The organism is Buttiauxella noackiae, assembly GCF_000737905.1.
Lineage (GTDB): Bacteria > Pseudomonadota > Gammaproteobacteria > Enterobacterales > Enterobacteriaceae > Buttiauxella > Buttiauxella noackiae.
The window spans coordinates 403,482-518,824 of record NZ_JPRU01000001.1 but is presented as its reverse complement, the minus strand read 5'-3'; the positions used below and the strand labels follow the sequence as shown (position 1 = coordinate 518,824).

Here is a 115,343-nt window from a genome sequence, read left to right as displayed (position 1 = left end):
GGTGTCGTTAGGGTTGTTTGATTACCTGAGCGACCTCTTTTCGCGTCCCCGTAATGCATCTGGCCGTGTGCAAACAGGGTTGATGACATTTGCGCCGCCGTTAGTTTTCGCTCTGTTTTACCCACAAGGGTTTGTGATGGCGCTGGGTTATGCCGGTGTTGCGCTGGCAATACTGGCGTTAATCATCCCGTCGCTTTTGGTCTGGAAAAGTCGCCAGACTCAAAAAGAGCCTGGCTACCGTGTTGCTGGCGGCAAACCGCTGCTGATTCTGGTGTTTGCCTGCGGTATCGCCGTGATTGTGATTCAGGCGTTGATTGCGTCTGGCGCATTGCCGGAAGTGGGTTAATTACACCAGCCCTGTGTTGACGCGTTTGCCTATCTCTTTAAGCTGCGAGTACTTCTCAAGCAGAGATGGGCCGTCATCCAGGCTCATGGCAAACATCCACATGTAGGTCATGACAGAGTAAATATGCCCGGCGTTCCCGACACCTTTCACGGTCATAAGCCAAATGGTCATCGCGAAAAGGAACGCTGCGGCAATACCAATAGATAAATAGCCGTATGCCTCACGGTCGGACAAACGAATACGGACACGCGCCAAAAAGTTGTAATGCTTGTTCAGCGTGTTTTCACTGGCAGTGCCGACAAAACCCACCTCTTTTTCCAGCCTGTCGTTGAGCTTCTCATATAACATTTCATTCTTGCGCGTATAGCTCGGCAGGAACGTCGCGAAGAAAATCAACACGCCCAGACAAGCGACACCTGCCCAGAACTCAATCGTCAACAACATAATGACTGCGCCGATAATTGATGCCACGGAGGTAATCAGTAACGGCAGGTGTGTTTCAAAGAAATTGACAAATTCACGTGACAACGTCACGCGAGCGGCAATGGTCGAATGGCTATGATCATCTTCGCGCTGTGCAAGGATCACCGGCACGGCAAGTCCGGCATAGATTCTGGCAAATGTCCGGGTATCCATGCTGCGGCGTGCAGCGCCTATCGCCCACATCACAAAGACCACCAGCGCATACAGCAATGCATGTAGCGGTTGCCCTTTAATGATGGCGTTGATGGCAAATCCGGCCATTAATGGATAAAGCAAATAGATGATGTTTTCAGCGACCACCAGCATTAGCGTAATCACTAATTTTTTACTGTGGAGTTTTGCGAGTTTTTTTAATGTATTCATTGCGCCGCGTGATGGTTTAAGCTCCGCGGTTTGGATCGTATGCATGACTTTATATTCTTAAATTGTTATTCTTGAGCGGTTGCTCAAGAGTGAAGGAAGTCTATTTGAGCACTTGCTCAAAGTCAACGAAGGTGCCGTTATGAAAGAGAAAGCGTCTGTTCTGAAAGAGAATATTCTTGATGCAGCGATCGCCCTGTTTACTGAAAAAGGAGTGGAAAAGGTCACCACTCGCGAATTAACAGAACAGGTTGGGATAGCCCGTAGCCATATTTACCACTATTTCCCGGACTGGCAGACGTTATGTATTGCAGCATTTTCGCGCTTTATGTACGCAGAACTGGACGCTTTTAGCCAAAAAACGCGTGCCTTGCCGCCGGAGCAAGGTTTGAATATTTTCGTTGAAGACTATTTACCGGACCGCGCTGACGCGGTGTGGGAGCTGTATGGATCGTTGTGGCGCCTGGCCGTGCATAACAAGGTTTATGCCGATCTGGCGTTAACGTTGACCGAAAAGTGGGATGCTTTGCTGGCGAGTATTATTGAGTCGGGCATTGAAAGCGGTGTTTTCCGCCAGACCGATGTCTGGCGAACAACCCGTCAGCTTGGTGCATTGCTTAACGGGTATTCGGATCAACTGATTATCGATAGCGCGCCACTTGCCCGCAATCAGGCCTTAGAAGATATCCAGGCATTTATCAGTCAGATTTTAATTACGGGTAAGTGATCCCCGGGGGATTCACTTCAGACGAAGCCACTTCTTCACCCTTTTCACCCCATCTGTCGAGAACTTGCTGGTATTCGCCACGTTTCGCTGCACCATCGAGGGCTGCCTGTAATGCATAAACCAGCCCGTTCCCTTTTTTGGTAGTGGTCGCAACATAGGCTTTCTTAGGCCCAAGCCCTACAACACGCGTTTTCTCAGTCAGAGCCGCTTTATAGGCCGCAACACTCTGCGGGCCGAAGGTCGCATCAGCTCTTCCGGCCTGAATATAGAGGTTGCCGGAAGCGTCATCCGTCAGGTAAATCGGCTGAGCCGGTTTGCGCCCTGCTTGTTCATTTTGGTCATTCCAGCCCAACAGAATTTTTTCCTGATTCGTACCGGAACCTAAAATAATCCGTAACCCGCTAACATCTGCTGGCCCTTCAATTTTTTGAATCGGGCTGTCTGATTTCACCGAAAATGCCAGCGAATCTACGCGATAGGTCGCAAAATCAAACTTAGTTTTACGCTGCTCGGTTACCGCAATATTCACTAAAGCCACATCGTAGCGACCGGATGTAATGCCAAGAGGCCAGTCTTCCCAGGCGGTAGGCACCAATTTGAGTTTTAGCCCTAAGCTATCGGCCAGTAAACGTGCAATATCAGGATCGCTACCGATCCTTGTGCGGTTATCACTTGCAAGCATTGCAAGCGGTGGCGAATTTAGCGCTGAAATCGCCACCGTCAGGGTGCCCGGCTCAACAAATTTATAGCCTTGTGGAATTTTACCGATAGCCACCGGGTCTTTAGCCGTGTGTATCGGCACTTCATTAGCTTTAAGATCAAGACTTCCCTGTGCAAAGCTCGCCGAGCTAACTATCAGCAGCGCCAGTGGGACAAATTTCATAACTGCTCCTTAGAGAACTTTTGATAAAAACTGACGCGTTCGCGAATGTTGTGGATGGTTAAGCACTTCGTCGCTGCTGCCTTGCTCAACGATTTTCCCGTCGACCATAAACACCACGTTATCCGCCACTTCACGGGCAAATCCTATCTCATGGGTGACGACCACAAGCGTTGTACCAGATCGGGCCAGTTTTTTAATCACATCCAGCACTTCGCCCACCAGCTCCGGATCGAGTGCGGACGTAGGTTCATCAAACAGCATCACGCGTGGGCGCAATGCCAGCGCACGGGCTATGGCGATACGTTGCTGCTGACCGCCGGAAAGATGGCGCGACCAGGCATCCGCTTTATTACGCAGCCCCACCACATCAAGTAATTGATAGGCTTGTTCAATAGCCGCTTTTCGGCTCAGCTGTTTATGGGCAATCGGTGCTTCGATCAGGTTTTCCAGTACCGTGAGATGCGGGAACAAATTGAAGTTTTGAAATACATAGCCAACGTTGATGCGCTGACGCAGGATCTCTTTTTCTTTCAGTTCATACAGCTTGTCGCCGGCCTGACGATAGCCAATGTATTCACCATCTATCTGGATGAACCCCTCATCTACACGTTCAAGATGATTAATCGCGCGCAACAAGGTGGATTTACCGGAGCCTGAAGGCCCAAGGATCACCGTCACAGAACCGGGCTCCAGTTCCAGTGAGACGTTATCCAGCGCTTTATGACGGCCAAAATATTTACTCACGCCGGTAATCGAAATTTGGCCAGTCTGGTTATGGGAGTGGTACATGGGCGGCCTCCTGGGTATGCAGCACAGGCTGATGTGACGGATGACGAGCTGGAGTTTGTTGATTAATCGCGGAGCGGCGTTCACTACGTGCCAGCCAGCGTTCAACCAGATGTTGAATCAGCGACAATGCGCTTGTGATAACCAGATACCAGACCGCCCCCACCATCAGCAGTGGGATCACTTCCTGGGTGCGGTTGTAGATCATCTGAATGGTGTAGAACAGCTCAGGCATCGCCAACACATAAACCATCGCCGTGCCTTTAGCGAGACTGATAATTTCATTAAAACCTGAAGGCAAAATAGTGCGCAGCGCCTGCGGCAGAATAATACGCAGCGTACGACGCCATGCGGGTAGCCCTAACGCTGCCGCCGCTTCATATTGCCCGTGATCCACGCCCAGGAAACCACCGCGAATGATCTCGGCTGTATAGGCGCTTTGCACTAACGTCAGCCCAACCACAGCGGTAGAAAACTGCCCCAGCACGTTTATCGTTTGGTAACTTCCCCACTGAATCTGGGTAAACGGAATGCCAATCGAGAGCGTGTCGTACAGATAGGAGAAGTTATAGAGAATAATCAGCACGACAATCAGCGGCAGTGAACGAAACAGCCAGATATAACTCCACGCAAGGCTATTTAGCAGCCACGAAGACGAAAGCCGTGCCAGCGCCAGCATTCCGCCAATCACTACACTCAGCACAGTCCCTATTAGCGTCAGCAGTAAAGTTTGCGCCAGTCCTTCAAGAATTACCGGATCGAAGAACCAGCGGGCAAATACGCTCCACTCCCAGCGGGGGTTAAATGCAACCGACTGGATAACCACAGCCAGTACAAACAGAGCGATAATCGCACCGAGTGTTCTGAGCGGATAGCGCGCAGGCACCACTTTAATCGTTGATGGGGTATGCATAAGTACTCCTCAGGCCGTTTTGCTCAGACGAGCTAACTCTTTGGTAAAACGCAGGCGGCCGTCGAACGGAGCCACACTGTATTCTTCCCGGTTACGGTGAATATCAAACTGCGGTTGATAGCCAAGACTCAGATAAAGCTTCACCGCTTCTGGTTGGCGAAAACCGGTAGTCAGATAGATATGGCGATAACCGGCAATCTGCGCCCGACTTTCCAGCTCACGCATCACACGCTGAGCAAGCCCTTGTTGGCGTAGTGCAGGATGCGTCCAGATACGTTTCACTTCGGCTGTCTGCTCGTCGAATGGCTTATAAGCGCCAGTGGCGATAATTTCACCGTCACGCTCCAGAACAATAAACAGCCCCTGTGGTGCCAGATACCATTCAGTTAGTTCGACTTCAGCATCACGGGAAAAATAGTCGCCATAGCGCGCTTCATATTCGCCAAACAGCCCAGCAATAATCGGCTGTAGTTCTGGCGCCTCAGGTGAAACATCACGAAATTGTTCACGCATGTTCTGCTCCTTAATCGCCGAGTCCGGCTGGGTTAACTTCAGATGCCGGGATTTGCTCTACGCCTTCTCCCCAGCGATTCAGGACTTTGTGGTAATCACCATTTTTAATGACACCATTGAGCGCGGTTTGTACCGGTTCCACGAGCCCACTGCCTTTCTTCAACGTGACGGCGATATGTGCAGCTTTAGGCCAACCGCCATCCACCACGCCAACTAACTGGGTTTTCTGCGTGAGTGCGGCTTTCCAGGCACCCGTTACATTGGGGCCAAAGAACGCATCAGCGCGACCGGACTGCAATGCCAGCGTTTGTGCCGCATCGTCTTTGGTATAAACCGGTGTGAAGGGTTTAAGCCCTTTCTTCAGGTTCTCTTCATTCCATGCCAGCAAAATAGACTCCTGGTTGGTCCCTGAGCCGACAATAATGCGCAGCCCTGCAATGTCCTGTGCTTTCTCAATCTTCTTGATTGGGCTGTTAGATTTCACATAGAAACCCAGTGAATCTTTACGGTAGGTGGCGAAGTCGAATTTCTGTTTGCGATCTTTGGTGACGGTAATATTGCTGATTGCCGCATCGTATTTCCCCGATGCCACACCCAATGGCCAGTCTTCCCAGGATGTGGGTACGACGTTGAGTTCAAGCCCTAAGCTGTCAGCCACCAGACGTGCAATATCGACTTCGCTGCCGAGCAACGTTTTGTTGTCTTCAGCAAACACCGTCAAGGGTGGCGAGTTGAGTGCCGCAACTGCTACGGTGAATTTACCGGGCACCGCAAAATGATGATCTTTTGGCAGCTGTGCCACAGCCGATGGATTCACGGCCGTATTAATCGGCGTTTTATTGGCCTCGAGGCTCACGCCAGTACCGTTAATAGTGACTTCTTGTGCCAGAGTTTGTGCCGACGAAAGTGCCAGAGCGATAGCAAGGATTAGCGATATTTTTTGCATAGCAGGTTCTCTTTTTTATTTTGGTGTTTTGTCGGATGGCGCTTTGCTTATCCGACCTACGAAAGCGCCGTTGTAGGGGGGATAAGCTTTAGCGCCATCCACCATTTTGCGCCTACGAAAATTGATTTACCGGATTGGCGAGCCCCAGGCTTTCACGCAGCGTGCTGCCGGGATACTCCTTGCGGAACAACCCACGGGCTTGCAGTACCGGGACAACTTCATCGACAAAGCGTGGGAAGGTATCAGGCGTACCGCCCTGAATAATAAAACCGTCGGCGCCATAGCTTTCAAACCACTGCTGCAACCCATCAGCCACTTGCTGTGCGGTCCCGGAAAAACGCGGGCGCGGTGATGCAGCTTCAAGCGCGACCTGGCGCAGCGTCAGATTGCGTGTCTGAGCATTACGTTTGATTTCATCTGTGGTACTGCGGAAGCTGTTCTGCCCCAGGTCACCGATATCCGGGAAGGGTTCATCAAGCGGGTACTGGCTAAAATCGTGATGCTCAAAGTAGCGACCGAGGTAATTCAGGGCATCGTTAATTGAGACCAGTGCGGCGGTCGTTTGATATTGGTTCTCCACATCATCAGCATCTTTCCCAACGATCACGCTGACACCCTGGAATATTTTTAAGTCATCGTCATTACGGCCATGATTTTTCAGTTGACCTTTAACGTCACGATAGAAATGTTGCGCCTCTTCAAGGGTTTCATGATGGGTGAAAATAGCGTCGGCATGGTGGGCGGCTAATTTCTTACCGTCGTCTGATGCACCTGCCTGGAATACAATCGGACGACCTTGCGGCGTGCGGGAAATATTCAGCGGGCCTGCTACCTGGAAGAAATCTCCGCGATGATCCAGCGTATGTAATTTATTAGGATCAAAGAATTGCCCACTGGCTTTATCACGAATAAATGCATTTTCTTCCCAGGAGTCCCACAGTCCTTTCACCACATCCAGAAATTCATCGGCAATGCGATAACGCAGCGCATGCTCAGGGTGTTTTTCACGGGAAAAGTTCTTCGCTGAACCTTCCAGCGGCGATGTCACCACGTTCCAGCCCGCACGTCCTTTACTCAAATGGTCAAGGCTTGCAAACTGGCGAGCGACGGTAAAGGGTTCGCTATATGAGGTAGACAGTGTGCCAACCAACCCCAAATTCGTAGTGACGCTGGCTAATGCTGACAACACCGTTAATGGCTCAAATCTATTCAGGAAGTGAGGTATCGACTTTTCGTTAATATATAAACCGTCTGCGACAAATAAAAAATCCAGTTTGCCCGCTTCTGCTTTTAACGCAGTCTCTTTCACAAATTCAAAACTAATGCTGGCATCAGCAATAGCTGCCGGGTGCCGCCATGCCGACATATTTCCTGATGCGCCATGTAAGATTGTTCCAAGACGCAGTTGTCGATTATTTGACATATGTACCTCTTTATTTTGGCCGCACGCATCCTGGGGAGTTGACCCCTGCGTATTAGCTATTGTTAGTTTTGCAGTAGTGCTTTTTCAGCAAGCGTTGCGAAATATCGCGCCGCACTTTCAATTAATGCCTCATCCGGATTAAACGCCGAATGATGTAAACCATAAGGGCTGGCGCTACCAATACTGACAAATGCCCCGGGAATGGTTTGCAGATAAACAGCGAAGTCTTCGCCACCCATATGCAGTTCGGAGGTTTGTGTCTTATAACCCACACTTTCTGCAACCTGCATAGAAAACGCCGCCCATTTCTCATCGTTGATTAACGTCACTGGCCCGTTAAACCACTCCACGTCAATCTGTGCGCCAAAGGCACTGGCTAAGCCGGAAGCAATTTCGCGGATGCGTTTCTCGACCTGTTTTTGAATATCACCACGATGAGTGCGCACTGTTCCTTCAAGCTCAACGCTTTCAGGCAGCACATTCCAGGTATTCCCCCCTTGTATGCGAGTCACACTCACGACCACGGAATCGAGCGTATCGATATCGCGACTGGCGATAGTTTGCAGCGCGATAACCAGCTGGCTTGCCAATACAATGGGGTCGTGGCCCTCATGTGGGCGGGCGGCATGAGCGCCTTTTCCTTTCACCCGCAAAACAAAGCGATCAACATTGGCATAGAATGCGCCGCCTCTGGTGGCAAAGGTGCCGACCGGTAAACCGGGTTCGTTATGCATCCCAAAAATAGCTGAGACATTTTCCAGAGCCCCGGCCTTAATCAGTGCCTTTGCGCCGGTAAAATTTTCTTCCGCCGGTTGAAACAGCAAGCGCACGCGACCCGCCAATTGGTCTTCACGCTCCTTAAGTAACAGCGCTGCACCGAGGATCACGCTGCTATGAACATCATGCCCGCAGGCATGCATCACGCCATCGTGTTGTGAACTAAAAGAGACACCGCTGGTTTCCTGAATCGGCAGTGCGTCAATATCCGCACGCAGCGCAATCACCTTATCGCCGTGCCCTACTTCAGCCACCACACCAGTTGCAAGTGAGTACGGCAACAGACGCAGCCCTGCGGACTCCAGCCAGTGACGTATGCGAGCGGTAGTTGCCACTTCCTGGCCGGACAGTTCAGGGTTCTGGTGGAGTTCACGTCGCCAGTCGATAAGCTGTTGTTTGAATGTCTGTGGGGCGAATGTCATTGGCAACCCCTTACCAGGCTTCATGTTGTGCAGCAAAATCGAGGTGCGATATTGCAGGCTGAACGTCAGCCAACAAACGCAGCGACTGCAAACGTGCTACCGGGTCGGCAATCGGGGTATCAATGATAAATTCGTCGATGCCAAACTGTTGGCTCAATGCCTCAAGTCCGGCATGTACTTGCTCTGCGGTACCTTTAAGCAGCGAGGGTTCGCGCCGTTCGATTTTTTTGATAGCGCTGCCTGCCTGGCGAGCAAATGCGTGAGCCTGCGCTTCACTGGCGACACTAACGCGTTGACTGTTTTCAAGCTCAACGCTCCAGATTTCCACCTGGTTTGCCAGTTCATCGGCGGTATCTGTATCAGCCGCCACAATCACCTGCACCGCCACCAGGGTGTCGCGTTGGCTTTTACTACGCCAGGCGTTAAGAACATCGCGCATCAGGGTTTTATCACCATTCAGATGGGCGGCGTAGACGAAATTCCAGTTAAGATTTGCGGCAAGCTGTGCACTCTCAAGGCTTGCGCCCAACAAGAAACGCTCGGCACTTTGTGCAGGAACCGGTGTTGCGCGTAAGGTTTCCTCGTCATCCTGTGCTGCTGGTAATGAGAGCCAGTTATCAAGCTGAGTGAGTTTTTCCGCGAACGACTCTTTATCTTGCCCTGCACGTTGCAATGCTTGTGTGGAAAGCGGTAACCCACCTGGCGCTTTACCCACACCGAGATCCACACGCCCCGGAGCAAGACTTGCTAATAAATTGAAGTTCTCCGCCACTTTATAAGGGCTGTAATGTTGCAACATCACCCCGCCTGAGCCGACACGAATGCGGCGGGTTTGCCCAACAATCCAGGCAATAAGCAACTCAGGAGACGGGCTTGCCAGGCGGGAAGTGTTATGGTGCTCGGCAATCCAGAAACGGTGATAACCCCAGGCTTCGGCCTGTTGAGCCAGATGTAATGTGTGCTTGAGAGCGTCGCCAGGAGTGCCATCCTTTGCGACCGGACTTTTATCCAGCAGGCTAATTCGATAAGACATGCGACCAACTCGTATTGTTTAACATGTCTTAATTAATAAGGTTTCCGTCAACGTGAGTGAAACAATTAATTTACATTTAGTTAGCCAAAAACTGGATAAGCCCATACATTGTGACGTAAAGTTTCATATATGGCCTATTGTAGTATTTATTAATTATAAATAGATCTTTTATGACCCTTTTAATTGACATTAGTCCATAAATGACCCATTTTAATGATTAATTTAATAAAAAGACCATTTATGACCCTTTTGATTAAAAATGGTTCATAAAAAACCTATGTATTGTCAAAAAATGAATCTAAGGGTCATATATGAACTATAACAACGCAGACCTCGTCGCCAAGCTGCATACCATGAGTGAATTATTGAGTGACGTTAAAAAAGCGGTGGCACTGAGAGCGCAAGAGTCAGACCTGGCGCTAACCGAACAGGTCATTACGAAATCTGTACAGTTGGGTCAACAATTAAACCAACGTCGCAAAGAACTGGACATCGACCTGGCAACCCTTGAGCTGCAAACGGGCGTGTCGGTATCAACGTTAAAACGCCTGTTTAAAGATCCCGATCAGGTCAAATTTGGTACCGTATTGAGTGTCGCTGACGCATTAGGAGTGAAACTGTGCGCCGCCGTGTAGAAGTGTGGTTATACGGTGAAGCGGTGGGTGAATTGCGCCAGGATGATGATGGTTTTGCGTTTAGCTACCATGCCGACTATATCGGCCCGCCGCTCTCCTTAAGCCTACCGGTGCGTATTGGCCACTTTCATAGCCGAACTCTACCGCCCTTTTTTGCATCATTAGCACCTGAAGGTTGGTTGAAAAGGCGTTACAGCCAACTGCAACAACGCGATGAACATGATCTACTCGGTATGCTGATTGATAACGGCAAGAACCTGATTGGCGCAGTTCAGCTGGTCAACATTCAGGAGGATTAACAATGCGCTGCCACATTCTTTTGACTCAACTGGTGCAGGCCAAAGAGCGGGAGTCAGGCTATTCAAACAAAGGCCTCAAGCATCTGACCAGCTCAGGTAAGGTCAACCCGCAGCTGAGTTTTACGCGCAGTGAATTTATTCACGAATTGCCAAAAGCCCAGCGCGGGATGAGTATTTCCGGGTATCAACCAAAACTGCAAATGGTGGTGCGCGATGGCGAATTTGCGGTGGTAGAGCATCAGGGTGAATACATACTCAAACCCTCTCCGGCTGAATTTCCACATCTGGCAGAAAATGAACACGCGACAATGACGCTAATGGCGCGACTCGGATTTGACGTACCGCCACATGGATTAGTCAGTTTTGCGCCTGAAGGAAATGATACCGAACGCGAGTTGGCCTTTGTTATCCGCCGTTTTGACCGGGATATGATAACTGGCGCGGCTATTCACCAGGAACAGCTAGATGCGGCGATGAATATTGGCGAGAAGTACGGCAAAACCGGCAGCGACGGTAAGCAGTATGTTAGCTATCAACAATTGGCAGAGTTTCTGACCCAGCATGTAAACAGCAACCTCGCCTTTAAAATCGACTTGTTCCGCCGTATCACCTATGCGTATTTACTGGGTAATAACGATATGCATCTACGCAATTTCGGGTTGATGCATCCAAGAGTTGGCGAACCAACGCTATCCCCGATTTATGACTTTGTCTCCGTTGCCCCCTATCCCACCATTTTTAGTTCAGGATTTATGGCGCTGCCATTACTGAGTTGCGAGGAAGGCGACCGCGAGTTAGCGCCAGGTTTTAAAACCGCCTATGGTGAATATCTGGGTATGGATTTTCGGGAACTCGGACTGGCGATAGGATTGACCGACAAACTTATCGTGAAGTTATTGAATGATGTTCAAAAAGAGAGCCGCATTGTGGAAGCGGTATATCGTGATTCGTTTATGCCACCCGAGGCGATTGCCGCCACGTTGCGTTGTTACCATCAGCGGCTGGACAGGTTGATGCGCCTGGATGAAGCGGAGTTGTGAAACTGAAGTGTGAAAAAGAGTCGGGTAACGCTACGCTTACCCGACCTACGATTTCAAATTCGTAGGGTGGATAAGCGCAAGCGTCATCCACCCATTACATTTACATCAAGAAAATCAGAAGGTTTCCCAGTTTTCGTTTGAGTCGCTGACGGTGGCTTTACGATTCATCACCGGGGTGATAGTCAGTTTTGGCTCAACCTGACGAGGCTCCTTTTTGGCTTCCTGACCAATACGGAACACGGCAACAGCCTGAGTCAGACGGCTTGCCTGATCTTCAAGTGCTGAAGCAGCAGCGGCAGATTCCTCCACCAGGGCGGCGTTTTGCTGGGTCACACGGTCCATTTCAGAAACCGCCAGCCCAACCTGGTCGATACCACGGCTTTGCTCATCAGACGCCGAGGCAATTTCACCCATAATATCCGTCACACGCGTTACCGCATTGACGATTTCGCCCATGGTTTCACCGGCACTTTCAACCAAAGTTGAACCGGTATCCACTTTATTAACGGAATCTTCAATTAGCCCTTTTATCTCTTTCGCCGCCTGTGCACTACGCTGTGCCAGGTTACGCACTTCACCGGCAACAACCGCAAATCCTCGCCCTTGCTCACCGGCACGTGCCGCTTCAACTGCGGCGTTCAGCGCCAGAATATTGGTCTGGAAAGCGATACCGTCAATCACGCTGGTGATGTCGGCAATTTTCTTCGAGCTACCGGCAATGTCGTTCATGGTGCGCACCACGTTATCCACCACTTTACCGCCCTTCTGCGCGGTTTCTGACGCGCTCAATGCCAGCTGGCTTGCCTGGCGGGCATTTTCCGCATTCTGTTTCACGGTTGCAGTTAACTGTTCCATGCTGGCAGCAGTCTCTTCAAGCGAAGCGGCTTGTTGTTCGGTACGGGAAGAAAGGTCGTTGTTACCGATAGATATTTCGCTGGCACCACTATAAATCGCATGCGCGCCGTTACGAACTTCGTTCACTGTGCTCACCAGCTCAGACTGCATATGTCGCAGGCTTGCCGCCAGTTGGCCCATTTCATTGGTCCCATCCACATCGATGGAGTGCACCAGGTCACCGTCCGCAATATGGCGAATGTTATCAATCAAGCGGTGCAAAGGTTCGATAAGGGTTTTCTTGATACCCAGCCAAACGACAATAATCGCCGCGACAACCAGCGCCAGAATCACAACCAGGATCCAGATGGCCTGAGAGTATGACTGGTTATTGTCGTCTACTGCTTGTTGATACAGACTATCGTTTTGTTGTAGATAGTTGACGTACTCTTTCTCGAAACCATCCTGGTATTTCTGTGTCGGCTGGTCAAAGAACTCATTAATTTTACCGGCTCCCAGCAATTGAATCAGCTCAGCAAGCGCACCGTGGTAAATATCGTAGTTACGCTTAATTTCGTTGATTGATGCTTCGCTCTGACGCGGGTCGCGTGGCAAGGCTTCATACGCGGCCCACTCTTTTTCGGCCTGCTTTAACGACTGGCTGGCAATAAGCATTAACTCATTTACTGTCGAACCGCTGCCGATATTGTTGGTATCCATCATATGACGGATACCGGCACGGTTTAGAGTGTTGCGGGTTTGAAGCAATGCAACCCAGCTACCGTTGAGCGTGGACTGCTGCTGGCGAATCGTTTGCAGTACAGTGAAGTTTTCTTTGTCGTTTTTCAGTGCATTGAAGAACAATCCACCGGAAGTAATTTGCAAAATACCAAATAAACCCAGCACAAGTAGAAGGCTGGTTACAACTTTTATGCGATTTAACATGCTTTTTTGTTCTCATGGCAACAGAAGCATAAAGTTTCGGCAGTTGGCGCTAAAACTTTATGCTTATTGTCTGAGAAAAGCTGAGATCAGCTGCGCTCAATATCTTTAGCGGCCTGATCTAAGGTGTCGATGATTTTGTAGAGCGTCTCTTTGGGTAAATTGCTTTGCCCAAGTTTGGTATTGAGCGCCATTTTGAAGTTATGTATCGCTCGCTGTATTTCAGGCAAACGGCGGTTATCGCCTAACACGCCCAGCGACTCGAGCTTAGCGATGATATGGCCAAGATGCTCTTGCTGCTGAGCAAGTTCCGCATGCCCTTCTTCGGTGAGCATCCACGCCTTTTTGCTGCTGTCGCTTTGCACTGCGGCGATAAACCCCATCTCCTCAAGCAAAGAGAGGTTCGGATAGATAATTCCAGGGCTTGGGACATACTCGCCCTTCGCCGTCGCCTCAATAGATTTGATCAATTCATAGCCATGCGCGGTATTGGCTGAGAGGAAGTGCAAGATCAGCAGACGAATATCATTGGCATCAAACAGGCGCTCTCGACGCATCCGCGCTTTGCCTTCCATTCCCCCGTGTTCGTGATGACCATGATGGCCACCGTGTAAACCATGCTGTTCATGACGCTCATGTTTTGCGCAAAAACGATGATGAATATGTTTGATTCTCATGTTCGTTTCCTTATTTGTTATGCCAGTAAGCGACAGCGCGTACGTAATCGGCGTCCAGACCACGGTTTTCCAGCAGTTCATCACTGAGTTGTTTAACATCGCGCCCTTCGCCGGTAATCCAGACGAAATAGTCATTCTCCGGGAATTCAATGGTACGGACGTTACGTGCGATAGATTCGATATCAAGCCACTCAACGCGCACATGTTCAAACTCGCTGAGATACTCATGAGTTTGTGCATGGTGGCAATTGACCAACACGACAGGTGAAATATGTTCTGGTAGTGAGAGCAAGCGGCGACGAACTGCAGGTAAACCGCTTTCATCGCAAATATAGAGTTGGAACGCGTAATCGGTTGGAATGACGAGCGATCCTCTTGGCCCACCGATAAGCAGCGTATCGCCCACTGCGGCTTTGTCAGCCCACATGCTTGCCACACCGCCATCGTGAATATAGAAATCCAGCGTCAATTCGTTACATGCGGCATCAAAAGACAAAGGGGTGTAATCGCGAGAAACGGGACGCAGCCCTTCGCCCCAGACAATGCCATCATCGGTAACGGATGGACGCACAAAATCACCGTTTTCAGGTGGGAAGAAGACTTTTACATGGTCATCAAATCCCTCTGAAGAAAAACCAACCAGTTCAGGGCTGGTAAAAATAATACGGTGGAAACAGCCTGCGACCGTTTGTTTACTTTTAACGGTTAACTCACGGAATTTGAGTTCATTTTTTACGCGTTCAGGAAGTTTAGGTTTGGTTTGTATGGTCATCGGGTTCTCATTATTCATTGTGTAAGATATATCATAGATATGTTTTAGCACATGAGTGTGAGATTGTCGTTATCAATTTTTGCGATTATACAAGCCTCGCCTCGCTGAAAATTTAATCAATTTAATTAACTCGTCTCACGGGTCGCAAATTGACAAACCCTTACCAAGCGGGGCTTTCATTTGCTTTAAGTGGTGCCTACACTGAGGTTGGCAGCTACTGCCAGGTAAAACTCCATTCACCCACCAAAGTCCAGGAGGTTTGTAATGTTTCCTGAGTACCGTGAATTGATCAACGAACTAAAATCCGCGAACCCGCGCTTCCTCAGCTTGTATGACAAGCACAATCAACTCGACGATGAGATTTTACGCAGAGGGGGACCACAAGGGACGGGATACAATGAAAAGGTCGTGCAGATGAAAAAAGAGAAGCTGCGGCTAAAAGATGAGTTGTATCAGATGTTGAAGAAAGCCAGTCATTAAGTTCGTTGTCAGGAAGGGGAACCCCCCTTCCTGTTTTTGTACATCAGGCTTTGGTGACATGCGTAAAAACAATCGCGTAAAGTTCATTCAAGCCCGGATATATTTCAGCAATCACTTCCTTGAGCTCTGGCAGCGTCATATTTTCCTGCCGTGCATGCTCATCAGTCAGTTGGTCAAGAGCCACCGGCGTCACACTGACCACTTCAATAGTGCAAAAATAAACATCATCTTCATAACGCCCGACGCGCAGTTGTTGGCCCGGGGTAAAGTGTGATTCAGAGGCATCACGCAATGTAATCGTTTTGCGCCCGGCGACAATATCGTTCTCGAAACGCTGGAAAAAGGTTATGTCGTTCATGGAATTCCTGCTCGAAGTATGAAGGGTTTTAAAACAGAGAAAACATCAATGCGACTGGAAAGCTCATCGGCCAGGTCGCTCCCACCAGCACAGAGCTTAATAGTTTAATTCGTTTGGTATCGCGAGCCAAAAACCAGGTGACCAAAGCAGTGATTAACGACATTACAGCGTAAAAAATCAGCATATCTTGATAAAGAGTCATTTTTATAATGGGGAGTTTGAAAAAATTCCCGCAAAATATGCCCTTTTTTATGATGCAGATCAAGTTTTCACATTAACAGAGCAAATGGGTGTATGTGATTTTTAACCATCGCTTTAGCATTTATGCGGTCCAGTCTCATTTGGAAAGACAACTGCTCTCAAATTTCATAGCTTGCTTATAATACCTGGTCTCAATTTTATTATCGGAAGGATTGATAAAAATATTAACCTAATTACACTACCAAATATTCACAACATAAAAACAACTATTGGAAATGAAATTTCCATATACCCCTAAATGGTTAAGTGCCTCTAATGTATTTAGATTAAATAAAAAACATATTTATTGTATTTGTGCTCTTATCATTATGATGAATTTTCTTAGCGTTAGATTATCTAAACAATAGTGTTTCCTATAACTGTCGTAAAATTTAATTTTCTTGCTATTCGTTAAGGATATTATGATAATGAGTGTATACATCCGTACAAAATTTCTTCTACGCTATCTTGTATAAATAAGAATATTCATAATGTTAAAATTAACTTCTAGAAAAGCATTGATATTAACTGTTTTTGTTCTTATTGCTCCTTTTGTTCTAATTTCTACATATTCATTTTTCTACATTAAAGTAGGAGTGGAAAATAACTTTAACGAAACAATGTTTAGATTCACCAAAAATACTGCTTATGCCAGCATAGAAACTCCCGTAAGAAAAATTAATGCAAAACTTAATGCTATGGCTGGCATGATTAGCAAAGAAGATATTGCTCAATACATCTCTCCTGAGCACTCTGAACTAAATTCATTGCTACCTTCATTAATCATCTCTAATGAAATGTTTTCCAGTATACTGCTATCTGATAGCCAGGACCGTTACAGAGTTTACCCGCATAAAGAATATCAAGGATTTAAACCATCCGAACGTCCCTGGTTCCCGACAGATGGCGTTAAAAATACAATTTACTACTCTGATCCTTATGTTGGTGTCAGTAAGAGCCCCACTACCAATAAGCATGTGCTCGATGTCACGGTAAGCATGAATCTCTTTGATAGAAAATCGGATTTCGTTGGCAATATAGCTCTGGATCTGGATCTGAATGCATTAAGCAACATTCTGAAAGGCCTTACCGTCCCTTATAATGGTCGGTTTAAAGTTGCAGCAATGGATGGCTCAATCATTATGTACGCGAACACCAAAGAAATTTTCGCCCAAAAGATACCAGAATCTTGGTTGAAGGAGATAAAAGAGACATCAGGCTCATTTAACGATAACGAAAATAATCAAATTGTTTTTTATCAGACATACCAAAATCCCGACTGGGTTGCATTATCCACTGTCAGCTATGACAATTATAATAAATTACTAAACAATGCTTACCTTGCCTTAATCTACATTATTCTCGGCTGTTTAATTTGTTATCTCATTGTGGCTATAATTATCAGGATGTATTTTAAACAGTGGGTCGATGTGCTTTATCTCAGTATTAATGAAAATACACCTAATGAAACCCCTCGTAATTTGGAAAATCTTTGCAAGGGAATAGCCAAAAAAAATGAAACGCTGAAAGAAGCAGTTGAGGCAGCCACCACCGATCCGCTGACGAAAATTGGTTCACGCCGAAAATTTGACCAAGATGTGCTGAACCTGTTTCATTCTCGTGTTCCGTTCCATCTGGCAATGATCGACCTTGATAACTTTAAAAAGATTAATGACACATGGGGGCATCAAACCGGTGACTGTGTCCTGCAAAATGTGAGTAAAGCAGGCGTTGAGAGATTTGGTGGGAAACATGATATTTATCGGTTTGGCGGTGAAGAATTAGTCGCATTAATTTATGACTTACCATTCAATGAATGCTATGAACTTATTGATAGCTGGCGCTATACCGTGACAAAAAGAAAGTGGCGTGAACAAGGCATGTTGGTTTCGTTTAGCTGTGGAATTGCCAGTTCGATGGAGTGTAGCTCGATAGATGAATTGGTCGCCACGGCAGATAAATTGTTGTACCAGGCAAAAGAGTCAGGGAAAAATTGTATTTACCCGCCTATATCTTAAAAAATTCGAGCCGCATCGCAGCGGCAAGAGAGCGCATCCCGATGAGCTTACATAAGTAAGTGATTCGGGTAAGCGAACGCAGCCAATAAAGTAGTAACTTGAAGTTTTACCGCTCACTATGGGTCGGAAGGCGCAAGATGCTCCTCTTGCGCTCTCAAAATTGATCATTAATCAATATGGGTGAATTTTGCATACGTAATGACCTCTCGAACCCGATAACGACTATCTTTAATAAACAGTGTTATCCCATCGAGGTCATTATGTTCCTCAACTACTTCGCTCTCGGCGTCCTGATCGTTGTCTTCCTCATTATTTTCTACGGGATTATTATTCTCCATGATATCCCCTACCTGATAGCCAAAGCCCGCAACCACCCGCACGCCGATGCCATTCATGTCGCAGGCTGGGTCAGCTTGTTTACACTCCATGTTATATGGCCGTTCTTATGGATCTGGGCAACGCTCTACCGCCCTGAACGGGGCTGGGGTATGCAACAAAATGCCGACGCAACACTGGCTTCGTTACAGCAACGCGTAAGCGAACTGGAACAGAAACTGGATAACAACAAAATAACTCCATCGGAGTAATATCATGGATCTGCTCATTATTCTGACATATGTGGCATTTGCGTGGGCCGTATTTAAGATTTTTAAAATACCGGTAAATAAATGGACAGTGCCAACCGCTGCTTTGGGCGGAGTATTTTTAATTGGCGCACTTATTTTATTAATGAACTACAACCATCCTTATACTTATTTAGCGCAAAAAGCGGTTATTTCTATTCCTCTTACTCCACAAGTAACGGGAATTGTCAGTGAAGTTACCGATAAACAAAACATGATGATTAAAAAAGGTGAAGTGCTATTTAAAATAGACCCTACGCGCTACCAGGCTCGTGTCGACAGGCTGCAAGCTGATTTAATGACGGCAATTCACAGCACGCAATCACTCAAATCACAACTTGATGCCGCCGTGGCCAACACAACTCGCGTCACCGCCGAACGCGACAGACTATATAAAGATTACCAACGTTACCTTCAGGGCAGCAAAGCGCGAGTAAACCCCTTCTCTGAAAGTGATATTGATAACGCGCGACAGAACTTTCTTGCGCAAGATGCCCTGGTAAAAGGGTCGGTTGCCGAGCAATCACAGATCAAAAGCCAGTTAGACAGCATGGTGAATGGCGAGCAATCACAGATTGTCAGCCTGCGCGCACAGCTTGCCGAAGCCAAATATAATCTCAACCAAACCGTTATTCGTGCGCCCAGCGATGGTTATGTCACGCAAGTTCTGATTCGCCCGGGAACCTATGCCGCTGCACTGCCGTTACGCCCGGTGATGGTGTTTATTCCGCAACAAAAACGCCAGATTATCGCCCAGTTCCGGCAGAACTCTTTGTTACGTCTGGAAGCGGGTGACGAAGCCGAAGTGGTTTTCAATGCGCTACCAGGGCAGGTTTTCCAGGGTAAGCTGACCACGGTTTTGCCCGTTGTTCCTGGCGGTTCTTATCAGGCCCAGGGTACGTTGCAATCTCTGACTTTGACTCCAGGAAGTGACGGTGTATTAGCAGTGATTGAACTCGCACCCGATGCGCAAGTGGATGCCTTACCCGATGGGATCTTTGCCCAGGTGGCCGTCTATTCTGACCACTTTACCCATGTGTCTGTGATGCGTAAGGTGTTATTGCGGATGACCAGTTGGATGCACTATTTATATCTGGATCATTAAGTTGCAAAAACTCACCACCTCTTTGGGAGGTGGTGAGATAACGCTAGTGCTTAATCATTACATGACGAATGACGGTGTAATCCTCAAGCCCGAATAACGACATGTCTTTGCCATAACCCGAGAGTTTTTGTCCACCGTGCGGCATTTCGCTGACCAGCATGAAATGGGTATTCACCCATGTACAGCCGTACTGCAAACGAGCACTCAGGCGATGTGCGCGGCCGACATCTTGTGTCCAGACTGAAGACGCCAGCCCGTAGCTGGAGTCGTTCGCCCAGCCAAGCACCTGCTCTTCATCATCAAAGGTCGTGATGCTAACCACCGGGCCAAACACCTCTTTTTGCACGATGTCATCTTCCTGCTTTGCACCCGCAAGTAGCGTTGGCTGGAAGTAATATCCCGGCCCTTCTACTTTCGCCCCGCCCGTCACCACTTTGACGTGTGGGAGTGCTTTAGCAGCATTCACCGCATTGCTTACCCGCTCAAGATGAGCGGCAGAACTTAGCGGCCCGAGTTCTGTGGATTCATCGTCTGGCGCACCATATTTCAGGCTGCTGACCGCATCCCCCAGTTTTTCCACCAGTTTGTCGTAAATGCCCTTTTGGGCGTAAATTCGGCACGCCGCGGTACAGTCTTGCCCGGCGTTGTAATATCCGAATGTGCGCACACCTTCGACGACCGCATCTAAATCCGCATCATCAAAAACAATCACTGGCGCTTTGCCGCCCAGTTCCATATGGGTACGCTTAATCGAAGGTGCGGTATGGCTGATGATATGCTCACCAGTGGCAATCGATCCGGTTAAAGAAACCATGCGCACTTTCGGATGACCGGTCAGCACATCACCTACTGTTTGCCCGCGCCCGAACAGCACATTCAGTACGCCTGCCGGGAAAATATCTTTTGCTAGCTCAGCGAGTTTAAACGCGGTAAGCGGAGTGATTTCGGAGGGTTTGATCACTACACAGTTACCCGCAGCGAGTGCCGGGCCTAGTTTCCATGCTGCCATCATCAGTGGGTAGTTCCATGGTGCGATAGACGCCACCACGCCCACAGGGTCACGGCGAACCATCGACGTATGACCACTGAGATATTCCCCTGCGGCTAGCCCGTTCAGACAGCGACTTGCACCAGCAAAGAAGCGGAACACATCCACCACCGCAGGAATTTCGTCGTTCAACACACAGTGATAAGGTTTACCGCAGTTTTGCGATTCCAGACGGGCAAATACTTCGCCATTTTGCTCAATAACATCCGCCAGTTTTAGCAGATGTTCCGCACGTTCTTTTGGGGTGGTTTGCCCCCAGGTAGCAAAAGCAATATCTGCAGCCAGTACCGCATCGTTTACCTGATTCGCAGTGGCTTCCGCGATCTCCAGCAGAACCTCTCCCGTTGCCGGGTTGTACACCGGCAACTTTTCCCCAAGGCCTTGCACTAACTGGCCGTTTATTAATAGCTGGCTTTGCATAGTGATACCCTTTTCAACATTATTTACCGCTGCCCGCGACATCATCTCCACCGCGACTCAGCCAGTACGCCCCTAAAATCGGTATGGTTGTCATCAACATCACCATTAGCGCCACCACATTCGTGACCGGCACTTCGCGCGGGCGTCCCAATTGATTGAGCAGCCACAGTGGCAATGTGCGTTCATGCCCGGCGGTAAAGGTCGTGACAATAATTTCATCAAACGACAGCGCAAACGCCAGCATGCCTCCGGCGAGCAATGCAGACCCCAGGTTAGGCAAAATGACATAGCGGAAGGTCTGCCAGCCGTCGGCACCCAGATCCATCGACGCCTCAATCAAGCTATAAGAGGTGCGTCGGAAACGAGCGATGACGTTGTTAAACACAATAACGACACAAAACGTTGCATGCCCCACCACAATGGTGAAAAAGCCCGGTTCAAAATTCATCATTTTGAAGGCGGTTAGCAGTGCAAGGCCCGTGATAATTCCCGGCAAAGCGATTGGCAACAACAGCAATAAGGAGATGGCATTTTTGCCAAAAAACTCTCGCCGCCAGAGTGCAGCGGCAGCGAGTGTGCCCAGGATCAACGCAAGTATAGTTGCCAGCGCGGCAATTTTGAGTGACAACGTCACGGCATCAAGGATGTCACTGCGCGATGCCGCCACGCTGAACCAGTGGAGCGTCAGTCCTTTTGGTGGAAAGCTAAATGCCGCCTCTTCGGTGTTAAACGCATAAAGCGCGATGATCAACAGCGGGAAATGCAGAAAAATCACCCCGCCCCAGGCAGCAATTTTTAGCAGTAACGGTGCGCGTTCAGAGTGCATCGAAGGCCCCCAGTCGTTTCACCAGTGAAAGATAAATGGCGATCAGTACAATCGGCACCAGCGTAAATGCCGCCGCCATCGGCATATTGCCTATCGCGCCCTGCTGGGAATAGACCATGTTGCCGATGAAATACCCCGGTGGCCCCACCAACTGCGGCACAATAAAGTCACCCAGCGTCAGTGAAAACGTGAATACCGAACCGGCCGCTACACCAGGAATGGCCAGGGGCAAAATCACATGGCGGAAGGTTTGAGTTGGGCGTGCGCCCAAATCAGCCGATGCCTGTAACAATGAAGGCGGTAAGCGCTCAAGCGCTGCCTGAATCGGCAGGATCATAAATGGCAGCCAGATGTAGAGAAATACCAGGAAACGCCCAAAACCGGATGTAGAGAGCGTATTGCCACCTACCGCCGGAATGGTCAGCATCAGGTTTAATAGTGGTTCCAGCCCCATGTGTTCAAGAAACCATTGCGCTACGCCATCACGAGAAAGTAACAGTGTCCAGGCATAAGCCTTAACGATGTAACTGGCCCACATTGGCAGCATCACGGCAATATAGAAAAACGCCTTCAGTTTGCCGCTGGTATAGCGCGCCATAAAGTAGGCCATCGGAAACGCCAGCACTGCACTGGCGAGCGTCACCGCAATGGCCATCGTCAATGTGCGCAGAATAATGTCGTAATTAGCGGGGTTAAACAGGGCTGCAATGTTGGCAAATGTCAGATCGGGCGTGACCGACATGGTGAAGTCATCAAAGGTATAAAACCCCTGCCATAGCAGTGTGAGTAATGAACCAAGATAAACAACGCCGAACCATAACAGCGGTGGCAGCAGCAGTAAGGCCAACCAGAATCCTGGGCGCTGCCACAAAAAAGTAGAAATGCGCCGCATCAGGCGGTTGTCAGGGTGCGATGTGGGGAGACTCATATCCATTTCATCCTTCCCCCAGCAGCGGGACCATCGCCGCTCGAGGCCAGACAGCGGTTACCTGCTGACCAATTTGATAGCGCTCTTCGCTGACGATACGTTGCGGGTTCGCTTCACTGACCAGCAGTTTCTCACCGTCGGCAAGGCGCAGTTCGAGGCGCGTCGCCGCCCCCTGATAGTGGATCTCCTGAATCATACCGCTAACACTGATTCCGCCGCTCTGGCCGGAATGATCGTTGAGAACAATATGCTCAGGGCGCAGGGAAAATAGGCCCTCCTCACCACACACTTTCCCGGCAAGAGCGGGTTGCAACACGTTTGATGTACCGACAAAACTGGCTACAAAAGCTGTGCGCGGCTGCATATACAACTGGCGCGGTGTATCGACCTGTTCAATGCGTCCGTTGTTAAAAACCGCCACGCGGTCGGACATCGACAGCGCTTCACTTTGGTCGTGGGTGACAAAAATAAAAGTGATGCCCAGTTCACGCTGGAGTTTCTTTAGCTCGCCCTGCATCTGTTCACGCAGTTTAAGATCCAGTGCCCCCAGCGGCTCATCCAGTAACAACACTCGCGGACGATTCACTAACGCTCGTGCCAGTGCCACACGCTGACGTTGACCGCCGGAAAGCTGTGAGGGTTTACGAGCGTGAACAAAGCCAAGCGCCACGCGTTCCAGAGCTTCTTGTGCTTTGGCAAGTCGCGTTTTTTTATCAACACCTTTCACCATCAGTCCATAAGCGACGTTTTCCAGCACCGTCATATGGGGGAATAATGCGTAATCCTGGAAGACGGTATTCACATCGCGTTGATAAGGCGGCACGTCTTGTGCCGGTTTGCCAAAAATCGCGATCTCGCCTGAAGTCACCTGCTCAAAACCGGCAATCAGCCTTAAACAGGTGGTTTTGCCCGAGCCAGAAGGCCCGAGCATAGAGAAAAACTCCCCGTCATCAATATCAATTGAGACGTTATCGACTGCTCGCACATCACCATAAAGGCGCGAGACGTTTCTGAACTGCACAGCGTACGACATAACTCCTCCAGGCTTAGCGGCCACCCATAATGGCGATATAATCCTGGGTCCAGCGACTGTACGGCACGAATTTACCGCCTTCAGCGATCGGAGTTTTCCAGAACACAATTTTATCGAAGTAGTTATAACCGTTGGTTTCGCAGCCTTTGTCGCCCAGAAGCGTACTGGCTTTACAACCTTCAGCCACCGCTGGCAGTGAACCAAACCATGCAGCAACGTCACCCTGCACTTTCGGAGTCAGCGAGTGGTTCATCCATTTGTAGGCACAGTTCATATGTTTTGCATCAGCATGCAGCATGGTGGTATCCGCCCACCCGGTGACGCCTTCTTTCGGGAATACGGTAGCAATCGGCTGGCCTTCTCCTTTCAGGGCGTTTGCCTGATACGGCCAGGCGCTTGAAGCAACCACACCTTCATTTTTGAAGTCACTCATCTGCACGGTCGTGTCGTGCCAGTAGCGGTGAATCAACCCATGTTGATCACGCAGTACTTTTAGCACTGCGGCATATTGTTCTTCGGTCAGCTGGTATGGGTCGGTAATACCCAGTTGCGGTTGTGTGGCTTTGACAAACAGCGCGGCATCGGCAATGTAAATCGGTCCGTCGTACGCCTGCACGCGGCCCTGGTTGGTTTTGCCGTCAGGTAAATCTTGTTTGACGAACACCACGCCCCAGCTGTCAGGTGGTGTCGGGAAGGTTTTGGTGTTGTACATCAGCAGGTTCGGCCCCCACTGATACGGCGTGCCGTAAACTTTATCGTCCACGTTAAACCACGATCCTTTCACCAGACGCGGATCGACGTTTTTCCAGTTTGGGATGAGTGCCGTGTTAATCGGCTGTACGCGTTTGCCCATAATCAGGCGTAGAGATGCATCGCCTGACGCGGTAACCAGGTCATAACCGCCCTTCGCCATTAAACTGACCATTTCGTCTGAGGTGGCGGCCGTTTTCACGTTCACCTTACAACCGGTCTCTTTTTCGAAATCCGTCACCCAGTTGTACGCTTTATCGGTATCACCGCGTTCGATATAACCCGGCCAGGCGATAATATCGAGCTGCCCTTCACCGGGGCCAATTTTGTCTGGAAGCCCTGCCGCCTGTGCAGAAAGCACGGTCAAACAGAGGGTGGATAAAGTCCATATAGCCTGTTTTGTACGCATTGCTGCTTCTCCTGTCGGAAAGATAAAGGCGGCACCTGATTGGGTTTAGTGCCGAAAGAGCAAAAAAATCCCCGTACAAAAACAATAGTCTGCGCCAATATAGCCAGCATGCTGGCTTGGGGAAATTTCACCAGGATGTGATATAGGGCGCAGTAAAGTGCACCGCAGAAATTTTCCCCGAGGTAAGATAACTGGATGATTTTTAAAGTGTAGATAGATGTAAGCGAGACGGTGACTCCGCGCTACCGTTTTTCTCAATTATCGAAATTTCATATGGATGGAGATGAAAATGCAGGTTGCTCATATCGCTGTGTGGACCAATAACCTTGAAGATGCTTGCGCATTCTGGCGTCAACACTTCAACGCACAAATTGGTGAGGCATACCATTCGAAGCGCCGCGAAGGGTTTATCTCCCATTTTGTGACGCTGGAAAATGGCCCCGCGCTGGAATTGATGACATTACCAGGGCTGGTGGCGAAACCGCCACGTGAAGATAACCGCACCGGCTGGGCACATATTGCCATTAGCTTGGGGTCTGTTGAAGCGGTCGATAAGCTGGTTGCAAGTCTTAAACCACTGGGGGCTTTGGTTCACGAAGCTCGATGGACGGGTGATGGTTTCTACGAGGCGGTGATAGCCGACCCGGATGGCAATCTGATTGAGATAACGTCTTGATGCTCTATGCTTAGTGCATCTGTTAATCATTAAAAGGAGAAAAAATGACTATTTCCGCACGTAACCAACTCACCGGCACGGTGAGCCATATTGCTGATGGCGCGGTGAATGACGAAGTTGAACTGACGCTTAACAGTGGCGGTAAGCTGGTGGCGGTTGTGACGCGCTCCAGCAAAGAAGCGTTAGGGTTAAAACCGGGTAAAGAAGCCATCGCGCTGATTAAAGCTCCTTGGGTCATGTTGGCCACCGAAGATTGCGGTTTACAGTTTTCGGCCCGCAATCAATTCCCAGGGAAAGTACACTCCCTTGCGCGCGGTGCGGTGAACACCACAGTAAGTATTGCCACTGATGGCGGCGCTGAATTAACTGCGATTGTGACCAACGAAGCCGCCGATGACATGGCGCTGAAAGACGGCAGCCGTTTGATCGCCTTAGTCAAAGCCTCATCCGTGCTGCTGGCAGTGAAAAAGTAATAAACCAGGGCCGATACCGGCCCTGCCAGATTGCGGACAAAGAGTGATGAACGGGTTTTGTAGGGTGGATAAGCGTTAGCGTCATCCACCGTTTTCGCCCGTTTTGTCGGATGACGCTGCGCTTATCCGACCTACGACAGGTTTGTCATTAGTCTCCCTGGGCCGGGAACGGCCCTGCATTTCATGCTCTTATCCCAAATCCCCACCGCCTACCGGAAGAATAGTCCCGGTGATATAGCTTGCCTCGTCACTTGCCAGAAATAAAATGGCATTAGCCTGCTCAGCGAGCGTGCCATAACGATGCATCAGGCTGCTCTCTTTGGTTTGATCGACCACCTGCTGATACCACTCCTGTTCCTGCGGGCCTGGCTGCTCCTGGTTACGAGGTGTCAGGCGCGCAGGCGCGTCGGTACCGCCCGGTGCCGTGGCATTAATACGGATGCCACTTCCCGTGTACTCCATCGCCAACGATTGTGTTAACGCATTTACCCCACCTTTGGCGGCAGAATATGGCACACGGTTAACCCCACGCGTAGCCACAGAAGAAACATTCACAATCGCGCCGCGTTGTTGGGTGAGCATGTAAGGCAAAACGGCGCGGCATCCCCACAACGTGGGAAATAACGAGCGTCGGATTTCCGCTTCAATTTGCTCCGCCTGATACTCAGCAAAAGGGCGAGCCCAAATAGTCCCGCCGACGTTATTAACCAGCACGTCAATCACACCAAAATACAAATGAGCCTCACTCATGGCCTGTTCAGTGCTTTGCCATTGTTCAAGGTCGGCCTCAATAGCCAACACATCTCCACCTTGTTGACGCAAGTTGTGCGCAAGTTCGTGAACGTAGCGAGCACGGTCAATCAGCACCAGTCGCGCCCCTTCTTTAACGGCTTGTTCAGCAACCTGGCGGCCAATGCCCTGAGCCGCTCCGGTAATCACCATCACTTTGTTATGAAATCGCATTATGGCTCCTTAGGCTGCCGCGTTATCCGGTGCATTCTGGCTGGGCGTGAATTTTTCGTAATGGAAATTCGCCGGAGTGATTTGACGCTCACGGAAGCTGCGTAAAACCGCATCGACCATTGGAGGTGGGCCGCACAGATACACATCCACCTCCCCCTGGTTAAGCAACTCCTCACTGAAGTGATCGGTGACATAGCCTTTTTGTGGGTAGGTGGAAGCTTCATCGGTCACTACCGGTAGCCAGGTCAAATTTGGCAAACGAGCGGCCAGTTCGTTAAGCGCCTCAACCATCACCAGGTCGGTATCTTTCGTCACACCATAAAGCAGTGTAATCGGCTGTTCAGCGGGCGTTTTCGCCAATTGCCTGAGCATGGCGAGAAATGGAGCCAACCCCGTACCACCGGCCAACATCAAAATAGGTCGTAACGCCGGGCGCAGATAAAAACTGCCCATTGGACCTGTGAGCGTTAATACATCTCCGGCTTTCGCATGCTGCCCAAGCCAGGTACTCATCATGCCGCCGGGAACATTACGAATGAGAAAACTGGCCTGCGTATCACCGGGTAGTGAACTAAATGAATAGGCGCGCACCTGCGTCCCACCGGGGATCTGGATATTGACGTACTGCCCCGGCAGGAAATCGACTCCCTTATCCAGGGCGATGACCAGCTCTATCGCGCTGGGCGTCAGTGCTTCACTGCGTATTACCGTCCCCTCGAAACTGCCGATACCTGTTTTGCAGGCAGCTGCGGGCACTGGCACATCAATCACACAATCAGAATCAGGCACCATCTGACAGGTTAGAACCAATCGCTGTTGTGCTTCATCTTCGGAGAGCGCGTCTTCAAGAAAATCGTCACCGAGATTGTACTCTCCGCTCGCACAGTGGCATTTACAGGTGCCACATACACCATCAGAGCAATCCATCGGTAAATTCACTTTCTGGCGATAGGCCGCATCCAGCACCTTTTCGCCCACATTGCAGGAAATAAAACGCGTGACCCCATCTTCAAAGTTGAGGGCGATGTTAAAGCTCATGGCATTACCTCTTCTCAGACGTGATAGATGTCGATCACCTGGCGAATGTAATCGCTATTCAGGTGAATGGTTTTGCGTGTGATTTGCGGACGACTTTCGCTCAAATCCAGGGTGCAATATGTGGTGCCAAAGAAATAACCGCTCTGCTGATAGCGGTGGCTATGAGTCACCCAGTTGTAGCGCACATCTACGCTGTTACCGTTTTGGCTAACAATGGCGATATTTGACAGCATATGCGTAGTCCGTGGCTCGGGTGTACTGGCACCGGAGCGCTCCGTTTTAATGCGATATACCCGGTCTTCCAGCCCCTGGCGGTTTGGGTAAAAAATCAGTGAAATCTGGCTATAGGGATCGGTGGTGAGTTGATCGTCATCACCCCAGGCTGGCATCCAGTACACCACTTTCGGGCTGTAGCAGCTTATCCATTCATCCCACTGACGGTCGTCTAACAGACTCGCTTCATAATAGAGAAACTGGCTGATGGCGTTGATATCCAGGCTCATGGCATCACCTCCACGCGTTGGGTAATGGAGGCGTCGTAACTGCGTTGCTCTTTTTCAATTGCGGCCAACATGGTTTGTTGCCAGTGATGGTGGTGCGCGATATACAACGCTTCGTCTTCGGAACGTATGCCGCTCATTTGCGGCATAAAACCTGCTTTCTGGGCATGTTCATCAGGTCCATAAACCCAATGTTGCGCCCCACGGCTCAGATCGCTCCACTCCAGATTTTGCCCCAGATAACCGTTCTGGCAGGCGCGGAACTCTTCCAAATCATCCGGTGTGCCCATCCCACTGACATTAAAGAAATCTTCGTATTGGCGAATACGTGTGGCACGAGTTTCAGGGGCTTCCCCTTTAGGCGCAAAACAATAGATGGTCACTTCGGTTTTATCCACCGCCAGAGGGCGGATGACACGGATCTGCGTGGAGAACTGATCCATCAGGTAAACATTGGGATACAGGCATAGATTGCGCGTTTCATTCACCATTTGGTCGGCTCGTAACTCACCAAACTGGGCAGTCAGACGGTCACGCTCGGCAAATACCGGACGTACCTGCGGGTTAAGTGCCCGCGTCCAGAGCAGCATGTGTCCGTGTTCAAAACCGTAGCCACCGCCAATGCTTTTCGACCAGCCATTGGCGTCTACCGCCTGCGTCCCCTCTTCTTCATAATTGCGGCGCGACATGGTCGAGGCGTAATTCCAGTGGACGACACTGACGTGATAGCCATCGGCGCCATTTTCAGCACCCAGTTTCCAGTTACCCTCGTAAATGTAACTCGATGCGCCTTGCAGAACTTCGAGTCCATCAGGTGCCTGATCGACTATCAGATCGATGATTTTTAGCGTTTCACCGAGATAATCATTAAGCGGCATCACATCTTCTGAAAGGCTGCCAAACAGGAACCCGCGGTATGACTCAAAGCGCGGGAGCTTTTTAAGGTCGTGGGAACCGTGTTGTTTAAAGTTTTCAGGATATCCACCCACGCTTTCATCTTTGGCTTTTAGTAATTTACCGTTATTGCTAAACGTCCAACCGTGGAATGGGCAGGTAAATGAGCTTTTATTACCTGCTTTACGGCGGCATAACATGGCACCACGGTGTGCACAGCTATTAATTAAACCGTGTAATTCACTCTTTTTATCACGCGTAATAATGACAGGTTGCCTGCCAAGCGTTAACGTAAAATAATCACCTGGTTCAGGGATTTGGCTTTCGTGTGCCAGATAGACCCATCCCCCTTCAAATATATGTTTCATTTCGAGCTCAAAAAGCTGCTCATCAATAAAAATATTCCTGTTGTAGCGATAAATATCATTTTCACGATCAACAATTAACGCACTGCCGATTTTTTTCTTTAATAAATCCAGTTTGTTTTGCATAGCTTAATCTCCCGTTGGGGATCTTTTATTTCGCGATGTAATGTATGGCCTGAGGTGAAAGCGGTGCCAGCTTATGCTGGCACTCTTATTATTCTTTGGCGCGCAGGCGAGTGATGCGGGACTCTTCTTCTGGTGAATGAGAAACGCAAAGCGTGAAGTCAAAATTCACTTCGGTATGCGGGCCATTCAAGCCTCGCGTTTTAATGGTCTGCGCATCGTTCACTTCTACCGGATCGGCAATTAATCCGTTACGGGTTGCAAAGGCAAAATCATCCCACAGATATTTATCACCACTGAGATTGATCTGGCTGGTGAGATGTTTATGACCTGGAGCGGAAACAAAGAAATGAATATGCGCGGGGCGATTTCCGTGACGTCCTAAACCATTCAATAGGTGCTGTGTCGGACCATTCGGTGGGCAACCGTAGCCTGACGGTACAATACTTTGCACACTGTAACGCCCATCACTACCGGTTTTAATGCGGCGACGCAGATTGTATTCGCTCTGGCTTTGGTCGAAGAAGGAGTAGTTACCCAGCGTATTGGCGTGCCAGATATCAACCACAGCATTTGCCACCGGGTTGCCTTTCGTGTCACGCACAGTTCCGAACAGCCACATGGTTTTACCCTGGTCCTTCCCATCATCCATACGATCATGGCCCTGAGAAAGTGGCGCATTAGCAACATACAGCGGCCCTTCAATGGTACGTGGTGTGCCGGTTTCAATCTCAGCTGCGGCATCCAGAGCATCCTGACGTAAATCCAGGTAGTGCTCAATGCCAAGGCCTGCGGCTAATAATGCCGCCTCTTTGCTGCCACCCAACTCGTGCAGGTAATTAACTGCGTGCCAGAACTCTTCTTCGGTAACATTATAATCATCAATCAACGCACAGATATTTTCTAACATGCGATGGATAATGTTTTTAAAACGCTCATCGCCCTCCGAATTATTTAAACCGGCGCTCTCTCTTAATAATGCTTGCACTTCTGGTTGGTTAATGAAGTTCTTTGTCATAATAATTGTCTCATTGCTTATTTGTAGGGAGCCATGCCCTGAAAAAGAGCACGACTAAGATAGATTATTATTGTTATTTACTTATCATCGTTACGAATTGATGATGGATGGCGACACAAAGCATCCACTTGAATATCCATATAAGGATAAAGTGGTAGCCCCATTAATATTTCGTGCAGTTCATCGGCATCTTTAACATCAAAAATGCTGACATTTGAATACAGACCAGCAACGCGCCAGATATGCCGCCATTTACCTTCTTGCTGTAAAGCTTGTGAATAAGCTTTTTCTTTCGCTTTAATTTCTGTCGCCGTTGTTACCGGCATATCTGGCGGAATATTTACCGTCATTTCAACTTTAAATAACATCTCATTCTCCTCATTCCTTGCGGCGATAATAGTTGAGCTTATCTTCATCAATGGTTACGCCAAGCCCTGGAGTCTGAGGCAATTCGACGGAACTATTGGAAAAATGCAGCGGGTTCTCAACAATGTCATCTTTCAATAATAGAGGGCCGAACATTTCAGTCCCCCACTGCAATGGCAGCGTTGACCAGGCATGTAAAGAGGCAACTGTACCGACAGTGCCTTCCAGCATCGTCCCGCCATACAAACCGATTCCCGCAGCCTGAGCCACATGGGCCAGCCTCAACACGCTAGACGGGCCACCTGATTTAGCAATTTTCAACGCGTATGCGCCAATAAAACCACGGCGGGCAATATCAAAACCGTCATCACTGCTGGCAACCGCTTCGTCGGCAAGGATAGCAGCTCGGCAATGCTGGCTAAGATGCACCAGTGCTTCCCGGTTTTGCGCCGCCACCGGCTGTTCAATCAGATCAATACCCATTGCATCAAGCTCAGCGCAACCGCGCACGGCGGTGCTGGTGTCCCACGCCTGATTCACATCAACGCGAGTGCTGGCACGATCTCCCAGTGCATCCACAATGGCACGGGTGTGTTGCATATCCGTGTGATAATCCCGCGCACCAATTTTAAGTTTGAAGGCGCTATGCCGCCCTTCTGCCAGCAGCTTTTCACCTTCTGCAATGTCTTTACTGGTGTCGCCGCTGGCCAGCGTCCATAAAACCGGAAGTTTCGTGGTCAGAGCACCACCCAACAGCGAACTTATCGGCAGACCCAACGCTTTTCCCTGCGCATCGAGCAGTGCGGTTTCAATCGCAGATTTAGCGAAGGTATTGCCACGCACGCACTTATTCATCAGCGCCACAAGGGCATTCACATTATCTGCTGCCTGCCCGATGAGCAGTGGCGCAAGATAGGTATCAATTGCCGATTTGATAGCTTCCGGGCTTTCCACACCGTAACTCAGGCCGCCAATGGTTGTCGCTTCGCCAATCCCGACAATACCGTCTGAGCGAGTCAGACGCAGGATAACCAAAGTCTGACATCCCATAGTGGTCATGGAGAGTTTATGTGGCCGGATGGTCGGCAGGTCGACAATCACGGTGTCGAGTTGTTCGATAGTGGCGCTCATATATCTTCCCTTGGGCACTTTTATAATCAGATAGTTATCACCCTTCGTTGCGGGTAAATTGCCCCTGCAACCTTCGCGGTGTTTTCTGACAATAGGAGTTCACTCGACCTGGCGTCAACGGCGGTAATCGAATTTATGTGCGATTATCGACGTGTTTCGGTTATTCACCGTTAATTTGTGATCCCAGTGGAATATTCTTCATATTGATTGATTCACGATTGTCGCTACGCAGTAGTTAGCGCATTCTGAAGAACATTCTGACGCGACCGTGGGACATTTAAATGGCAGGCAGCAATCCTGATAACATTGAAGTTATGGCGAGCGAAAACGAAGAAATTCAATCTGTTGCAAAACGCGACCCTAATTTTATGCTCTCTCTGGCTCGTGGCCTGGAAGTGCTTAATGCTTTTACCCCTCAGCGCCAGCGTTTGACTATTTCTCAACTGAGCCAGAAAACGCATATTTCACGGGCGGCTGTTCGCCGTTGCCTGTATACCCTTGCGACACTGGGTATGGTGCATAGCCCTGATGGGCGCAGTTATGAATTACTGCCACGAGTACTGACCGTTGGCCATGCTTATCTGGCGGGTACACCGTTGGCAAAAGCTGCGCAAATATCGCTCGATAACCTGAGTAAAAGCCTGAGCCAATCATGCTCAGTCGCCACACTGGATGGGGATGACGTGCTGTATATCGCACGCACCGCAGTCAATAACCTGGTGAGCATCGATATTGGCCGGGGCAGCCGCCTGCCAGCCTGGGCCACATCCATGGGTCGCGTGTTATTAAGCGCATTGCCGGAGGCTGAACTTGAAGCATGGCTGGAACGGGTAAAACTTATCCGCTACACCCAATACTCCATCACGACAGTTACACAATTGCGCGAAGAGATTGCGCTAGTGCGCCGCCAGGGGTACGCCATTAACGATCAGCAACTTGAAATTGGCCTGCGGTCTGTGGCGGTGCCCATGCTGGCTCGCGGTGGGAAAGTCGTTGCGGCGATGAATGTTGGTGTCCCTGCCGCAGAACTTACCGTGGCCGATCTTCGTGCGCAGATATTACCGCCGTTGCGTCGTGCTGCCGCAGAGTTATCGATGTCACTTTAGGTTGGCAATCCGGTAAACAATATGCCGCCGTAAGGGGTGCCCTTCATCCAGAAGAGGATGATCAAACTCCTCACCGCGCTGCATACCGATTTTTTCCATCACGCGCTGCGAAGGGATATTTTCCAGCGCGGTAAAGGCCACAATTTCTTTCATTGCAAACTGCTCAAAGCCGATTTCCAATGCTTTATGCGCTGCTTCTGGCGCATAACCTTTGCCCCAGAACGCGTTATCAAGCCGCCAGCCAATTTCAATAACTGGTGAAAAAGGCAATTTATAGCCAGGAATATTTAGCCCAACAAAACCGATAAATGCCCCGCTACGTTTCTCCTCCACGGCCCAAAAACCCCAGCCGTTTTCCGCTATTCGTTGTTCGATAGTCTTGACCATTTCGTCACTTTCTTCACGCGTACGTATCTTCGGAAAGTAGCGCATCACTTCAGGATTCGCGTTTAACGCAGCAAACGGTTCGAGGTCGCTCTGTTTCCATTGTCGTAGGATCAGGCGTTCGGTGTGATATTCCATGGCTACTCCTTCATTTGATTTTTGATGAGATTCGCTAATGTCTCCACCGCGTGCTGTTCCCGCTCGCCTAAAGCCCATGAGGCATTCAGACGAAAATAGTTATGCCAGGCGCCCCCGGTGGTGAACATTTTACCCGGAGCGATACTGATTTTATGAGCAATAGCCTGTTCACTTAGCACGCTGGCATCCATATATTCCGGCAGTTCAACCCAGACGAAATAGCCGCTTTCACTGTGATGGATTTTTACTTCTGCGGGGAAAAGTTGATGTAGCGCTTGCAAGGTTTGCTGTTTGCGCTCAGCCAGAATGCGCCGCAGCTTACGTAAGTGAGTGTCGTAACGTTTGGTCGCCAGATAATCCACCAGCGCCAGCTGCATTGGCGAACTGGCGGAAAGTGTGCTCATTAACTGAAGCTGCTGAATACGACGTGCATGTTTCCCTGCCGCCACCCAGCCAATACGAAACCCAGCTACCAGGCATTTCGAAAATGACGAGCAATGCAGCGTAATACCCTGTGCATCATATGCCCGTGCTGGTAGCGGACGTTCGCGGCCGTAATACAACTCGCTATACACGTCATCTTCGATGAGCGTCACATTATGTTGTTGTAGTAATTCAACAAGTTGTTGCTTCTTTTGTTGTGACAACGTCACGCCAAGTGGATTCTGAGCATTGGTCATTAACCAACAGGCTTTGACTGGATAATCGTTAAGCGCCTGTTTCAGCGCCACCAGATCGATGCCATTTTGTGGATCGGTCGCCACTGAAAGCGCCTTTAATCGCAAGCGTTCCAGAGCCTGTAACGCACCGTAAAAACAGGGGTTTTCCACAATCACCCAATCGCCCGGCTCAGTCACCGCTTGCAGGCTGAGATTTAACGCTTCCAGCGCACCGGCGGTGATGACAATTTCATCCGGCGAAACTTGCATTCCATGTTGGGCGTAACGTCGAGCAATGGCATGGCGTAGCGCTTCGTTACCCGGCGGCAGGTTTTCAATCACGCTCATTGCTGTTGCCGTTTTACTGACGGTGGCAAGTGAGCGGTTGAGTTGCTGCAGCGGGAATAAACGCGGGTCGGGGAAAGCGGATCCGAATGGCACCACAGTTGAGTCACCACTGGCCTGCAACACATCAAAAATATAGGTATTAATGTCTACCGCTTCATCACGCGTCACTTTTACAGGAGCTATCGCACTGCGCGTTGCTGGGCGAGAAGCCACGTAATAGCCAGATTGAGGCCGGGCGACAATCACCCCCTGACTTTCGAGCATCTGATAGGCATGGCTGACAGTCATAAAACTCATGCCGCTTAGCGCGACTTGCTCGCGCAACGATGGCAACTTATCCCCTGCCAGCCAGGCACCGAGGGCAATTTGATCGATAATCTGCTGTGCAAGTTGCTGGTATTTTTTCATTTTGCGACCGTACCGTTTCTATATCAGTTAACTAAAAATACGCCAATTTAATCAACTGTTATAGACAAATAAGGCTTTTCCTTCGCACCAGCCATGTCACTACAAACTATCTATGGAAAATCAGTGATTGCTGATTGTTGGCGCTAAGCACAAAACCAAACCGTACCATTCACAATGCTACGGCGCGCAAAAACTTAAAATAAACTTAACAATGAAAGAGTATTCAATTGTGGATTTTCTGTTTCTGAATTACACATAAATGGTGTGTACATAAAAAAGATATTTACTGCTGTGTTTGAATTCATCCCGGTAATTGCGGAGTCGCATGGCCGGGATTTTTTTATTGTTAACGCTCACATCCATCAGGGCTGGGATGTCAGCCAATTTGGCAGCAGCAAGTAGCAGGGTTACAGACTCAGCCGAATATTGAAGAAGCTTAAGCATCGATAATGTCTGCATTTAAATAAGCCATCGACTGCGGTAATACTTCATTTGTACCAGGCTGAACGAAACGAAAAGCGGATGTTTATTGATGTATAAATCTTGTGCCGTTTTGGGGGGATTTTGGGGAAGAGCCCGCAGAGGGTCTAAACTGTTATAGCTTTATGTCAGCAGTCTGTTTCTACAAGCCAGATGTGGCGCGGCTTACAATCGTATCGAAATAATTATTATGCGGAGTCCTGCATGTTTGGTTTAGATGCGTTTCATCTGGCAAGGATTCAGTTTGCTTTTACTGTTTCTTTCCACATTATTTTCCCTGCCATCACCATCGGGCTTGCCAGCTATCTGGCTGTGCTTGAAGGGCTATGGCTGAAATCTAAAAATCCGACTTATCGTTCGCTATACGATTTCTGGTCAAAGATCTTCGCTGTTAACTTCGGCATGGGCGTGGTGTCCGGGCTGGTGATGGCCTATCAGTTCGGCACTAACTGGAGCGGCTTTTCGCAATTCGCGGGTAGCATAACCGGGCCGCTTTTGACCTATGAAGTACTGACGGCATTTTTCCTGGAAGCTGGATTCCTGGGCGTGATGCTGTTTGGCTGGAAGCGTGTCGGGCCTGGGCTGCATTTCTTTGCCACTTGTATGGTGGCACTCGGCACACTTATCTCAACATTCTGGATTCTGGCCTCTAATAGCTGGATGCAAACGCCACAAGGGTTTGAAATCCACAACGGCCAGGTTGTGCCGGTAGACTGGTTCGCGGTGGTGTTTAACCCCTCCTTCCCTTACCGACTGTTGCATATGTCGGTGGCAGCATTCCTGAGTAGTGCCTTCTTTGTGGGAGCATCGGCAGCCTGGCATTTACTCCGTGGCAACAAAAGCCCAGCCATTAAAACCATGTTTTCAATGGCGCTTTGGATGGCGTTAATTGTTGCTCCACTACAAGCCATGATTGGCGATATGCACGGACTCAATACCCTGAAACACCAGCCTGCCAAAATTGCTGCCATCGAAGGCCATTGGGAAAATGTGCCAGGTGAGCCCACGCCGTTACTGCTGTTTGGCTGGCCTGATATGGAGCAAGAACGCACGCGCTTTGGCCTTGAAATCCCGGCACTTGGCAGTCTCATCCTCACCCATAGCCTGGATAAACAAGTTCCGGCGCTAAAAGAGTTCCCAAAAGAAGACCGACCGAACTCAACGATAGTGTTCTGGTCGTTCCGTATTATGGCGGGCCTGGGCATGTTGATGATTCTGGCGGGCGTGATGAGTTTGTGGCTGCGCTATCGCCATCGTTTATACGAGAACCGCACCTTCCTGCGCTTTATGTTATGGATGGGTCCATCCGGGCTTATCGCAATTCTGGCCGGTTGGGTGACGACAGAAGTGGGACGCCAACCGTGGGTTGTGTACGGCCTGTTGCGCACTAAAGATGCTGTTTCAGCACATGGTAACTTGCAGATGAGCATAAGCCTGCTGACTTTCTTTGTGGTGTATATGTCAGTATTTGGCGTGGGATATAGCTATATGATTCGTCAGATTAAGAAAGGGCCACAACCGTTTAACGACGACACACCTCCTTCGCACGGCACACCTTCTCGCCCGCTCTCTGCGGCAACAGAATCACTAGAGGAGCTACGCTAATGGGCGTCGATCTGTCAGTTATTTGGTTCGTGATTATTGTCTTCGCAACATTGATGTACATCGTGATGGATGGCTTTGATCTCGGCATTGGCATTCTGTTCCCGTTTGTTCGTGACGCAGATGATCGCGATGTGATGGTGAACAGTGTGGCTCCCGTTTGGGACGGTAACGAAACCTGGTTGGTTCTCGGGGGCGCTGCGTTATTTGGCGCATTCCCTCTTGCATACGCCGTTATTATTGATGCTCTCACCATTCCGTTAACGCTAATGCTCATTGGTTTGATATTTCGTGGTGTGGCATTTGAGTTCCGCTTTAAAGCAACGCCTGCACATCGGCCTTTCTGGGATAAAGCATTTATTGGCGGCTCAGTAGTGGCGACGTTTTGCCAGGGTGTTGTGGTGGGAGCGGTGATTTCCGGCTTCCCGGTCACCGGGCGTACTTTCGGCGGTTCGCAACTGGACTGGATTACTCCGTTTAATCTGTTCTGTGGCGTTGGTCTGGTAGTGGCATATGCATTGCTGGGTGCCAGTTGGCTGGTAATGAAAAGTGAAGATCCTTTGCTGAACACCATGCGTAAAGCCGTGAAGCCATTATTGGCGATAATGTTGGCCATTATCGCGATAATCAGTGTCTGGACGCCCCTCGCTCATCCACAAATTGCTGACCGCTGGTTTAGCCTGCCGAATCTGTACTTCCTGTTGCCGGTACCACTTCTGGTGGTGTTGTGCAGCATCTGGTTATGGAAAGCAGTTGATTCCGGGAAAAGCTGGCACAGCACACCGTTTTTGCTGACGTTGGGGCTGATTTTCTTAGGTTTTAGCGGCTTAGGTATTAGTATCTGGCCCTATCTCATTCCGCCATCAATTACGCTTTGGCAGGCTGCGGCTCCGCCGCAAAGTCAGGGCTTTATGCTGGTCGGCGCGCTGTTTATTATCCCCATTATTTTGGTTTACACCTTCTGGAGCTATTACGTTTTTCGCGGAAAAGTACAACATGGTGAGGGGTATCACTGATGAAACAGACCGGAGTCCGTTTGTTGTGGATGGTCGCGTTATGGGGCGCGAGTGTTTTAGCTTTAACCGCTGTGGGGATGGGATTCCGGCTGCTGATGACAGCGGCCGGGTTTAAGTCCTGATCAAATGGCTAACACACCACTTGCCGCATTCATATAGCGCAATGAAAAGTAGACTCTGTCCTGCCCCGGCGGGACAGGTGTCGCAAGCCATTTTTGCTGATACGCCGCAGGTGCAGGTGTTGCTTTAAACGTTTTGGCCTGTTTATCCTGACGGAACAGTTCGATTACGTTGCCCGCAGACGGGACTTTCAGATACAACGCCCGTTCAGCATCAGTCAACATTTGCGTTCCCGCGCCATCCTGCACCCAAACTTTTACACCACTATGGCTAATGGTTGTCACCCATTTACGATAAGAGTCGGGCGTCATATTTCCGGCAAAGAAACTACTTACTGCAACGGGCTTATCAGCAACCCCCGCCAATGACAGACGGGTTTTACTCAGCCAGCTCAGCGCTGCCTGCTGCATTTTTGGGTCGCGCCAGCGCAGGTCATCGAGTTCGCTACTGATATACCAGCCCGCAATCGACTTCTCTCCCAGTACATCTACCCAACGTTTTGCGACCGCAACATCATTCGCTCGCAGGCGGTTGAGATAATTTTTAAGCGCGGGAAGCGGCTGTTTTTGTCGCTCAAAAAATCGACCATCGGCAGTAAGGCCGATGACCAGTTTCATACCGTTGGCAGCGGTGAGTTGTGCTTTCTGTTCAAGCCAGGCGCGAGATTTCCCATCGCGAAATGCATCATCGTAGCGGCTCCACTGCAATACCAGCGTATCAATTCCCTGCCCTTTGAGTTTGCTCAACACACTTTGCCACTGGGCATCAGTCACTGTGATATCGCGTAATTGCGGCTGATACATCACCGCATTCATGGCATTGGCAAAAGGGGCAACCAGCAGTAACGCGGTTAATAAGATTTTCATTACCAGCGTGCTCCCAGAGTCAGGAAAAGATTATTTTTGGAGTCAGTATCGCGGTTGTGTCCGGAGAACGCCCGCTGATACTCTAGCCCAACACTGACTTTGTGTGGGAAGGCGCTGTAGTGCGTCTCTCCAAACCAGGTATTCAGCCTCACACCAACCCCACCCAGGGTGTTGTCGCGATACGGAGTGTCTGTACTCGCGTTGTACTGGGCATGCCAGTAAGGCTCAATAGTTTGTTTACTATTGATTTTTTGATGCCAACTCATGCGGTAATCGGCGGTATAAAGCTGATAATCTGCTTTCACAAAATGCGCTGCATCAAGATAGAGATTTTGTGCCATCCAGCCATTTCCTGTCGGATGCCAATCATCACTATATTTACCGCCATTAAAGAACGAGGTACTGGCACGCAGCATAACGTCAGCCTGGCCGTGATGATGATCCAGCGGAATTTGTTGTTCAGCCGCCAGATAAATAACCTGCTCACGAAGCGGTTTCCAGCGCACACCAACCCCCAACATTGGCTCATAAACCGGCATAAAGCTCTGCTGGCCGTTACTGTCACTACCAGCAAACACACGGCTGTAAACAGAAAGCTGATCGCCGTCGATAAGCTGGTTTTTACCAATGCGGTACTCGGCCTCAAATTGCTGATAGCTACGGTAACTTTTCCCCTGCTGAACCCCGTTATTACTGCCTCCACTATTCAATGAATTTGACGTTAAACCGAATGAACCATCGTAGGTGAAAGTCCAGCGACGTTGGCTATCTTCATGAATGCGGCGGAACTCAAAACGGTCTTCTTGCTGTTTTTCACTCAACTGTTGTTGCGGAGTGATGCTGTTATCAATGTCATCCACAACTTGCTCGCTGTACTGCTTAGTTTTCGGCTTATCGTCCAGCCGTTCATTGAGATAAACCAGTTGACGCAAGATCTCAGGGGAATCCGTGTGGGTTTCAAGGGCTTTTTCCAGTGCATCACGGGCTTCGTGATGCTTACCTTGCGTTAATAGCGCGAAACCACGCGCGGCATCATCCATCATGGGAGTCGATTCCAGTTTCAGATCCGACATTCCCCGTTGTGAGGCAATATTCTGCCAATGGGCAAAGGCCTTCTCATCTCCGGAAAGTTTTGCGCTGCGCGCCGCAGCCTGTACATCGTTATCCACCATTTCTATGGCAGGAATCTGTGCCCAACTCGTATTGGCTAGTGCGTAATCTTCTGCGGCATAAGCCAGATAAGCCACCTGACGTTGATAAAACGGCGAAGGGTCGCGCGCTACCGCTTGTTCAGCAGCGTACAGAGCCAAACCAGGTTGCACCGGATAGCATTGCGCCAGATGCGACCAGGTTTCAGCGTCATACTGCGCAGATAAATCACCTACCAGGTTGCGCACAATGTGGCAGTTTTCCTGCCCCTGGAACAGTCGTGCCTGCGCCATACGTTGTGTGGCGGTTGGCAAAGGTTTGGCCAGTCGAGCTTTATTCTCGGCAGTCAACCAATCCGGGTGTGCTGCAAGCTGGCTATATAAGCGTGCACTCAGTGAATGCTGTAACTTACCGGCCTGATTAAATGGCCAGTAACGCAATAGCAGTTCGGTAACCACTTTCCCCTGGCCCATCGAAACCAGTTGATAGCTGACTGTTTCCAGTTCTTGCGCGGATAAACCGCGAGTTTGCGAGATTTTATTAATGATCTGCATGCTGGATTGCGTGTCTTTCTGCGCCAGACTTAACGCTAAACGCTGATCGAGAGCCTGCATTTGCGGGAAGGTACTGAGCAGTTCGCTTGCCCCTGTCCAGTCACCTTTTTGGATGCGAATGGGCACTAAAGTCGATAACACATACTGTTTGTTTTCTGGATGTTTAACGCTCCACCCAGCAACGGTGTGCCCTGGTTGCTGGCTATAGGTTGCCAATAATCGCATCCAATTACGTTCTTCTATGGCTGAAGCAAATACGGGTTTACGGCTTGCGAGATAACGGCGCAATTGAGTCAGTGCATTACGCTCAGCCAATGACTGCGCGTAAGCCAGTTGCATTCCGGCACTGTTCATCACGCCCTGGCTTTGCAAATCCAGGATTCGCTGATCGCGGTGCATATGCAACAAAATGGCAAACCATTGGTGATACTGCGCCTCACTCAACGTCGCCTCGCTATCTAACAGGGCGAAACCCTGATCGGCTGCCGCCCACTGTTGCAAGAAAATTGCTCGTTGCGTGTAGTTGTCCGTCAGTTGCTGCCCCTCTTTTGAGTGACGGAACTGCGGGTCAGATAACTGCGCTCGGGCTATATCCAGGTTATTGAGTTTGAGAGCATAGTTGCCCACTTCGCTACGACACTGAATGCCAGGCGCGGCATCACAGTTTTTCTGGAAAGCTAACAATTGCTCGTGTGTTTTGACTTCTGGAATAGGCACAGGAATCGCCACCAGAGCGCGCTGTAAATCAGGGTTTTGTGGCCTTTTCGCAAGCTCAGTTTCCAGTAATTCCCGTGCTTTCTTATCGTAGCCAAAGTGTCGATAAGCCTCAGCCAGCCATAACGACAGGCGAACACTTTCGGGTGCCATTGCATGTGCATGCTCAAAACTGCGCAACGCGCGAGTTTCATCATTAGCTTTCAGGGCTTTATGTGCCCGTTCAATATGCGGGTAAACCTTGAAATAAAGGTAATCACTGATTTCAGAATCTTGTTTAGACCCTTCCTGTGCAGCCAAAGCGGGGACGACAAGTAAAACACCACAAACCAGAGTCGCCAGCGGAGTTAGTCGTATTTTCATACTCTCTCTCCGGCGAGCTGTATTTGTTGCAATCCGCTGATACCTGCTTTTTTCAGCAGACCTTTCAACGAAGGTTGCAATCTCTTTTGCTGTGCCAGCGCGTGATCAACAACATCTTGGCTCACTACACCTTCTTGAACCAGAAATTCGCCAAACATCAAATCGCTGCGTTCATAACGTAATAGCACAGCACGCAAAACAGCTTCATTAAGGTGAGACTCATTGCTCAACACTTCAGCAAACAGTAGTTGCCCGGAGACATATTTGTCCCAAATCTCATCAGCCTGCGCTTTTGTGAGAAGGTTTTCTTTTACGGCACTGTCGAGCAATTGCTTTTCTTTTGTCGATTGTTCTTCGCCATACCAGTGACGCAGGCCAATCACCACCTGGCCTCGCGGCACAATAACGTAGCTCACATTGCGTTCGAGTTTGCGGCCCAGCGCTGATAAAGAAACGGGATCAATTGAGTTTTCACAAGCCAGAATCAGGGTGTCACCTTCCATGCGCAATGGCAGAACCGCATGGTGCAGCACTACTTTTGCAGGAACGCTCTTAATCAGTGATTCATCGAGCGCGAGAGGATCAATCGACTCCATTGGCACTTCAGCCTGTTTGGCCAGGGCAACAGCAAGCTGATATGCAGTGATATAGCCCAGTTGTACGAGGCTTCCGCCCAGTTTTAGACCTGGAATGCGCTTTTGCAGCGCTTCTTCAAGTTCAGCCTGGGTAATCACACCAGAATCCACCAGGATATAACCCAATGGTTGAGCTGAGCGCTGAGCACTAACGCTCGGGAAATCGTGAGTCGTTTTATCCCATGCCACGCGGCGAGGGTCGCCATGTTGGATAACCTGCTTAATCGCCCGCCAGTTCGCCATAAAGTTAATGAGGTTGCCCCAGAACAGTCGCGGAATAACCAACAAACCTTGCGCCAGCCCGTAATAACCTGTCACGAAAATCATGCGTTGAATGATGCGGTTAGACATCAGCAGAAAGTTAATCCACAGCAACATCGTCAACCATGAACCGCCGACAAATATTGATAAGAACTGCCATGCTCCATCGACGTTGCGCTGATAAATGATGATGGCAACCAGTTGCAACATGACTAGCATCGCCGCAAAACTCAGGAAGTTTGCGATCGCCCCTTTACGGTCACGCCACAGGAAATAGTTGAGAACCGGGCTCGCACTCCAGCGGTGAGTTTTAAAACCCTGGAATACGATGCCGATTATCCAACGTGATTTTTGCCGCACGGCTGTGGCAAAGGTGTCAGGGAAATATTCGCGCACACAGATAACATTGGCAGTTCGAGTGCGTTGGCCAAAGGGTTTGGCTGATTTATCTTTTGCGTCAACAACCGGGAAGCGACAGAAAATCTCTTCCATTCCTTTTTGACGCAGACGGAAACCAATATCGTAATCTTCCGTCAGGCTCTGGACATCAAACGCAATGCCGTCACCATCGGCTAATAACGCCAGAACCGCACGGCGGCTAAAACATGTACCCACACCTGCGCTTGGAACCTGCCCGGCTAATGCCTCGCGTACCGGTACATCTTTACCATGCAGCTCTGAAAACTCATCCAGATAGCTAAGGCTTGTGAAGTGCGTCCATTTGCGTTCAAAGGGATACACAGGGATCTGAATTAAGTCTTTTCTATCAACCAGATAATTGAAAAGGCGCAATTCGAGGGGAGAAATAACATCTTCTGCGTCGTGGAGAATAAAACCGGAGAAGTTAAAACGCGCGCTGTTTTCAAACTGTAAAATCGCATCCAGAATGTTGTTCAGGCAGTCTGCTTTGCTGGTGGGGCCTGGCCGTGCGCATACCACTTTATGAACGTTTGGAAAACGTGCGCAGACTTCATCTACATCACGTTGCGTATCCGGGTCATTAGGGTAAGTACCAACAAATATATGGTAGTTTTCGTAGTCCAGCGAACTGGCAGCCAGACGCGCCATATTCCCGATAACCCCGGTTTCATTCCATGCGGGAACCATAATAGCCAATGCTTTTTCTTGTGGCTCATATAGGGCTTTATAGTCGAGATAATCATTGTTGCGATATACCGTCACTGCGCGCCATCCCCGGCGAACCCAGTAAACAATATCAATAAATAGGTCATCAATTCCGCTAATTAACATCAATATCGCCAGCGTAATAGCGATGAATTTCAAACCGTAGAGATACGTTGAAAAGTAATCAACAAACCAGTCCATTTTTTACCTCAAAGGTCATGTGAAGCCTAGTGCTGCGATCCACAGAGGTCAGATGCATCTACAACAAGGCCTCATATGTTACCCGTATCATAAAATAATAAGATGAATCCTGGAAGGTTATAAACCTGCAATTAATGCTTTTTACAATCAATAAAATCGCATGATCAGCATAAAAACCAGTGTTTTCAACTAGTATTCAAATGAAATACAGAGCATGAGAGAAGCATGAGAAATGAGAGTTTCTATGATGGTGAGGGAGCATTTCTTGCCAGCAATGGCTTTGATCTTTACATTGACGGCCTGAATAGTGAGGGAGAAACGAACATGACTTATATCTGGCTGATTGTGGCAATTATTGCAGAAGTGATTGCGACCACATCCCTGAAACTCTCGGAGGGATTTAGCCGTTTATGGCCAAGCGTGGTCACCATTGTGTTCTACGGCGTGGCGTTTTATTGCTTGTCGGTAACCATGCGTACCATCCCTACCGGGATAATTTATGCCATTTGGTCTGGTGCTGGAATCGTGTTAATCGGTGCTGTGGGCTGGATTTTTTTGGGGCAGAAACTTGATTGGCCGGCGATCGCGGGTATGGCGTTGATCATTATTGGCGTGTTAGTCATTAACTTATTTTCAAAGTCGGTTGCGCATTAATCCCTCTATTTGTCGCCATGTTTGCGGGTTTTTCTATAGCGAAAGCTTGGCAGCATGGCAGCATGGCAGCATGGCAGCATGGCAGCATGGCAGCATGGCAGCATGGCAGCATGGCAGCATGGCAGCATGGCAGCATGGCAGCATGGCAGCATGGCAGCATGGCAGCATGGCAGCATGGCAGCATGGCAGCATGGCAGCATGGCAGCATGGCATATCAATTATTAACCAATCATCAACCAAAACTTAACTGTTGAACCTTTTACACTGCTGACAATTCTTTTGCTTTTTTTCTAAAAGTTGAATAGTAACCAGGCGGAATTATCTATACAGTGTGCCCGTCACGTTAATGAGGTTGATGGTAATGGTTAAACAATTGAGATCAAAATTAGGGATGATTTTGTTGCTTATAGGCACGGCGCTGTTCTCTGGCCAGACTACAGCACAAACACATGGTCATTTTTATTTGGTCGTCAAAAGTGCTGACATGTTGCTACGCCATCAGGCTGATAGTGACGAGATTCGTCAGGCTGCCGAGGATTCCGCCGCCGATTTTCGTGAACAGCATTTTCACGTAAAAGAGCGCCGTCCGGGGATTCATCAACTCTAAGGCCGTATAACTCAGTTCGATTTAAACGAATATCTCTTCTGGTAAATCGAACTGAGCTCTTCAATCGTTATTACAAATTGCCTACTCCACCATCGATTAATAATTCGCTGCCGACCATAAAAGCAGATTCATCAGATGCGAGAAAGACGGCGGCTTTTGCCAATTCAAGAGCCGTGCCCAAACGACCGATTGGCACGAGCGCACGAATCTCTTCGTGTAGTGCTTCTTGCGACGCTCCATTGCCAAGTTTACCCAAAGCCGGCGTTTCTGTTGGGCCAGGACTTAATCCATTCACCCGAATACCTCGCGAGTGCAACTCGCCAGAAAGTGTTCGTGCCAATGAAAGGATTGCGGCTTTACTGGCAGCGTAAACATTGCTTTGTGGCAAACCAATATGCGCACTCACAGAACCACAAACAATTATCGAGGCTGGGTTAGCCAGCAGTGGCAATAGCGCCTGAATCAAAAAGAACGGCCCTTTTAAATTGGTATTCATCAGTCGGTCATAACTGCTTTCGTCCCAGTCTTGTAGTGGATGATGCGTTACATCACCGGCATTCACATACAATACGTCCAGGCGCGGCCAGCGTTGCGCAATCTGTTCAGCCACATCACGTTGTTGACCGATATCACCCGCTTCGCTGCGAATAATATATACATTTCCCAGTTGCTCTTTGGCAGCCAATAATCCTGATTCACTACGCCCGGTGATCGCAACTGTTGCCCCCTCGGCAATAAACTGCCGCGCGGTTTCAAACCCAATACCGCTGGTACCACCGGTGATTAGTGCGTATTTACCTTGAAGTCTGCCCATTGCTGTTACTCCATGATTGACTAGTCAGCGCATTATTTACGCTATAGTATCTTTTGGATAGTAGGCACCATTTAGATACTAAGGCACTTGATGGGATGCATTGACTATTCACAGGAGGATGCGTGATAAATAATTTTTCGACCTTGCCAACAGCGGATCAAAGCTGCCCGATGGTCAGTTTTGTGAATTTGATTTCTGGAAAATGGGCGATCCCGATTCTTTACCGCTTGATAATCATTGATGAGCCGGTGCGCTTTAGCGATCTACAGCGTGCGGTTTACCCGATTACTCAAAAAGAGTTGACGCGCCAGCTACGGCAATTTGAAACAAGACGGCTGGTGACCCGGCAGGTCTTCGCGGAAGTGCCACCGAGAGTGGAGTATCAGATAACGGAATTAGGGAAGTCGCTACGGCCTACGCTTGATTCGTTAGCGGACTGGATGCGGGAAAATAGTGAGCAGTTGAGAGAGTAGAACCCTCACTGATGTGCTAATAAATGCAACCAGTGAGGGGCCTTTATCGGTTACTTATCGCCGAAATGGATAACGGTACGAATCGACTTGCCTTCGTGCATTAAATCGAATGCTTCGTTGATTTGCTCAAGCGGCATGCGGTGCGTGATAAACGGGTCAAGGTTGATTTTGCCAACCATTGCGTCTTCCACCATACCTGGCAGTTGTGTGCGCCCTTTCACTCCGCCAAATGCAGAGCCACGCCATACGCGGCCTGTTACCAACTGGAACGGACGGGTTTTGATCTCTTGACCTGCGCCCGCAACGCCGATGATAACGCTTTCGCCCCAGCCTTTATGGCAGCATTCCAGCGCGGAACGCATAACATTGACGTTGCCGATACATTCAAAGCTGAAATCCACGCCGCCGTCGGTCAGTTCGACAATCACGTCCTGAATCGGCTTTTCGTAATCTTTCGGGTTGATGCAATCGGTCGCACCCATTTCGGTCGCCAGTTTGAATTTCTCTGGATTGGTGTCAATGGCCAGAATACGCCCGGCTTTCGCCTGTACCGCCCCCTGAATCACCGCCAGGCCAATCCCACCCAGGCCAAAGACAGCAACAGTATCGCCCTCTTTCACTTTCGCCGTATTATGCACCGCGCCGATGCCTGTGGTGACTCCGCAACCTAACAAGCACACTTTATCCAGTGGTGCCTGCGGGTTAACTTTTGCTAAAGAAATCTCCGCCACCACGGTGTACTCACTGAAAGTACTGGTGCCCATGTAGTGGTAAATCGGTTCGCCATTATAAGAAAAACGCGTGGTGCCATCTGGCATCAAACCTTTACCCTGGGTGGCGCGAACGGCCTGACACAGGTTAGTTTTGCCTGATTTACAGAACTTACACTCGCGGCATTCTGCGGTGTACAAAGGAATAACATGATCGCCTGGTTTCAGGCTAGTAACACCCTCACCCACTTCCACAACGATACCGCCGCCCTCGTGGCCCAACACTGCCGGGAACACACCTTCAGGATCATCACCAGATAAGGTGAAAGCATCGGTATGGCAAACGCCAGTATGGGTAATCTTTACCAGCACTTCGCCTTTTTGTGGCGGCGCTACATCAATTTCTACGATCTCAAGCGGTTTGCCTGGGCCAAATGCAACAGCTGCACGTGATTTCATATTCTTCTTCCGTCGTCAGGTGGGAGTGATTTTATTTTAGATAAGAGCGAATTAAATTACCGACTTCTGCCATTCGCACAGCACGCTGATCCTCAGAGGTGTCCCCCGCGACCAGCTCGTCTTTTAGATGGATCTCCATCATTTCGCCCATCAGGCCGTTCGCCGCTCCGCGAACCGCTGCGATTTGTTGCAAGATGGCGATGCAAGGATCGCCATTTTCCAGAGCGCGTTCTATTGCTTCAGTCTGGCCACGTATGCGTCGCACGCGAGTCAGAATGCGTTTTTTGTCTTCAGGTGAATGTGGCATTTTGACCTCCTGATACTATAGGGGGGTATGGTACACCATTTCACACTTAATTGATAAAATTGATTTTATTATATTATTCAATGAGATAACCATTTTACCCAAAAGACACATGGGGATATGCACAGTTATTTAGTTACCCCTAAAACTGCCCTAAAAAGCAATAATACCCCTGAAATCAGCGGCAAAGAACGTTCAGACGTACGTAAAATAATTACCTAATCATTTTCGCACACGGCCTCGAGGTCTACGGTGTTTACGTAAGACAAGGAGTTCAGCTTCTTCATCAACTGATAGATTTGGATTATGCGTTACTTATGAACCATCATTGATTGTAATCAATAGTTACTATTTTTTTTGGTGCCAAAATATGCCATTCATGTAAGACAATCTCCGATACAAATTAAATCTATTTTCTCCGGGCATGAAAATGCCAACCAGTAAGTAATAGATTAAGTTTGTTAATGTTCTAGTTATATAAATATCCAAAAATGGATATTTATATAACTTATCTACGCCTGTTTTAGGCGTAAACGATGGATACGTTAATATATGCGTGTTTTTATAATTAGCCTTGAATCTGAACAAGAGCGTAGACGTAAGATAAGCTTGCAATGCAAAGAGCAATCATTGCTTTGTGAATTTATCAATGCTATTGACGGAAGAAAACTCCCCTCAGAAATTGCAACAACCGTCACACATGATTTTTACAACAGTAAATTAACACGTGGTGAAATTGGTTGTGCATTAAGCCACCTAAATATTTATTCAAAAATGGTTTCTGAAAATATTTGTCACGCCTTAGTACTTGAAGATGATGCCATTTTCGATGACTCTTTGCATGAATGTCTTAGCGGTGTTGACGGGATAATCAGAGAAGATAAGCCTGAGATATTCATTCTTACCGCCAGGTGCTCATATAATAAGCATATTAAGAAAACAGATTTCTCAGGTCGCAATTATTTTAGAATAACAAATGGAAGCGGCGGGTATGGTTATATAATAAATCTCCCGGCCGCGAAACTGTTATTGGAGAGAAACTTACCAATAAAATTCGAAGCTGATAGATGGACTATTTTTAGAGATATTGCAGGACTTAATGTCTGGTGCACTAAAGTGCCTGTAATTCGACACGCCTGTGTAATTGATGATAAATCTACAATAGGTTCTGAGCGCATATCTTTAGCAGAAGATAGAGGTCAAGTGATAAACAAGCTAAAGAGAGAAATTCCGTTTTATCAACTAAAAAGAATTAAAAACATCATTCTAAATAAGTCAGGGATTAGTAACTAATGCAATATCTTGTATGGGGTATCGTTGTACTGGTTGTGTGGTATTTGGTGGGCTATTTCGTAAATAAGCGAAACGTAAATGTCAATGAAGGTGACGAGCATCAAGAATGCCCATATGAATAGCCTGTATATATGAGTTTTTCTTTGCCTATCATGCCATAACAGGGTCTACGTAAGGTAAGGGATTCTCTTTCTTCATCAACCAATAGATTTTGATTGTGTTACTTACTAATCATCACTGACTTTTATTAATAGTTACTAAATTCTTTGATGCCATAATTTGTCATTCGATGATAATGCAAAGACGTATAATGAAAAATAAACTTATAAAATTCGCTTTTCATTGGGATGAGTGTTCGCTCGATGAATACAGTAAAATTTATGCACAATTTGGCGGAAATACAATAAGCAACCCAACAATATTGAATTATGTTTCTACATACTATGATGTAAACACTCGCTACTTTATTGACAGAAACGAGTGTGATGGTTATGATGCGGCTATTGCTACGTGGGATAATGTTATCGCAGGTGATAAAAAAATCGCAAGAAAGCATGGTATAAATATACCTATTGCCTTCGATGAAATAATTATTCCGCAGAAACCAAATCAAAAAAAATTAATCCTTCCTTTTTCTACTAAGATTCTTTCAGCCAATCACACTGGTGCAGTAATTAATGCCCTTACAAAGCTAAATTCTGGTCGGGAAGTTTGCATAGTAAAACCTATTTCAGGGAAAAGTCGTCAGACACTTAACCGCCAATTGAACCAATTTTTAAGTAAAGGTGGTAAAATTCATAGTGTTAACTCTGTTTCAACTGAGTATTTTCTTGAAATTTATAGCGATTTATTCTTTGCGAGACGTAATAAAGTTGCTGAAATTGAACAAACTAGTCATTTTTTGTCACGTGTTGATAACATTTTGTTTGGTAGTTATTTGTCTTTTAATGATGAACCTTGTGCCGCACAATTCATAACCAAAACGGAAGATGCAACAACGGTTTATCTCGATTATATAAACTCGGGTAGAAATATGGATTTGAAGGAATTTTCAATTGGTACTATTTGTATGTGGGAAAATATAAAATCCGCCTTCGCATATGCCGAGAGTGTAAATAAAAAACTTAGATTTTGCTTTGGCAAGCCGACGCATGATTATAAAGACCGCTTTTGCATAAGACAAAAATTAATGAGAACCGTAGCCTAATACTAGTTGCCTTAGTAAAGGTGTGTGAAAATAGATATCAAAGTAATTAGATATAATTTTTTGTGTTTTATTTTTATTATTGTTGCACTGTGCTTACATTTTAGAATGATTAAACAATCAAAGGGACTATATAGGTCAGTACAGGAATATAGGAAAGTGCCGAATATTTAAACCATGATGGAATCATAGCAGAGCGATTGTTTTCGCAGATGAAGGATGCGAGTGAGAAAAAGCAGCCGTTGGTGTTGTGGATGTCCGCTGCCGTAACCCCAACGGGATTTGTGTTCTGCTACTTTTTGCGAAAAAGTTTAATAGCAACTGCCGTCAGAATCCCTATCAGGGGCATGGCTATAGCGCCCGCTAAAAAATTATGCTGGTCTATTCGCTTTTCGCGGCGGATATCAGCAAAGCGGGCCAGCGCGTGGTTTTCATCAATGGCACTGACTTCTTCGAATTGTTTTTCGTAACCCTGTTCAGTCAATCGAGCGGCTGTGTCCGTGTCAGGCCTTTCTAATACAACGGTTTGTTTATCTTTTTTAAAAAAACAGTAATCCGGCATTTGGTGCTCCACATTTAGGAATTCGCGCTTAAACAACATACATACCTGTATTAATTCCGTACATATCTGCCTGTGGTTTCGCATCCAACTGCACACTTATTTGCATTTTAGTTGATCGAATCCAGCAAAATCTGAGGTAATTGTATGTAGAGGGGATGCGAGGATGGGATGAAATGCCTGAAATTAGCCCTGATGACCTGTATTACAGTTAACAACTCACAATATTTAGCTTTAAGCCACATCACATCAGTTATGGTTCCCGCTCTGATAGCAGCAATGGAATTGCATAAACCGAACTAAAATAGCCTTGATCGTCGGCAGTGAAAATTTCACTGCCGACACGTCAAAGAATATTATTCATAAGTTGCTAATACTTCCACGCTTGCATTCGCAATACCCGGTTTCACATCCTGCGAGTTACGAAGATAACGTGCCGACATATTGATCTTTCCGTCGGTTCCATTAGTGAATGCACTACTGCCTATGGCATAGGGAACTGCACTGTAATTACTATTAAGTGAGGCAGCAGTAATCCATGACCCCAACTGTACGGGTTTCGCAGGTACGCTTGTCTGGCTTGCCGGAGCGCCCCACGCCAACTGTAAATCGTACCCTTCGGCTCCACCTTCATTCAGTTTAAATGTGCCTTGTAAGGGATTGACGCTAGAGTTTATTGGCGTGACTTTAATTTTGATCGGCTGGTTTCCATTATTAACGGTTTTTGTTCCATTGCCCGCATCATTAAAATTCGTCGAGTTTTTTACCGACCCACCATATCCCCAGGCCAGCGGGCATTTTAGTTGAAAACCTGCATCAACCCACGGAGAGCTTTTTTCAGCCGGGCTCGTATGATAGGTCCCCATTTCTACCGTCTGGTTTGGATTAAGAAGCTCGCAGGTTCCGGCCTCAAATATCCCGGTAAACGTTATTCTGCGAGTAATTTCACCGCAAACATTGTTATTCCCCGGCATCCTTATGCTTCCTGATGGACAACTACCTGAAATTGTATTGTTTGAATCGGTTGCCCTTATAAATGCAACAACAGTAAAAGTGGTTATTTGTGTAGGACCAATGGGCGCGACGAACCCAGGGGTTATCCAGAGTTTTAAGTTAAAAGTTAAAGACGTCCAGTAATTATTGTATACCGATCGAGTATCAACGTAGCTTGGCCAAATCGGAATTGGCTTGTTACTACCCGTAAAGCTCTCAGTAATAGACACGCCCAGCCCTTTAATATTAGTAGGATAAACGGTTTGCCCATCTATTGTATAGATATCGCCGGGTGGAATATTCATTATAGTTTGAGCAGTATTTACCCATAAAGTCCCGCTGGCTCTACAATCGGAGTAAGCTGCATCAACAACGGCATTATTTACCGAGTATAGCAATGTATTTGCCTGGCCATTTTTAGGTGCTGTAATATTGATAGGTTGCACCGCATAGTCGCCACCTATACTTGTATATCCGGAACAGCTTATTGAGGCTGCAAATGAATAATTAATAAATAGCATTGATATAATAGCTATTACAATTGAATAAAGCGCTTTTGCGCTAAAATAATTAAACTTAAATCTACCCATCTTACGGCACCTCTTTTACGTAATATTCTGCAAAATGCATAAAGCACAGTTTAATTATCATCAACAAAAATAAATCAATTTTATTCATTTCTATATTATGACTTTAACTAAATATGTTGCTTGAATAAATAATTTCATCACGTTGAGTTAGTTACTATTTTTCAGAAAAAAAGATACAGCAACATGTCCTGACAATCAACAGGCCAAACTTAGGAATAAATTTCTTTTTCTAAGCAAGATTCCTAATTTTAATATAAATTCTCACCATAAAGTGACAGTTAATATACTTCGCATCTAAACGCCTTATCCAATATGGCAGATCCATGAGTTGTTTTACCAGCGTAGAAAATGTGAAAGCCATTTCGAAAATTTAGATACAGGCTGATTCTATGTGTATAACGTCGACGCGATTTTCGAATCTATGCAGGTTTAACAAAGACTTTAGAGCCATGTAACACGCTCATGTTCCACTTCGATGGCTTGAACCCGTTTGTGTTTATGACTATTACAAGATCCATCTTGCCCTACGAACGACCGGGCGGTAGCGAGAAGTGAAACTGATGAAAGGTGCCGATACAGCACCGTTCTCTCCTTTCGAAAACGAATACCAGAAATAACAATTTATGTTGCTAACTGGCCTTCATCATAGAAATCTTAAGGGCAATTTTCAATCACAAACAATAATTCATCGTTAAGATCCAGTACAAATTAATAAGAACTAAAATATGGAGCTATTTTAAAAAATAAAAACTTAGATTCGATTTTAGTTTCAGATATAAAAACATTGTAAAAGGCATCAATGTCTTTTATAAGCGAATTTAAGCTCTCTCGTAAAATTCAAATACTCATTCTTCCTGTTTATCTGAATACTCTCGTACGGATAAGAAAAAAATAATTTATACGAATTGGCCCTGCCAACCATTCTGGTTTTGCAGGGCAAACTCGGTTTAATTTAATCCTTTTTTCCTGGCATCATGCGCAGCAATGTATTGTCTTTCCATACATAATGGTGGAACAGCGCGGCAAATGCATGAATGCCAATCACAAAGTAGCCTATGTTAGCAATAAGCTCGTGGTAGCTCTTGATGGTGAATTCCATATCTTCATCGGGTTCAATCGCATGCGGCATCGGAATGCCAAACACCGACCAGTCACTGCCTTTAAAGTACACAGTTGCAAAGCCGAGAATCGGTAACACAATAAACATGAGATAGATTATCGTGTGCACTAGATGGGACATTCCTGTAATAGCGGGATGCGGTTTCGGCGTAATTGCTGGTGCGCGATATTTAATGCGTACCAGCAAGCGGGCAATCATCAAAAAGAACACGCTGATCCCACATGTCACATGAGTCGCGTTGAAGACAGGCCGATATGATCGCGGTGCAAAACCTTTCAGTTCCATCGCGCAATATGCTCCCACTATCAATAAAAAAACCAGCCAATGAAGTGTTATCTGTAACGAGGTGTATTTGCTGCGCATTAGGGTGTCCTGCTTGGTCACTATGATTTTTCCAGGATAGCGGCTAATTCTTAGAAAATCATTAACATCTGGTGAAATTATCTAACATCCCTCCTCACAAAACCTGTTTGCGGCACCTCTGTTTATGGACTATCACTAGAGTTGATTAAGGATTGAGCAACTTCTGATGATTAAAAGTGGGGTTCATATCATGAAAAAAATCGGTATCAATGGCTTTGGTCGCATTGGTCGTCTGGTATTACGCCGTGTTCTTGAAACCAAAAGCGAAGTTGAGATTGTCGCTATCAACGATCTTACCTCGCCAAAAGTGCTGGCCTACTTGCTTAAGCATGACTCCAGCTATCATAACTTTGACGGAACAGTGGATTACACTGACGATGCGTTAGTCGTCAACGGTAAGAAAATTGCGGTGTATGCCGAAAAAGAGGCAAAAAATATCCCGTGGGGAAAACTGGGCGTTGAGATCGTTATTGAGTGTACGGGCTTCTATACTTCGGAAGAGAAAGCCAGCGCACATCTGGACGCAGGTGCGAAGAAAGTGCTGATTTCTGCTCCCGCTGGCGATATGAAAACAATCGTCTTCAACGTTAACTGCAACACTATTACGCCGGAAGATAAAATCCTCTCTGTTGCCTCCTGTACAACTAACTGCCTCGCGCCAATGGCGAAAGCGTTGCACGACAACTTTGGTATTAAAGTTGGCACCATGACCACCATCCATGCTTATACCGGTACACAATCACTGGTAGATGGCCCGCGAGGTAAAGATCTACGTGCCTCTCGTGCTGCAGCACAAAATATCATTCCGCACACCACTGGTGCGGCGAAAGCTATTGGTCTGGTGATCCCCGAGCTGCAAGGTAAACTCAAGGGTCACGCGCAACGCGTACCGACGCTTACCGGTTCAGTAACAGAACTGGTGTCGATTCTTGAGAAAAAGGTGACGGTCGAGGAAATTAACGCGGCGCTGAAAAAAGCAACTGATGGCAATGAATCGTTTGGCTATACCGATGAGGAGATTGTTTCCTCCGATATAGTCGGCACAAATTTTGGTTCGGTGTTTGATGCGACACAGACGGAAGTGACCGAAGTTGGCGATTTGCAATTGGTTAAAACCGTCGCCTGGTACGATAACGAATATGGTTTCGTTACGCAGTTGGTACGGGTATTGGACGCAGTTGCGAAGGAATAACAGATCCCTCTCCCTGCTGATTCGCAGGGAGAGGTTTTAAGACTTACTTCAGCAAACGCACTTTAACTGATTTGCCTTTGATCTTGCCCTGTTGCAACTGTTTCCACGCATGGCGTGCAACAGACTCGCGAACAGCAACATAAACATGCATTGGGTGCACATCGATTTTACCGATATCCGCGCCATCGAGCCCCATGTCACCCGTCAATGCACCAAGAATATCGCCCGGACGCATTTTCGCTTTCTTGCCACCATCAATACACAACGTTGCCATTGCCGCTTCAAGTGGTTTGATGCTGCCACCAGTAGGTGCAGGCTGCCAGCTCAGGGACAAGTTCAGCATCTCGGCCAACACGCTGGCACGCTGTGCTTCTTCCGGTGCACACAGGCTAATTGCAAGGCCACTTTCGCCCGCACGCGCGGTACGGCCAATGCGGTGAACGTGAACTTCCGGGTCCCAGGACAGTTCGTAGTTGATGACCATTTCCAGCGCTTTGATATCCAGGCCGCGAGCCGCAACATCGGTTGCCACTAACACTCGGCTACTGCCGTTTGCAAAACGCACCAGCGTTTGATCGCGGTCACGCTGTTCCATGTCGCCGTGAAGCGCCAGTACGCTTTGATTGCTTTCACTCAGCGCATCACAAACAGCCTGGCAATCTTTCTTGGTATTACAGAAAACCACGCAAGAAGCTGGTTCATGCTTGCTAAGCAGTTTTTGCAGCAGGCTGATTTTGCCACTACGTGAGATTTCGTAGAACTGCTGTTCAACAGACGGCAGCTCGTCTACTGAATCAATTTCAATTGTTTCAGGTGAACGTTGAACTCGGGAGCTGATGGTTGCAATCGCGGTAGGCCAGGTCGCGGAGAACAATAACGTTTGACGATCCTGCGGTGCATGGCTGATGACTTCATCAATTGCATCTGCAAAGCCCATATCCAGCATACGGTCAGCTTCGTCCAGCACCAGGGTTTGCAGAGCGTTTAAATTAACGGTCTCTTTTTTCAGGTGATCCAGTAAACGGCCTGGTGTTGCGACAATGACATGCGGCGCATGTTGCAATGAATCACGCTGGGCACCAAATGGCTGGCCGCCACATAGCGTCAACACCTTGATATTTGGCATATATCGCGCAAGGCGACGTAATTCTTTAGCCACCTGATCGGCCAGTTCACGCGTTGGGCATAGCACCAGCGACTGCGTAATAAATTGGCTCGCATCAATATGTTGCAACAAACCCAGGCCAAAGGCCGCAGTTTTACCGCTGCCGGTTTTCGCCTGAGCACGGACATCTTTCCCAGCCAGTATCGCGGGTAATGCAGCCGCCTGAACAGGCGTCATGGTGTGGTAACCAAGTTCGGTGAGATTGGCGAGTTGTTCTGCTGGCAGAACGTTTAGGGTAGAAAAAGATGTCACAGTTATACTCTCAATTAATGGGCTGTCAGACAGCGTCTGGCGCGCATCTTAGCAGATTTGAGGGGGCAACGCGGCAGTTTCAGGCAAAATAGCGCTGGAGTTTTCAATCATAAAGCCGCCATGGATAAACGTCTGCCACTACTGTCTGTTCGGAACATAAACAAAAACCAAACGATAGCCGAGATAATTCTTACGCATTGCTAGTCGGATTTAATAACCACATATACAATGCGAAGCTGTTTATGGTTACCACAATTAAAATAAGGTATTTATGAAAAAGTTAATGATAGCGGTTGTTGCTTCTGTAATTTTATCTGGCTGCGCCCAGCAGACATTTACCATTAACAAAGATATTGCTGAAAAACCACAGCAAACCACGACACACCATTTCTTCGTTAGCGGAATTGGTCAAACAAAAACTGTTGATGCTGCAGCTGTATGTGGTGGTGCTGATAAAGTTGTTCGCACTGAAGTACAGCAGACATTTGCTGACGGTTTCCTGGGCTTTATCACTCTGGGAATTTATACCCCTCGCGATGCTCGCGTATATTGCTCTAAATAAATACCCTTGCCGGTGTTATGCACCGGCATTAAACGTTTTTGATTTGATTAACATAAAATAATAACATGCCGAAATGATACCATATGGAAATAGTATAAAATGAATAAGAAGATGATTTTCAATGATATGGGGATTTAAAGTTGCAACAGCAATTCTTGTTGTTGTCGTGCTGGTTTGGCTGATGCTAATTATCAATACCTTTGATAAATACGCACATTTTCATTATTTGATCGATCAAATTGAAGGGACATACTTGAGGTGACTTACGCTAAATCACCTCAATTTATAAATTTGCGCTGATTCTAAAGCCCCACCACCGGCACATTACAACCTCGAAAATTATTAAGATATCAATAAATTAGCTTGTGTGAGTATTGATATTGAGATAGACCATCAACTCAGCTTTTGCGCTCTGTTTAGCGGCAGTGTCTTCAGCAACAATATAAAATGATCTGGATGCACCTTCTGGCGCTTTCTCAGCAGGATATACAGTGTAATTTAAATCCTTCTGACCAGATTCTATCTTGCATTTCATAGCCCATGCATTTACTTCCTTTTCATCACTCTGACAGGTAGTCGGCCCGTAGGAATAGCTGAGATAAGAAGCAACCCGCGCTTCTGCATCTCTTACATAGGATGGAGCACTGTTGAGCGAATAAACTGCGCAAAGCACAAGTGCAAGTGATGCTGCAGCCAAAGAAATAAGATGTATTTTTTTCATGATCCCAGAGATGTTTTAAGTGAGAGGGGGTCGAAGTATATAGGAATCCACTTATTGATTACACATTTTGAAATGGTTTTTTTATATTTGTATTAAACCGTATTTATTCACACCAATTATAACTCTGAGTGAATATTCTATTTGATACTAGTTTGCAGTGTTTATATTTTAATATATTGTTAATCAGATGATCATATCTGTTGCATATGACGACAAAAAGTTAGTAGGTAATTAGTTTCTTAGGCCTATGGAATATACCCCTATATTATTTAAGCCTTTTTGGTTCTTTGACTATTATTTCGCAAATATAGAGTCTTCATGGCTTGTAACCTCCGGCCATGTAGCTGATGAGGATGACTACCTGAGTTGCATGACCCTACTTCACATATTCCGCATCAAAAGCGCGATGTTGTGTGAAGAATTAATCATCATCCCAGGCGGTCTCCTCGGTAGCCTTTTGTTCATGCTACGCTTTTAGGATTGTCATCTTTTAGAGTCATTCATTGCCTGGTATACCTAAAGAAATATCTACTACATGCCGCTGCCCATCATCTATCAACGGGATGGTATTTCCTGGCTGCGATACGCCATCCAGTATGAGCTGATACTCTCCCTCCCCGCGCTGCACATTTATCTGATAATCACTCGAACCATGTCGATAAACCAGGCTCACATAAGGCCAGTCACGCGGCAGTAATGGATGAACAGTGATTGAGTCACCCTGGCGTTGAATACCCAGCAAGGTTTCGATGATTAACCGATATGCCCAACCGGCCGAACCGGTATACCAACTCCAGCCACCGCGCCCGGTGTGCGGCGCAACGCTATAAATATCTGCCGTCATCACATACGGTTCGACTTTATAACGTTCAATGGCATCTGTAGTGAGTCCGTGATTAATCGGATTTATCAGCGACCATAGCTGCCAGGCCCGTTCGATATTGCCGCTGCGGGCAAAAGCCATCACCGCCCAGATAGCCCCATGAGTATATTGCCCACCGTTTTCACGCACGCCTGGCAAGTAACCCTGAATGTAGCCAGGGTTTGGCCCGTTTCCATTAAATGGCGGGGTAAGAAGTTTTATCAGCCCGGCCTCGTTATCCACCAGACATGAGTCCAGCGCCTGCATCGCTTGCGCACACCGCTCCGCGCTTCCCGCCCCGGATAACACCGCCCAACTTTGGGCAATGGCATCTATCTGGCACTCTTTGGCACTCTGCGAGCCCAGAGCCTCTCCACTATCAAAATAGCCCCGGCGATACCAGGCCCCATCCCAGGCAGCCGTCTCAAGATTGATTTGCAGTTTTGCGGCTTCTTCATGGCAAAGTGCGGCAATTTCCCCATCGTGGTTTTGTTCCGCGAGTTGCGCAAACTGCTGCAAAACATCATAGAGGAAGAACCCAAGCCAGACGCTCTCACCCTTGCCTTCCAGCCCGACGAGGTTCATACCATCGTTCCAGTCACCCGCCCCCATCAACGGCAAGCCATGTTGACCAAATCGCAAGCCGTTGCGAATGGCTTTTACCCCGTGCTGCCAGAGCGTCTCTTCCAGCGCGCTGATAACGGGTTGTTCATAGGCTGACTCTTCGCCAGGCTGTAATTCACGCCCTTCAAGGTACGGCAAGCGATGTTCAAGCAAACCAATGTCACCGGTGGTTTTAACGTAGTGGCAAATAGACAGCGGCAACCAAAGGTAATCATCAGAACAACGGGTGCGAACCCCATTTCCTAATGGTGGATGCCACCAGTGCTGCACATCGCCCTCAACAAACTGACGTGATGCACACAGCAGGATTTGCTCGCGCAGCCGTTCCGGAGCGGCATGACTCAGAGCCAATGTGTCTTGCAACTGGTCGCGGAAGCCAAATGCACCACCAGACTGGTAATAACCGCTGCGAGCCATCAGGCGGCAAGCTATGGTCTGGTATAGCAGCCAGCCATTGGCAAGTAGGTTGACGGCAGAGTCCGGGGTGGTAACGACGATTTGATCGAGCATCCGGTGCCAGTAACGGTGAACATTCGCCAGTTCGCTACGTGCCGCGTCTTCACTCAGATACTGATTAATCATTAGCTCCGCGTCATGCGGGCTTTGCCCGATACCCAGCACAAAAATAAAGGTTCGCTGATCGCCATCAATCATCGTGGTGGCAGACTGAATCGCACCACACGGGTCCAGACCCGCGCCCGTTTTATCAGACAATGTGCGCAACTTCATGGCCGCTGGATTTCGCTGCGAACCATTGCGTCCAAGGAATTCCCGGCGGTCACCGGTTATTGAACAATGCACTCCTGATACCGCGAAAAATGCCGTTCTCTCCGAACCATTGCTGTTGTAGAAATTATTTGCCAATACGCCGCAGCCGCGCCCGGTTGTCGAGGCACGAGTCACAACATGCATGGCCGATTTGCTACGAGATTCAGCCAGTGTCCACTCCACATAACCTGTCACGGAGATTTTACGTGTACGCCCAGACGTATTGCTGAGTGTCAGAATGGCAATTTTTACTGGTGCATGTTCTGCCACCAGTATCGTCAACTCCGTGTCGATACCCATTTCACGGTGCGCAAAAACGCTGTAGCCAAATCCGTGGCGGGAAAGATAGTGGCCGTTGCCACGCACCGGTAAGGTGGTCGGTGACCAGACCGCACCGCTTTCTTCATCACGCAAATAATACGCTTCACCAGATCGATCGCTAATGGGGTCGTTTTCCCACGGAGTAAGGCGGTATTCATGTGCATTTTCATACCAGGTATACGCCTGGCCTGCTTCAGAAATGACGGAGCCAAAACTGGCGTTCGCCAACACGTTGGCCCATGGTGCAGGTGTCTGGTCATTTTCATCTAACGTAATCTGGTATTCGCGACCATCTTGCGAGAATCCGCCGCGGCCATTGAAAAATACCAGCGCGCGGGTATCTGGCTGCCACGGATCGTGTTGATTGGTCGGGATTCCCGTTCGAGGAATAAAGGCCAGTTGTGTAGGATTTGTCGCCTGCAGACGCTGGTCAAGTTGTTCTTTCAGGCCACCGACCCTATCGTCGAGCACAATTTGCGCCACACTCAGGAGTAAAAGTCGGTCTTCCGCCGACATATGTTCACCGTTGCGCACAAAAATACCGCCGGGTTTATCTATCTGATTGGCTTCAGACCCGGCCATAATCAATTCTATTATTTGGTTTTGTAGCTCTTGCTGATAGCCGCCAGGATTATCGTTAAGAATGACCAGATCTACGGACAGCCCTTTTAACCGCCAGTAATGGTGGGCCTGAATCATCGTCGTGATAAGCAGAATACTTTCATCACTGGTGACATTAAGAATCACTATCGGCAGGTCGCCTGAAATAGACCACCCCCATAATCCTGACTGCCCGCGACGGTTACGGCACAGTATTTTGGCATCCGCACGAAGTTCGGGGCCCGGGAACACAACTGCGCTTGCGAGGCGGTTAAAGAGCGTTGCATCGTCTTCGTTGGCATTTATCTGGCGCAACACTATCTGACTATGAGACCACGCCAGTTCAAATACGCGATCGGCTATCGGGTGATCGTGGTATTTTTCAATCAGCGCCTGGCTGTGCTGGCGACTTTCCGTTACGCCATAAATGATATCGACGGTCACCGGTAAACCGGGTTGTAAAACAATGGACTGCCGGATGGCAAGAATCGGGTCCAGCACTGGCCCAACGCTGTTACTTAGTGTACCGCTTTGTATGGTTGCAAGCGCATTGGAAGGGGTTCTTCCCCGACCGAGGAATTTAGCGCGGTCGGTTTCAAACGAGGTATCGTTCTGAGCCTGGCCGTGTACCACCATGGTATGGAACATCCACGGACAAGCTTCATCAGGTGCACGAGGCCTGCGGTGGCAGAGAATGGCGTGCTGATCGTGTAGCAGCTCGGTCTGAATAAACAAGTTACTGAATGCAGGGTGAGCCAGGTCGCTCTCTTTCGGTGCCAGTACCACTTCTGCGTAAGTTGTCAGTTCAATGGTACGCGGCAGCCGCCCACGATGCAGCAGCGTGACGCGTCGCAGTTCAATATCATCTTCGGGTGAAACAACAATCTGCGTTTTAACGCTAATTGTTCCCGCCAGCAATTTATACTCAGCCCCGGCGTCGGTAAATATCACGTCGTACTGGCTGACCGGCTCACCAAGCGGCTGCCAGGTATTGCTCCAGACTTCATTCGTGACAGGGTCACTGATATAGCAAAACGCCCCCCAGTTATCGCAGGTTGCATCGCTGTGCCAGCGGGTTAACGCCAGATCTTTCCAGCGACTGTATCCGCCACCAGACTGGCTGACCATCAGGTGGTAATCAGCGTTCGACAGCAACTGAACTTCGGGAATCAGACTATCAACATCGGTAAACTCGCGAGTTTCATACTGAACTGGTTGCAGAACCCCTTCGTGAGATTCGAAATGGCGGCGCGGGCTATACAACTCAACGGCATCAGGAACCCTTTCTTGCAATAACAGACGTGCCGACTGAAATGATGGGCTGGACATGAATCTGTCGACCATGGGCGCTCCCAACAAGACGTGGGAAAGTGCCTGAAACGCCATACCCTGATGGTGCGCCATCCATGAACGAACCACCGCGTACATTTGGCCACTGGCGAGGCGCGAAGGCGTATAGTCCAGCGCTTCGTAGAAACCATATTCCCCACGAGCACCATTTTTCTCGAGATTCAGCAGGTTTTCGCAGGCTTTATGCGGCGAGACAGTTAATGCCATCATGGTGGCATACGGTGCGATGACCATGTCATCCGCAAGCCCCCGTCGCAAACCAAGGCCCGGCACACCAAAAGCGTGGTACTGGTAATTTTGCAATGCGTCAAAGGAGTAGTAACCCGACTCTGAAATCCCCCACGGCACGCCCCGCTCTTTGCCCCAGTCAATCTGGCGTTTTACCGCTGACTGGCTCATCTCCTCCAGTAAACTTCCCGGATAGGTCGGCATCACCAGGTTCGGCATTAAATATTCAAACATTGAGCCACTCCACGACATTAATGCCGTTTCGTTATCAATGGTGGTAAAGAGTCGTCCTAACGCAAACCAGCTTTTCAGCGGTAACTGGTTAGTGGCGATGGCCAGGAAACTGGTAAGACGAATTTCTGAAGGCAACAGATCGTAATGGCTATTGTCGAGCTTATTGTTATCGCAGTTATAACCGACGCTGAGCAGGCTGGTGACCTCGTTATACAGAAAGGCAAAGTCCATTCGTGCGTGCTCAGTCAGACGCTGTTCCAGCTCAGTAATAATATCCAGGCGTGTACGAGCCTGGCGAATCACCGATTCAGTGGGTGTGCCTTCGCCGGTATGTTTTGCCTGTGCCAGCCAGGAAAGTGTTGGCAACGACTCTCCCTGCCAGTTTGCGGGAAGCCAACTCAGAAAATGCGTCCATTCGTGGCAGATAAGTACTAATTGACGCTGGAGATGATCCACCCAACGGCGGATGCGTCCCTCTTCATGATTGCAAAGTGCGTGCAGACGATTGCTTTGCGCACGCATGTTTTTCAATTCAGGAAAGAGTAACGCCGGATGGAGTGTAGCGGCGGTTTTGCAATGACTGCGAAGCTGGCGCAGCGATGTCGGTGCATGCTGCCCCCAGGCTTTCTCGAGTATTTGTAATGTGTCATCGAGGCCCATTAGCAATTGTTTAGCGTTCAGGATTGGGCGGTTACGCAGCCCCGTTAGCCCTGCGCTGAGGGTGAGCAAATGTCCGGCCATATTGCCGCTATCAACACTTGAGATATAACGAGGGTTAAGCGGTGCCAGGGTGCGCGTGTCGTACCAGTTATATAAATGACCGCGGTAATGCTCCATTTTATCCAGCGTGTCGAGCGTCAACGTGATGCGTTGCAGCATTTCACCCTGCGGAATATAGCCAAAATCCCACGCCGTCAGGTTGGCCATCAGCGACAAACCAATATTTGTTGGTGACGTGCGGTGTGCAATCACCGGTTGGGGAATTTCCTGGTAATTATCCGGCGGGAGCCAGTTTTCTTTCTCATTGGCGAACGTTTCGAAAAAGGCCCAAATCTCGCGGCTACTTTGGCGCAACAGGCGTTTATTTTCAGCATTAAACGTAACGGCAGGCCGGGCGGGCTCACGACTCAGCCAGCTTAATAACAATGGAGCGAGACACCACAACACGCCGATTGGTAGCGCAACAAACAGCATCATCGGGGCCAGGGTTGCCGAGAGCAGAATCAGTGCCAAACCGGCAACAACATTGAGCCACATTGCGCGATAAAAGCGCATCGGCGAAGCCTTTGCACTCTCAGTACTCTGATCGAAACTGGCCCACTGGTTGAGATTGCGATGGCTAATACCTAGGCGCCATAACGTCACCACTATGGAATAAAGCGAATAACCGGCCTCATGGGGCATGGTGATAAACCCAAGGCCAATACGCATCAGACGTTTAAGCCCGCCAGATGACACCAGAATCAGATGCTGTACGAATGGCCGCCGTGCGGGTTTGTTGAGAATGTCCTGGGCGATAACCAGTATTGTGGGAAGTAACAGCACCGCAGCCAATACGCATATCCAGTAAAATGGATTCGGGACCAGTAAAAGCGTACAAAACACAAGCACCAGAAATGACGGTGCGACCAGACTTCGACGTAAGTTATCCAGCAGTTTCCAACGTGAAAGCGTAGTTAGCGGGTTTTTACCACGCGTTCCATCTTCTTTTCTGGGGTTGAATGTAAGCCAGTTCAGCAGTTGCCAGTCGCCGCGTATCCAGCGGGTACGCCTTGCCACATCGGTAAGGTAATTATTGGGATACTGCTCGTAAAGCAGCACTTCACTCAGCAAGCCCGAACGGGCATAGCACCCTTCCAGTAAATCATGGCTCAGCACCAGGTTTTCCGGGCAGGTATTGCGCGTGGCTTGCGTAAAAGTATCTACGTCGTAAATACCTTTACCGACGAATGACCCTTCACCAAAAAGATCCTGATAAATATCTGATGACATCATTGAGTAGGGATCATTACCCGGCACGTTACTACACATAGCCGCATAGCGTCCCTGCCCGTTACGCGGGATCTCTTCTGCAAGCCCAGGCTGCAAAATACCGTAACCTTTGACGACACGTTGTTTTACCGGATCGTAGACCGGGTGATTAAGCGGGTGCGCCATAGTCGCGACCAGTTTATGAGCAGTATCGCGCGGCAGGACAGTATCGCTATCCAGCGTGATGACATATTTCACCCCAGCAGGCGGGCTAATTACATTACTGTGGACTTCTGAAAACTGCTCAGCGGGTTGGCGTAACCAACTATTGAGCAACGATAATTTACCGCGTTTACGCTCATAACCCATCCAGACGTTTTGTTGTTCATTCCACTGCGCTTTACGGTGAAGTAAGAAGAAAAGCGGCTGGGATATGGAGGCATAACGGCGATTCAGATTCTGCATTTGTGCTTCAGCCCAGTGTAGAAGATCGGCGTTTTCCGGCGAGTTTTCATCTGGTGAATCCGCAAAATCCGTCAGCAATGCAAAGTACAGATTGGCAGTATTATTACCGAGGTAACACACTTCAAGGCTGTTAAGTAGCTTGTCTATCCCCGCTCGGCTAGTGAGCAAACAAGGGATCACTACCATGGTGCAAAACTCAGCCGGAATGCCAGTCGAGAAATCCATACGAGGCAGCGGGAGCGGCGAACGGAAACGCGTTGTTGCCTCGCTGAGTAAATTAATAGCTAACTGGCTAACCAGAACCACCAGCGGCAGAGCAAGAAGCACCAGCGGCCAGTTCATGCCTTGTTCGTGTGTATGAGATAAAACGTCGGCGGTAAAGGCGATGGTCAACAGGCTAAGGCTACCGAGCCATGAAAGCAGCGGAATTTGGTTAAAACTGTGGCGGAGTCGGACGATCCACGACGTATTAGCCCCAAGCTGGTGTTCCAGTTTCGAGCGCCCTTCACCAATAAGATAATAGCCAACATGGTTACCATCTGACTGCGCCATCTCCAGAATATGACTCGCGACTTCTGGTTCATTATGGTGGCTGTGCCGGGCAAGGATCTCAATAATGTGCCGATAGTGATCGCGTGTATCAAAGTGCATTGCCGGGTAAATACCGCCAGGGTCTTTACGCAATGTTTGCTCGACCAGGCTCATGGCCTCGGCAAAGTCTGCCCAGTTGGTTTCGCTTAGCAGACGCAAACCGGCAATGCTGTTACTAACCGATAGCTGACTTGCAGCAAGTTGTTGGTTAAAGCGGTGAATCAGGTAATCGGTGGTGACGCCCGTTTCAGCAAGGCGCTGTTCAACCCAGGTCAGCGGCAAAGAGAGCATATTCCCCCGCCCCTGCAAGCGGCGAACTAGCTCAGCCACAAAGGCACTGCTCAATGGCGGACGCGAACGTGCCATATCCGCAATTACCATAATCAAATCTGCTGGCGTGTTCTCGGCACATTCAAAAATACGCGTTACCCAGACATCGGCCAGGTTTCGCTCTTCCTGCGCGTCAGCGACTTCGATACTGACCCGGCGTAAATTCTCGATAAGAGCCAGGCGTAACATTCCAGGCAGAGCCCAAAGTTCGCCGAGCGTTAGCGGTGTCACCTGTTGATATGCTGCAATATAGCTTGTCAGGCTGTCGGCATCCCATCGGCCATCGGCATGGGCAATCGCTTCGGAGGCAATATCATAAATACGCGGGCAATTATGTGGCGCGGCTAACGGCGGTAAACCCTTGCCAAAATTCTTGGGTAAGTGGTGGCGAACCACACGAATTTGTTCTTCGATAAGATAGTAATTATCCAGCAGCCATTCGCCTGCGGGCGTAATCCCTGACTTTTCCCCCGCATTGAGCAGGTAGCAGTTACGGGTAATGATGGCTTCATTATCTTCCAGACGCTTGAGTAAGTAGTAAGGCAACTTGTTGGTCGATAATTTATGGGAACGCGCCAGTTTCTGGCCATAGCGTTCCATCTGAGCCGCAGAAAACAGCTCAGCTTTGATTGGGCTTTCGTTCGCAGGCTCAGAGCCTAACCAGTCAGGGGTTTTTGGATGCAGTTCCAGTGACTTACTCGCGGTAAACCACTGTTTAAGATTTAATTTCATGAATTTGCTCATCAGGCGATGTGAACGCGCAGGAGCAGTTGTTCAATCAGATCAGAAACGTTCTCTCAGGATGGTGTGTCAGGCATCAGGGATTTAACAGCTGCAAGAGTCTTCTATAAAGCATAGCTTAAATTTTATTCGTTTTTCTTGCGTGAGTTTTCATATGCCAGTGATAAGCATTGCGAGATAGCGTGGAGCTAAAATTGATTTGCCTTTCAATGAAGGGAGTTCATCCTACCATGCCTATGCATAAATAACGCACAGTTGCCTGAATATGATTAAAGCAGCGAATATGAGGGAGTGCTTTTTACCCTACCAAACTGGTCGAATAAAAAGGTTGTCTGGAGCGGTCAGCGGGAATCGAACCCGCATCATCAGCTTGGAAGGCTGAGGTAATAGCCATTATACGATGACCGCTTTGGTCCGCCACCGGAGCCTCGAACCCCGTACTACAACCTATGATTGCCGCTCTTCCCGATGAGCTAGTGGCGGTTTGGTAATACTACCGACACATCAGATTTAATAATCGCACACTCTGGAGAGGGTTAACGGCCGGCGCGGCATAATACATAAGTGAAATTAACCCTGCAATCTATAAGTATTTATTGAGGTGATATTTTCGCGCTACTGATTACTATAACAACAATTGCACGGAAACAGGCCCGTTACCCAACTTCACATTATCTATTGCGGATAGCGCATCATGTTTAATCTTAGTGAGTATGGGAAAAAAGAATCGCAACATGTACGCTTCATTTTGTTCCTGGAATCTGCCTGGACGAACAAAAATCTGACTCAATTGGCGCTGGATGGAACGCAGCTGTAAAACGTGCTGGCATTCGCCGTGGCAATCCGTACCATACACGCCACACTTACGCATGCTGAATGCTTACTTCGGGAAGAAACCCGTCATCTATCGCCAGCCAGATGGGCCACGAAATACCCAAATGGTTTATGACATTGATTCAACCTGAATACAGGATATGAACGGCGATCAGTTCAGCATCTAAACCAAAAACTCGCGCTATAGGCTGTGCTTCTGTGGTGCCCCTGAAACAACCGGCAAATCAATAAAATGCAAGATAAACAAGAAATTACAAAGAAAGATCAATACAACCTGAATAAATTACAGAAGCGCCTGCGTCGTAACGTGGGTGAAGCGATCGCTGATTACAATATGATTGAAGAAGGCGACCGTATTATGGTCTGCCTGTCAGGCGGCAAAGACAGCTACACCATGCTGGAAATTCTACGAAACTTACAGCAGAGCGCGCCGATTAATTTCAGCCTGGTGGCCGTTAACCTCGATCAAAAACAACCCGGTTTCCCTGAACATATCCTGCCCGAGTATCTGGAAAGCATCGGTGTTGAGTACAAAATTGTCGAAGAGAACACTTACGGCATCGTTAAAGATAAGATCCCGGAAGGCAAAACTACCTGTTCTCTGTGCTCTCGTTTACGCCGTGGCATCCTTTATCGCACTGCGACTGAGCTGGGTGCGACAAAAATCGCTCTTGGTCATCACCGTGATGACATCCTTCAGACACTTTTCCTGAATATGTTCTACGGCGGCAAGATGAAAGGTATGCCACCAAAACTGATGAGTGACGACGGAAAACACATTGTCATTCGTCCGTTGGCATATTGCCGTGAGAAAGACATTGAGCGTTTTGCAACGGCGCGTGAGTATCCGATCATTCCGTGCAACCTGTGCGGTTCGCAGCCAAATCTGCAACGCCAGGTCATTGGTGAAATGCTGCGTGACTGGGATAGACGTTATCCTGGCCGTATCGAAACCATGTTTAGTGCCATGCAAAATGTTGTGCCTTCACACATGTGTGACACTGAATTGTTCGATTTTAAAGGCCTGCAACACGGAGCTGAAGTTGTTAATGGCGGAGATTTAGCTTTCGACCGCGAAGATTTGCCAATGCAACCTGCTGGCTGGCAGCCAGAAGAAGATGACAGTGAAACGCCTGTTCAACGCCTCGATATTCTCGAAATCAAATAATCCTCTCTTCCCTCTCTCGCCTGAGAGAGGGAAATCTCTGCGCTAACTGTGCGGTGGTGGCTCGATAATCGGTCTTTGGTCGGGATCTAGCGGTGGGTCTGGTATCGGCTGCGGTCTTGGGATCGGATCAGGTACTGGGGTAGGCTCACTCGGAAACGACGGGTCGCTCATATTTAATCTTCGATAAACAGTCATTATTGCCTCCTTTAAATACTCCTTTTAAGCATAGACCACATATTGCGGACAAAAAAAAGCCGACTAATAGTCGGCTCGTACGAATCAATTGTGCTATGCAGTAATTCTAAAAAAGGAAGTAAGACAATATGGAGCGCAACGCCCATCGCTTGACGTTGCATTCACCTGCGAAAGAGATATTGCCTTGAACCAGCGTTCCATTTATTGACCTTGCTCAATTATCGCCGCCTTTTTTACTCGATAGCATGTTAAAAATGTTAAATTTTACAGCCATTTACTACGATGTAACCACCAGGCAACACCTCCTATAAGAACCACCAACATGATGCAAAACAGGCTGAAACCAAAATGCCAACCACCGCCAGGAATGCCCCCTAAATTCACACCAAATAGTCCCGTCAGAAACGTACTGGGTAAAAAAACCATCGCCATTAGAGACATCGTGTAGGTTCTTCTTCCCATGGCTTCCTGCATAACCTGGGCAATTTCATCAGTCATAACCGCAGTGCGCGCGATACAGGCATCAATTTCATCTAGCCCACGCCCTAACCTGTCGGAAATATCCTGCATACGACGACGATGATCATCAGTCATCCAGGGTAAACGCTCACTCGACAGGCGCGCATACACATCTCGCTGAGGTGCCATATAACGGCGCATCACGATTAACTGTTTACGCAGCAGCGCAAGGAAACCACGCGGGGGAATTTGCTGGTCCAGCAAGTTATCCTCAAGGTCGATGATTTTGTCGTGCAGCTGTTCAATAAATTCACTTGCGTGATCGGTCAGCGCATCACACACATCCACCAACCAGCTTCCACAATCGAGCGGGCCGGCGCCTTCCTTAAGATCGTTCACCACATCGTCGAGAGCCAGAACCTGGCGCTGGCGCGTTGACACAATAAGCCGCTCATCAATATATAAACGCATGGCAACAAGTTGGTCGGGGCGTTCATCGGTACTGCCATTAATGCAGCGCAACGTAATCAGCGTCCCCTCACCTATTCGCGTAACTCGCGGGCGCAGACTTTCTCCTGCCAATGCATCACGAGCATAATTTGGCAGCAGAGGTGTAGTCGCCAGCCAATTTGCGCTAATGCTATTGGTATAATTCAAATGCAACCAACCAGGATGTTCGGCATCAATGGTATCGTTATCCTCAATGGTATCGACCCCGCCTTTACCATCCAATTGCCAGGCGAACACGGCATCCGGCACATTTAACTGGTATCCCTTAATGGTTTCCACTGCATTATCTCCACGCGTTACCACAATACTGTTGTCAGTCTAGCCGTCTTCTTTTGTTATGTAACTCGGAAAAATATTCAAACGCGCTGAATTTGCTGAATAAAAAATGTTACATTTCTGGAGTTTTTTAGAACCAATCATGCCTCGCGGCATTCGGAGATGATGTTTGTCAGAAAGACGTAGGGCTTCACCCAATTTAGACCTCCGCCTTAAGACCATGCGCCAACGGGCAATCACTGTCAGTGGCCCGTGGTTTCTATGGATTAATTTGTTGTTCTGCTTATTTATTTTAGGCAGGCATTACTTCTCACCCTCGCAGCAAATCGCAAGCGTTACGGCATCAGTACCCGTACTTGAAATTCTTATGGGGCTAATTCTCGCCGTCTCATCATCCGCCATTTTCATTTTGCGCATGGCACACGATCAATATGCCGAGTGGCTAAGCAAATTTCTGTACGGGACATTGCTTTGTATCAGCGCATTATGGGTGGGATGTTTTTATGTATTCCTGGCAAGCGGCGATTCGCGGATTGTTTTCCCCTTCGCAGCATTGCTGATTTTCACTGCACTAATTTCACTTTATTTTGACGGCCGGGTTTTACTGAGTTTCACCCTGCCTATCTGGATCTCGATTCTGGTCTGTAATTTTATTTATCCCTCTGATCTAACCCTACTCAACGCGCTGCTCTATCTACTTCTCGCTGGTCTTTTTGAGTCGGGCCGTCGAATTTTGCGAGGGTGGTTTGTGCTGGCGATTCGTCGTGAACAAGAAAATAGAGAGTTAATTAAACAACTACAAGACCTGGCGAATAACGACCCACTTACTGGTATTGCCAATCGTCGCTCTTTTCATCTTCTTCTCGAAAAGGCGATGCAGCGCCAGCAACAATGCGGCACACCACTTTCATTGGTTATGCTGGATGTCGATTACTTCAAGAAGTACAACGACCATTATGGCCATCAGGCTGGTGATGAATGTCTGGTGAAAATAGCTCAATGTCTGGCGGATGCAATTCGCTCAACACATGACGCAGTTGCTCGCTTTGGCGGAGAGGAGTTTATCATTTTACTGCCAGATGCGATGGAGCAGCAGGCAATTGAAGTAGCTGAACGGCTTAGAATGAACCTACAGGCCCTGTCTATCCCACACGCAGCCTCACTTGTAATGCCTTATGTAACCATCAGTCTCGGTATTGCCACTGTGATGCCTGGAACCACCTCGACACGCCTTATCGCACAAGCTGATGCCGCGCTGTATAAGGCCAAAGAAAATGGCCGCAACCGGTGGCAAGTTTTCCAACATTATTAAAGAGAGAAAAATGAAAATTGGCGTACTGTTTCCAATAGCAATCATTGTTGCAGCGATTGTATTCATCACCTGGTTTATTGTGGGTGGCTACGCAACATCCGCTTCGTGAAAGATGGTGAAGAAAAAAGACAACCCTGAATGTTCAGAACTCATGGTTAGGCGTGTTCAGTGATGCCGGTCAGTTGTGTAACTGGCCGGCATCACTGAAGGACAGGCTAAATCTAGTGGGCCACGATATACATGGTGCGGCTATAAGCGACATCTTCAGGGTTATTAATCGGATAACCTTTCAACCATGGCTTGATTAAACGGCCATTGGTGTACTGATAGATAGGCGCTATCGGCGCTTTTTCCTGGATGATTTTTTCAGCCTGGTTGTAGTCTTTATTACGCGCTTCATCCGTCGTTTCCTGGCTTGCTTGCTGCAGAATTTTGTCATATTCCGGCGAGTTGAAGCGTGAAATATTGCCGCTATGGGATGAAGTTAACAATGACAGGAAGGTGGACGGTTCGTTGTAGTCACCCACCCATGAGGCGCGAATAACATCGAAGTTTCCGGTGTTACGGCTATCGATATATGTCTTCCACTCCTGGTTTTGTAGCTTCACATCCACACCCAGGTTTTTCTTCCACATAGAAGCAACGGCTATAGCAATCTTCTGGTGGTTTTCCGAGGTGTTATACAAAAGCGTGAGTTTAAGCGGATTGGTCGGTCCATAGCCTGCTGCCTGCAATAAGGTTTTCGCTTGTGCATTGGCCTCTTCCTGGCTCATTTGCTCAAATGGCGACGTTTCCGGTTTAAATCCCGCGGTGACATCCGGTGTAAAACGCCATGCAGGTTTTTCGCCTGTTCCCAGTACTTTTTCAGCCATGATATGACGATCAATAGTCATACTCAGAGCAAGACGTACTCGTTGATCAGCAGTCGGGCCCTTTTGGGTGTTGAAAGCGTAATAATAAGTTCCCAACTGTGGCGGGGTATAAACTTGACCTGGAATATCTTTTAGCAATTTCTGGTAGAGGTTTTTTGGGAAAGATTCCGTGATATCAATATCTCCCGCCAGATAACGTTTCGTTGCCGAAGATTCTTGGTTGATTGGAATAAACGTCACTTGGGTAATAACTGTTTTACTATTATCCCAATAATGAGGGTTCTGTACCGCCACCAGTTTTTCGTTAACGATGCGATCTTTAAGCGCGTATGCACCGTTACCCACGAGGTTACCAGGCTTAGTCCAGTCGTTACCGAATTTCTCCACTACAGCTTTAGGAACCGGGTAGAACGAGAAATTGGCTGTAAGATTTGGGAAATACGGTACTGGTTTATCCAACTGAATTCTTAGTGTTCTGGCATCAACTGCCGTCACGCCCAACTTATCAGCAGGCATTTTTCCATCAATGATAGCCTGCGCGTTGTTAATACCTGCAAGAGCTGCAAACCATGCAAATGGTGAGGTGTTTTTTGGGTCAACCAGACGCTGCCAGCTATAAACAAAATCTTGCGCTGTTACAGGTGTTCCGTCAGACCAGCGGGCGTTATCACGCAGAGTAAAGGTCCAGGTGCGGTTGTCATTGCTTTGCCATTTGGTCGCGACACCCGGTTCCAGTTGCCCTTTTTCATTCTGGTTAACTAAGCCTTCAAACAGATCGCGGATAACCTGAATTTCTGGTAACCCTACAGCTTTGACCGGATCAAGGGATGCTGGCTCATCTTTTATATGGCGAACCAAACTCTGATCGGTGGCAAGTTTAGTCCCCGCGGGAACATCCGCAGCCCAGGCTTGAGAAAACAGGCACGTAAGCGTTAATGCACAAGTCGTTATACGAAAAGGTATTCTCATGAGTGACCCTGTAGTTGTTAATTTTTAGAGAGGGACGTATCACGCCCAGAACTGAACAGTAATGTATCGCAATTACTTGTTTTGCCAATAAGAAAAATTACAGTCCTAAATAAACGGATGAATGAATGTAATGATTGTCTGAGTTTGTCGTTACAGACGCTTAAGAGTATTTTTTTATATCATCTTTTGTTTCTTATTTCCCAGCCATATGTACCAACTTGTTCCATTTGAAATTGGAATTACCCGCAGCTTTCTGGCGAAAAAAGACGTCCCTGCTCATTGATTAAGCACTACGGCCTGGCGGCTATTTGTTTCAGATGAGATTTTTGCTAAACACTGATATTAATAACGTATTGCAACTCATTCTAGTAAGGACATTTATGTCAGGCCACCGCCCCCGTTCCCAACGAGGCCATTTGCCTCCGGGTAGCGAACGTTATGGTAAATCTGTTTTTGGCGCACCGCTTATTTGGTTCCCCGCGGCACAAAGCGAACAGCGCAGTGGGTTAATTATTGCCGGCACACATGGCGATGAGAATGCCGCGATGGTTACGCTGTCTTGCGCTTTGCGCACTCTTGAGCCCGAATATCGTCGCCATCATGTGGTGCTGGCCGTCAATCCAGACGGTTGCCAACTTGGCTTACGCGCCAACGCCAATGGTGTGGACCTGAATCGTAATTTCCCCGCAGCTAACTGGAAATCAGGTGAAACGGTTTATCGTTGGAACAGTAGCGCGGATGAACGTGATGTGGTGCTCTCTACAGGCCAAAAACCGGGTTCTGAGCCAGAGACCGCAGCCTTATGCCAACTGATTCATACCTTACAACCTGCATGGGTTGTCTCTTTCCACGACCCTTTAGGTTGCATTGAAGATCCTGATAACTCAGCGCTTGGGGGATGGCTTGCGAAGGCGTTCGAACTGCCGTTGGTTACCAGTGTCGGTTATGAAACGCCCGGTTCTTTTGGTAGTTGGTGCGCAGATTTAGATTTGCCTTGTATTACCGCCGAGTTCCCGCCCATCTCGGCTGACGATGCGAGTGAGCGGTATCTGGATGCCATGATGGGCTTACTGCACTGGCAAAAATAATAATCCGTTACGGATAAAGTTTGCCGGTTTCAAAGTGCAAACCTGGTTCGACATCAACAGCCAGCCAGGTTGGTCCATCGAGGTCAGCAAAGCGGACTTTAGCTGCCAGCGGCAACGCTGCGGCTATTGCCCGCGAGGTACACAACATGCAGCCTAACATCACATCAAACCCTTGTTCGCGTGCGGCCTGAGTTAACGCCAGCGCTTCAGTTAAGCCTCCCGTTTTGTCCAGCTTCACGTTTACCATTTCGTAACGACCTTTCAGCGCTGGCAAACTTTCACGAGTATGGCAACTTTCATCAGCGCAAATAGGTAACGGATGAATAAAGTTCGCCAGTGCGCTGTCTTGCCCAGCCGGTAAAGGCTGCTCAAGCATCGCAACATTGAGATCGGCCAGTAGCTGGCAACGCGCCGCCAGCCCGTCGCTGCGCCATGCTTCATTGGCATCAACAATTAAAACGGCTTCCGGAACCGCAGCCCGAATCGCCACCATACGTTCAGTGATGAGGTGGTCATCAATTTTGACTTTCAAAAGACGCGCCCCCTTATCCCACAACAGTTTTGCCGCCTTCGCCATTTGCTCTGGCTCGGCAATACTGACTGTTTGCGCTGTTGTGATTAATTCCGGAAGCTCACAACCTGCTGTATAAGCCAGCGTGCGTTTATTCTTTCTGGCCTCTAAATCCCACAATGCGCTATCAACGGCATTTCTCGCGGCCCCAGCCGGCAAGGCGTCTTGCAGCTGCGCACGCGTCATCCCCTTTTCAAGCTGCGGGATAATCGTAGTGATTTGTGCCAGAACAGAAACATCACTTTCTCCATAACGCGGATACGGTGTGCATTCACCCACAGCTTTAATTCCGTCCTCTTCTAACTCCACGACAACCACAACGGCTTCGCTGCGAGTACCGCGTGAAATGACAAACGGCGTATGGAGTGGCCATGCTTCCTGGTAAACCTTGACTGTTCTCATTATTGTTTTGCCTGTGATCGTTGTTTTTTATCTTTGCCAGAGTATACCGAAAATAATTCAAGCTGCATCGAGGCGGCAAAGGAGCGAGTCCCGATGAGCTTAAGTAAGTGATTATTCGGCTCATCCATGGATCTCACCTCTCAGGAGCCACTGTAATAGCGTTCAAATATGCTCCAGACAGATTTGTCGGGTGAGTAAGCGCAGTCAACGCATCTGAACCTGGAGTATGAAGGGTATATAGCCGGGGACACTTTTACTTGCAGTATCAGTTTTTTATATTCAGACGAGGAATACTGACATACACTGTTCGCGGCGTTAATTATATGTAAACAGGAAAATCAAACATGTCACAAATCGTTCATTTCCAGGGCAACCCTGTAGCGGTTGCAGGTCAGATCCCACAAGCTGGCAACAAAGCTGAAGCTTTCTCACTGGTAGCAAAAGATCTTTCTGATGTTGCACTGAGCCAGTTCGCCGGAAAACGTAAAGTACTGAACATTTTCCCAAGCATCGATACCGGCGTTTGCGCAGCATCCGTGCGTAAATTCAACCAACTGGCAACTGAGATGGATAACACTGTTGTACTGTGTGTTTCTGCCGATCTGCCATTTGCACAGTCTCGCTTCTGCGGCGCAGAAGGTCTGAGCAACGTGGTAACGTTGTCTACTCTGCGTAACCCTGAATTCCAGCAAGCTTATGGCGTTGGTATTTCTGAGGGCGCACTGAAAGGCCTGACTGCCCGTGCGGTTGTGGTTATCAATGAGAAAGATGAAGTGGTATTCAGCCAGTTAGTGAATGAAATCACTAACGAGCCCGATTACGCTGCGGCGCTGGAAGCTCTCCAGGCTTAAGTGTTAATGCCCCCGATAACCGGGGGCATTCTTACTACTCTTCTGTTTTACGCTGGCTCAAACCATATTCACGTAATTTGTTCGCAATTGCCGTATGTGACACACCCAGGCGTTTTGCCAGTTTACGCGTACTTGGATAAGTTCGATAAAGCTGTGTCAGTACCGAGCGCTCAAAGCGGCTGGTAATATCATCCAACGATCCTTCCATCGCCTCTTCACCCACAGCCAAACTGACGGTGTCAAAATCAGGCAGCAAAATGTCTTGTGGGCGCAGTTCATACCCTTCCAATTGCGTTAATGCGCGATAAATCGCATTTTTCAACTGACGCACATTTCCCGGCCATCCGTAACGCGTAAGCACATTACTCAGGTCATTTGCCAATTTCGGACGCGGTACACCTTGTTCATCGGCAAATCGTGCCACAAACAGTTCGGTCAATGGCATGATGTCCTGCGGACGATCACGCAGCGGCGGTAGGTTCAGGGTCAGCACGTTCAGGCGATAGTAGAGGTCCTCACGGAACTCCCCTTTTTGTACCATTTCAACCAGGTTCTTCTGGGTGGCGCAAATCACGCGAACATCGACATGGACTTCGTGTTCTTCACCAACACGGCGGAAAGTCCCATCGTTGAGGAAGCGCAGCAGTTTAGTTTGCATACGCGGCGACATCTCGCCAATCTCATCCAACAGAACCGAACCGCCGTTCGCCTGCTCGAAGAAACCTTTTTTACCTTCAACAGCGTTAGCGTATGCCCCTGGCGCGTGGCCAAACAGTTCGCTTTCAACGACGTCATCCGGCATTGAGCCACAATTGAGTGCCAGATAGGGTTTCTGCGCTCGCGGGCTACCAAGATGGCAAGCATGAGCCAGTAAATCTTTGCCCGTACCTGTATCACCAACTATCAGCAACGGTGCATTTAGTAATGCCAGTTTATGTGCCTGATCAACGACATGGCGCATTTTTGGGCTGACGGCGACAATCTGACTAAAAGCTCCAACATCAGTGTTAGAGAGATTCTGTAGCTGGCGACCCATACGCACCGTGGAGCGCAGCATAACAACCGCACCCACCAGTGAAGACTCTTCGTTTTCGCCATCCAGATGAACCGGCGTGATTTCCATCAGGAAATTCTGCCCGTTGATGACCACATGTTCGGTATGCGATTCGGCCGGAGAACTTTCAAGCCAACGCATAAAATTGAAACCATTCACCAGGCTTGCGGCATTATGGTTACGCAGCTTGTCTTCGTTTTGTCCGAATAGCGCACAGCTCGCTGGGTTCGCCAGCTCTACTTTGCTTTTCATATCCAGCGAAAGTACAGGCTCAGGTAGCGCTTCAAGTAAAGCACTCAGCGCACGATGCTCGCGTTCGGAAGGCATCCACGGCACAGTACGCACATCCGTAACGCCGGGGATACGGCGAATTTCAGCCATTAGACTGCTGAATGAGTCAAATTCCAGTGTCGAGAAATTCAGGTAAATTCGCCCAATGGGATCAATTTCGATTCCTCGCAAATCGATACTACGCAGCACAAGTAAATCCAGTAATTCTCGAGTCAGACCAAGGCGGTCCTGGCAAAAAACTTCCAGACGCATGGAGGTGTCCTTCAATTGCAAAAAGCTGAGTCATTGGGTGGAGTGATGATACTCCAGATAAGTTACGGTCAGAAGAGATGTGTTAAGAAAAGTTGACAGATAAGTCTATGAATGGAGGTGATGCCGTAAACCTGAAGACTCACGGCATCACCAGAGTGTCACTCGACAGGTTTATTTTTGCTCTTACTCATCGTCTCTTTGAGCTGAACCAACAACTGTTTACGGAAGTCACCCAACCGAGGCTTGTCACCATCAATCCACGGCAACGGACGGCAAAGCTCCATTGCTTTAATCCCAAGACGAGCGGTCAGTAAGCCTGCGCCAATTCCCTGTGCTGCGCGCGTAGAGAGCCGCGCTGCAAGATCCTGGCCTAACCAGTCCATCCCCACCTCACGCACAAGTTCACTCGCTCCGGCAAAGGCGATGTTCAGAAGCACGAGACGGAACAAACGAATACGGCTGTAGTACCCTAACTCGATGCCGTAAAGCGTGGCGATTCGGTTAATCAGTCGTAAATTACGCCATGCAATAAACGCCATATCCACCAGCGCCAGCGGGCTTACTGCGATCATCAGCGTTGATTCTGCAGCTGAACGGCTGATTTCCCGACGCGCCTGGTTATCCAATACCGGCTGGACCAGACGTGCATACAACTCGACCACTTCCCGGTCATTTTGCGTTTCATGAATTGCCGCATACCAACGTTGTAGAGCAGGATGTCCGTGATCAAGCCCTGCCTGACGTGCCAGTTTTTCACAAAATGCCCGGCCTTTACCCATCCCGTGACTGTTCATCAAATCACGTGCTTCATCACGTTCTTCGGCTCGTTGGCGCAAACGCCATAACCGTCGCCATTCGGTAGCGACAGAACCAATCCCTGCGGCAATAATTAACCCACCAGCAATACCGCCACCGAGCGCAATCCAGTCCTGGGTGATAAATGCGTTATGCGTCCATTGGATTCCTTGCGCCACCACACTGACACCGAATAGACCAAGCCCAACCTGAACCATACGTCGCCAGAGGCTTCGTTTAGGATGTAGCGCAGCTTCTATAACCGCTTCTGCCTGCCCGTCGTCTTCCATGTCATCGAGTTGACTGAGTGCTGGTGTGAATTTTTCTGCTTCAGGCTCACTAAATGCGTGTGGTGCTTTGTAGATTGGTTCTTGTTCCACTTCCAGTGGCTGCGCGAAATCTATACGTGGTTTTAATGGTTCATTCATCGCAATTTATCCCCGATTAAAAACTCCAGTGCCGCATCCATACGAATATGTGGCATCGGCCTGTCTACATCCATGACTTGCGGGCGGAACTGTTCAAAATGAAAACCTTGTTTCTCCCAGAATGCGCTGCCAGGCAAACGCGCCGGAACTTCTCCTGGATAGACTGTCAGCGGAGCACCATCGCTTAAACGGTTACCACGCAGTGCCGGGATTTGCTCGCCTTTTACGTCAACCAGGCCACTTTGTGTTGCCTGGACTGATGCAAGCCCCATGCAGTCCATGTCGATACCTTCAAATGCCGCATTCTGCCAGGCGTCTTGCACCAGTTGCTGAAGCAGCGCGACCATATTGGCGTGCTGATCTACCGTAACGTGATCGGCCTTAGTGGCGGCAAACAAAAGTTTGTCTATAACCGGCGAAAACAGGCGGCGGAACAGCGTGCGCTGGCCGTAATGGAAACTTTGCATCAGTTGCGTCAGCGCGAGGCGCATATCATTGAATGCTTGCGGCCCACTGTTCAGCGGTTGCAGGCAATCTACCAGTACAATTTGACGGTCAAATTTGAGGAAGTGATTCTTGTAGAATCCTTTGATTACTTTTTCACAGTAGTAATCAAAGCGTGTCCGCAACATGCCGATATTGGTCGTTTTGTCTGCCTGAGCGAGTCGGGACTCACCAACGCTATCCACATCTGGCCACGGGAAGAATTGCAACGCCGGAGCCCCGGCCATATCGCCAGGTAACACAAAACGCCCCGGCTGGATAAAATGCAAACCTTCTCGTTTGCAGTGCAGTAGATATTCAGTCCAGGCCTCTGAAATTGCGGCAAGGCGGTTTTCATCGGCAGGAGCCAGCGGATCTAATCCTTCGCATAGCGTGCGCCATTTTGCTGACCATTCGGCTCGATCACCTGTCAGCAAACTCGTCATCTGGCGTGACCAGCTCAGGTAATTTTGCGCCAGCATCGGCAAGTCCAACAACCACTCACCAGGATAATCGACAATTTCCAGATATAGCGTTGATGTGTCTTTGAAATGGCGCAGCAGTGAATCGTTAGAACGGTAACGTAGCGCAAGACGCATCTCACTAACACCGCGAGTTGGAGTTGGCCAGTTAGGTGGAGAACCGTACAACTGCGCCAGGCCTTCGTCATAGGTAAAACGCTGAATACCTAAATCACGCTGCGGCACACGTTTAACACCAAGCAGGCGTTCTTCACGCACCGCATTAAGCAACGGCAAACGAGCGCCGTTATGCACGCTCAATAATTGGTTTACCATCGCAGTGATAAAAGCCGTCTTGCCGCTGCGGCTTAAACCGGTTACGGCAAGACGTAAATGTCGGTCCACACCCCGGTTCATCAGGGCATTCAGTTCATTCTTGATTCTGTTCATATGCGTCCTGGTTGCGCCCGTTGTCTCTCAACTGAGGAGAATCTTCACTGATTGTAATAAATATGGCTTGTTAATACCGAATCAATGGCAAATGAATTGAAAATCAAAAGTGTGGAGAAAAGATTACTTTGCACTGCCGCCCTGAGTACGCGCTGAAATTTTGCGCAGTACTCGTGCCAGCAATGGCTCAAGAGTTAGCGCCAGCAGCATTTTCAATGGACGGCGCGCGACAGATTTGACCGCCCAGCCCGCGACGCCTGCAGGTCCATAGCGCAGGGCAGTCAGCAAGACTAACTTACCGACAATTTTCAGGCCCGGCTTAGCCTTGTTCGCAGCCGTCTGGAATTTAGACATGATTTCTCCCAATTACAACGGGGGCACTCGCCCCCATAGAGAACATTAAAGCTGGCGGAAACGGCTACGTAACGTGAAGGTATCAGAGGTTATATAGCGTTCCATAGAACGTAAACGCTGCTCCCCTTCCGCAAGTTCAGCATCCACTTCGTCGAGCAAATCGCGCGTAGTCGGTTGAGGCGTTGCCTGGTCGGCACCCGCGGGCATTGGGTCAAGGATAAAAGTCAGTGCAATGTAGGCCACCATCACAAAGAAAAACAGGCCAAAAATCATCGCTAACACAGTAATCAGGCGTACCAATTTAACAGGTACATCAAGGTATTGCGCGATACCCGCACAAACCCCCTTCACCATCCCTTTTTCAGGGATACGCCACAATTTACGACCGGAAATTGTGTTCACCATTATTTGTCTCTCCAGTTCGGATGTTCTGCATCAAGGATCTGCTCCAGCGTCTGAATACGTTCACGCATACGGCGTGATTCATCAGTTAACTGCGCCAGTCGCTGTTGCTCGCCCTGAGAAAGCTGCCCGCCATTCGCTGCACGGTTGTTGTAGTGCAACCACAGCCAGATGGGGGCGACAAACAACACAAATATGGTTAACGGAATGGCAAGAAAAAGCGCGCTCATGTGTACTCCTTTTACAAGTCAGGCCAGCTGCGGCGCGCTATGCACGCCGCAGTTAAAGTGAATTACCCACGTTCCTGGTTATTCATTTTAGCTTTCAGCGCGGCCAGCTGTTCGCTGATCTCGTCATCGGCTTTCAGTTCAGCAAACTGTGAGTCGAGATTTTTCTGTTTGCCAAAGCTGTGGCTTTCCGCTTCTGATTCCATCTGATCAATGCGGCGCTCAAAAGATTCAAAACGAGCCATTGCTTCATCGATTTTGCCGCTATCCAACTGGCGACGAACATCGCGTGAAGAAGAGGCTGCTTGATGGCGCAGCGTTAACGCCTGCTGGCGCGCGCGGGTTTCGCTGAGTTTATTCTCAAGCTCACCAATCTCTTTTTTCATACGCGCCAGGGTTTCATCGACATGCACCACTTCATCTTCCAGGGTGGCGATCAGGTCGGTCATTTTTTGTTTTTCGATCAATGCCGCACGTGCCAGATCTTCTTTGTCTTTACGCAGTGCCAGTTCGGCTTTTTCCTGCCACTCGGCCTGCTGCGCCGTTGCTTGTTCTACACGACGAGAAAGCTGTTTCTTTTCAGCCAACGCACGAGCCGATGTGGAACGCACTTCAACTAACGTGTCTTCCATTTCCTGAATCATCAGGCGTACCAGCTTCTGTGGATCTTCTGCTTTCTCAAGCAGTGAGTTGATGTTGGCATTCACGATGTCGGCAAAACGAGAAAAAATACCCATAATTCAATCCTCTTTAGTCATTATTTCCGGTGCCAGGCACCTTGCTCGAAATGATTATTGCAATCAGCATGCCAGATTTTTAACCAATTGATATATAAGGAAGTGATTAAATTTGACTCACTATCAATTATGTTTATAGTGGTGATATTCACTAACTATTGGTTAATTTAATCATGGCAGATAGCAAAGATAACTTGATTGGCGAGGCAAACAGTTTTCTTGAGGTTCTGGAGCAAGTCTCCCGCCTGGCACCACTAGAGAAACCAGTGCTAGTGATTGGCGAGCGTGGAACAGGTAAAGAGTTGATTGCCAACCGCTTGCACTTCCTTTCGCGTCGGTGGCAAGGCCCGTTTATCTCCCTTAATTGCGCGGCACTCAACGACAACTTGCTGGATTCGGAACTTTTCGGACATGAAGCTGGGGCTTTTACCGGCGCTCAGAAGCGCCATCCAGGCCGTTTTGAACGTGCCGACGGCGGTACGTTGTTTCTTGATGAACTGGCAACCGCACCCATGATGGTGCAGGAAAAATTGTTACGCGTGGTGGAGTACGGTGAGCTTGAGCGTGTTGGCGGCAGCCAGCCGTTGCAGGTCAATGTGCGACTGGTTTGTGCAACCAACGCCGATCTGCCAAAACTTGCTGAAGAAGGGAAATTCCGTGCTGATTTACTCGACCGCCTTGCTTTTGATGTAGTGAAACTGCCACCTCTGCGTGAGCGTCAACCCGATATTATGTTGATGGCCGAACATTTCGCGATCACGATGTGTCGCGAATTGCAGCTTCCACTATTTCCTGGATTTACCGAAGAAGCACAATTAACACTGATGAATTATGCCTGGCCCGGCAATATCCGTGAGTTAAAAAACGTGGTAGAACGCTCGGTTTATCGCCATGGGTCCAGTGAGGAACCAGTCGATGAAATCATCCTCGATCCCTTTGCCCGGCAACCTGTACCTGTTGTAAAAAGTGGCGAGCCGCAGCAACAAGCCCTACCAATGGATTTACGCGCCTGGCAAAACGATCAGGAGAAAACACTTGTTGAACAAAGCCTGAAGCAGGCGAAATATAACCAGCGTAAAGCCGCTGATTTGCTCGGGCTCACTTATCATCAATTGCGCGCGTTACTAAAAAAGCATCAGATTGTGTTATCTGAATAGGTATCAGGGCTGTTTTTTGGTCTAAGCAAAGGCCGTTAATGCTGCAAAAAACAGCATCTCCCCGCCTTTTTTGCAGGCTTTGTTTATAAAAAAAGCAAAATAGCCTGACATATTTTGGGAAGCCCTTCAGAGTGCGATACACTTTGGCTATCACCCGAGAAAACTCAAAAACTTATGCGCGGAATTGTCTCCTCCCTGTTACTGGCGGTTAGCTGCCTGAGTGGCGCGGCATTTGCTGCAACACCTATTGAAAAGCCAGCCGATATTCGTAGCAGCGGATTTGTTTATTGTGTCAACGGTCAGGTCAATACCTTTAACCCGCAGATGGCCAGCGGTGGTTTGACTGTGGACACCCTTGCCGCACAGTTATACGACCGGTTGCTGGATGTTGATCCTTACACTTATCGCCTGGTGCCAGAATTGGCCGAGAGCTGGGAAGTATTGGATAACGGTGCGACTTATCGTTTTCATCTGCGCTCGAACGTTCAGTTCCAGACCACACCATGGTTTAAACCCACTCGCGCACTGAATGCCGATGATGTGGTATTCAGCTTCCAACGAGTGTTTGATCGCAAACACCCATGGCATAACGTTAACGGCGGCAACTATCCTTACTTCGATAGCCTTCAGTTCCCGGACTCGGTAAAAAGTGTTCGCAAGCTCGATAGCAACACCGTTGAGTTCCGCCTTGAAAAACCAGATGCCTCTTTCTTATGGCATATGGCTACACATTACGCATCCGTGATGTCTGCAGAATATGCAGATCAACTGACTAAGGCCGACCGTCAGGAATTAATGGACCGTCAGCCGGTTGGCACGGGGCCATTCCAGATAAGTGAATATCGCGCGGGGCAATATATTCGCCTCGCACGCCATCCGAAATTCTGGCGCGGTGTTCCATTAATGCCGCAGGTAGTTCTGGATTTGGGTTCAGGTGGCACTGGTCGTTTATCGAAACTTATTACCGGCGAATGCGATGTGCTGGCCTATCCTGCAGCCAGTCAGCTGACAATTTTACGTGATGATCCGCGGCTGCGCCTTACCTTGCGTCCGGGAATGAACATCGCTTATCTGGCGTTTAATACTAATAAAGCACCGTTAAATAACCCGGCAGTACGTCATGCTCTGGCACTGGCTATTAATAACCAACGCCTGATGCAGTCGATTTACTACGGTACAGCCGAAACAGCCGCCTCTATTTTGCCGCGTGCATCCTGGGCTTATGATAGTGACTCCAAAATTACCGAATACGACCCGCAGAAAGCTCGCCAGCAATTAAAAGCGCTCGGGTTAAACAACCTGGAATTGCGTCTATGGGTACCGACCAGTTCTCAGGCATGGAACCCGAGCCCACTTAAAACAGCAGAGCTTATCCAGGCTGATATGGCGCAAATTGGGGTGAAGGTCATTATTGTTCCCGTCGAAGGCCGTTTCCAGGAAGCTCGCTTAATGGATATGAATCACGACTTAACGCTTGCCGGTTGGGCAACAGACAGTAACGACCCGGACAGTTTCTTCCGCCCTATGCTGAGTTGCGCCGCGATTCGATCGCAGACCAACTATGCTCGTTGGTGTGACCCTAAGTTTGATGAAGTACTGCAAAAAGCATTGTCGTCTCAGCAACTGGCCTCTCGTATCGAAGCTTATCGCGAGGCTCAGGACATTCTGGCCGAACAATTGCCCGTACTTCCACTGGCGTCATCACTGCGCTTGCAAGCCTATCGCTATGACATTAAAGGGCTGGTGCTAAGTCCGTTTGGTAATGCATCGTTTGCGGGTGTTTCCCGTGAGAATGTTGAGGTGAAAAAACCATGATTATTTACACTCTGCGCCGCCTGCTATTGCTGCTGGTGACGCTGTTTTTTCTGACCTTTATTGGTTTTAGCCTCAACTATTTTACCCCTCATGCCCCACTGCAAGGCGCATCACTGTGGAACGCATGGGTCTTCTGGTTTGAAAGTATCATGCACTGGGATTTCGGCGTATCAAGCATTAACGGCCAGTCGATTAATGAACAGTTACGTATTGTCTTCCCTGCCACTATGGAACTGTGCATCCTGGCATTTGGCCTGGCATTACTGATAGGTATTCCGGTGGGAATGCTGGCCGGTATCATGCGCAATAAGTGGCAAGACCGGCTGATTAGCGCTCTGGCACTGGTTGGGTTTTCTATTCCTGTATTCTGGTTAGCCCTGCTACTAACTATGTTTTTCTCGCTAACATTAGGCTGGTTGCCCGTTTCCGGGCGCTTTGATTTGCTTTATGAAGTGAAATCAGTGACTGGCTTTGCACTGGTTGATGCCTGGCTATCTGACTCCCCTTATCGCGAAGAGATGATCATCAGTGCCATACGTCATATGGTGCTGCCGGTGGTGGCATTAGCAGTCGCACCTACCACTGAAGTGGTGCGTCTGATGCGTATAAGCACCATTGAAGTGTTTGACCAAAACTACATTAAAGCAGCAGCAACTCGCGGTTTATCACGCCTGACAATTCTTCATCGCCATGTGCTGCACAACGCATTACCGCCGGTAATTCCGCGCCTCGGCCTGCAATTTTCAACCATGTTAACGCTGGCGATGATCACTGAAGTTGTATTCAGTTGGCCGGGCCTTGGGCGCTGGCTTATCAACGCGATTCGCCAACAAGATTACACGGCCATTTCTGCTGGCGTGATGGTCATTGGTTCACTGGTCATCATCGTGAACGTTATCTCCGATATTTTGGGTGCCATGGCTAACCCTCTGACACATAAGGAATGGTATGCCTTACGATAGCGTCTATCGCGAGAAGCGCCCGCCAAGCACTCTGCGCCTGACATGGCGAAAATTTTACGGCGACACTACGGCAATGATCGGCCTATATGGTTGTGGCGCTTTGGTAGTGCTGTGTATTTTTGGTGGTGTTTTTGCGCCCTACGGCATTGACCAACAGTTCCTGGGGTATCAACTATTACCCCCTTCATGGTCACGCTATGGCGATGTCTCTTTCTTCCTGGGTACAGATGACCTGGGGCGTGATGTTTTAAGCCGTCTGTTAAGTGGTGCGGCACCTACAGTTGGCGGCGCGTTTATCGTTACGCTTGCTGCAGCTGTATGCGGCATTATTCTGGGTGTGTTTGCCGGTTCAACACATGGCCTTCGCTCTGCTGTGCTTAACCATATTCTCGATACGCTGTTGTCGATTCCATCGCTGCTGCTGGCCATTATTGTCGTGGCGTTTGTCGGGCCACATTTATTGCACGCGATGTTTGCCGTGTGGCTCGCCCTGCTGCCGCGTATGGTGCGTTCTGTTTATAGCGCCGTACACGACGAACTGGAAAAAGATTACGTGGTCGCCGCACGCCTTGATGGAGCATCAACACTGAATATTCTTTGGTTTGCTGTGATGCCTAATACGGCGGCGATTCTGGTTACTGAGATTACCCGTGCGCTATCGATGGCGATTCTGGATATTGCTGCACTCGGTTTTTTGGACCTTGGTGCGCAACTCCCTTCACCAGAATGGGGATCGATGCTAGGTGACGCACTGGAGTTGATTTATGTCGCTCCGTGGACAGTCATGTTGCCCGGAGTGGCTATCATGATCAGTGTGTTGCTGGTCAACCTGCTGGGCGACGGTTTACGCCGCGCAATCAATGCGGGGGTGCAATAATGCCATTACTTGATATTCGAAACCTGACCATCGAGTTTATGACCTCCGAGGGTTGGGTAAAAGCCGTCGATCGCGTCAGCATGACCCTGAATGAAGGGGAAATCCGCGGTTTAGTAGGCGAGTCCGGTTCAGGAAAGAGTCTGATTGCTAAAGCGATTTGCGGTGTGACCAAAGACAACTGGCGTGTCACCGCCGACCGTATGCGGTTTGATGACATCGATCTACTACGTTTGAGTTCACGCGAGCGTCGTCGCCTTGTCGGCCACAACGTTTCGATGATTTTCCAGGAACCTCAATCTTGTCTGGACCCATCAGAACGTGTTGGTCGCCAGCTAATGCAGAACATTCCGGGCTGGACGTATAAAGGCCGCTGGTGGAAGCGTTTCGGCTGGCGCAAACGCCGTGCGACCGAGTTGTTACACCGCGTGGGAATCAAAGATCATAAAGATGCGATGCGAAGCTATCCGTATGAGTTGACTGACGGTGAATGTCAAAAGGTGATGATAGCCATTGCGTTGGCAAACCAGCCGCGTTTGTTGATTGCGGATGAGCCAACCAACGCGATGGAACCAACCACGCAGTTGCAAATTTTCAAACTACTTACGCGGCTAAATCAGTACAACAACACGACCATTTTGCTTATCAGCCATGATTTGCAGATGCTGAGCAAATGGGCCGATAAAATTAATGTCATGTATTGTGGGCAAACCGTGGAAAGCGCAACCAGTGAAGAGCTAATTGCCACCCCGCACCACCCGTATACACAGGCGCTTATCCGTGCGATCCCTGATTTTGGCAGCCCGATGCCACACAAAAGCCGTCTGAATACTATGCCCGGCGCAATCCCTTTGCTGGAGCAATTACCAATGGGTTGTCGGCTTGGGCCACGTTGTCCTTATGCGCAGCGTGAATGTATAGAAACACCTCGCTTAATGGGGGCGAAAACACATCTTTATGCCTGCCACTTCCCGCTGAATATGGAGAGTCAGTAATGGTCGAAACGCTGCTCGAAGTTCGTAATTTAAGTAAAACGTTTCGCTATCGAACCGGCTTGTTCCAGCGTCAGCATGTTGACGCAGTAAAACCGCTGAGTTTCACGTTGCGTGAAAAACAGACATTGGCAGTTATTGGTGAGAATGGCTCAGGTAAATCAACGCTGGCGAAAATGCTTGCCGGGATGGTTGAGCCAACCACCGGCGAAGTGCTGATAAACGATCATTTGCTGCAATACGGTGATTACACCTACCGAAGCCAGCATATTCGCATGATTTTCCAGGACCCGAGCACCTCGCTAAACCCGCGCCAGCGTATTTCGCAAATTCTCGACTTCCCGCTGCGCCTGAATACCGACCTTGAGCCGGAAGCGCGTCACAAGCAAATTATTGAAACGCTGAGAATGGTCGGCTTGCTTCCCGATCACGCCAGCTACTACCCGCATATGCTGGCTCCAGGGCAGAAACAGCGTCTGGGTTTGGCGCGCGCGTTAATCCTGCGTCCGAAAGTGATTATTGCCGACGAAGCGCTGGCATCTCTTGATATGTCGATGCGTTCGCAATTAATTAACCTGATGCTTGAACTTCAGGAAAAACAGGGCATTGCCTATATTTATGTGACACAGCATATCGGCATGATGAAACACATCAGCGATAAAGTTATTGTGATGCATCAGGGCGAAGTCGTTGAACGAGGCAGCACTGCTGAGGTTCTGGCCTCCCCGCTTCATGACCTAACCAAACGCCTGATTGCCAGCCATTTCGGTGAAGCTTTGACGGCAGATGCTTGGCGCAAAGATCGTTAAGCCAACATATAAAGGGTGGATACCGTTTGCGAAGATCCACCCTTAACACGTTATTTTTTCTCTTCAACATAGCGGGCAAAATTATCCAGAATTGCCTGCCAGCCATTTTTCTGATGCTCGATGGGGTATTGAGTATCAGGGTCAAATTCTAGATATACCTTCACACCGCCCTCCTGCTCGGTAAATTCGACTTTCGCTTCACGGTCACCGAAAGTGTATTCAATCAATTTATGCGGAATGATGTGGGTATAAACACCTGCAAAATCAAAGCCCATACTGCCGTCCTTCGCTTCCATTCGTGACGAAAACTTCCCTCCGGGCTTTAAATCTACTTCCGCATTGACGGTATGCCAGTCGGCCGAAGCAGTATTCCATTTTTCAATATCTTGCGGGTTGTTGTAGGTATCCCAGACTTGCTCAATGGGCGCATGAACCTGTGTCTCAACAGTGATTTTCATCATTTATCTCCGGTGATTTTGTTTCCAGGCAAGTGCAAATGAACACCCTAAAACATAGTATTCATCAGCCGTGTCAGCAATGCATCCACCGCTTCCTCCGTACAATCATCTGTTCAGACCTCTGGTGACACGATAACCAGTCGTTCCGAGTAAGAAAAATAACCTGATACAACAGGCGTTGAGTGGGATATAATTTCACTTTCGTGTTGAAAAATTGTGACTAGCCGTCAGCAACTTGTTGATTATAAAGTCATAAAATTAGCAGAAACTATAAGGATTCAAAGCTATGGGTTTTCTTACCGGTAAACGCATTCTGATCACTGGCGTCGCCAGTAAACTCTCCATTGCCTACGGTATCGCACAGGCTATGCACCGCGAAGGTGCTGAACTGGCTTTCACTTACCAGAATGAAAAACTGAAAGGCCGTGTGGAAGGGTTTGCTGCAGATTTAGGTTCAAACCTGGTTCTGCCGTGTGACGTTGCAGAAGATGCAAGCATCGATGCGATGTTTGCTGAGCTTGCGAAAAGCTGGCCGAAATTCGACGGCTTCGTTCACTCTATCGGTTTCGCACCAGGCGACCAGTTAGATGGCGACTACGTGAATGCGGTTACCCGTGAAGGCTTCAAAATTGCTCACGACATCAGCTCCTACAGCTTTGTTGCGATGGCAAAAGTTTGCCGTGAAATGCTTAACCCAGGTTCAGCACTGCTGACACTGTCTTACCTGGGTGCAGAACGCGCTATCCCTAACTACAACGTGATGGGTTTGGCTAAAGCATCTTTGGAAGCTAACGTGCGCTATATGGCAAACGCGATGGGTGCAGAAGGTGTGCGTGTGAACGCCATTTCTGCGGGTCCAATCCGTACTCTGGCAGCATCTGGCATTAAAGACTTCCGTAAAATGCTGTCACATTGCGAAGCGGTGACACCTATTCGTCGTACTGTGACCATTGAAGATGTGGGCAACTCAGCAGCGTTCTTGTGTTCAGACCTCTCTGCCGGTGTTTCCGGTGAAGTTCTGCACGTTGACGGTGGTTTCAGCATCGCTGCAATGAACGAACTGGAATTGAAAGCTTAATTCAGTTCACAACAGGGCAGGCTCTGTCTGCCCTGTTAACTCCCTCGCCTCACCCATAATCTTGCCTGTTAATTCTGAAATTCCTTTCGTAGTTATACTTTTCCGATATTTATTATCACCGATCATTCTTTTGTCACCTCCCGCGCTTACGCCAGGATAAAGCAGCAAACCAGGCCGTCAGGTGTTTTTCCCGGGCTTGTAAACTCTTTGACCAAGGAATGACCATGGAACAACGCCGAATCTCAGGCAAAGGCCACTGGTACCATGAAACACAGTCCAGTCGTAACGATGCCGCTGTGCTTCCGTTAGTTCCCGAAGCCGCGTTTCTCGAAGACCGTTTTTTACTTGATTTAAAAATCGGCGCTGACCAGCTCACCTCTCAGTATGCGTGGCTTTCAGTTGCACGTGATATCAGCGAATGCTTGTTGCCAGAAAACAGCCCCGTGACCCGCCTGCATACGCTGAGTTGCTATGACCGCCTGAGCACCGCGCTCACTGTCGCGCAGGTGTACGGTGTTCAGCGACTTTGCAATCATTACGCGGCCCGACTAGCCCCCCAACCAGGGCCAGACTCATCGCGCGAAAGCAACCGCCGTCTTACACAAATCACCCAGTATGCCCGCCAACTGGCCAGCCAACCGACACTGATTGATGATATTTCGCGCCAGCAGCTTGATGAAGTTGCGCTGTCGGTTAATGACATGGTGACATTTAACCAGTTGATTGGCTTTATCGGTTTTCAGGCCCGCGTGATTGCAGTGTTCCAGGCTTTACAAAGTTTACCTGTCCGCTGGCTTCCGGGACTTGATACCCAGCAGGATGCCCCTACTGAGTTATTCCTTGATGGCGACAAGGTGTGGCAACCAGGTTTGCCACAAGTTGAACCTGGCTATGCAAACACACTGCAACTGGATGTACACAACGACTGCGTGTCTCAAAATATCTTGCAAGATATGAGTTGGCTGCTGCTTCACGATGCCACAGCTTTTTCCCTCTTCGGCCAGATAACTCATTTTCTGCTCACTCCGAGTGCTCAGGCCTGTGATGATCAAATTTTGGTCGGTCTGTTGACCGCACGTATTAACGGAAGTGTCAGTTGCTTTACGGGTTTTGCAAAAGCATGGCGTGGTGAAAGTGGTTTACCTGAAACCATGCGCAACGGCGAAAGAGCGTTACAAGCCTGGAGCCATAACCACCCACGCGAACGCGCGATAATCCAGGCTGTCCGCGTTTTAACTCGCGCACCCGGGAGTTTTAGCGCAGCCCAGCTTCAACCTTTATTCGAACAGGGTTTTAGTAAAGGTGAAGCTTTGCAATTGCTGGTCAGTTCAGGGTTATATGGCTGGATAAATCGATTGAAAATCGGGCTCGGCAATACCCGCTAAACATTGATAGCACATGCCTTTGCGGCAAACAGCGCTTGCCGCAAAGGGTGGTTTCGCGTAAAACTGTCAGCCGCTCTTTTGGCCACGAAAACTAAAAAACATGTTCCAGGATAATCCGCTGCTCGCGCAGCTTAAACAGCAACTGCACTCCCAAACTCCACGCGTTGAAGGCGTGGTAAAAGGCACGGAAAAAGGCTTTGGCTTCCTCGAAGTGGACTCCCAAAAAAGTTACTTTATTCCGCCACCGCAGATGAAAAAAGTGATGCACGGCGACCGCGTGAGCGCGGTGATTCATACCGACAAGGACCGCGAAACCGCTGAGCCAGAAGAGCTTATCGAACCGTTCCTCAGCCGGTTTGTTGGCCGTGTCCAACGTAAGGACGATCGTCTGTCTATCGTTCCTGACCATCCATTATTGCGTGATGCCATTCAGTGCCGCGCCGACCGCAATGTCACGCATGATTTTCAGAATGGTGATTGGGCAGTTGCGGAAATGAAACGCCATCCGCTTAAAGGCGACCGCGGTTTCTACGCCGATCTGACACAATTCATTACCTTTGGTGACGATCATCTCGCGCCATGGTGGGTGACCCTGTCACGTCACAATCTTGAGCGTGAAGCACCAGATGGTGTAGCGACTGAAATGTTGGATGAAGGCCTGGTGCGTGAAGATTTAACCGCTCTGGATTTCGTCACCATCGATAGCGCCAGCACTGAAGATATGGATGATGCGCTGCATGTTGAAGAACTTGCCGATGGCAAATTACAACTGACCGTTGCCATCGCCGATCCTACCGCCTGGATTGTCGAAGGCAGCAAGCTTGATGAAATAGCCAAAGTCCGCGCCTTCACCAACTATCTGCCGGGCTTTAACATCCCGATGTTGCCTCGCGAGTTGTCTGACGATTTATGCTCATTGCGCCCTAACGTGACTCGTCCGGTTGTCGCGTGTCGTATGGTTATCGCGCAAGATGGCAGCATTGAAGAGGGAATTAACTTCTTCGTAGCAACCATCGAGTCAAAAGCCAAACTGGCCTATGACAACGTTTCTGACTGGTTGGAAGATAAAGGCGACTGGCAGCCACCGAGCGACACTATCGCTAAGCAAATCCGCCTGCTGGAACGCGTTTGCCTGAGCCGTGCCGAATGGCGTCGTACTCATGCGCTGGTGTTCAAAGACCGCCCTGATTACCGTTTCGTGTTAGGTGAGAAAGGCGAAGTGCTGGATATCGTTGCAGAACCACGTCGTATCGCTAACCGCATTGTTGAAGAATCAATGATTGCCGCGAACGTTTGTGCAGCCGTTGTGCTGCGTGAAAAACTGGGCTTCGGCATTTATAACGTCCATACCGGTTTTGATCCGGCAAACATTGAACAATTGGCTAACATGCTTCAAGGCCATGGACTTGAGGTGGATGCGCAAGAAGTTCTGACGCTGAACGGTTTCTGTAAACTGCGCCGTGAACTTGATGCACAGCCGACAGGTTTCCTTGATACCCGCATTCGTCGTTACCAGTCCTTCGCTGAAATCAGCACTGAACCCGGTCCGCACTACGGACTGGGTCTGGAGGCTTACGCAACCTGGACTTCGCCGATTCGTAAATACGGCGATATGATCAACCATCGCCTGTTGAAAGCGATCATCAAAGGTGAAACCGCATCCCGTCCACAAGACGAAACCACTGTACAAATGGCTGAACGTCGTCGCCTGAACCGCATGGCTGAACGCGATGTTGGTGACTGGTTATATGCTCGCTTCCTGAATGACAAAGCCGGAACGGATACTCGTTTTAGCGCTGAGATCATTGATGTTAGCCGTGGTGGGATGCGCGTACGTCTGATTGAAAATGGCGCTGTTGCCTTTATCCCTGCCCCATTCATCCATACCGTACGCGATGAAATGGTATGCAGCCAGGAATTAGGAACGGTACAGATTAAAGGCGAAGTAGCATACAAAGTGACAGACGTGATTGATGTGACAATCGCAGAAGTACGTATGGAAACTCGTAGTGTGATCGCACGTCCAGCAATCTGACGGTAAGTTAGTCATCTAAATCTAAAAGCTGAACCTCGTGTTCAGCTTTTTTTTGGTCTTTTTTTGCAGGGTATTCATTTAGGCTCATAATCACAATGGGGTAATGATTAGCACCATAACTCGTTTTCTTCTGGTTATAAGGTAGGAAAAACTATCTACGAAGTGCCGAAGATTCAGATTTTTCACATCTTCTGCAAAAACAATGTCTTTAACTCACGGTTGTCGCTTTAAAATCGGTTTATATTGCTAATATGAATAACAGACTGACACGCTATGTCGGCCCCTGTTCAGGAGAGAGCATGAAAGACGATTTGGAGCAAAATCTGCTCTACCGTTATTTAGGGACAACCAGCCCATACTGGCGTTTACCAAACGATAGCAACGCTCTGCAATTAGCAGCCAGCGAAAGCTCTGATGTCAGCCAGGTGGTCGCTCTTGAACCCGAACAGGCGGAGCAAATCCGCCAAATGACGGTAATAACTTCAAGCGTCACTATGTCGATTTCATTATTTGGTAGTGAAGTTTCCGTACATTTAGTTGGCCGGAAGGTATCAAAAAAAGAATGGGCAGGTACTGCATCGGCCTGGAATGACACCCCTTCTGTTGCCCGCGATTTGGTACAAGGGCTCTCATTCGCAGAACAGGTCGTGTCGGAGGCAAACTCTGTCATCGTCATTCTCGACAGATTAGGCAATATTCAACGTTTCAACCGTTTGAGCGAAGAGTATACCGGCCTTAAAGAACAAGAAGTTATTGGCCAAAACGTTTTTAAATTATTTATGAGCCGTAGTGAAGCTGCCGCTTCCAAACGCAACATTAGTGGATTCTTTCGTAATGGAAATTCTTACGAAGTAGAACGCTGGATAAAAACCCGTAAGGGCCAGCGACTGTTTTTGTTTCGCAACAAATTTGTCCATAGCGGCAGCGGTAAGAATGAAATCTATTTGATTTGCTCTGGTACTGATATCACCGAAGAACGCCGTGCACAGGAACGCCTGCGCGTATTGGCGAATACCGATACCATCACTGGCCTACCCAATCGTAATGCCATCAATGATTTAATCACCTCCGCGATTGAAAACCGTGGTGAAAGCCAGGTTGGGATCGTTTATCTCGATCTTGATAACTTTAAAAAAGTAAATGACGCTTACGGGCATATGTTTGGTGACCAGTTATTGCAGGCCGTGTCATTAGCGATTCTAAGTTGCCTTGATGAAGGACAGATACTCGCGCGCCTGGGTGGTGATGAGTTTATTGTTCTCGCCACTGACACCTCACAGGCTACGCTGGAAGCCATGTCATCGCGTATTCTGGCGCGGCTAAAACAGCCCTTCCGCATTGGTTTGATTGAAGTCTATTCCGGTTGTTCATTAGGTATTTCGCTGGCTCCACAACATGGTGAGGACCGTGAAAGTTTGATTCGCAATGCTGATACGGCGATGTACACCGCTAAAGAGAGTGGCCGTGGCAAGTTCTGCGTATTTGCTCCAGAAATGAATCAACGCGTGTTTGAGTATTTATGGCTCGACACCAACTTACGTAAAGCGCTCGATAATGACCAACTTGTTATTCACTATCAGCCTAAAATGACCTGGAGAGGTGAAGTCAGAAGCCTGGAAGCTCTGGTACGTTGGCAATCTCCAGAACGTGGGCTTATTCCGCCGTTGGATTTTATCTCCTATGCAGAAGAGTCCGGGTTAATTGTGCCTCTTGGGCGATGGGTGATGTTAAGTGTGGTCCAGCAGGTTGCAAAATGGCGCGACAAAGGCATTAATTTACGCGTCGCGGTCAACGTCTCTGCCCGCCAGTTAGCCGATCAGACAATCTTCAGCGATCTGAAACAAGCGCTAAAAGATCTCAATTTTGAATACTGCCCGATTGATGTTGAGCTTACAGAGAGCTGCCTGATTGAAAATGAAGACCTTGCACTTTCGGTTATTCAACAATTCAGTCGCCTGGGTGCCCAAGTGCATTTGGATGATTTTGGGACGGGTTATTCCTCACTTTCTCAGCTTGCCCGTTTCCCGATCGACGCGATAAAACTCGACCAAAGTTTCGTGCGCGATATTCATAAACAATCGGTATCCCAATCGCTGGTGCGTGCAATCGTTGCAGTGGCACAAGCGCTCAATTTACAGGTCATTGCCGAAGGCGTTGAAAACCAGAAAGAAGACGCCTTCCTGACGAAGAATGGCGTCAATGAGCGGCAGGGCTACTTATTTGCAAAACCCATGCCCGCAGCCGTATTTGAACGTTGGTTAAAGCGATATCAGGCCAGAACGGCGCGATAAGTATGCAACTAAAAAAGAAGACGCCTTTCTTTACAAGAACGGCGTCAACGAACGGCAGAATTATTTACCAGACCCAGGCCCACAGCCGTATTCGAGCGTTGGCTCACATGTTAACTGGCTTTGCGTAAAGCTGTTGCGCTGTGACGATTTTGCAATTGCACTAACCTTTCCATATAAGCGATATCCTTAGCTTCGAGGCAAAATGCTGCATCAACCCAGTCTTCGGTAATATCCATCAACTCCGAGCGAGGAAGCTGAAGTACACGCTGACGGGCACGCAACATAGCCCGAACACCATTCAGTTTAGGCTGTAATGTATCAATGAAAGTACGAGTAGCAAGATAGCCCTGGCCTGGTTCAAACAGTTCGTCAACCAGTCCAAACTGTTGATACCACTCTGCGGTGTGAGACTCTCCTTTATAAATCAGTTCTTCAGCGAGTTTCATGCCTGAACGGCGTGCAACCAGCGAGTAAGCGCCCATTCCTGGAAAGAGGTTAAAAGCAATCTCCGGGAAACCAAGACGTGCATCTCGTTGCGCCAGTACAAAATGGTGCGCTAATGCTGCTTCAAATCCCCCGCCTAAGGCACTGCCTTCAACCATTGCCAGGCTGATTGCACCACTATCAAACCCTCGGGAGGCTGCATGGACACAGTCGACACAAGCCCTTGCATATGCTCGCAGTACTTCACGACGCCCCTGCTGTATTGATTCAACGAAAAAGCCCAAATCGCCACCGGTGTTATACATCCCCTGCACCAGAGAGCCTGTCACCCAAAAATCAACCACAAATCCCTCCTGTTGAACCAGATACCGCAGGTTCATAATTTCTTCGATTAACTTATGGTTGAAGCAAGGACGGGGCTGTGCTCTCAACATCATCCACACAGTGCGACGTTCTGCCTCGTAGTAACCCGACAACTGGGTGAATCGAGTAGTGTCCGTGAACAATTTGCAGGTTGGCTGGTTAATTACTGTCATTATCTTATCCTCATGTTATGAAAGCGCGTTACACGCAGGATCAGACTAATCCACTACTGCAATTGGATGAATGCATCGGAGTGTTTAATAATTATTACATATATGTTGTTCAATAATTGATTGATGTGTAAGGGTAAAAATTTGCAATTGAGCCTTCTCTTTCCAGACCTTTTTTTGCATTATGAAGGCAACATTTTTCCGCAACTGAACAGGACGCACTATGCCTTCAGTGGACCCTCTGCAACTCGCAAAACGTATTGATACCGTGCTGGATATTCTGGTGGGGGGCGATCATGCGTCTGCAATTAACAATCTTGAAATCCTGAAAACGGAATTGCTGAACATCGCTAATGGTGAAGAGATAAAAGAAGGCGACTTAAAAAAGTCGCCCTGGGAAATTTGAATCTAACGCCGGTGAGAACCGGCTTTTTTATAGGCTCAATGAGCCGAATGCGCCTTGCCAGTCTTTCTCGAACGTTGCAATCGCCGCATTCACGGCTGGTGTTGTAAGCAGTTGTTCAGTGACATCAACAGGTAGCGTAATTGCTTCACATCCTGCCAGCAGGCATGACATGGCCTGATGTGGTGTACGGAAGCTTGCGGCTAGAACTTTAGATTGTGGAGCATGTAGCGTCAGCAACTGCTGCAAATCCTGCACCATTTGAATGCCATCGCCACCCTGCGCATCCAGGCGGTTGACGTATGGCGCGACATATTCAGCACCAGCTAATGCGGCAAGTAATCCTTGAGCAGCGCCATATACCGCCGTGCCAAGTGTCGAAATACCGAGTACTTTCAACTGCTTCATCGCCGCCAGGCCTTCTATCGTGGTAGGGACTTTCACTACCAGTCCAGGGACACGTTTCACTAGCAGCTCTGCTTCTTTCACCATCTCTTCAGCCTGCGAAGCGATGACCTGAGCAAATAATTTGCCTTCACCGCCTAATGCATCCTGCAACGATGGCAGCACTTCCCACAAAGAAATTCCCGCCCTGGCAACGATTGATGGGTTTGTCGTAACGCCTTGCAAAGGCAAAACGCGCACCAGGCGCTTCACTGCAGCAACGTCAGCAGTATCTAAATACAGTTCCATAAACTCTCCGGATTTGTCGAATATCTCAATACAGACATCATAACGACACTGTCTGTTCTTTATCTGATCAAAATCAATAAAACTTTCATTCGAAAGTAATCTAATTTACGAACAGAAGATAAGGGCGGGCTTATGCTATTTAATATCCAACGTTACTCAACACATGATGGTCCAGGTATTCGCACTGTCGTATTCCTGAAAGGCTGCTCTCTGGGCTGCCGCTGGTGCCAGAACCCTGAAAGCCGCGCTCGTGGTCAGGATGTGTTGTTTGATGAGCGTTTGTGCCTTACCGGTTGCGATCTTTGCCCGCAGGCAGCACCACATGCAATTAGTCGTGCTGATGGTGCCCTGGTTATCGCTCGTGGAAAGCTAACAACTGACGATATGGCTACGTTGACAGATTGCTGCCCTACTCAGGCATTAAGCGTCTGCGGTGAGACACAAAGTATTGATGCGATCATGCACAAAGTGCTTCGCGACAAACCATTTTACGACCGCAGCGGTGGTGGAATTACGCTTTCCGGTGGTGAGCCCTTTATGCAGCCTGACATCGCTGAACAGCTGCTGTGTAAAAGCAAGGAGGCAGGCATTCATACCGCCGTTGAGTCTTGTCTCCATGTGCCGTGGAAATACATTGAACCATCGATTAATCATCTGGATCTCCTACTTGCCGATCTTAAGCATGTCGATGCCCAGCGCTTCAAACAGTGGACCGATGGCAGCGCCGAACGCGTGATGGATAACTTCCGCAAACTGGCAGCGCGAAATGTAGAAATGACGATCCGCGTGCCGCTGATCCCAGATTTTAATGCTGATGAGCAATCTATTCGCGCCATCAGCGATTTTGCCGCCGATGAAATTGGCGTGAAAGCGATTCACTTTTTGCCTTACCACACCTTAGGTATCAACAAATATAAACTCCTGAATATCCCTTATCTGGCCGCGCACCAACCCCTTGATGCGCCAGAACTGCTGCAATTTGCTGAGCAGTACGCAAGCCAAAAAGGGATGACCGCCTGGATAAGAGGATAAACCGATGACCCAACTGAACCTGAACACCTTAAGCCAACGTATCAAAGATCATAAAGAAGCGTTGATACATATCGTAAAACCACCCGTTTGTACCGAGCGTGCTCAACATTACACGGCCATTTACCAGCAGCATCAGGATAAACCACTGCCGGTGCGCCGTGCGCTTGCCCTCGCCCATCACCTTGCGGAGCGCACAATATGGATTAAACACGATGAACTGATCGTTGGTAACCAGGCAAGCCATGTTCGCGGAGCGCCATTCTTCCCTGAATATACCGTGGGATGGATTGAAACTGAGATTGATGAACTGGGCGACCGTCCGGGTGCTGGCTTCTCAATTTCCGAAGCTGACAAAGCGGTGATGCATGAAATTTGCCCATGGTGGCGTGGCCAAACCGTTCAGGATCGCTGCTACGGAATGTTCACCGACGAGCAAAAAGAGTTGCTGGCAAGTGGCATCATTAAAGCCGAAGGAAATATGACTTCCGGTGATGCGCATCTGGCGGTTAACTTCCCACTATTGCTGGAATTAGGTATTGACGGTTTGCGTGCAAAAGTAGCCGAGCGTCGTTCGCGTCTACACCTGACCGACTGGGAAGATCTGCACAAAGAACAATTTCTGAAAGCTATCGATATTACTTTCGTTGCCCTAAGTGAGCATATTCAACGTTACGCGGCGCTTGCCAAAGAGATGGCGAGCACAGAACCGCGTGTGGCACGCCGTGATGAGCTGCTCGCCATTGCTGAAAACTGCGAACTCATTGCTCACCATAAACCCACCTCATTCTGGCAAGCATTGCAGTTGAGCTACTTCGTACAGTTGGTATTGCAGATAGAATCTAATGGTCACTCCGTATCTTTTGGCCGCCTCGATCAATTCCTCTATCCGTGGTATCGCCGTGATGTCGAACTTGAGCAGACCTTAGGCCGCGACCAGGCTATCGAACTTCTGCAAAGCTGTTGGTTGAAACTTTTGGAAGTGAACAAAATTCGCTCTGGTTCGCACTCCAAAGCCTCTGCCGGTAGCCCGCTTTACCAAAACGTCACCATTGGTGGGCAGACGCTGGTGAATGGCGAAGCCGTAGACGCGGTGAACCCGCTTTCTTACGCAATTCTTGAGTCATGTGGCCAGTTACGTTCTACACAACCGAACTTGAGCGTGCGTTACCATGCCGGAATGAGTAATGACTTCCTTGATGCCTGCGTTCAGGTGATTCGCTGTGGTTTCGGGATGCCTGCATTTAACAACGATGAAATCGTGATCGAGGAGTTCATTAAACTTGGTGTCAGCCGTGAAGATGCATACGACTACGCAGCAATTGGCTGTATTGAAACCGCTGTTGGCGGCAAATGGGGATACCGCTGCACAGGCATGAGTTTCATTAACTTTGCCCGGGTCATGCTGGCTGCACTCGAACATGGTCGTGATGCTACTAGTGGTAAAGTTTTCCTAGCGCAAGAACATGCGCTCTCGACCGGAAACTTCACGCAGTTTGACCAGGTGATGAATGCCTGGGATTCTCAAATTCGCTATTACACCCAGAAATCCATTGAAATTGAGTGTGTTGTGGATACGGTTCTGGAAGAAAACGCTCACGACATTCTGTGTTCGGCACTGGTGGACGACTGCATTGAGCGTGGTAAAAGTATTAAACAAGGTGGCGCAAAATATGACTGGGTTTCTGGCCTGCAAGTAGGTATTGCCAACCTCGGTAACAGCCTCGCCGCGGTGAAAAAACTGGTGTTTGAGCAAGGTGCAATCGGCCAACAACAATTAGCCGAAGCGCTGGCTAGCGATTTTGATGGTTTGACCGGCGAACAGTTACGCCAGCGTTTGATCAACAGCGCGCCAAAATATGGCAACGACGATGACGAAGTGGATTTGCTGCTGGCCCGCGCTTACCAGACTTACATCGACGAACTAAAGCAGTATCACAATACCCGTTTTGGTCGTGGCCCTATCGGCGGCACTTACTACGCAGGGACTTCATCGATTTCAGCAAACGTACCGTTTGGTGCTGCAACAATGGCAACACCAGATGGTCGTAAAGCAACTACGCCACTTGCAGAGGGTGCTAGCCCGGCTTCAGGCACCGACCGTCTTGGCCCAACGGCGGTTATTAGCTCTGTTGGCAAACTGCCAACCAGTAAAATTTTGGGTGGTGTGTTGCTTAACCAGAAACTGAATCCGGCGACATTAGATAACCCACGCGATCGTGAAAAATTGATGCTGATGCTGCGTACTTTCTTTGAGGCGCATAAAGGCTGGCATGTTCAATACAACATTGTTTCCCGTGAAACACTGATTGATGCCAAACAACATCCTGATAAGTATCGTGACCTTGTAGTGCGTGTAGCAGGTTATTCTGCTTTCTTTACTGCCTTATCTCCAGACGCACAGGATGATATTATAGCCCGTACTGAACATACACTTTGATAATACCGGCGGCGCATCATGCGCCGCCTAATAATTGGCTGACATGAACTCCAGACAACAAATTATTTTACAGATGGTGATTGATCAAGGCCGCATGAGTGTGGCCGATCTTTCAAAAACAACCGGTGTTTCAGAAGTCACTATTCGCCATGATCTCAATCTATTGGAGAAAAAAAATTACCTGAAGCGTGCTCACGGTTATGCTGTTCCGCTAGATAGTGAAGATGTCGAAACACGAATGATGAACAACTATTCGTTGAAGCGTCATCTTGCTGATTTTGCTGCAACACTGGTGAACGACGGCGAAACCATTTTTATCGAAAATGGAAGTTGCAATGCGCTGCTTGCCCGCGCATTAGCTGAGCAGAAAAAAATCACTCTGATTACCGTCAGTAGCTACATTGCACATCTGTTGAAAGATACCGACTGTGAAGTTGTATTACTGGGTGGCATCTATCAAAAGAAAAGTGAAAGCATGGTTGGCCCTCTGACACGCCAATTTATCCAGCAAGTCCATTTCAGCAAAGCTTTTATCGGTATCGACGGTTTCTTGCCAGAAACCGGATTTACGAGTCGTGACATGATGCGTGCTGATGTGGTTAACACCGTACTGGAAAAAGGTAGTGAAACCATTGTACTAACTGACAGCACTAAGTTTGGCGCGATGCATCCCTACACTCTTGGCCCGATCTCACACATTAATCGCGTCATCACCGACGATGCGATTAGCGCAACTTCCAGCCAACAATTGCAGGACACGGGGATTCAGGTCAATATTGTTAAACAATTTCCCCTCGCATAACTTCAGTTATAACTGCCTGCATTCATTGTGGGCAGTCCTCTTATCAGAATTATCCTGCCTATCCTTTAAGATTATTTACCTATTGTTATTTTCAATACAAATTAGAATATTTATCAGCGATATAACAGGAAGTGATAATCACTGTAGTTATCTTTTAGGTCTTATATCGTCATGCAGTTTCGCGGAACGCTCTTTAAGTTAGTTTATTGCCACTATACTTAAGCAGAGACTATTTCCGTGAATCAATAATTCAGGAGAAAGTAATATGACCTTAAATAACAAAAAAATTGCTGCCGTTGTGCTGGCTCTAACCGTTGCAACCTCTCTGAGCGCCTGCTCTAACTGGTCCAAACGTGATCGTAACACCGCAATTGGCGCAGGCGCTGGTGCGGTTGGTGGTGCTGTCTTAACTGATGGTAGTGCATTGGGCACGTTAGGTGGCGCAGCTGTAGGTGGTATTATTGGTCATCAAGTAGGTAAATAAATCTTGATACCAGCAAAAGCGTGAATGCTTTTACAAATTATAAAATCTTTAATATTCAGGTCTGACTTTCAGCAGTCATAGTAAAAGGCCACGGTATATTTACCGTGGCCTAATCATTTCCATTATATTGTAAACGAATCAACCACCTGCTAATTTCACCTTCATGCCTTTGGCTTCCAGAAGCATTTTAATCAGTTCGCGTTTATCACCCTGAATCTCAATAACGCCATCTTTTACTGAACCACCACAGCCACATTTTTTCTTAAGTTCAGCAGCTAATGTAGCAAGTTCCGTGTCATTCGCATCGATGCCGGTAATCAAACAAACGCCCTTGCCTTTGCGACCACTGGTTTGACGTTGAATGCGCACTACCCCATCACCTTTTGGGCGAACGGGTACCGATGAAGGCTCATCAATGCGACCTGTTTCAGTTGAGTAAACTAAACGACTGTTCTCGTCTTTCATCATTCACCTTGCAACAATGAAGCGCGGATATCACGCAGCGTCTGAGAAGGATTTGCAGATTGGGTGATCGGACGACCAATGACCATAAAGTCCACACCGGCTGTCTGCGCTTGCTGAGGTGTCATAATACGGCGTTGATCGCCTGCATCACTTCCAACCGGGCGAATGCCTGGTGTAACGAGCTTAAATGATTGGCCCAATTCGCTCTTAAAACGTACAGCTTCTTGAGCGGAACAAACTATACCATCTAACCCACAATTCTGTGTCAAACGAGCCAGGCGCTCAGCGTGCTCAGCAGGCGTGGCAGCAATGCCGAGATCGGCCAGATCGCTTGCTTCCATGCTGGTAAGGACTGTCACGGCAATCAGTAATGGCGCATCGTTGCCAAATGGCAACAGCGCTTCACGAGCAGCCGTCATCATACGCGCCCCACCGCTGGCATGAACGTTCACCATCCAAACCCCAAGTTCTGCCGCAGCGGCTACTGCATGTGCCGTCGTATTCGGAATATCGTGAAATTTCAGATCAAGGAATACGTCAAAGCCACGCGCCTGAATATCTCGAACCAGCTGCGGTCCAAACAAAGTAAACATCTCTTTGCCCACTTTTAGACGGCAATCACGCGGGTCAATGCGATCGATGAATGCTAAGGCTTTATCACGGTTATCGTAATCAAGCGCGACGACAATAGGGGAATCGGTGGCAACACGGGAGGATGATGCAGTTGAATTCATGGCTAAACCTTCTGATGTTGGACAGCTCTGCGCGCATAGAGATAAACGGCAAGCATTCTACTCGTGGTACACACAAAATTACAGTTTCCATTACTTTCTGCGAGGCATAATTGACTCGATGCTGAGGTGAGTTTTATTAAAACGATCACTAGTATGTTGTAACTAAAGTGGGTCTTTTTTTTAAAAATTAGCTGCTACTGCCCATCCAGGCCACGAATAGGTTTAATCGTTGACCATGCCCGGCAAGATGGACAATGCCAGTAGAGTGTAAAGGCCGTGAAACCACATTTCTGGCAACGATAGCGAGGCTTAGTACGCACCTGTTCGCCAACCATATCACGAAGCACCATCAGGCTCTCTTTCGCACGTCCTTCTTCTGCTTCCTGCAAGTGGTAATCCATCAGACGATGGAACACACGCATTGTGGGATGACGCTGGAGTTGACGGTTGATATAAACTTGCGCGACTTCAGCCCCCTCTTTTTGCTCAAGGATCTCAGCAAGCATCAATTCCGCACCTGCCCCTGTGTTCTCTTCAACACAGCGTTTTAAGAACGCTTCCCACTCTTGTGGTTTATTTAATTGCTGATAGCAGGTCTGTAGCATTTCCAGCGTTTCGCTGACTAATTCGCTATCTTGATCGATAACACGCTGCAATGTTTCAACGGCTTTTGCATATTCGTTACGAGCCATGAAGATGCGGCCCATCATGATAGATATGCGCGCGCAATTTTTATCGGCAGCCGCACCTTTCTTAAGCAGCGACATAGCCCTATCAAGATCATCGCTCCCCATCAATTGCACCGCCTGTTCACAATAGAAGTGGGCAATTTCAGTACGTTGTTTATCTTTTCCGAGCTTGACCAAACGTTCTGCTACTTCAATGGCTTTTTGCCAGTCGCTGGTTGCCTGGTGAATCAGCAACAATTGTTGCAACGCCCCGATTCGAAAGTCAGTTTCATCGATCAACTGGGCAAACATATCTTCAGCCCTGTCATACAACCCAGCAGCCATATAATCACGGCCCAACTGCTGCACGGCCAGCAAACGCTGTTCGTAGGTTAGTGAAGCACTTTCCATTAAAGACTGGTGGATACGGATAGCGCGATCAACCTCACCACGTGAGCGGAACAGGTTACCAAGCGTGAGGTGGGCTTCAACGGTACTGGTATCTTCCTTGAGCATATCGAGGAAAAGATCAACAGCTTTGTCTTGCTGGTTTGACAGCAAGAAGTTAACCCCCGCCACGTAGTCACGCGACAGGCGATTAGCCTCTTGTTGTTTATCTTGTTGTGCGCTTCTTCGCCCCATGTACCAGCCGTAGGCGGCAGCGATAGGAAGTAGCAGAAACAACAATTCCAGCATGGCAGGTTATTCCTTCACAGCCGGTACAACAGCCGCAGTAACATCGGAATCTGTAGTAATTTGTTGCTCCAGGCGTTTAATTTTACGATCGGCACGCGCAAGTGATACCCGCAGGCGCAACCAGAACAGGCCACAAATCAGCCAGCCCAGTAAAAAACCAGCAGCAAAAAGAGTCGCCAACAAAGTGGAGACACGGTATTCGCCTTGTGCCAACAGATAGTTGAAATTGACTACCTGATCGTTTTGCGCGCCCAGAGTGACAGAAATCACAAAAATCGCTAGCACCAGTAAGAAAATGAATAAGTATTTCACATTACTTCCCGTCATGTGGTCTTACGCGACTAAATTATGCCCGAATGCATTTATCCAACGGTATAAACTACCATTTCTCGGGTGTTCGTGGAATCCATAGAGAGCGTCCAATTCATAAGAAATGGGGATTAAATCAATAATCTCAAGGCTCATCATCCCGTTCGGCTATTTCATCAGCCTCTTGCGGCGGTGGTGAAAGCGGGCCGCATAATTTTTGTGCAAGCCAGGTTGCCAATGTTATCAACGCCCAGGAGATGATTGTGGCTACCACTAAATCGCGTGGCCAATGCATCCCGAGAAGCAACCGGCTGCCCATTACTCCGGTTGCCCAAACTAACAGCAAAGCAATTGTCAAAGTTCGCCTGCGAGGCCACAACAATCCGACGCCCAATAAGGCCCAACTTGCCGCAAACATGGTATGCCCTGATGGGAATGCAAAACCGGTCTCTTTTTGCCAGTGTTTACGTAACCATGCAGGCACTTCTTGTTGCGTTTCAAGCTGGCTTTTTACCAGTTCGCTACGCTCTTTACGTTTTAAATTGTAGAACTCATCTGTTGGAATATGCTGCGTCTTTTCCAGCCATACAACAAACGGACGCGGCTCCTGCACTTTGTCTTTAATAACTGATTTTACGCCCTGCCCAATAAGAATAGCCGCACCGAGTATGGCAAATAGCATCAGTGCTGCTTTTAAGCGAAACCTCAGGCACCACAAAAACCAACCGCACAACAAAACATGAGTAATAATGCCCCAGGGCTGGGTTACCGTTTCGGTCACCCAATACATCGTTTTAAGCCAGACACTATGTCCTCCGGGAACCCACTGCCACCCCGAAATCCATACGGCTAAAGGCATGACTAACAGTATTCCGGCACCAATTGTCGTTCGCTTTGCTATTGCCCGCATCACTTATCCTTATGCAATTTGAACATTAAGAATACCTGAAAAAGCGCACCGATGGGAAAACGTAGAATAACGCAAAGCGTAAAAATAGGAGTCCTGGCAGTCAATTAGGTGAAGTACCCGCCGTTGTGGCAAAATAGCCGGAAGTAATTAAACAAGCCAGACAGCTGGCAGGCACGATGAGTGCCAACATAAGTACCTGGAGAATCACATGCAGCTTAAACGTGTGGCAGAAGCCAAACTGCCAACCCCATGGGGCGATTTCCTGATGGTGGGCTTTGAAGAACTGGCAACTGGACAAGACCATGTTGCTCTGGTTTTTGGTGATATTAGCGGGAATGATTCTGTTCTGGCGCGAGTGCATTCTGAGTGTCTGACGGGGGATGCCCTGTTCAGCCTGCGCTGCGATTGCGGTTTCCAGCTTGAAGCTGCTCTTTCGCAGATTGCAGAAGAAGGTCGCGGTATTTTGTTATATCACCGTCAAGAAGGCCGCAATATTGGTCTGCTTAATAAAATCCGCGCCTATGCATTGCAGGATAAAGGCTACGATACGGTCGAAGCCAACCACCAACTCGGCTTTGCAGCCGATGAACGTGACTTCACGTTGTGTGCTGACATGTTTAAGCTATTAAGTGTCGATGCTGTACGCTTGTTGACCAACAATCCACGCAAGGTAGAAATTCTCAGTGAAGCGGGGATTAATATCGTTGAACGTGTGCCGCTGATCGTGGGCCGTAATCCGAAAAACGCGCATTACCTGGATACTAAGGCCGCCAAAATGGGCCATTTGCTGTCCGAAGATTAAGAGATTTCTCCCCCATCGCTGGGGGAGATTTTTGGCTAATTTAGCATGTTGCGAATAACGTAATGCAGGATGCCGTCATTTTTGAAGTACGTCAGTTCATTGCCGGTATCAATACGGCAGCGGCACTCCACCACCTCTTCTCTACCATCGGCGAAGGTTAATATCACCGGAACCGTAGCGCCTGGCGTCAGATCATTGAGCCCGCTAATATTAATAAACTCCTCACCGGTCAGCCCTAACGTTTTACGCGTCACGTCCTGTGGGAACTCCAGTGGCAAAATACCCATGCCAATCAAGTTTGAACGGTGGATACGCTCAAATGACTCAGCGATAACCACTCGCACCCCAAGCAGACGCGGTCCTTTCGCCGCCCAGTCACGACTGGAACCGGAGCCATACTCTTTACCAGCAAACACCGCGAGCGGAATGCCTTTGTCTCGATATTTCATTGCAGCGTCATAAATTGAAATGACTTCGTCGCCAGGTAACAGACGCGTCATTCCCCCTTCAACGCCCGGCACCATTTCGTTACGGATGCGAATGTTGGCAAAAGTCCCGCGCATCATCACTTCGTGGTTACCCCTACGCGATCCATAGGAGTTAAAATCTTTGCGCTCAACACCATGGTTTTGTAGATAACGCCCCGCTGGGCTATCAGGCTTAATACTCCCGGCTGGTGAAATATGGTCAGTGGTAACTGAATCTCCCAGCATGGCCAGTACGCGGGCTCCATGAATGTCCTGCAACGGTTTCGGCGTAGCTTCCATATCATCAAAGAATGGCGACAGACGAATATAAGTAGAATCAATCTGCCAGCCATAGGTATCTGAATGGTCTACTTCGATACTTTGCCACTCAGGCGTGCCTTCAAAGACTTCAGCGTACTCTTTATGGAACATTTCCGTTGAAACCTGTGCGACAGCGCGGGCGATTTCCTGGCTGGTCGGCCAAATATCTTTGAGATAAACAGGATCACCTTTGCGGTCATGCCCAAGTGGATCGGTGGTCAGATTGACGTTCATATTCCCGGCAAGCGCATAAGCCACCACTAACGGTGGCGATGCCAGCCAGTTAGTTTTCACCAGCGGATGAATACGCCCTTCGAAATTACGGTTTCCTGACAACACGGCACCGACGGTCAGATCACCTTTCTTAATTGCCTGTTCGATAGGATCCGGCAACGGCCCGGAGTTACCAATACAGGTGGTGCAACCATAACCCACCAGGTTAAAACCTAATTCATCGAGATAAGGGGTAAGTTTCGCCTTTGCCAGATAATCCGAAACAACTTTAGAGCCTGGCGCCAGTGACGCTTTTACCCACGGCTGACGTTTTAAACCTAAGGTCACGGCTTTTTTTGCCAGCAAACCCGCAGCCATCAGAACACTCGGGTTTGAAGTGTTAGTACAAGACGTAATGGCCGAAATAACCACCGCCCCATCTGGCAGCTGATAGCTCTTCCCACCCATGGTGTAATCCACGGGTGCGCGATCTTTATGGCTGGAATTTACTTCAAGCTCATTGCTGGTGCTAAAGGCTCTTGGCACATCCCCCAAAGCAACACGATCCTGTGGGCGTTTCGGCCCGGCAAGGCTTGCTTCAACCTCATTCATATCCAGTGCCAGTGTGCTGGTAAATACAGGTTCATCACCCGTATTACGCCACATCCCCTGTACCTTCGAATAGGCTTCCACCAGCGCGATTTGCTCTTCACTGCGCCCGCTCAGGCGCATGTAATCCAGCGTGACGGCATCAATCGGGAAGAAACCGCAGGTTGCACCATATTCTGGTGCCATATTAGCGATGGTTGCGCGATCGGCCAGTGGTAATGAGTCCAGACCATCGCCATAGAATTCAACGAATTTGCCAACCACGCCGTGTTTACGGAGCATTTGCGTGACGGTAAGTACGAGGTCGGTAGCAGTAATGCCCTCCCGCAATTTACCGTCAAGTTTAAAACCGACAACATCTGGGATCAGCATCGAAACAGGCTGTCCCAGCATGGCAGCTTCAGCCTCTATACCGCCTACCCCCCAGCCCAGTACACCAAGGCCGTTGATCATCGTGGTGTGGGAATCGGTACCCACCAGCGTATCGGGATAAGCTACCAGCTCATCACCCTGCATTTCGCTCCATACTGCTTTGCCAAGATATTCGAGGTTGACTTGATGGCAGATTCCCGTACCCGGCGGCACCACACTAAAACGACTAAATGCTTGTTGGCCCCAGCGCAGGAAAACATATCGCTCATGGTTACGTTCCATTTCCAGACGAACGTTTTCTTCGAAAGCATCGTCATTACCGAAATGATCGACAGTAACAGAGTGGTCAATGACAAGGTCAACAGGAGAAAGTGGATTAACTTTGGCCACATCTCCGCCCAGACGTTTTACAGCTTCACGCATGGCGGCTAAATCAACCACTGCCGGTACGCCAGTAAAATCCTGCATCAGAACACGCGCCGGGCGATAAGCAATTTCACGATCGGCATGAGCATTCTTCAGCCAGGCGGCCAGGGCATGAATATCATCTTGAGTGACGGAGTTTTCATCCTGCCAGCGCAGCAGGTTTTCAAGCAGAACTTTCAATGACTTGGGTAAGCGAGTGATATCCCCAAGTTCCTTTGCGGCAAGCGGCAAGCTGTAATAGTGATAGGTTTTATTCAGCGCCTGTAAAGTATCCTTACTGGCCTCTCGTAGGGTTAACGACATAGCTCCTCCGTAAATTTCTTAGGATAGCGGTATCCCTGACTAAGATCAGGGACAGTATTAAAGATAACACAAAGATGTCGTAACGATTTGATAACAACCCAAATTGATAAATCGGGTCGTGTAAACACAGAGGGGAGATTTGATTACACCCCGGGAGGCCCAGGGTGTCAGAATAATTAGTGAGTCACTATCCAGAGCATTTGCACCCAAAATGCAAACGAAACGGAAAAGACGCTAAGCCATGACCAGTATTTGGCACTACAGTGAGTATCCATAATCCACTCTCTTTATTTTTGGTAAACACTATGACTGAATAATTAATCAGCCTGTTTGAATATTGCTGTGTGTAGTGATTACTTAAAGAGTGAGGTGCTAATCACATCTAATAAAAAAGTGTGATTGACCGCAAGTTAAATAAAGGTAAATAAAAATAACTCTTATTGTTCTATATGTTCGTCTGTTGAAAACAGATCGATAAAATCTTTTTGTTGTTGAGTCAACTGCCATGACTCAGGAACCTGAACTTCTCCAGATTTTGCTTCTTGCTGCGGCTTTTCATCTTGCTGACGTACACTTTTTTGCACTTGTGTTTGAGCAAGAGTTGTCATAATTACCCCCAAAAATGCCAGGCTGCCAACGCGACAACGAGCCAGAACAGACCTGATACGAGAAACACCGCCATCCAGGCTTTACGTTTAAGCCCTGTTTCCTTTTGCGGTTCTTCACTTCCTGAAGGCATTGCTAACCTCATACAATCGGCACCACTTATCAAAAAACATTAAACAATCGGTATAATTAATCGCCAGCTGGGATTAATCCTAAAGAAACTCTAGTACAAAAGCCAGCGAAATTGCTTTCCAGTTACAGGAAAATATTTAATCTTTTGACCTGAAATAAATAATTGAAACAGTAAGTTTGCGCAGTGGTTATTTATTATCTACGTTTGTCGCTTAATTGAGACAGATTAACCACTTATCTTGTGTGGGGAATTGGTATTTTGAGAAGGGTATTAATATGGAGAGAGGTAAATCATATTCTTAATTCAAATGAGAAGAGGTATCTTTCGCGCATGGAAAGATACCTCGCGATATTATTTTTCTGGTAATTTAATATCTTTAAACATCGCTTCAATATCTTCGTTAGATCTCAATGCTACAGCGGTATCAACCACATCACGAGTCAGATGCGGGGCAAAACGCTGAATGAAATCATACATGTAACTGCGCAAGAACGTACTACGACGGAAACCAATTTTAGTGGTGCTGTGGCTAAATACGCCTTGAGCCTCAATACGTACCAAATCAGGATCTGAAACTGGATCCACCGCCATACTGGCAATAACCCCGACGCCTAACCCCAGACGCACATAAGTTTTAATCACATCAGCATCAGTTGCTGTAAACACGATACGTGGTGTTAATCCTGCACGATTAAATGCAGTATCCAATTCAGAACGCCCGGTAAAACCAAAGGTATAGGTAACCAGCGGATATTGCGCCAGCTCTTCGATAGAGACTGACTCTTTTGATGCTAGCGGATGATCGGGCGTGACAACAATCGAGCGATTCCAGTGGTAGCACGGCAACATCACTAAATCATCGTAAAGATGTAAAGCTTCGGTCGCTATCGCAAAATCGGCATTGCCTTTAGACACGGCTTCAGCAATTTGTGTTGGTGACCCCTGGTGCATATGCAGCGAAACTCGCGGGTAACGCTCAATAAACCCTTTGATTACGTTTGGCAGCGCATAACGCGCCTGTGTATGGGTTGTGGCGACATAGAGCGAACCTTTGTCAGGCCAGGTGTGCTCACCGGCGACAGACTTAATCGCATCGACTTTCGACAGCACTTCGCGAGCAATTCGAATAATCTCCTGCCCGGCAGGCGTCACCTGTGTCAGGTGTTTCCCGCTCCGCGCAAAGATCTGAATCCCCAGTTCATCTTCTAACATACGCACTTGCTTACTGATCCCCGGCTGAGAAGTGTAAAGCCCTTCTGCCGTCGACGACACGTTGAGGTTGTGATTGACCACCTCTACGATATAACGAAGTTGCTGTAGTTTCATGGCGTTCCATCCGCAGTAAAAGCAGCCCCAACACGAACAACGGCGGGGATCGGGCGAGGTAAAATTCTCTTAAGTCACTATATCAGTTATACCCTATTTGTATAGTTTGAAAGAAAAAATAATAATCAGGTTATATACCAGACACAAAAAAGCCGGAGCACAGGCTCCGGCTTTTCATGTTAAAGGGAATTACTTTTTCCCTTCAACCCATTTGCCATCCACAAAGAATGCTGACCAGCCGGTCGCTTTGCCTTCTTTCTCAGAAGAAACATACTGCTGTTTCGTCTTACGACTAAAGCGAACAACCGCTTTGTTACCTTCAGCATCTCGCTGCGGCGCATCAGCCAGATAACGCAGTTTCTCAGGCAAGCGGTCACGGAAGCGGTACAGTTCTTCCACTAATGGCGCACGTGTTTCACGCGATTTAGGGAAAGTGTTTGCTGCAAGGAAAACACCCGCCGCACCATCACGCAGGACAAAATACGCATCTGACTTCTCGCAAGGAAGTTCTGGCAACGGAACCGGATCTTCCTTCGGTGGAGCAACTTCACCGTTACGCAGGATCTTACGGGTATTTTTGCAATCGTCGTTAGTACAAGCCATGTACTTACCAAAACGCCCCATTTTCAGGTGCATTTCAGAACCACATTTCTCACACTCAACGATTGGACCGTCATAACCCTTAATGCGGAATTCGCCCTCTTCGATTTCGTAACCATCACATGTTGGGTTATTACCACAAACATGCAGCTTACGTTTTGGATCGATGAGGTAGCTGTCCATCGCGGTACCGCATTTGGCACAACGACGTTTTGCACGCAGTGCGTTAGTTTCCGCGTCGTCACCCTCAAGTACGTTCAGGACTTCGTTTTCCGGCACCAGGTTAATGGTGGTTTTGCAGCGTTCTTTAGGTGGCAGTGCGTAACCCGAGCAACCGAGGAACACACCGGTGCTTGCAGTACGGATACCCATTTCACGACCACAAGTCGGGCAATCGATACTGGTCAGTACCATCTGGTTTGGACGCATACCGCCTTCTTCCGGATCCAGTTCAGCTTTACCAAGCTGCTCACTGAAATCGCTGAAGAAGTTGTCCAGCACCCCTTTCCACTCAGCCTGATTATTGGCCACCTGGTCAAGACTGCTTTCCATTTGCGCGGTGAAATCGTAGTTCATCAGCTCACGGAAGTTTTCTTCCAGGCGGTCAGTAACAATTTCACCCATTTTTTCAGCATAGAAACGGCGATTTTCTACACGCACATAACCACGATCCTGGATGGTGGAAATGATTGATGCGTAGGTAGATGGACGGCCAATGCCACGTTTTTCAAGCTCTTTAACCAACGAGGCTTCACTAAAGCGAGCCGGTGGTTTTGTAAAGTGCTGGCCAGGAATGACTTCAACCAGAGCGAGTTCATCACCCTGCTCTACAGCTGGCAATGTGCGGTCTTCGTCACCCTTACGCAGCGCAGGCATCACTTTCGTCCAGCCATCAAAACGCAGCGTACGACCGCGCGTTTTAAGACGGAAATCACCGGCTTGCACCGTTAAAGTGGTGGAATCGTACTGCGCAGGTGTCATCTGACACGCAACAAACTGGCGCCAGATCAGCTGATAAAGCTTCTGCGCGTCAGCTTCCATATCTTTAAGCGACTCAGCAACAACACTCACATCAGAAGGACGAATCGCTTCGTGCGCTTCTTGCGAGTTTTCTTTGCTGGAGTAATGATTCGCGGCTTCTGGAAGATACTTCTTACCAAAATTATCTTCGATATAACCACGTACCATGCTCACTGCATCCTGGCTCAAGTTAGTTGAGTCAGTACGCATGTAAGTGATATGGCCCGCTTCATAAAGACGCTGTGCCATCATCATGGTCTTCTTCACACCAAAACCAAGACGGGTACTTGCAGCTTGCTGCAAAGTAGAGGTGATGAATGGCGCACCCGGCTTGCTGCTGGTTGGCTTATCTTCACGCTCAAGCACTGAATAACTGGCTTTTTCCAGCTCGCT

General features: G+C 48.5%; 109 protein-coding genes, 1 tRNA gene and 2 pseudogenes (2 of these 112 cut by a window edge). 45 read left to right on the top strand and 67 right to left on the bottom strand.

The features are described 5' to 3' along the window. Positions 1 to 346: the final stretch of a tyrosine transporter TyrP gene (gene tyrP, locus IX31_RS02325; RefSeq protein ID WP_034455556.1), read on the top strand. The gene continues 866 nt to the left of window position 1, outside the view; the window shows 346 of its 1,212 coding nt (coding positions 867-1,212); its start codon lies beyond the left edge, outside the window; the stop codon is at positions 344 to 346. Here tyrP and IX31_RS02320 read toward each other — a convergent pair whose 3' ends face one another. Continuing rightward, positions 347 to 1,237 carry an ABC transporter six-transmembrane domain-containing protein gene (locus tag IX31_RS02320; RefSeq protein WP_034455555.1) on the bottom strand — a complete coding sequence of 297 codons (891 nt, stop codon included), beginning with the start codon at positions 1,235 to 1,237 and terminating at the stop codon, positions 347 to 349. It lies immediately after the preceding gene. Positions 1,238 to 1,331: 94 nt separating this feature from the next. On the opposite strand from IX31_RS02320, the gene IX31_RS02315 reads away from it, so the two are divergent. Further along, the gene (locus IX31_RS02315; RefSeq protein ID WP_034455554.1) at positions 1,332 to 1,916 is read left to right on the top strand and encodes a TetR/AcrR family transcriptional regulator; all 585 of its coding nucleotides are present in this window, start codon (positions 1,332 to 1,334) and stop codon (positions 1,914 to 1,916) included. Here IX31_RS02315 and IX31_RS02310 read toward each other — a convergent pair. The 7 genes and pseudogenes from IX31_RS02310 to IX31_RS02275 all read right to left on the bottom strand — a co-directional run bounded on the left by IX31_RS02310 (position 1,903) and on the right by IX31_RS02275 (position 9,612). Then, positions 1,903 to 2,799, bottom strand: a complete 897-nt coding sequence (locus IX31_RS02310) for a transporter substrate-binding domain-containing protein (RefSeq protein ID WP_034455553.1) — start codon at positions 2,797 to 2,799, stop codon at positions 1,903 to 1,905. The genes IX31_RS02315 and IX31_RS02310 overlap by 14 nt on opposite strands. 9 nt (positions 2,800 to 2,808) lie before the next feature. Next, on the bottom strand, positions 2,809 to 3,588 hold the full coding sequence (locus IX31_RS02305; protein WP_034455552.1) for an amino acid ABC transporter ATP-binding protein: 780 nt from the start codon (positions 3,586 to 3,588) through the stop codon (positions 2,809 to 2,811). After that, positions 3,572 to 4,498 carry an amino acid ABC transporter permease gene (locus IX31_RS02300; protein ID WP_034455551.1) on the bottom strand — a complete coding sequence of 309 codons (927 nt, stop codon included), beginning with the start codon at positions 4,496 to 4,498 and terminating at the stop codon, positions 3,572 to 3,574. The genes IX31_RS02305 and IX31_RS02300 overlap by 17 nt, the downstream gene beginning before the upstream one ends. Before the next feature lie 9 nt (positions 4,499 to 4,507). Then, positions 4,508 to 5,011: a GNAT family N-acetyltransferase gene (locus IX31_RS02295; RefSeq protein WP_034455550.1), complete on the bottom strand. Its 504-nt coding sequence runs from the start codon at positions 5,009 to 5,011 to the stop codon at positions 4,508 to 4,510. A gap of 10 nt (positions 5,012 to 5,021) precedes the next feature. After that, a pseudogene (locus IX31_RS23550) lies at positions 5,022 to 7,380 on the bottom strand (NtaA/DmoA family FMN-dependent monooxygenase). 62 nt (positions 7,381 to 7,442) lie between these two features. Next, complete coding sequence (locus IX31_RS02280) at positions 7,443 to 8,579, bottom strand: amidohydrolase (protein ID WP_034455546.1); 1,137 nt, start codon at positions 8,577 to 8,579, stop codon at positions 7,443 to 7,445. A gap of 10 nt (positions 8,580 to 8,589) precedes the next feature. Continuing rightward, positions 8,590 to 9,612, bottom strand: coding sequence for an LLM class flavin-dependent oxidoreductase (locus tag IX31_RS02275; RefSeq protein WP_051880477.1), 1,023 nt, complete (start codon positions 9,610 to 9,612; stop codon positions 8,590 to 8,592). A 311-nt stretch (positions 9,613 to 9,923) separates the two neighbouring features. Here IX31_RS02275 and IX31_RS02270 point away from each other — a divergent pair, with 311 nt between their 5' ends. The 3 genes from IX31_RS02270 to IX31_RS02260 are packed head-to-tail and all read left to right on the top strand — an operon-like array spanning position 9,924 to position 11,586. Further along, positions 9,924 to 10,247 (top strand): helix-turn-helix domain-containing protein, encoded by a 324-nt coding sequence (locus IX31_RS02270; protein ID WP_034455545.1) that lies wholly within the window; start codon positions 9,924 to 9,926, stop codon positions 10,245 to 10,247. Next, positions 10,232 to 10,546, top strand: coding sequence for a HipA N-terminal domain-containing protein (locus IX31_RS02265; RefSeq protein ID WP_034455544.1), 315 nt, complete (start codon positions 10,232 to 10,234; stop codon positions 10,544 to 10,546). Before IX31_RS02270 ends, IX31_RS02265 begins: the two co-directional genes overlap by 16 nt. A 2-nt stretch (positions 10,547 to 10,548) precedes the next feature. Then, on the top strand, positions 10,549 to 11,586 hold the full coding sequence (locus IX31_RS02260) for a type II toxin-antitoxin system HipA family toxin (RefSeq protein WP_034455543.1): 1,038 nt from the start codon (positions 10,549 to 10,551) through the stop codon (positions 11,584 to 11,586). A 114-nt stretch (positions 11,587 to 11,700) separates the two neighbouring features. Here the strand turns inward: IX31_RS02260 and tsr are convergent, their stop codons facing one another. The 3 genes from tsr to IX31_RS02245 form a co-directional block, all read right to left on the bottom strand. Then, positions 11,701 to 13,365 carry a methyl-accepting chemotaxis protein gene (gene tsr / locus IX31_RS02255; RefSeq protein ID WP_034455541.1) on the bottom strand — a complete coding sequence of 555 codons (1,665 nt, stop codon included), beginning with the start codon at positions 13,363 to 13,365 and terminating at the stop codon, positions 11,701 to 11,703. A gap of 86 nt (positions 13,366 to 13,451) precedes the next feature. Further along, positions 13,452 to 14,039 (bottom strand): PadR family transcriptional regulator, encoded by a 588-nt coding sequence (locus tag IX31_RS02250; RefSeq protein ID WP_034455540.1) that lies wholly within the window; start codon positions 14,037 to 14,039, stop codon positions 13,452 to 13,454. 10 nt (positions 14,040 to 14,049) lie between these two features. Then, positions 14,050 to 14,811, bottom strand: a complete 762-nt coding sequence (locus IX31_RS02245) for a siderophore-interacting protein (RefSeq protein WP_034455538.1) — start codon at positions 14,809 to 14,811, stop codon at positions 14,050 to 14,052. 264 nt (positions 14,812 to 15,075) lie between these two features. Between IX31_RS02245 and IX31_RS02240 the strand changes: the two genes are divergently transcribed. Beyond that, positions 15,076 to 15,291, top strand: a complete 216-nt coding sequence (locus IX31_RS02240) for an HP1242/YdcH family protein (protein ID WP_034455537.1) — start codon at positions 15,076 to 15,078, stop codon at positions 15,289 to 15,291. A 43-nt stretch (positions 15,292 to 15,334) separates the two neighbouring features. On the opposite strand, the gene yqfB is transcribed toward IX31_RS02240, so the two are convergent. Further along, positions 15,335 to 15,649 (bottom strand): N(4)-acetylcytidine aminohydrolase, encoded by a 315-nt coding sequence (gene yqfB, locus IX31_RS02235; protein WP_034455535.1) that lies wholly within the window; start codon positions 15,647 to 15,649, stop codon positions 15,335 to 15,337. Positions 15,650 to 15,677: 28 nt separating this feature from the next. Continuing rightward, on the bottom strand, positions 15,678 to 15,851 hold the full coding sequence (locus tag IX31_RS22150) for a GhoT/OrtT family toxin (RefSeq protein WP_064554209.1): 174 nt from the start codon (positions 15,849 to 15,851) through the stop codon (positions 15,678 to 15,680). A 529-nt stretch (positions 15,852 to 16,380) separates the two neighbouring features. On the opposite strand from IX31_RS22150, the gene IX31_RS02230 reads away from it, so the two are divergent. From IX31_RS02230 to IX31_RS02220, 3 genes are all read left to right on the top strand, one after another. Then, complete coding sequence (locus IX31_RS02230) at positions 16,381 to 17,907, top strand: sensor domain-containing diguanylate cyclase (RefSeq protein WP_034455534.1); 1,527 nt, start codon at positions 16,381 to 16,383, stop codon at positions 17,905 to 17,907. Between the two features lie 260 nt (positions 17,908 to 18,167). Then, positions 18,168 to 18,494 carry a DUF3302 domain-containing protein gene (locus tag IX31_RS22145; RefSeq protein WP_072009402.1) on the top strand — a complete coding sequence of 109 codons (327 nt, stop codon included), beginning with the start codon at positions 18,168 to 18,170 and terminating at the stop codon, positions 18,492 to 18,494. A gap of 4 nt (positions 18,495 to 18,498) precedes the next feature. Continuing rightward, on the top strand, positions 18,499 to 19,635 hold the full coding sequence (locus tag IX31_RS02220; RefSeq protein WP_034455532.1) for an HlyD family secretion protein: 1,137 nt from the start codon (positions 18,499 to 18,501) through the stop codon (positions 19,633 to 19,635). 43 nt (positions 19,636 to 19,678) lie between these two features. On the opposite strand, the gene patD is transcribed toward IX31_RS02220, so the two are convergent. The 5 genes from patD to ydcS are packed head-to-tail and all read right to left on the bottom strand — an operon-like array spanning position 19,679 to position 25,049. Further along, complete coding sequence (gene patD / locus IX31_RS02215) at positions 19,679 to 21,103, bottom strand: aminobutyraldehyde dehydrogenase (protein WP_034455531.1); 1,425 nt, start codon at positions 21,101 to 21,103, stop codon at positions 19,679 to 19,681. A gap of 19 nt (positions 21,104 to 21,122) precedes the next feature. Further along, positions 21,123 to 21,929, bottom strand: coding sequence for an ABC transporter permease (locus IX31_RS02210; protein ID WP_034455530.1), 807 nt, complete (start codon positions 21,927 to 21,929; stop codon positions 21,123 to 21,125). After that, positions 21,919 to 22,857, bottom strand: coding sequence for an ABC transporter permease (locus tag IX31_RS02205; RefSeq protein WP_422110220.1), 939 nt, complete (start codon positions 22,855 to 22,857; stop codon positions 21,919 to 21,921). The genes IX31_RS02210 and IX31_RS02205 overlap by 11 nt, the downstream gene beginning before the upstream one ends. Before the next feature lie 7 nt (positions 22,858 to 22,864). Next, positions 22,865 to 23,890: an ABC transporter ATP-binding protein gene (locus IX31_RS02200; protein WP_034455528.1), complete on the bottom strand. Its 1,026-nt coding sequence runs from the start codon at positions 23,888 to 23,890 to the stop codon at positions 22,865 to 22,867. Between the two features lie 13 nt (positions 23,891 to 23,903). Continuing rightward, complete coding sequence (ydcS, locus tag IX31_RS02195) at positions 23,904 to 25,049, bottom strand: putative ABC transporter substrate-binding protein YdcS (protein WP_034455527.1); 1,146 nt, start codon at positions 25,047 to 25,049, stop codon at positions 23,904 to 23,906. 289 nt (positions 25,050 to 25,338) lie between these two features. On the opposite strand from ydcS, the gene IX31_RS02190 reads away from it, so the two are divergent. Continuing rightward, positions 25,339 to 25,725, top strand: coding sequence for a VOC family protein (locus IX31_RS02190; RefSeq protein ID WP_034455526.1), 387 nt, complete (start codon positions 25,339 to 25,341; stop codon positions 25,723 to 25,725). A gap of 44 nt (positions 25,726 to 25,769) precedes the next feature. Next, entirely contained in the window at positions 25,770 to 26,198 is a 429-nt protein-coding gene (locus IX31_RS02185; protein ID WP_034455525.1) for a TOBE domain-containing protein, read from the top strand. A 189-nt stretch (positions 26,199 to 26,387) separates the two neighbouring features. On the opposite strand, the gene benD is transcribed toward IX31_RS02185, so the two are convergent. The 7 genes from benD to IX31_RS02150 all read right to left on the bottom strand — a co-directional run bounded on the left by benD (position 26,388) and on the right by IX31_RS02150 (position 32,596). Further along, a complete protein-coding gene (gene benD, locus IX31_RS02180; protein ID WP_034455524.1) occupies positions 26,388 to 27,161 on the bottom strand; it encodes a benzoate diol dehydrogenase BenD in 774 nt (257 codons plus the stop codon). Positions 27,162 to 27,170: 9 nt separating this feature from the next. Beyond that, positions 27,171 to 28,199, bottom strand: coding sequence for a benzoate 1,2-dioxygenase electron transfer component BenC (gene benC / locus IX31_RS02175; protein WP_034455523.1), 1,029 nt, complete (start codon positions 28,197 to 28,199; stop codon positions 27,171 to 27,173). A 14-nt stretch (positions 28,200 to 28,213) separates the two neighbouring features. Beyond that, positions 28,214 to 28,702 carry a benzoate 1,2-dioxygenase small subunit gene (benB, locus tag IX31_RS02170; protein WP_034455522.1) on the bottom strand — a complete coding sequence of 163 codons (489 nt, stop codon included), beginning with the start codon at positions 28,700 to 28,702 and terminating at the stop codon, positions 28,214 to 28,216. Then, positions 28,699 to 30,084 (bottom strand): Rieske 2Fe-2S domain-containing protein, encoded by a 1,386-nt coding sequence (locus tag IX31_RS02165; protein WP_034455521.1) that lies wholly within the window; start codon positions 30,082 to 30,084, stop codon positions 28,699 to 28,701. Before IX31_RS02165 ends, benB begins: the two co-directional genes overlap by 4 nt. A gap of 88 nt (positions 30,085 to 30,172) precedes the next feature. Beyond that, positions 30,173 to 31,099 (bottom strand): catechol 1,2-dioxygenase, encoded by a 927-nt coding sequence (gene catA, locus IX31_RS02160; protein WP_034455520.1) that lies wholly within the window; start codon positions 31,097 to 31,099, stop codon positions 30,173 to 30,175. A gap of 77 nt (positions 31,100 to 31,176) precedes the next feature. Further along, entirely contained in the window at positions 31,177 to 31,467 is a 291-nt protein-coding gene (catC, locus tag IX31_RS02155; RefSeq protein ID WP_034455519.1) for a muconolactone Delta-isomerase, read from the bottom strand. 10 nt (positions 31,468 to 31,477) lie between these two features. Further along, positions 31,478 to 32,596 (bottom strand): muconate cycloisomerase family protein, encoded by a 1,119-nt coding sequence (locus IX31_RS02150; RefSeq protein WP_034455518.1) that lies wholly within the window; start codon positions 32,594 to 32,596, stop codon positions 31,478 to 31,480. Positions 32,597 to 32,910: 314 nt separating this feature from the next. On the opposite strand from IX31_RS02150, the gene IX31_RS02145 reads away from it, so the two are divergent. Continuing rightward, complete coding sequence (locus IX31_RS02145; RefSeq protein ID WP_034457063.1) at positions 32,911 to 33,702, top strand: IclR family transcriptional regulator domain-containing protein; 792 nt, start codon at positions 32,911 to 32,913, stop codon at positions 33,700 to 33,702. On the opposite strand, the gene IX31_RS02140 is transcribed toward IX31_RS02145, so the two are convergent. The 3 genes from IX31_RS02140 to IX31_RS02130 all read right to left on the bottom strand — a co-directional run bounded on the left by IX31_RS02140 (position 33,694) and on the right by IX31_RS02130 (position 36,098). Then, positions 33,694 to 34,224, bottom strand: coding sequence for a GNAT family N-acetyltransferase (locus tag IX31_RS02140; protein WP_034455517.1), 531 nt, complete (start codon positions 34,222 to 34,224; stop codon positions 33,694 to 33,696). The genes IX31_RS02145 and IX31_RS02140 overlap by 9 nt on opposite strands. Before the next feature lie 2 nt (positions 34,225 to 34,226). Further along, complete coding sequence (locus IX31_RS02135) at positions 34,227 to 35,639, bottom strand: aminotransferase-like domain-containing protein (protein WP_034455516.1); 1,413 nt, start codon at positions 35,637 to 35,639, stop codon at positions 34,227 to 34,229. Positions 35,640 to 35,888: 249 nt separating this feature from the next. Then, the gene (locus IX31_RS02130; RefSeq protein ID WP_034455515.1) at positions 35,889 to 36,098 is read right to left on the bottom strand and encodes a hypothetical protein; all 210 of its coding nucleotides are present in this window, start codon (positions 36,096 to 36,098) and stop codon (positions 35,889 to 35,891) included. Positions 36,099 to 36,323: 225 nt separating this feature from the next. Here IX31_RS02130 and IX31_RS02125 point away from each other — a divergent pair, with 225 nt between their 5' ends. From IX31_RS02125 to IX31_RS22140, 3 genes are read left to right on the top strand one after another with little or no spacing between them, the layout of a single operon-like run. Further along, a complete protein-coding gene (locus IX31_RS02125; RefSeq protein ID WP_034455514.1) occupies positions 36,324 to 37,724 on the top strand; it encodes a cytochrome ubiquinol oxidase subunit I in 1,401 nt (466 codons plus the stop codon). Continuing rightward, positions 37,724 to 38,737, top strand: a complete 1,014-nt coding sequence (cydB, locus tag IX31_RS02120; protein ID WP_034455512.1) for a cytochrome d ubiquinol oxidase subunit II — start codon at positions 37,724 to 37,726, stop codon at positions 38,735 to 38,737. The genes IX31_RS02125 and cydB overlap by 1 nt, the downstream gene beginning before the upstream one ends. Beyond that, positions 38,737 to 38,859, top strand: coding sequence for a DUF2474 domain-containing protein (locus tag IX31_RS22140; protein WP_064554228.1), 123 nt, complete (start codon positions 38,737 to 38,739; stop codon positions 38,857 to 38,859). Before cydB ends, IX31_RS22140 begins: the two co-directional genes overlap by 1 nt. Here IX31_RS22140 and IX31_RS02115 read toward each other — a convergent pair whose 3' ends face one another. The 3 genes from IX31_RS02115 to nfrB are packed head-to-tail and all read right to left on the bottom strand — an operon-like array spanning position 38,860 to position 44,725. Continuing rightward, positions 38,860 to 39,723 carry a DUF4434 domain-containing protein gene (locus IX31_RS02115; protein ID WP_034455511.1) on the bottom strand — a complete coding sequence of 288 codons (864 nt, stop codon included), beginning with the start codon at positions 39,721 to 39,723 and terminating at the stop codon, positions 38,860 to 38,862. Beyond that, positions 39,723 to 42,503 (bottom strand): NfrA family protein, encoded by a 2,781-nt coding sequence (locus IX31_RS02110; protein WP_034455510.1) that lies wholly within the window; start codon positions 42,501 to 42,503, stop codon positions 39,723 to 39,725. Before IX31_RS02110 ends, IX31_RS02115 begins: the two co-directional genes overlap by 1 nt. Further along, positions 42,500 to 44,725, bottom strand: a complete 2,226-nt coding sequence (gene nfrB, locus IX31_RS02105; protein ID WP_034455508.1) for a cyclic di-3',5'-guanylate-activated glycosyltransferase NfrB — start codon at positions 44,723 to 44,725, stop codon at positions 42,500 to 42,502. Before nfrB ends, IX31_RS02110 begins: the two co-directional genes overlap by 4 nt. A gap of 324 nt (positions 44,726 to 45,049) precedes the next feature. Here nfrB and IX31_RS02100 point away from each other — a divergent pair, with 324 nt between their 5' ends. From IX31_RS02100 to IX31_RS02090, 3 genes are all read left to right on the top strand, one after another. Then, positions 45,050 to 45,379 carry an SMR family transporter gene (locus IX31_RS02100; protein WP_034457061.1) on the top strand — a complete coding sequence of 110 codons (330 nt, stop codon included), beginning with the start codon at positions 45,050 to 45,052 and terminating at the stop codon, positions 45,377 to 45,379. Positions 45,380 to 45,433: 54 nt separating this feature from the next. Next, complete coding sequence (locus IX31_RS23375; protein WP_157837357.1) at positions 45,434 to 45,604, top strand: hypothetical protein; 171 nt, start codon at positions 45,434 to 45,436, stop codon at positions 45,602 to 45,604. A gap of 136 nt (positions 45,605 to 45,740) precedes the next feature. Then, a complete protein-coding gene (locus IX31_RS02090; RefSeq protein WP_034457059.1) occupies positions 45,741 to 45,986 on the top strand; it encodes a DUF2554 family protein in 246 nt (81 codons plus the stop codon). 70 nt (positions 45,987 to 46,056) lie between these two features. On the opposite strand, the gene IX31_RS02085 is transcribed toward IX31_RS02090, so the two are convergent. Next, on the bottom strand, positions 46,057 to 46,800 hold the full coding sequence (locus tag IX31_RS02085; protein ID WP_034455507.1) for an SDR family oxidoreductase: 744 nt from the start codon (positions 46,798 to 46,800) through the stop codon (positions 46,057 to 46,059). Between the two features lie 170 nt (positions 46,801 to 46,970). Here IX31_RS02085 and IX31_RS02080 point away from each other — a divergent pair, with 170 nt between their 5' ends. After that, entirely contained in the window at positions 46,971 to 47,273 is a 303-nt protein-coding gene (locus tag IX31_RS02080; protein ID WP_034457057.1) for a winged helix-turn-helix transcriptional regulator, read from the top strand. A 50-nt stretch (positions 47,274 to 47,323) separates the two neighbouring features. Here IX31_RS02080 and IX31_RS02075 read toward each other — a convergent pair whose 3' ends face one another. Together IX31_RS02075 and IX31_RS02070 are read right to left on the bottom strand one after the other, a co-directional pair. After that, the gene (locus tag IX31_RS02075) at positions 47,324 to 48,442 is read right to left on the bottom strand and encodes an S-(hydroxymethyl)glutathione dehydrogenase/class III alcohol dehydrogenase (RefSeq protein ID WP_034455506.1); all 1,119 of its coding nucleotides are present in this window, start codon (positions 48,440 to 48,442) and stop codon (positions 47,324 to 47,326) included. Positions 48,443 to 48,473: 31 nt separating this feature from the next. Then, positions 48,474 to 48,749 (bottom strand): metal/formaldehyde-sensitive transcriptional repressor, encoded by a 276-nt coding sequence (locus tag IX31_RS02070; protein ID WP_034455505.1) that lies wholly within the window; start codon positions 48,747 to 48,749, stop codon positions 48,474 to 48,476. A 549-nt stretch (positions 48,750 to 49,298) separates the two neighbouring features. Here IX31_RS02070 and IX31_RS02065 point away from each other — a divergent pair. Together IX31_RS02065 and IX31_RS02060 are read left to right on the top strand one after the other, a co-directional pair. Next, the gene (locus IX31_RS02065; protein ID WP_034455496.1) at positions 49,299 to 50,039 is read left to right on the top strand and encodes a glycosyltransferase family 25 protein; all 741 of its coding nucleotides are present in this window, start codon (positions 49,299 to 49,301) and stop codon (positions 50,037 to 50,039) included. Positions 50,040 to 50,349: 310 nt separating this feature from the next. Continuing rightward, the gene (locus IX31_RS02060) at positions 50,350 to 51,246 is read left to right on the top strand and encodes a GNAT family protein (protein WP_034455495.1); all 897 of its coding nucleotides are present in this window, start codon (positions 50,350 to 50,352) and stop codon (positions 51,244 to 51,246) included. Between the two features lie 289 nt (positions 51,247 to 51,535). Here IX31_RS02060 and IX31_RS02055 read toward each other — a convergent pair whose 3' ends face one another. The 3 genes from IX31_RS02055 to cybB form a co-directional block, all read right to left on the bottom strand. Beyond that, complete coding sequence (locus tag IX31_RS02055; protein ID WP_034455493.1) at positions 51,536 to 51,805, bottom strand: hypothetical protein; 270 nt, start codon at positions 51,803 to 51,805, stop codon at positions 51,536 to 51,538. Positions 51,806 to 52,158: 353 nt separating this feature from the next. Beyond that, complete coding sequence (locus IX31_RS23370; RefSeq protein ID WP_157837356.1) at positions 52,159 to 53,385, bottom strand: fimbrial protein; 1,227 nt, start codon at positions 53,383 to 53,385, stop codon at positions 52,159 to 52,161. Between the two features lie 952 nt (positions 53,386 to 54,337). After that, a complete protein-coding gene (gene cybB, locus IX31_RS02045) occupies positions 54,338 to 54,868 on the bottom strand; it encodes a cytochrome b561 (RefSeq protein ID WP_034455490.1) in 531 nt (176 codons plus the stop codon). Positions 54,869 to 55,058: 190 nt separating this feature from the next. On the opposite strand from cybB, the gene gap reads away from it, so the two are divergent. Next, entirely contained in the window at positions 55,059 to 56,060 is a 1,002-nt protein-coding gene (gene gap, locus IX31_RS02040; RefSeq protein WP_034457056.1) for a type I glyceraldehyde-3-phosphate dehydrogenase, read from the top strand. A gap of 43 nt (positions 56,061 to 56,103) precedes the next feature. Here gap and dbpA read toward each other — a convergent pair whose 3' ends face one another. After that, positions 56,104 to 57,477 carry an ATP-dependent RNA helicase DbpA gene (gene dbpA, locus IX31_RS02035; RefSeq protein WP_034455483.1) on the bottom strand — a complete coding sequence of 458 codons (1,374 nt, stop codon included), beginning with the start codon at positions 57,475 to 57,477 and terminating at the stop codon, positions 56,104 to 56,106. Positions 57,478 to 57,748: 271 nt separating this feature from the next. On the opposite strand from dbpA, the gene IX31_RS02030 reads away from it, so the two are divergent. Then, a complete protein-coding gene (locus IX31_RS02030; RefSeq protein ID WP_034455482.1) occupies positions 57,749 to 58,039 on the top strand; it encodes a Bor family protein in 291 nt (96 codons plus the stop codon). Between the two features lie 358 nt (positions 58,040 to 58,397). On the opposite strand, the gene IX31_RS02025 is transcribed toward IX31_RS02030, so the two are convergent. The 3 genes from IX31_RS02025 to IX31_RS02015 form a co-directional block, all read right to left on the bottom strand. Beyond that, positions 58,398 to 58,760 (bottom strand): hypothetical protein, encoded by a 363-nt coding sequence (locus IX31_RS02025; RefSeq protein ID WP_034455481.1) that lies wholly within the window; start codon positions 58,758 to 58,760, stop codon positions 58,398 to 58,400. Between the two features lie 496 nt (positions 58,761 to 59,256). Further along, positions 59,257 to 67,836, bottom strand: a complete 8,580-nt coding sequence (locus tag IX31_RS02020; protein ID WP_034455479.1) for a GH36-type glycosyl hydrolase domain-containing protein — start codon at positions 67,834 to 67,836, stop codon at positions 59,257 to 59,259. Positions 67,837 to 68,178: 342 nt separating this feature from the next. Continuing rightward, positions 68,179 to 68,253 (bottom strand) — tRNA-Gly (locus IX31_RS02015). 286 nt (positions 68,254 to 68,539) lie between these two features. Here IX31_RS02015 and IX31_RS23755 point away from each other — a divergent pair. Together IX31_RS23755 and ttcA are read left to right on the top strand one after the other, a co-directional pair. After that, positions 68,540 to 68,662, top strand: a complete 123-nt coding sequence (locus IX31_RS23755) for a hypothetical protein (RefSeq protein ID WP_390886950.1) — start codon at positions 68,540 to 68,542, stop codon at positions 68,660 to 68,662. A gap of 249 nt (positions 68,663 to 68,911) precedes the next feature. Beyond that, the gene (ttcA, locus tag IX31_RS02010) at positions 68,912 to 69,847 is read left to right on the top strand and encodes a tRNA 2-thiocytidine(32) synthetase TtcA (protein ID WP_034455477.1); all 936 of its coding nucleotides are present in this window, start codon (positions 68,912 to 68,914) and stop codon (positions 69,845 to 69,847) included. 32 nt (positions 69,848 to 69,879) lie between these two features. On the opposite strand, the pseudogene ynaL reads toward ttcA, so the two are convergent. Further along, positions 69,880 to 70,042 (bottom strand): annotated as a pseudogene (gene ynaL, locus IX31_RS23845) (proline-rich small protein YnaL); the annotation flags it as partial. A 264-nt stretch (positions 70,043 to 70,306) separates the two neighbouring features. Further along, the gene (gene zntB, locus IX31_RS02005) at positions 70,307 to 71,290 is read right to left on the bottom strand and encodes a zinc transporter ZntB (RefSeq protein ID WP_034455475.1); all 984 of its coding nucleotides are present in this window, start codon (positions 71,288 to 71,290) and stop codon (positions 70,307 to 70,309) included. A 166-nt stretch (positions 71,291 to 71,456) separates the two neighbouring features. Here zntB and IX31_RS02000 point away from each other — a divergent pair, with 166 nt between their 5' ends. Both IX31_RS02000 and IX31_RS23365 read left to right on the top strand, forming a co-directional pair. Then, positions 71,457 to 72,599: a GGDEF domain-containing protein gene (locus IX31_RS02000; RefSeq protein WP_034455473.1), complete on the top strand. Its 1,143-nt coding sequence runs from the start codon at positions 71,457 to 71,459 to the stop codon at positions 72,597 to 72,599. Between the two features lie 10 nt (positions 72,600 to 72,609). Beyond that, entirely contained in the window at positions 72,610 to 72,708 is a 99-nt protein-coding gene (locus IX31_RS23365) for a YoaK family small membrane protein (protein WP_034455468.1), read from the top strand. A 112-nt stretch (positions 72,709 to 72,820) separates the two neighbouring features. On the opposite strand, the gene IX31_RS01990 is transcribed toward IX31_RS23365, so the two are convergent. After that, positions 72,821 to 74,440: a peptide ABC transporter substrate-binding protein gene (locus tag IX31_RS01990; RefSeq protein ID WP_034455467.1), complete on the bottom strand. Its 1,620-nt coding sequence runs from the start codon at positions 74,438 to 74,440 to the stop codon at positions 72,821 to 72,823. Between the two features lie 380 nt (positions 74,441 to 74,820). Between IX31_RS01990 and mpaA the strand changes: the two genes are divergently transcribed. Next, entirely contained in the window at positions 74,821 to 75,528 is a 708-nt protein-coding gene (gene mpaA / locus IX31_RS01985) for a murein tripeptide amidase MpaA (protein ID WP_034455466.1), read from the top strand. Positions 75,529 to 75,535: 7 nt separating this feature from the next. On the opposite strand, the gene ycjG is transcribed toward mpaA, so the two are convergent. Together ycjG and IX31_RS23695 are read right to left on the bottom strand one after the other, a co-directional pair. Further along, the gene (ycjG, locus tag IX31_RS01980; protein ID WP_034455465.1) at positions 75,536 to 76,501 is read right to left on the bottom strand and encodes an L-Ala-D/L-Glu epimerase; all 966 of its coding nucleotides are present in this window, start codon (positions 76,499 to 76,501) and stop codon (positions 75,536 to 75,538) included. Further along, positions 76,501 to 76,629, bottom strand: coding sequence for a hypothetical protein (locus IX31_RS23695; protein WP_277813389.1), 129 nt, complete (start codon positions 76,627 to 76,629; stop codon positions 76,501 to 76,503). Before IX31_RS23695 ends, ycjG begins: the two co-directional genes overlap by 1 nt. 216 nt (positions 76,630 to 76,845) lie before the next feature. Here IX31_RS23695 and tpx point away from each other — a divergent pair, with 216 nt between their 5' ends. Further along, on the top strand, positions 76,846 to 77,352 hold the full coding sequence (gene tpx / locus IX31_RS01975) for a thiol peroxidase (RefSeq protein WP_034455464.1): 507 nt from the start codon (positions 76,846 to 76,848) through the stop codon (positions 77,350 to 77,352). Between the two features lie 34 nt (positions 77,353 to 77,386). Here the strand turns inward: tpx and tyrR are convergent, their stop codons facing one another. From tyrR to pspA, 7 genes are all read right to left on the bottom strand, one after another. Beyond that, on the bottom strand, positions 77,387 to 78,949 hold the full coding sequence (gene tyrR, locus IX31_RS01970; RefSeq protein ID WP_034455463.1) for a transcriptional regulator TyrR: 1,563 nt from the start codon (positions 78,947 to 78,949) through the stop codon (positions 77,387 to 77,389). Between the two features lie 158 nt (positions 78,950 to 79,107). Continuing rightward, a complete protein-coding gene (locus IX31_RS01965; RefSeq protein ID WP_034455462.1) occupies positions 79,108 to 80,172 on the bottom strand; it encodes a YcjF family protein in 1,065 nt (354 codons plus the stop codon). Next, positions 80,169 to 81,566 (bottom strand): YcjX family GTP-binding protein, encoded by a 1,398-nt coding sequence (locus IX31_RS01960; protein WP_034455461.1) that lies wholly within the window; start codon positions 81,564 to 81,566, stop codon positions 80,169 to 80,171. Before IX31_RS01960 ends, IX31_RS01965 begins: the two co-directional genes overlap by 4 nt. 123 nt (positions 81,567 to 81,689) lie before the next feature. Continuing rightward, positions 81,690 to 81,920 carry a phage shock protein PspD gene (pspD, locus tag IX31_RS01955; RefSeq protein WP_373978627.1) on the bottom strand — a complete coding sequence of 77 codons (231 nt, stop codon included), beginning with the start codon at positions 81,918 to 81,920 and terminating at the stop codon, positions 81,690 to 81,692. Positions 81,921 to 81,965: 45 nt separating this feature from the next. Beyond that, positions 81,966 to 82,325, bottom strand: a complete 360-nt coding sequence (pspC, locus tag IX31_RS01950; protein WP_034455460.1) for an envelope stress response membrane protein PspC — start codon at positions 82,323 to 82,325, stop codon at positions 81,966 to 81,968. Next, the gene (gene pspB / locus IX31_RS01945) at positions 82,325 to 82,552 is read right to left on the bottom strand and encodes an envelope stress response membrane protein PspB (protein ID WP_034455459.1); all 228 of its coding nucleotides are present in this window, start codon (positions 82,550 to 82,552) and stop codon (positions 82,325 to 82,327) included. The genes pspC and pspB overlap by 1 nt, the downstream gene beginning before the upstream one ends. Before the next feature lie 62 nt (positions 82,553 to 82,614). After that, positions 82,615 to 83,286, bottom strand: a complete 672-nt coding sequence (gene pspA, locus IX31_RS01940; RefSeq protein WP_034455458.1) for a phage shock protein PspA — start codon at positions 83,284 to 83,286, stop codon at positions 82,615 to 82,617. Between the two features lie 158 nt (positions 83,287 to 83,444). Between pspA and pspF the strand changes: the two genes are divergently transcribed. The 6 genes from pspF to sapF all read left to right on the top strand — a co-directional run bounded on the left by pspF (position 83,445) and on the right by sapF (position 89,895). After that, positions 83,445 to 84,443: a phage shock protein operon transcriptional activator gene (pspF, locus tag IX31_RS01935; RefSeq protein WP_198528548.1), complete on the top strand. Its 999-nt coding sequence runs from the start codon at positions 83,445 to 83,447 to the stop codon at positions 84,441 to 84,443. A 174-nt stretch (positions 84,444 to 84,617) separates the two neighbouring features. Continuing rightward, positions 84,618 to 86,258: an ABC transporter substrate-binding protein SapA gene (gene sapA, locus IX31_RS01930; RefSeq protein WP_034455456.1), complete on the top strand. Its 1,641-nt coding sequence runs from the start codon at positions 84,618 to 84,620 to the stop codon at positions 86,256 to 86,258. Next, complete coding sequence (sapB, locus tag IX31_RS01925; RefSeq protein WP_034455455.1) at positions 86,255 to 87,220, top strand: putrescine export ABC transporter permease SapB; 966 nt, start codon at positions 86,255 to 86,257, stop codon at positions 87,218 to 87,220. Before sapA ends, sapB begins: the two co-directional genes overlap by 4 nt. Next, positions 87,207 to 88,097: a putrescine export ABC transporter permease SapC gene (gene sapC, locus IX31_RS01920; protein ID WP_034455454.1), complete on the top strand. Its 891-nt coding sequence runs from the start codon at positions 87,207 to 87,209 to the stop codon at positions 88,095 to 88,097. Before sapB ends, sapC begins: the two co-directional genes overlap by 14 nt. Next, positions 88,097 to 89,089 carry a putrescine export ABC transporter ATP-binding protein SapD gene (sapD, locus tag IX31_RS01915; RefSeq protein ID WP_034455453.1) on the top strand — a complete coding sequence of 331 codons (993 nt, stop codon included), beginning with the start codon at positions 88,097 to 88,099 and terminating at the stop codon, positions 89,087 to 89,089. The genes sapC and sapD overlap by 1 nt, the downstream gene beginning before the upstream one ends. Then, positions 89,089 to 89,895, top strand: a complete 807-nt coding sequence (gene sapF, locus IX31_RS01910; protein ID WP_034455452.1) for a putrescine export ABC transporter ATP-binding protein SapF — start codon at positions 89,089 to 89,091, stop codon at positions 89,893 to 89,895. The genes sapD and sapF overlap by 1 nt, the downstream gene beginning before the upstream one ends. Positions 89,896 to 89,945: 50 nt before the next feature. Here the strand turns inward: sapF and IX31_RS01905 are convergent, their stop codons facing one another. Continuing rightward, positions 89,946 to 90,356 (bottom strand): SRPBCC family protein, encoded by a 411-nt coding sequence (locus IX31_RS01905; protein WP_034455451.1) that lies wholly within the window; start codon positions 90,354 to 90,356, stop codon positions 89,946 to 89,948. A 283-nt stretch (positions 90,357 to 90,639) separates the two neighbouring features. Between IX31_RS01905 and fabI the strand changes: the two genes are divergently transcribed. The 4 genes from fabI to pdeR all read left to right on the top strand — a co-directional run bounded on the left by fabI (position 90,640) and on the right by pdeR (position 97,142). Further along, entirely contained in the window at positions 90,640 to 91,431 is a 792-nt protein-coding gene (gene fabI / locus IX31_RS01900) for an enoyl-ACP reductase FabI (protein ID WP_034455450.1), read from the top strand. Positions 91,432 to 91,655: 224 nt separating this feature from the next. Further along, positions 91,656 to 92,816 carry a CMD domain-containing protein gene (locus tag IX31_RS01895; RefSeq protein WP_034455449.1) on the top strand — a complete coding sequence of 387 codons (1,161 nt, stop codon included), beginning with the start codon at positions 91,656 to 91,658 and terminating at the stop codon, positions 92,814 to 92,816. A gap of 100 nt (positions 92,817 to 92,916) precedes the next feature. Further along, positions 92,917 to 94,851 carry an exoribonuclease II gene (locus IX31_RS01890; RefSeq protein WP_034455448.1) on the top strand — a complete coding sequence of 645 codons (1,935 nt, stop codon included), beginning with the start codon at positions 92,917 to 92,919 and terminating at the stop codon, positions 94,849 to 94,851. A 299-nt stretch (positions 94,852 to 95,150) separates the two neighbouring features. Next, the gene (pdeR, locus tag IX31_RS01885) at positions 95,151 to 97,142 is read left to right on the top strand and encodes a cyclic di-GMP phosphodiesterase (RefSeq protein ID WP_034455447.1); all 1,992 of its coding nucleotides are present in this window, start codon (positions 95,151 to 95,153) and stop codon (positions 97,140 to 97,142) included. 110 nt (positions 97,143 to 97,252) lie between these two features. Here the strand turns inward: pdeR and IX31_RS01880 are convergent, their stop codons facing one another. Beyond that, complete coding sequence (locus IX31_RS01880) at positions 97,253 to 98,122, bottom strand: crotonase/enoyl-CoA hydratase family protein (protein WP_034455446.1); 870 nt, start codon at positions 98,120 to 98,122, stop codon at positions 97,253 to 97,255. A 220-nt stretch (positions 98,123 to 98,342) separates the two neighbouring features. Here IX31_RS01880 and yciZ point away from each other — a divergent pair, with 220 nt between their 5' ends. Next, positions 98,343 to 98,525, top strand: coding sequence for a protein YciZ/DeoL (gene yciZ, locus IX31_RS01875; RefSeq protein ID WP_034455445.1), 183 nt, complete (start codon positions 98,343 to 98,345; stop codon positions 98,523 to 98,525). Positions 98,526 to 98,552: 27 nt separating this feature from the next. Here the strand turns inward: yciZ and fsa are convergent, their stop codons facing one another. Then, the gene (gene fsa, locus IX31_RS01870) at positions 98,553 to 99,215 is read right to left on the bottom strand and encodes a fructose-6-phosphate aldolase (protein WP_034455444.1); all 663 of its coding nucleotides are present in this window, start codon (positions 99,213 to 99,215) and stop codon (positions 98,553 to 98,555) included. Between the two features lie 132 nt (positions 99,216 to 99,347). On the opposite strand from fsa, the gene IX31_RS01865 reads away from it, so the two are divergent. The 4 genes from IX31_RS01865 to osmB all read left to right on the top strand — a co-directional run bounded on the left by IX31_RS01865 (position 99,348) and on the right by osmB (position 103,970). Further along, the gene (locus IX31_RS01865; protein WP_034455443.1) at positions 99,348 to 100,247 is read left to right on the top strand and encodes a glycyl-radical enzyme activating protein; all 900 of its coding nucleotides are present in this window, start codon (positions 99,348 to 99,350) and stop codon (positions 100,245 to 100,247) included. A 4-nt stretch (positions 100,248 to 100,251) separates the two neighbouring features. Then, positions 100,252 to 102,684 carry a formate C-acetyltransferase/glycerol dehydratase family glycyl radical enzyme gene (locus tag IX31_RS01860; protein ID WP_034455442.1) on the top strand — a complete coding sequence of 811 codons (2,433 nt, stop codon included), beginning with the start codon at positions 100,252 to 100,254 and terminating at the stop codon, positions 102,682 to 102,684. A 43-nt stretch (positions 102,685 to 102,727) separates the two neighbouring features. Next, positions 102,728 to 103,486 carry a DNA-binding transcriptional regulator YciT gene (gene yciT, locus IX31_RS01855; RefSeq protein ID WP_034455441.1) on the top strand — a complete coding sequence of 253 codons (759 nt, stop codon included), beginning with the start codon at positions 102,728 to 102,730 and terminating at the stop codon, positions 103,484 to 103,486. 265 nt (positions 103,487 to 103,751) lie between these two features. Continuing rightward, the gene (gene osmB / locus IX31_RS01850; protein WP_034455440.1) at positions 103,752 to 103,970 is read left to right on the top strand and encodes an osmotically-inducible lipoprotein OsmB; all 219 of its coding nucleotides are present in this window, start codon (positions 103,752 to 103,754) and stop codon (positions 103,968 to 103,970) included. Positions 103,971 to 104,108: 138 nt separating this feature from the next. Here the strand turns inward: osmB and yciH are convergent, their stop codons facing one another. From yciH to pgpB, 5 genes are all read right to left on the bottom strand, one after another. Further along, positions 104,109 to 104,435, bottom strand: a complete 327-nt coding sequence (gene yciH, locus IX31_RS01845) for a stress response translation initiation inhibitor YciH (protein ID WP_034455439.1) — start codon at positions 104,433 to 104,435, stop codon at positions 104,109 to 104,111. After that, positions 104,435 to 105,169 carry an orotidine-5'-phosphate decarboxylase gene (pyrF, locus tag IX31_RS01840; protein WP_034455438.1) on the bottom strand — a complete coding sequence of 245 codons (735 nt, stop codon included), beginning with the start codon at positions 105,167 to 105,169 and terminating at the stop codon, positions 104,435 to 104,437. The genes yciH and pyrF overlap by 1 nt, the downstream gene beginning before the upstream one ends. Before the next feature lie 194 nt (positions 105,170 to 105,363). After that, positions 105,364 to 106,533: a lipopolysaccharide assembly protein LapB gene (lapB, locus tag IX31_RS01835; RefSeq protein WP_034455437.1), complete on the bottom strand. Its 1,170-nt coding sequence runs from the start codon at positions 106,531 to 106,533 to the stop codon at positions 105,364 to 105,366. Between the two features lie 6 nt (positions 106,534 to 106,539). After that, a complete protein-coding gene (locus tag IX31_RS01830) occupies positions 106,540 to 106,845 on the bottom strand; it encodes a LapA family protein (RefSeq protein WP_034455436.1) in 306 nt (101 codons plus the stop codon). Between the two features lie 142 nt (positions 106,846 to 106,987). Further along, positions 106,988 to 107,752 (bottom strand): phosphatidylglycerophosphatase B, encoded by a 765-nt coding sequence (gene pgpB / locus IX31_RS01825; RefSeq protein WP_034455435.1) that lies wholly within the window; start codon positions 107,750 to 107,752, stop codon positions 106,988 to 106,990. Positions 107,753 to 107,960: 208 nt separating this feature from the next. Here pgpB and ribA point away from each other — a divergent pair, with 208 nt between their 5' ends. Next, a complete protein-coding gene (ribA, locus tag IX31_RS01820; RefSeq protein ID WP_034455434.1) occupies positions 107,961 to 108,554 on the top strand; it encodes a GTP cyclohydrolase II in 594 nt (197 codons plus the stop codon). Between the two features lie 35 nt (positions 108,555 to 108,589). On the opposite strand, the gene acnA is transcribed toward ribA, so the two are convergent. From acnA to topA, 6 genes are all read right to left on the bottom strand, one after another. Then, on the bottom strand, positions 108,590 to 111,265 hold the full coding sequence (gene acnA / locus IX31_RS01815; protein ID WP_034455433.1) for an aconitate hydratase AcnA: 2,676 nt from the start codon (positions 111,263 to 111,265) through the stop codon (positions 108,590 to 108,592). Between the two features lie 176 nt (positions 111,266 to 111,441). Continuing rightward, positions 111,442 to 111,540: a small membrane protein YmiC gene (ymiC, locus tag IX31_RS23690; RefSeq protein WP_277813388.1), complete on the bottom strand. Its 99-nt coding sequence runs from the start codon at positions 111,538 to 111,540 to the stop codon at positions 111,442 to 111,444. 162 nt (positions 111,541 to 111,702) lie between these two features. Further along, a complete protein-coding gene (locus IX31_RS23360) occupies positions 111,703 to 111,873 on the bottom strand; it encodes a hypothetical protein (protein WP_157837355.1) in 171 nt (56 codons plus the stop codon). Positions 111,874 to 111,875: 2 nt separating this feature from the next. Beyond that, on the bottom strand, positions 111,876 to 112,034 hold the full coding sequence (locus IX31_RS22130; RefSeq protein ID WP_479682197.1) for a YmiA family putative membrane protein: 159 nt from the start codon (positions 112,032 to 112,034) through the stop codon (positions 111,876 to 111,878). A 321-nt stretch (positions 112,035 to 112,355) separates the two neighbouring features. Then, the gene (cysB, locus tag IX31_RS01810) at positions 112,356 to 113,330 is read right to left on the bottom strand and encodes an HTH-type transcriptional regulator CysB (protein ID WP_034455432.1); all 975 of its coding nucleotides are present in this window, start codon (positions 113,328 to 113,330) and stop codon (positions 112,356 to 112,358) included. A 189-nt stretch (positions 113,331 to 113,519) separates the two neighbouring features. Then, positions 113,520 to 115,343: the 3' portion of a type I DNA topoisomerase gene (gene topA, locus IX31_RS01805; RefSeq protein ID WP_034455431.1), read on the bottom strand. The gene runs 774 nt beyond the window's last position; 1,824 of the gene's 2,598 nt are visible here — the last part of the coding sequence; its start codon lies off the right edge, out of view; it ends in the stop codon at positions 113,520 to 113,522.

Coding starts and splice junctions, on each gene's coding strand:
- IX31_RS02280 (WP_034455546.1), bottom strand. CDS start 8,579: ATGACATTCGCCCCACAGACATTCAAACAACAGCTTATCGACTGGCGA.
- sapB (WP_034455455.1), top strand. CDS start 86,255: ATGATTATTTACACTCTGCGCCGCCTGCTATTGCTGCTGGTGACGCTG.
- tsr (WP_034455541.1), bottom strand. CDS start 13,365: ATGTTAAATCGCATAAAAGTTGTAACCAGCCTTCTACTTGTGCTGGGT.
- pspD (WP_373978627.1), bottom strand. CDS start 81,920: ATGTCTAAATTCCAGACGGCTGCGAACAAGGCTAAGCCGGGCCTGAAA.
- IX31_RS23755 (WP_390886950.1), top strand. CDS start 68,540: ATGTTTAATCTTAGTGAGTATGGGAAAAAAGAATCGCAACATGTACGC.
- pspC (WP_034455460.1), bottom strand. CDS start 82,325: ATGGTGAACACAATTTCCGGTCGTAAATTGTGGCGTATCCCTGAAAAA.
- IX31_RS02115 (WP_034455511.1), bottom strand. CDS start 39,723: ATGAAAATCTTATTAACCGCGTTACTGCTGGTTGCCCCTTTTGCCAAT.
- yciT (WP_034455441.1), top strand. CDS start 102,728: ATGAACTCCAGACAACAAATTATTTTACAGATGGTGATTGATCAAGGC.
- IX31_RS02100 (WP_034457061.1), top strand. CDS start 45,050: ATGACTTATATCTGGCTGATTGTGGCAATTATTGCAGAAGTGATTGCG.
- IX31_RS02090 (WP_034457059.1), top strand. CDS start 45,741: ATGGTTAAACAATTGAGATCAAAATTAGGGATGATTTTGTTGCTTATA.
- pyrF (WP_034455438.1), bottom strand. CDS start 105,169: ATGAATTCAACTGCATCATCCTCCCGTGTTGCCACCGATTCCCCTATT.
- IX31_RS23360 (WP_157837355.1), bottom strand. CDS start 111,873: ATGACAACTCTTGCTCAAACACAAGTGCAAAAAAGTGTACGTCAGCAA.
- tpx (WP_034455464.1), top strand. CDS start 76,846: ATGTCACAAATCGTTCATTTCCAGGGCAACCCTGTAGCGGTTGCAGGT.
- IX31_RS02220 (WP_034455532.1), top strand. CDS start 18,499: ATGGATCTGCTCATTATTCTGACATATGTGGCATTTGCGTGGGCCGTA.
- benC (WP_034455523.1), bottom strand. CDS start 28,199: ATGAGCTTTAACATCGCCCTCAACTTTGAAGATGGGGTCACGCGTTTT.
- IX31_RS02210 (WP_034455530.1), bottom strand. CDS start 21,929: ATGCACTCTGAACGCGCACCGTTACTGCTAAAAATTGCTGCCTGGGGC.
- IX31_RS02270 (WP_034455545.1), top strand. CDS start 9,924: ATGAACTATAACAACGCAGACCTCGTCGCCAAGCTGCATACCATGAGT.
- IX31_RS02305 (WP_034455552.1), bottom strand. CDS start 3,588: ATGTACCACTCCCATAACCAGACTGGCCAAATTTCGATTACCGGCGTG.
- IX31_RS02020 (WP_034455479.1), bottom strand. CDS start 67,836: ATGAAATTAAATCTTAAACAGTGGTTTACCGCGAGTAAGTCACTGGAA.
- cysB (WP_034455432.1), bottom strand. CDS start 113,330: ATGAAACTACAGCAACTTCGTTATATCGTAGAGGTGGTCAATCACAAC.
- catA (WP_034455520.1), bottom strand. CDS start 31,099: ATGACAAAGAACTTCATTAACCAACCAGAAGTGCAAGCATTATTAAGA.
- ttcA (WP_034455477.1), top strand. CDS start 68,912: ATGCAAGATAAACAAGAAATTACAAAGAAAGATCAATACAACCTGAAT.
- IX31_RS02300 (WP_034455551.1), bottom strand. CDS start 4,498: ATGCATACCCCATCAACGATTAAAGTGGTGCCTGCGCGCTATCCGCTC.
- sapC (WP_034455454.1), top strand. CDS start 87,207: ATGCCTTACGATAGCGTCTATCGCGAGAAGCGCCCGCCAAGCACTCTG.
- osmB (WP_034455440.1), top strand. CDS start 103,752: ATGACCTTAAATAACAAAAAAATTGCTGCCGTTGTGCTGGCTCTAACC.
- pspB (WP_034455459.1), bottom strand. CDS start 82,552: ATGAGCGCGCTTTTTCTTGCCATTCCGTTAACCATATTTGTGTTGTTT.
- IX31_RS23370 (WP_157837356.1), bottom strand. CDS start 53,385: ATGGGTAGATTTAAGTTTAATTATTTTAGCGCAAAAGCGCTTTATTCA.
- pgpB (WP_034455435.1), bottom strand. CDS start 107,752: ATGCGGGCAATAGCAAAGCGAACGACAATTGGTGCCGGAATACTGTTA.
- IX31_RS02110 (WP_034455510.1), bottom strand. CDS start 42,503: ATGAAAATACGACTAACTCCGCTGGCGACTCTGGTTTGTGGTGTTTTA.
- IX31_RS01865 (WP_034455443.1), top strand. CDS start 99,348: ATGCTATTTAATATCCAACGTTACTCAACACATGATGGTCCAGGTATT.
- fabI (WP_034455450.1), top strand. CDS start 90,640: ATGGGTTTTCTTACCGGTAAACGCATTCTGATCACTGGCGTCGCCAGT.
- pspA (WP_034455458.1), bottom strand. CDS start 83,286: ATGGGTATTTTTTCTCGTTTTGCCGACATCGTGAATGCCAACATCAAC.
- IX31_RS02065 (WP_034455496.1), top strand. CDS start 49,299: ATGCGTGTTTTTATAATTAGCCTTGAATCTGAACAAGAGCGTAGACGT.
- fsa (WP_034455444.1), bottom strand. CDS start 99,215: ATGGAACTGTATTTAGATACTGCTGACGTTGCTGCAGTGAAGCGCCTG.
- benD (WP_034455524.1), bottom strand. CDS start 27,161: ATGCGATTTCATAACAAAGTGATGGTGATTACCGGAGCGGCTCAGGGC.
- IX31_RS02125 (WP_034455514.1), top strand. CDS start 36,324: ATGTTTGGTTTAGATGCGTTTCATCTGGCAAGGATTCAGTTTGCTTTT.
- IX31_RS22140 (WP_064554228.1), top strand. CDS start 38,737: ATGAAACAGACCGGAGTCCGTTTGTTGTGGATGGTCGCGTTATGGGGC.
- gap (WP_034457056.1), top strand. CDS start 55,059: ATGAAAAAAATCGGTATCAATGGCTTTGGTCGCATTGGTCGTCTGGTA.
- IX31_RS01860 (WP_034455442.1), top strand. CDS start 100,252: ATGACCCAACTGAACCTGAACACCTTAAGCCAACGTATCAAAGATCAT.
- ydcS (WP_034455527.1), bottom strand. CDS start 25,049: ATGCGTACAAAACAGGCTATATGGACTTTATCCACCCTCTGTTTGACC.
- IX31_RS02310 (WP_034455553.1), bottom strand. CDS start 2,799: ATGAAATTTGTCCCACTGGCGCTGCTGATAGTTAGCTCGGCGAGCTTT.
- IX31_RS02140 (WP_034455517.1), bottom strand. CDS start 34,224: ATGGAATATCACACCGAACGCCTGATCCTACGACAATGGAAACAGAGC.
- IX31_RS01890 (WP_034455448.1), top strand. CDS start 92,917: ATGTTCCAGGATAATCCGCTGCTCGCGCAGCTTAAACAGCAACTGCAC.
- IX31_RS02150 (WP_034455518.1), bottom strand. CDS start 32,596: ATGAGCGCCACTATCGAACAACTCGACACCGTGATTGTCGACCTGCCG.
- sapD (WP_034455453.1), top strand. CDS start 88,097: ATGCCATTACTTGATATTCGAAACCTGACCATCGAGTTTATGACCTCC.
- IX31_RS02055 (WP_034455493.1), bottom strand. CDS start 51,805: ATGCCGGATTACTGTTTTTTTAAAAAAGATAAACAAACCGTTGTATTA.
- IX31_RS01905 (WP_034455451.1), bottom strand. CDS start 90,356: ATGATGAAAATCACTGTTGAGACACAGGTTCATGCGCCCATTGAGCAA.
- IX31_RS02030 (WP_034455482.1), top strand. CDS start 57,749: ATGAAAAAGTTAATGATAGCGGTTGTTGCTTCTGTAATTTTATCTGGC.
- IX31_RS02250 (WP_034455540.1), bottom strand. CDS start 14,039: ATGAGAATCAAACATATTCATCATCGTTTTTGCGCAAAACATGAGCGT.
- IX31_RS02275 (WP_051880477.1), bottom strand. CDS start 9,612: ATGTCTTATCGAATTAGCCTGCTGGATAAAAGTCCGGTCGCAAAGGAT.
- IX31_RS02230 (WP_034455534.1), top strand. CDS start 16,381: ATGTTAAAATTAACTTCTAGAAAAGCATTGATATTAACTGTTTTTGTT.
- yciH (WP_034455439.1), bottom strand. CDS start 104,435: ATGAAAGACGAGAACAGTCGTTTAGTTTACTCAACTGAAACAGGTCGC.
- IX31_RS02295 (WP_034455550.1), bottom strand. CDS start 5,011: ATGCGTGAACAATTTCGTGATGTTTCACCTGAGGCGCCAGAACTACAG.
- IX31_RS02075 (WP_034455506.1), bottom strand. CDS start 48,442: ATGAAATCACGTGCAGCTGTTGCATTTGGCCCAGGCAAACCGCTTGAG.
- ycjG (WP_034455465.1), bottom strand. CDS start 76,501: ATGAGAACAGTCAAGGTTTACCAGGAAGCATGGCCACTCCATACGCCG.
- IX31_RS01895 (WP_034455449.1), top strand. CDS start 91,656: ATGGAACAACGCCGAATCTCAGGCAAAGGCCACTGGTACCATGAAACA.
- IX31_RS22145 (WP_072009402.1), top strand. CDS start 18,168: ATGTTCCTCAACTACTTCGCTCTCGGCGTCCTGATCGTTGTCTTCCTC.
- pdeR (WP_034455447.1), top strand. CDS start 95,151: ATGAAAGACGATTTGGAGCAAAATCTGCTCTACCGTTATTTAGGGACA.
- IX31_RS02320 (WP_034455555.1), bottom strand. CDS start 1,237: ATGCATACGATCCAAACCGCGGAGCTTAAACCATCACGCGGCGCAATG.
- IX31_RS02205 (WP_422110220.1), bottom strand. CDS start 22,857: ATGAGTCTCCCCACATCGCACCCTGACAACCGCCTGATGCGGCGCATT.
- IX31_RS01880 (WP_034455446.1), bottom strand. CDS start 98,122: ATGACAGTAATTAACCAGCCAACCTGCAAATTGTTCACGGACACTACT.
- mpaA (WP_034455466.1), top strand. CDS start 74,821: ATGTCAGGCCACCGCCCCCGTTCCCAACGAGGCCATTTGCCTCCGGGT.
- yciZ (WP_034455445.1), top strand. CDS start 98,343: ATGCCTTCAGTGGACCCTCTGCAACTCGCAAAACGTATTGATACCGTG.
- tyrR (WP_034455463.1), bottom strand. CDS start 78,949: ATGCGTCTGGAAGTTTTTTGCCAGGACCGCCTTGGTCTGACTCGAGAA.
- catC (WP_034455519.1), bottom strand. CDS start 31,467: ATGTTATTTAAAGTTGAAATGACGGTAAATATTCCGCCAGATATGCCG.
- IX31_RS22150 (WP_064554209.1), bottom strand. CDS start 15,851: ATGACTCTTTATCAAGATATGCTGATTTTTTACGCTGTAATGTCGTTA.
- IX31_RS23375 (WP_157837357.1), top strand. CDS start 45,434: ATGGCAGCATGGCAGCATGGCAGCATGGCAGCATGGCAGCATGGCAGC.
- IX31_RS02185 (WP_034455525.1), top strand. CDS start 25,770: ATGACTATTTCCGCACGTAACCAACTCACCGGCACGGTGAGCCATATT.
- cydB (WP_034455512.1), top strand. CDS start 37,724: ATGGGCGTCGATCTGTCAGTTATTTGGTTCGTGATTATTGTCTTCGCA.
- yqfB (WP_034455535.1), bottom strand. CDS start 15,649: ATGAACGACATAACCTTTTTCCAGCGTTTCGAGAACGATATTGTCGCC.
- sapA (WP_034455456.1), top strand. CDS start 84,618: ATGCGCGGAATTGTCTCCTCCCTGTTACTGGCGGTTAGCTGCCTGAGT.
- IX31_RS02135 (WP_034455516.1), bottom strand. CDS start 35,639: ATGAAAAAATACCAGCAACTTGCACAGCAGATTATCGATCAAATTGCC.
- IX31_RS02145 (WP_034457063.1), top strand. CDS start 32,911: ATGGCGAGCGAAAACGAAGAAATTCAATCTGTTGCAAAACGCGACCCT.
- benB (WP_034455522.1), bottom strand. CDS start 28,702: ATGAGCCTGGATATCAACGCCATCAGCCAGTTTCTCTATTATGAAGCG.
- IX31_RS23695 (WP_277813389.1), bottom strand. CDS start 76,629: ATGGATGAGCCGAATAATCACTTACTTAAGCTCATCGGGACTCGCTCC.
- sapF (WP_034455452.1), top strand. CDS start 89,089: ATGGTCGAAACGCTGCTCGAAGTTCGTAATTTAAGTAAAACGTTTCGC.
- acnA (WP_034455433.1), bottom strand. CDS start 111,265: ATGTCGTTAACCCTACGAGAGGCCAGTAAGGATACTTTACAGGCGCTG.
- IX31_RS02080 (WP_034457057.1), top strand. CDS start 46,971: ATGGTCAGTTTTGTGAATTTGATTTCTGGAAAATGGGCGATCCCGATT.
- IX31_RS01965 (WP_034455462.1), bottom strand. CDS start 80,172: ATGAATGAACCATTAAAACCACGTATAGATTTCGCGCAGCCACTGGAA.
- IX31_RS02130 (WP_034455515.1), bottom strand. CDS start 36,098: ATGCAGACATTATCGATGCTTAAGCTTCTTCAATATTCGGCTGAGTCT.
- nfrB (WP_034455508.1), bottom strand. CDS start 44,725: ATGGACTGGTTTGTTGATTACTTTTCAACGTATCTCTACGGTTTGAAA.
- IX31_RS23365 (WP_034455468.1), top strand. CDS start 72,610: ATGAAAATTGGCGTACTGTTTCCAATAGCAATCATTGTTGCAGCGATT.
- IX31_RS02315 (WP_034455554.1), top strand. CDS start 1,332: ATGAAAGAGAAAGCGTCTGTTCTGAAAGAGAATATTCTTGATGCAGCG.
- IX31_RS02070 (WP_034455505.1), bottom strand. CDS start 48,749: ATGCCACATTCACCTGAAGACAAAAAACGCATTCTGACTCGCGTGCGA.
- IX31_RS02025 (WP_034455481.1), bottom strand. CDS start 58,760: ATGAAAAAAATACATCTTATTTCTTTGGCTGCAGCATCACTTGCACTT.
- IX31_RS02060 (WP_034455495.1), top strand. CDS start 50,350: ATGAAAAATAAACTTATAAAATTCGCTTTTCATTGGGATGAGTGTTCG.
- IX31_RS02240 (WP_034455537.1), top strand. CDS start 15,076: ATGTTTCCTGAGTACCGTGAATTGATCAACGAACTAAAATCCGCGAAC.
- patD (WP_034455531.1), bottom strand. CDS start 21,103: ATGCAAAGCCAGCTATTAATAAACGGCCAGTTAGTGCAAGGCCTTGGG.
- lapB (WP_034455437.1), bottom strand. CDS start 106,533: ATGCTGGAATTGTTGTTTCTGCTACTTCCTATCGCTGCCGCCTACGGC.
- ribA (WP_034455434.1), top strand. CDS start 107,961: ATGCAGCTTAAACGTGTGGCAGAAGCCAAACTGCCAACCCCATGGGGC.
- IX31_RS02190 (WP_034455526.1), top strand. CDS start 25,339: ATGCAGGTTGCTCATATCGCTGTGTGGACCAATAACCTTGAAGATGCT.
- IX31_RS02260 (WP_034455543.1), top strand. CDS start 10,549: ATGCGCTGCCACATTCTTTTGACTCAACTGGTGCAGGCCAAAGAGCGG.
- IX31_RS02165 (WP_034455521.1), bottom strand. CDS start 30,084: ATGCAAAACAAACTGGATTTATTAAAGAAAAAAATCGGCAGTGCGTTA.
- cybB (WP_034455490.1), bottom strand. CDS start 54,868: ATGCGCAGCAAATACACCTCGTTACAGATAACACTTCATTGGCTGGTT.
- IX31_RS02200 (WP_034455528.1), bottom strand. CDS start 23,890: ATGTCGTACGCTGTGCAGTTCAGAAACGTCTCGCGCCTTTATGGTGAT.
- IX31_RS01960 (WP_034455461.1), bottom strand. CDS start 81,566: ATGAACAGAATCAAGAATGAACTGAATGCCCTGATGAACCGGGGTGTG.
- IX31_RS02085 (WP_034455507.1), bottom strand. CDS start 46,800: ATGGGCAGACTTCAAGGTAAATACGCACTAATCACCGGTGGTACCAGC.
- ymiC (WP_277813388.1), bottom strand. CDS start 111,540: ATGGATACTCACTGTAGTGCCAAATACTGGTCATGGCTTAGCGTCTTT.
- IX31_RS02245 (WP_034455538.1), bottom strand. CDS start 14,811: ATGACCATACAAACCAAACCTAAACTTCCTGAACGCGTAAAAAATGAA.
- IX31_RS01990 (WP_034455467.1), bottom strand. CDS start 74,440: ATGAGAATACCTTTTCGTATAACGACTTGTGCATTAACGCTTACGTGC.